Here is a 115,343-nt window from a genome sequence, read left to right as displayed (position 1 = left end):
GAGATTTACCTGTTGGTAGTGCTTGTGTTTTTTGTCACGAATAGAGACGGTTTTGTTTAGATCCTTGATGATCATGTCCAGATTGTTTGTTGACTGACGCATCAGGTCTAGAATTTCTTTGTTGTCACTGTTGAGGTTGCTTTCATCTATGATTTGAGTTAACCCCATGAGGTTGACGAGTGGAATTCTTAGGTTGTGGGAGATGATGTGTGCAAAACGTTCTAAATCATCGTTTTGTCTCTGTAACGTTGAAATCAAAACGTTTTTTTCTTCTTCAATGGCATTCCTTTCCGTGACATCTTGGATTACACCATGTATTTCATCTCCTTCGATTTGTGAGTTTTCGGTAGCGATGAATTCAGTTCCATCTTTTCTCTTGAACTTAATTTTGTAATCGATCAGCATTCCGTCCGTTTCCAACTGAGCGATGAGGTTGTCTCGGTAGTTTTCGTTGGAGTAGTATGTGCCACATTTGTGGTGCATCATCTCTTCTTCGCTGTTGTAGCCAAACATTTCTACCATGGTTTGGTTGACGAATAGTACGTCACCTTTTTTGTTAGAACGATAGATCCCTACTGGCAGTGTTTGTGTGAGGAGTTTGTAGTTGCTTTTGGTTTTGAATAGGTAGTTGGTGGTTTGTGTTTGTTTCGAGATATCCTGTATGGTGCCAATCACTCGGATGGGTACACCAGCAGCATCTTTGATAACCTCTCTTTTTTCTGAGATATGTTTGATGAAGTGGTTTCGGGTTTTGATACGGTACTGTATGCGTCTGGGATATCCTCCTTTGATGGCGTCTTTGATGGCATTGTCATAGTCTTCGAGCTCATCTTCAAAGATGATGGCGCGTATGACTTCTATGCTAGGTGTGATGATCTTGGGTTGGTCAAAAATATTATAGACTTCATCTGACCAAGTCAGTGTGTTGGTGTTCAGATCCCAATCCCAGACACCTAGTTTGGCTTCTTTCTGCGTATGATCAAAAAGGAGTTTCAACTTGTCATAGTCTGAACTGCTAGGATTATTTTCTCCTACGTCTTGGCCATTTTTCTTCAAAAAGTCTTTTGATTTTTTGAAGATTATAGCAGAACCACCGCTTATAAGCCCCACTGTGAGTAGAGACCCAACGATACCATAAAAATCCATAAATGCTACTTAAAATCTGTCTATGCTGTTTGGTGTGGTAGGTTTATAGTACAGTCAGTTTTGTAATTTTTCTCGCTCAAATCTATACTTTTTTATCCTGTCCACCAACTACTCACAATCTGTCTCTTGACAGATTGTTTTAATGGGTAGCACTTCATTTGAAAGGCTAAGGTGAACAGGTACAGTTTTTTAGTAAAGGCTTGAGTATGTTTTCGTCACTAAGATGGCTCATTAATGTATCTGAGGCGATGTAATAGTGCTAGATACATTGTTTATTTGTGGCTTACCGCCATTGTATGAAGCCATTCTCTTCTAAATCTTTTGGGTTTTTAATTGCACTTTTGGGTGTAGTACTCTTTTCTGCTAAAGCCGTCATGGTTAAGCTAGCGTATGTCCATGAGATTGATACAGTGACCTTGCTACTCTTTCGGATGATGTTTTCTCTTCCTATCTATCTAGCGATTGCTGCATGGAACTTTTCTGTATTGAAAGAAAAATTGACGCCTAGGATATTTGGAGCGGTTATACTGTTTGGGTTTCTTGGTTATTATTTGGCCAGCTATTTTGATTTTCTGGGCTTGCAATACATCAAAGCGAGTTTGGAGCGAATCATTTTGTTTATTTATCCCACGATCGTTTTGTTTCTGTCTTGGTTTTTTTTGAAAAAGCGGATTACCAAAAACCAGATGATCGCAGTGGTGATAACCTATGCTGGGATCATAGTGATGTATCTTCAAGAGCCTGGATTTTCTGAGCTATCCAATGTCACGGGGGTGCTACTGATTGTCTTGAGTGCTTTGACTTATGCGTCGTATTTGGTGGGGAGCGATTGGTTAATTCCGAAATTGGGACCAGTGGTGTTTACTTCTTTGGCGATGATGATTTCTTGTGCATGTGTGGCTGTTCATTATTGTTTCGTAGGGGACTTTGAGTTGATGAGTTATCCGATGGAGGTGTATGCTTTGAGCTTAGGTATGGCAGTGTTCTCGACGGTTATTCCTTCCTATCTGATTTCCTATGCAATCAAGTTGTTGGGAGCATCGGACTTCTCTATTGTAGCGAGTTTTGGACCTGTCTCTACGATTGTATTGGCTTGGATATTTTTGGGTGAGCGGTTGACGGTTTTTCAGATGGTTGGGGCGATAGTCGTGATTATCGGCGTGTATTTCGTGACGAGGAAAAAGTAGAATGATTCTCTATTGAGAAGACAATCGCTAATCTGTTTTTTAACATAAAATAGATTGTATCTTTAGGCTCATATTAAATTAATCTGTCTAATCGAATGAAATATTCCAAGCTTTGGCTCGTAGCGTTGGCCATGTCTTTCAGTTCTTATCTTCAAGCACAATTTATCATAGATGCCCAAGTCAGACCGAGGGCTGAATTTCGAAACGGGTTTAAAGAACTAAATGCCCCTGATGAAGGCCCTGCCTTCTATACAGAACAAAGAACACGACTGTCTGTTGGGTTCACTCAAGAAAAATACAAGATCAAAGTGACTGTACAGGATGTTCGTATGTGGGGATCCACCAATCAACCCTACAAAACCGACGACAACAATACGTTACATTTTTCAGAGGCTTGGGGGCAATATTTCTTCACAGACAAATTGTCCTTCAAAGCAGGTCGGCAGATTATCCGCTATCACAACGAACGTTTCTTTGGTAGTTCGAACTGGCAGCCACAGGGCAGGAGTCACGATGCGCTGTTGTTGATTTATGAGGATCTGGAATCAGGATGGAAGATTGATATAGGGGGGGCATTCAACCAAAATGCCTATGAACCATCTTTGCTCCAAGGGACTTTTTATGATGGGGTCGTTAATTACAAACACATGGAGTATGTCTGGCTGACCAAAAGGTTGGAAAAGCTAGAAATCAATGCCATGGCACTGAATAATGGATATCAGAATGTGACTGATTCTAGTGGGGTCGCTCAGCAGAGTTTTGCCTTGCTGCTAGATTATAAAGTAAACGATCGTTTGAAAATAGGAGGAGAATCCTATCTGCAAATGGGAAAGAATAGAGCGGGAGTGGATAATTCTGCACACATGCTGGCAGCTTATGCGACCTATAAGACTGACATGACACCCATTAAACTTGCTGTGGATTACATGTCAGGGACTAGCTATGGATCATCGAAGGATCATTCTTTTAATTCTCTATTTGGATCTAATCATAAATTCTATGGCTACATGGACTACTTCTATGTGGCTAACCCACACCGTATGCAGGGAACGGTCTACAACACTGGCTTGTTGGATTTCCGCATCATGACAGAGTGGAAGACTGGAGCAAATTCTTCACTCAAAGCCAATATTCATCAGTTTTTTAGTCCTGTAGATATCGTTGATATCAATGACGTGTCACAATCCTACTCGAGCAATCTTGGTACAGAGATCGATCTAGTGATGACTTGGAAACTGGATCCTGCAGTCACTATCAACCTAGGCTATTCTCAGATGTTTGCCACTGAGTCGATGGAGCAGATCAAAGGAACAGTGACGGGGTATACAGGTGAAGCCTCAGCACTCAACAACTGGGCTTGGGTCATGGTAGATTTTCGTCCACAGCTTTTTAATTCTTCGAAGAAGGATTAACTTAATGATACCATGAACCTCCTAAATAAGATAGTACCGCCTGACCAGTGGATCGTGCCTGTTACCTTATTGTGTGGGCTGATGGCTGGTTTAGGGTTCTATGTATTGAGAGTGTCTAACGCGGTATCCTACCTCTCTGACGATCCCAAGGCATGCATCAATTGCCACGTGATGACTCCCGAGTACATCACGTGGGATCATAGTTCGCACCAGCGTGTCACCGTCTGCAATGATTGTCATGTGCCGCACAACAATGTGGTGAATAAGTACTATTTCAAAGCAATGGATGGATTGTATCATGCCTCGATCTATACTTTACGCTTGGAACCTCAGGCGATCACCATGCGAGAACCCAGTCAGCATGTAGTACAAAACAATTGCATCAGGTGCCATATCGATCAAGTCACCGATGCAAAAATGGCATCTTGGGTGGACAATCATGAAGAAAATAGAACCAGCAGAGCCTGCTGGGAATGCCACAGAGAGACTCCTCATGGCAGAGTGAAAAGCTTGGCGGCCATTGGTCAGTTCATTGAACCGTTGTCCGTCCGTCAGCAGCAGAAGGAGTTTGTCCCTGACTGGATCAAAAAACAATTGAAGTCTTCTAAATAACCAAATGTCCCGACCATGGCCTCTATCAAAAAAAGACATGTATTTTTATTTTTTGCGACTGCAGTAGCAGCCTTTTTACTGAGCCTATTAGCCAATAGCATCATCAGTAGAAAAACTGAGTCCAAGTTCGCCTACCAACCCATGGTAGAGATAGCCGACAATGAACCTCGAAACCAAGTCTGGGGAGAGAACTTCCCGAGGCAGTATCAGTCGTTTTTGGAAACCAAAGACACGACTTTTCAAAGTTACCAGGGAGGGAGCAAGCATGTAGACATGCTGGAGAAAGATCCTAGACTGGTAGTTTTATGGGCTGGATATGGCTTTTCGAAAGAATACAATGCGCCGAAGGGACACTCCTATGCTATAGATGATATTAGAAATATCCTTCGTACAGGAGGGCCTACAGGTTCTGGGACTGGTCCCATGCCGAGTACTTGCTGGACCTGCAAGAGCCCAGACGTCCCTCGTCTGATGAATGAGATCGGAATAGACGAGTTCTATAGTGGCAAGTGGGCAGACAAGGGGTCTGAAGTCGTCAATGCCATAGGGTGTGCCGACTGTCACAACCCTGAGACCATGAGCCTTCGCATCACCCGCCCTGCGCTGATCGAGGCGTTCGAGGCGATGGGCAAGGATATCAACGCATCGAGTCATCAAGAGATGCGCTCTCTGGTGTGTGCGCAGTGCCATGTTGAGTACTATTTCAACAAGAACCTTCCGGGCAAAGAAGGCGTGCCTTATTTGGTGTTCCCATGGAGAGACGGTACTTCTGTGGAGGCGATGGAGGCCTACTATGATGAGATCAATTTCAGTGACTGGACGCATGCGGTGAGCAAAGCGCCAATGCTCAAGGCTCAACATCCAGGGTATGAAATATACAGTACGGGCATACATGCCAAGCGCGGGGTGTCCTGTGCGGATTGTCACATGCCATATACCTCAGAAGGTGGACAGAAGTACACAGACCATCATATCCAGTCTCCTCTCAACAACGTGACCAACTCCTGTCAGGTCTGTCATCGTCAAGACAAAGAGGATTTGGTAGCAGATGTCTATACAAGACAGAAAAAGGTTGGTGAAAATATGGAGAAGTTGGAGAAAATTTTAGTTCGTTTGCACCTAGAAGCGGGCAAGGCATGGGAATTGGGCGCGAGCGACGAAGATATGGAAAGTATTCTTCAGGATATTCGACATGCACAGTGGAGATGGGACTATTCGGTAGCGTCTCATGGGGCTTCTTTTCACTCTCCCGTGGAGGTGAGTAGAGTGGTCAGTTCGGCGATGGATGTGGCAGGCCAAGGTCGGATCAAGCTGGCCAGATTGCTGGCGAGTTTGGGGTACTACGAAGAGTTGCCCTATCCAGACATCACCACCAAGGACAAGGCGCAACAATTGATGGGAATCGATCGTGTAGCTTTGGAGAAAGAGAAGGAAGAGTTTAAGGAAAATATCATACCGCAGTGGCTCGAAGAGGCTAAGAAACGTGAAGAAGGCATGGGGGTGAAGAAGGCCGTCTCCATGAAGTAAGGAGATACAAATCATATGAAATCAGGAATTTTTAAAGTATTGTTTTCTAATCAGTTGACAACAGTGCTTCTTTTGCTTTTTGCCATAGCAATGGCTTACGGTACATTTTTGGAAAACGATTTTGGTACGCAAGCCGTCCAAACGATGATCTACAAAGCCTGGTGGTTTGAGGTGATCATGTTTTTGTTGGTGCTCAATTTTGCGGGCAACATCTTTCGTTACAAGCTCCTGCGTAAGGAGAAGTTTCCCATCTTTTTGTTTCATGTCGCATTCATCGTCACGCTCATTGGGGCATTTGTGACACGCTACTATGGTTTCGAGGGGCTCATGAGTATCCGTGAGGGGCAGGCTGCTTCGCAGATCGTTTCGCAGGAGCGCTACCTTCAGATCGAGGTGACCAAGGGAGACTACAAAGAGACCTACGAGCAGCAACTCAATTTATCCTTTTTCAGTCAACCTGACTTTGACTTGTCTTTCGGACAAAATGGAGAGGTGACGGTAGAGGCTGCCGCTTTTGTGCCGCAGGCCGAACAAAAAGTAATTGAATCCAAAACAGGAGGTACCGTACTCACTGTAGTGACTGCCGGCACCACCGGTAGAGAAAATTTGTACTTGCAGTCGGGCGGGTCGATCCTGGTCAATAACTACCCCGTCACATTCAACAATCCCGTACCGGGAGCAGTCAATATCTATGACATGGATGGCGAATTGAAGATTCAGTCTCCCGTAGAGCTATCGTTTATGATCATGGCTACCCAGTCAGGGGGTAGGTTGCCTGCAGATACGCTACAAGACCTGAAATTGCGCGCGCTGTACCAAGGGGAAGGAGTAGCCTTCGTAGTACCAGAGATTTTTGAGCACAGCGCAGTGGTCTATCGTCAGTCCGAGGATCAGCAAAAGGCCAAGACGCTGGATGATCTGCTGTTTGTCAAGCTGTCAGATGGTGAGATACAGCATGAGGTGCTTTTGCCGGCTTTTGATGGCAACTACAGCGACAAACAACACGTGCAATTGGGGGCGTATCATGTCGACATCACCTACGGACCCAAGCCCATACAGCTGCCCTTTGAGATTGCATTGAATGATTTTGAGTTGATACGCTACCCTGGATCAGTGAGCCCATCGTCCTATTCGAGTCGTGTCACGGTCATAGATGGAGAGGAGCAGTTCCCGTATCACATCTACATGAACAATGTACTGGACTACCGTGGGTATCGATTCTTTCAGGCATCCTATGATACCGATGAGCTGGGTACGGTGCTCTCGGTCAACAGCGACTGGTGGGGGACGAACATTACCTATCTCGGCTACACTTTGCTGGGTATCGGGATGTTCTTGACACTGTTTTGGAAGAACTCTAGGTTTCAAACCATCAATAAGAAATTGTCCGCACTCAATGCCAAGAAGGTCGCTTCTACGGTTGCACTGGTGTTAGGACTATGGAGTGGCGTATCTGCTCAGGAGGCGGGTCAACAAGACCAACAAGCCTTTCTCAACAGTATAAAATCCAGTTATATCCCCGCGGACAAAGCCAATGATTTTGGGGAGTTGCTCGTGCAGGATCTGGATGGACGGATCAAACCAGTCAATACTTTGTCATCCGAATTCTTGAGAAAGGTGCATGGACGCTCGTCTTTCGCTTTGACGCCTGATATGAAGCTCAACAGCGATCAGCAGTTTTTGATGATGCAAATCAATCCCATGGTGTGGCAGGCTGTGCCCATCATCAAGATCGATCCGAAGAAAGGAGCGGCCATCCTCGAAACGATAGGCAAAGAGGAAACCAAATATTTGGCTTTCACCGACCTGTTGGACCAACAAGGCAATTACCTGCTATTGGATTTGGTGGAAGAGGCCAACCGCAAGAAACCCGCAGAGCGATCCAACCTGGACAAGGAGCTGATCCATGTAGACGAGCGGTTCAATGTTTTCTTTCAAGGCTTGACCGGATACTATTTAAAATTGTTTCCGCTAGAAGGCGATCCAGAGAATACTTGGTTTCATGACAAATACGAGGGAGAGGCGTTCAAAGGAGAAGATTCTGTATTTGTGAAGCGCATCATGCCGATGTACTACCAGAGTGTACTCAAGGCCAGTAGAGACAAAGATTGGACGCAAGCCGACGAGACGCTGAGCTACATCCGTACCTTTCAAAATGTAAAAGGTGCAGCCGTGATCCCTAGTAGCAACATCCAGCGGGCAGAATTGCTGTACAACAAACTCAGGTTGTTTAACCACCTGTTCTCTTTCTTCTGGTTGACAGGTATCGCACTATTGGCCGTTGCGATCTTTTCGGTTTTTTATCCGAACAATTCGTTGGTCGACAAGAGCAAGATCGGCTTGACCGCAGTGGTTTTTGTAGGCTTTTTGGCCTTGACCTTCAACCTGATCTTGCGGTGGTATGCAGCACAGTATCCTCCTTGGAGCAACGGCTATGAGATGATCATATTGGTGTCTTGGGCGCTGATGTTGTTTGGCTTCTCGTTTTACCGCAAGTCTGATTTTGTGGTGCCGCTGGCGGCTCTGTTTGCTGGGACGCTGCTGTTTGTGGCCTTCTTGGATTGGCTCAATCCTGAGATCACCAACCTTGTGCCTGTACTCAAATCCTACTGGCTCAAAATCCACGTGGCGATCATCGTGAGTAGCTATGCGCCGTTGGCCTTGTCGGCATTGCTGGGGATACTCACCTTGGTGTTTATGATTGTCGAGAAGAAGGGCAATGAGCGCTTGTTCAACAGCATGAAAGAACTAAGCTACATCAGCGAAATGTCCATGACCATCGGACTGTTCATGCTCACCATAGGAACCTTCCTCGGTGGGGTATGGGCCAATGAATCCTGGGGGAGATACTGGGGATGGGATCCAAAAGAAACCTGGGCACTGATCTCGGTGATCGTGTATGCGACGATACTCCACCTGCGTCTCGTACCGAAGCTCAACGACCTTTATGTCTATAGCTTGGCCAGTGTAGTAGGGTTCTTTAGCATCATCATGACCTCCTTTGGGGTCAACTACTACCTTGCAGGCTTGCATTCTTACGCCAAAGGTGATCCCGTACCGATCCCACAGTTCGTGTACTGGATCGTGGCTGGCGTGGTGGTATTGGCGATCCTCTCCAAGTGGAACTATAAGAAGCTGCACGGGCAGAAGAGCTAATCGCCGCTGACCGTGCAGGGCTCGCATTGATTGGGGATTTGAAATGCCCATCGTCTCTATAGATGTCTATCCTAGTACACTAGTGCAATTGCGATCGAGCAGTAGAAGTACTGGGACAAAAGCCTGCGCAGACTTTGTCTCAAACCTACTGATGCTTTACCAAAAACCTACTGATACTTTGCTTCAGACCAAGGCAGACTTTACACCAAACCCGTACTGGCTTTGTTTGAAACTCGTACGGGTTATATACAAACCCGCGTAGACTTTACGTGAAACCCGTGCAGACTTTACTCCGAATCTGCACAGACTTGAGATCAAATCCGCGCAGACTTGGAGGCAAACCCGCACGGGTTTGTGGAAAGACAAAAACAGACAATATCCTCAATCTCCCTCGTCTGTGACGAGGATGTCATGGTAGAGCATTTGCAATGCGATCAACAGCAGGAGTAAGGGATTCGAATTTTTCTAAATATCTGGAGAAAGATATATTAATAGCAGATCAACCAGCCATTTGCTGTGGAGGATTGATTGGGCTTATGCATGAGTTACGCAGGTTTTAGTTAATCCCCTATCGCAAGGCTTATCTTTTGAATCACATTGAAGTCACGGTAGATTTCAATATTAGGATCGAAAAGCTCTTGGGTTTCGTAGATGATACTGACGTCTTTACCTAAAAGAGAAGGGTAGTTTTGATCAAGGTTGATTGGGGATTCTACAGCGCTTAGCCAGTAGTATTTGACTTCTTTGTCGTAGGAGTCCTTTAGAGTGAATACAACGAAAAGCTCACGATCTATATGCGAGACAGTTCCTACAGCTTCGACATTGGTAGTGGTTTCAGTTTCGGGAGCTGTCACTTTGTTGGTGAGCCTCATGAGGGTGTTAGGGCAAGTAGTTGCCATTTTCACGCCTATGGTTCTACCTAGTTTTTCTCCTTGTCCATTCGAATCAATATTCTCTAAGTCGATATCATAGTCCTTCATGAGTTGCTTTTTGTAAGGCTGTGCGGCCTCTATCATGCATAGGCCCAGCTGTAGATTGAACTCCTGCATAGGTAGGTCTGTAGAGACCTCATCTACACACTCGCATGATTTGGAAAGAATATTATCCATGTATTTCTGTGCGAAGGTGTTGGATAGGACGAAAATCAAGAGGGTGGTCAGAAGGAATTTGTACATAGCTATTTTGTTCATTGTATGAGTTTCTTTGTGACGTTCAAATTGTGGAAAATATAGTTTCAAACAAAGTCATAAGACAGGTCTTTGAAAGAAATAGAACGGAGGACGGCCTCTAGATTTCGTATCTCTCTCCAAGAGAGATAATTGGAGTTTCATTGATCCTGTTCGATGAGTGAGTCACACAGGTGAAAATGAGGTCTGCGTATCACAGGATTGAAACAAGATCATGAATGGATTTGAGGGTACAGTACACTTTTTATATAGCGGAACTCTTGAAGCAAAAATATGTTGTCTAGTAGGTTTTTGCAGTATGAGCACTTACTGAGCCTAGTAATATCTATATCAAACATATCCTGCTTGCAAGGGCAGGAGGCTCTTGTGTTGATTTAAGTGGTGTTAACTTATGTAGGTTGATGGTGATTTTTTTAGAGCTGTTTGTATTGAATATTAAGTTTTATCATGAGTTTCTATTCGTAACATATAAGTGAAACCACCTAATTTTTAGATTAAGCGTTTATTTTTTTGCTACTACCTTCGGATTGTTTCTATTTGTGTTAGGGAATAAACTTTTAGAGAATGAAAAGATTAGCATTGTTAGTTTTGATCATGGTAGCTAGTGTGGCTGTGAAAGCACAAACAGAAACTTTGTGGAAAAGTGAGAATTTGGCCATAGAAGAAACGACTCAAGAAAATGGAGAGCGTGTCTACAACCTTTTTTCTAAAGAGTTAAAATACGATGAGATTTATTACTTATTGACCGTCAGCAGTGGTACGATGCAGGAAGTGTATGACGATGTAGTCTACTATGAAAAACTGTGTAGAAGGGTTAAAGGAGAGAAAGAAACCCACAAAAGCAATGACATTGCTACTAGAAACGAGAACTCGATTTTCGTAGTAGTGGATGGAGATTTAGGCTTCACAATCATGGAAGGTTATGATCTGCACAAAGTAGCTAAAAAAATGAAAAAAAGAGCTGAAGAAATAGGAGAAGGTTTAGCGCTGTAAATCGCGTTTACGATTTCTTTTTTCTTTATAGTAAGATTTAGACGCCACATAAATGGTCTTTTCCACTTCGGAGAAGACCATTTCTTTTTTGTCCGTAATCAAGAGCAGTTTGACGATATCGGTTTCTCCATGATCTAGGACTGCTTGTTTCATAGCTGTGATTTCCTCTTGGCTAAATGAAAACACCGCATAAGCATCTCGGGTGACAGGTCGTTTGAAACGTATAGTTGAGGCTTTGTCCCATACTACATAATCATTGCCTAGTATCTGCATCAGCTGTATCATATAGATAGGGTCTGTAGCTGAGAAGAGACTGCCTCCGAACATCGTCCCTACATAATTCTTGTTTTTGTAGCTCAATGGGATTTTGATATCTACCCGCAACAGATCATCGCTCACGGTAGTGATGCGTCCAGTTGATCTTCTATACATGGGCGATAGGTTGAACATCGCTTTGTACAGCGTCGAAGCTTTGAAAAACCTATTTAGGAATTGGTAAATCTTATCGTACATTTTGAGAGTGGGTTACCTTTTGTCAAAGACATTTGAATGCCTCAATATAGAAAGAAGCTAGTACTCACTTGGTAGATACGACTTATTTTCCGTTGATTTTGATGATGTTGACGGGACAGCTGGCCGCTGCTCGTTTGTTGTCCTCGAGTTCCTCGTCAAAGGCATCCACTTGGTAGATGCCTTTTTTGATTTTAGATCCCACTAGTGTGCATCGCCCATCCTTTTTGGAGATGCGCCAGCGGTCTGGAGCGATCTCCACACAGGCGTAGCATCCGATGCATTTGTCACGGTAGTGGATGATTTTGAACATAGGACTTAGGCAGGAATGATTTTGTACAATTTGTCCGAGGCTCGGATGGTTTCTTCAATTGCAATTGAAAAGTTGTCACCTTTTTTGACCTGACTGACAGGCTGGTTGGCCACTCTCATTTCACCTACCTTGGTGGTGACGATACCTGTAGTAGGGCCTGTGATCATGATGTCATCGCCACTTTCTAGGGTATGTGTTTCCATCTGAAACTCGCCTACACCGAGTTTGCTGAAGTATTTGACACCTTTACCAAGCAATATCTTTTTGGTCGTAGCTTTCGAACCGTGGACTTCACTCCATTCGCCCATTTTTCTACCGAGGTAGTAGCCGTCCCAGAACCCTCGGTTGTAGACTTTCTCTAGATCTAGCTTCCACTGCGTAAATTTCTCTGGGGTATACGTACCCTCATTGATTGCGTCACCTGCGTCGCGGTAGCATTTGGTGGTGGTGTAGACGTAGTCTGCAGCGCGACCTCTGCCTTCGATCTTGAAGACGGAGACGCCTGCTTCGACGACTTTGTCCATGAAGTCGATCGTGCATAGATCAGCGGCACTCATGATGTACTCATTGTCGATTTTAAGCTCATTGCCTCTGTCATCTTTGACAGTGTACTCTCTGCGACAGTTTTGTACGCAGGCTCCTCTGTTGGCCGAGGAGAAGTCTGAGTGTAAGCTGAGGTAGCACTTGCCCGATACGGCCATACATAGTGCGCCATGCGCGAATACTTCGATACGTACGAGCTCGCCTTTGGGGCCACGGATGTCTCTTTTTTTGATCTCACGGGTGATGTCTGCGACCTGCATGAGGCTGAGCTCACGAGCCATGACCATCACATCGGCATAGACGGAGTAAAATTCGACGGTCTCGATGTTGGAGATGTTGGCTTGTGTAGAGATATGTATCGGGAAGCCTATTTTTTTGGCGTAGTTCATGACCGAGTGGTCTGCGGCGATGATGGCTGAGATGCCGCTTTCTTTGGCTGCATCGACGATCGATCGCATAAGGTTCATGTCGTGATCGTACATCACCGTATTCATCGTGATGTAGGACTTGAGCCCGTTCTCGTCACAGATGTTGGCGATTTTTTTGAGATCCTCAAGGGTGAAATTGTTGGATGAGCGTGCGCGCATGTTGAGCTGCTCTACGCCAAAGTAGATAGAATTAGCGCCTCCTTTGATGGCTGCCATCAGTGACTCGTAAGAGCCTGCTGGTGCCATGATTTCGATATCGTGCTGCTGTGTACTCATAGTTATTTTCCCTCGTAGACCACTCCACTGGTCGGTGTTTCGTTCAGTTCCAATTTACTCAATAATGGCAAGTGCGGTTTGATTTGATCCCAAATCCATACGGTTATGCGCTCAGCTGTCGGGTTTTCCAATCCTGGGATATCGTTGATCATGTTGTGATCCAATCTGTCTATGACAGGCTTGACGACATCCTTGAGGTCTTTGAAGTCCATCACCCACTGGAAATCCTCGTCCAAATCCCCCTCCAGAAATACCGTTAGATGATAGGTATGACCGTGTATGTTCTTGCACTTGTGTCCCTCAGGAACATTGGGCAAGAAATGGGCGGAATCAAATGCGAACTTCTTGAAGATGACCATGTTGCTGTATTGCTATGAATAAATGATTCCGCGAAGGTAGCTTATTTTCAATGCATTGTAAAGCAGCTAAATAGAGAATGCAATAAACAAAAATGTCTAGAGATGCTTTTCGCCTCTAAAAAAAGTAGTTTTAGGGAAGAAATCTTAAATCTGAACTTATGAAAAGGCTATTTTTCTTGCTCTCTTGTCTACTCATGATACAGACTGTGTCTCATGGGCAAGTCTTAATTTCCTTGCTGCTGGGGGATAAACTGAACTCGGATAAGTTGGAGTTTGGGCTGACGACTGGGGTGACTTTGTCCCAGATGGATGGTGTAGCGCATGATGCTAATCTGCCAACATTTAATCTCGGCTTTTATTTTGATATTAAAATGAAGAATGCTTGGTCGTTTGCGCCGTCTTGTCTGATGTTGGCTAAGATGGGAGGGAAGGGACTGGCGTCTTACCCAGTCGGTGATCCTGATATGGACGCGGTGTTATCCAAAGGATCGGTCAATCGTCAGTTGGCTTATATCCAATTGCCATTGATGCTGCGCTATCGCCTAAAGAATCGTATCTATTTCAATGCTGGCCCACAGGTAGGATTATTACGATCGGCGATCGATGAATTCAAAGTTTCGTCTAGTCAGTATGAAGGTACGATTGATTATGACATAGCCTCAGGTTTCAAAAAATTAGATGCAGGAGCTACGACGGGGATTGGTTTTTCCTTGCGAGAGGAAAAAAGCATGAACTTTGGACTAAACTACTACTATGGTCTCGTAGATATACAGTCAGGTGGTGACGACTCTGGATATTACAATCGTGCTTGGTACTTTTATTTGACAATTCCTATCGGTGTGAGTAAGGGTAAGAAGTGATTCTCTAGAGATGTTTATGGGCTTATTCATTTTTGAATAAATACTTAAAAGTTGAATTTTGTTGTTCTTTTAGTCTTTGGAGCTTGATTTTTTGGGTCGTACTACTCGATTTCTATCTGATGGTTGCTAATCAGGCTAGCCGTGTCAAAGATTATAGTAATGATTTAGAAAAGAAATTCCTTTTTAATTCGATGTGTTTTCACATCCTTTTGTTCGTTCTTTGCGTCTGAAAAAGGAATCTAATTAGAGGTGTGAGGTGGCAAAAGTGAGCTTTAAGGCCAATCATCACATTCTCTAGATTTAATCAAGGAAGTGAAATGAATAACGATCCAGAATTGAATGGTAAGTATCTCGGGACGATTACCGAGGATTTTGTCAAGGTTAGTGAAAATCTAAAGGAGGCTTCTTATCAGATTAGAGATAGAGGCTTTTCTGAATACCCAATATTTCCAATTAGCAAGCAGGAAGTGTCTATTGGTCAAGTATTGATCAAGGCAAAGGAGCTAGAGAATGTATGGAACTACTCTGCGTCTTTCTTGGATGAGTTTGTGCAGCGAGAAGTGGTCGAGGCTGATCGCATAGATGTTTTCAAGGAGGCGTATAAGAATCCAGATGAATTTTGCTGTCTTTTTGTGATCGATCAGGAGTTTACCAATTTCGTTTTTATCCCCTACCCAGAGGATTGAGAATCAGTCGGTATTTCTGGGGATAATATTCGATATTCATTATTCCAATCATTTAAATATTACCTCAAAGACTCATAATAGGTGATTTTTTTATAAAAAAACAATAACGAATTTCGAACAATGAATCTTGAATAACGAAGTGATCTACTACCTCTCGCCCAGAAATACGGAGTGATCCCAAATCTGGAGAAATAAAATTCAATATTGCGTATTTGGTATTCCATTCACTCAAACGTATAGGATGTATGGAAATGTTTTTGGCCAAGAATAATAGTGAATCTCGAACAATGAATCTTGAATAACGAAGTGATCTACTACCTCTCGCCCAGAAATACGGAGTGATCCCAAATCTGGAGAAATAAAATTCAATATTGCGTATTTGGTATTCCATTCACTCAAACGTATAGGATGTATGGAAATGTTTTTGGCCAAGAATAATAGTGAATCTCGAACAATGAATTTTGAATAACGAAGTAATCATAACTTCCTCTTCAGAAACATGGATTAATTGGATAGTTCACGATGATGAAGTGACTAGTAATGTTGCTGTAATGAAAGAGAGAAAAAGGACCCTACCGTCCGACAATCGGTAGGGCCTATAGACTTGAAAACATCAAATACACAGAAATGCTATTTTGAACGGCGTTGGTTAAACAGCAACTCGGAAGTTGCGATTTTCAATCGCTATTCAAGCAAATTGTCATTCTGTAAGGCTTCTTTCAAAACCCTACATAACAAAGATAGAAGGACCCGTTTCGGATTACTATGGTCAATAACAAATCAATAGGTTTTTTATCCTATTTGCAAAGCTGTTATTTGACAGTTTTTATGAGAGAGGGTTAGCTTGCTTCTTCTTGGAGTGCTTTGACGTAGGTTTTAAACTCTTTTCGGTAGTTGACAAGGAAGGATTTGACATTGTCGATATTCATCTCCTTCATTTTTTCACTGAGAAGAAAGGGCTCCTTGATTTCACAGGCAAACTTGTTGTTGCGGATGCGTTGGTCAAAGTTGGCCATGACGACTGGTACGATGAGTGGTTCGCGCTCCATTTCTAGAATACGTTCGAATACGTCTGCATTGAATACACCTGGAGACTGGTCGGTCGTGTAGGAGGTGTTTTCAGGTCCGATGATCACATTGTTAAACTCAGTTAAGAATTCTTCGATTTGATCGGAAACCCTTTCGTTTTTCTCAAAACTATCGCTGTTTTCTGATTCTTCGGAGTAGGCATTGATATAGCCTAGTCGCTCATAGTAGCTCTGGTGACCATGCTCAATTTCGCGTCCGCTTCGGACAATTTTCATGACGACCTCTTCATTGTAGGCATCCGCTACTATGGTACTCAAAAAGTGACAGTCTAGATTGATCTGAAACTGATTTGGTAGCGCGTAGTATGGCGGGTTCAGTAGGTGATTGTACACGAACAGGTTACCTGGCGTCTCTGGAATGTTCTCTTTGCCTTTGACATAGGTAGCAACTTGGTCAAAGGTAGTCTTAGAAAGTTTAATACATTCTTTGTGGACTTTGTCAGCCATCATGATCGCTGGTGCAGAGATTACAGTATTGTAGATGTCTTGTAGGTTTTCATAGAAGTTGACCTCTCGCTGGGTATCATGCAAGTTATCTAGGCACAACGAAGCGATGTTTTTTTCGATTCCACCGCCATTTAGCTCTACATGATGGAGTATACTCAGGCCATCAGGTATGGTGTGTTTGAAGCTGAGTAAGTGCGGTACTTTGTGTAGTGGTGAACTGAGTGCTAGACTGGCTCTGTTGCTTTCGATCAAGTTGGTAGAGACAGTCACCTCTTCGTTGAATTGTGCAGAAATGAGTCTTGCTCTGAGTCCACGCAGTTGATTGTTGAGTAGCCAAGAAACTCGTTTTTGCAGCTTGAGTCCAAATTCAGGTCGTTTTTTGCTTTGGTTTTTGAGTGCGTCGTAAGGCAAGTGAAGGATGACCGAGTCTTTTTTGGCTCTTGTAGTCATGACATTCTCTGCACCTAAGAATCCTGATGGCCCCAATAGGTAGCCAGGAGTTGAGATAGCCCGCAGAGATACTTTGTAGCGTTCGTCCCCTTCGCCGTTGAACCGAGAGAATCGGATGTCTCCGACGCGCAGGATGTTGATTCCCTTGCTGACCTCATCTTGGAGATCAATAATCTTACCGACTTTGTATTGCTTTCTAGAGATGTGTTTGGACAGTGCCCGCAGATCCTCTTCTTCGAATACCTCGAAAAATGGAGATTGTAATAAGAATACCACCATCTCATCTTCATCAAAACCCAATGGCGAATCATAGCCTTTAGAGGCTTTTTGTGTCGTATCATTGTTTTTGGTGATCATCGCTGTATTAGCGAACAGATAGCTGGATTCTTTGATTAGGCTCAGGGCATTGGTATTGATGTGCTCATAGAAGAGCATAGCCAGATCGATGTTTTTGTCGAGAAAGGCGTTTAATGTCTTTTGATTCCAACGCAGTACAGTTACCTTGTCAGAAACGGCCTCTATAGAGGAGTCATAGCGGTAGGGTTCGTTGATGACGTCCAGCCCAAGTGGTGAGTTGAGTGCGGAGTAGCGACCTAGTTCTATTCTTTTTTTGTGGTCACCACCCATGGTTGAAAAAACACTTACTTCACCTTCTTGTAGCATGAAGTAGTAGTGTGTTTTTTCGAATTGAACAGCGAGGAGCTCCCCTTTGTTATAGGTGAATTTTTCCGCTTTTGCGAAGACACTCTCTAGATTCTTGGCGGATGATTTTTTATAGAAATTGAACAATTCGAAGGAGATTGATTTAAAGGTGCAATTTTATTGAATAAACTTCAATATTGTGTTTATCTGTTAGAGAATTCATCATTTAATAATGATAAAAGCTCTTTATATCGTACTAATTCAATAACGTCAAAAATATGACTATCGAACCCAGTACCAACGTACAAAATGCACAAAATATTTTGGATATCAACTCTGATATGGGAGAGAGTTTTGGTGATATGATAGTAGGAGACGACCAGCTATTGATGCCACTGGTGAGTTCGGCGAATATAGCCTGTGGTTTTCATGGTGGTGATCCTATGGTTATAGAACGAACAGTGGATATGGCTTTGACTCATCAGGTGCGCATCGGTGCACATCCTTCTTATCCTGATCGAGAAAATTTCGGGAGGGTTTTCATGAATATGGAAACAACAGCATTGAAATCAACAATCAAATATCAGATAGGTGCTATGCAAGGGTTGGTGCATAGCAAAGGGGGGCACCTTGCTTATGTGAAGCCTCATGGCGCACTGTACAATCATGCGGCTAAAGAGGAGTCTGTAGCTCATGCCGTTTTAGAGGCGGTAAGTGAGATGGATGATCAACTATCAATCATGGGCTTGTCAGGAAGTGTGATCGCCTCACTATCTAAGGAATACAAAATTGGTTTTATTCGGGAGACTTTTTTGGATAGGAGATATCAAGATGATGGTAGTTTGGTGAGTAGAGGTGAGTCAGGTGCAGTGATTGAGGATCCGATGCAAGCAGTTGAGCAACTCATGTTGCTCTTGACTCAGAGGCTAGTGAGGACAAAGGAGGGGGGAGTAGTGAAAGTCGAAGCGGATACATATTGTATTCATGGAGACAATCCTAAAGCACATGAAATATTGGTGGCCATTCATAGGTGGATGAGCCTGCATGGGATAGAAATAAAAAAATGGAAGTGATGAAGATCAAACGATATGGAGATCGAGCGATGCTGATTGAGATGAAGCCTCAGATCGATGAGGCTGTCAATCGTCAAGTGCATGTTTTATATCACTATCTGCTTGATCAGAAAATAGAGGGAGTAGAATCTTACACGCCTGCCTACCATTCGCTGACTATCCAATACAATACGAAAGCCATAAGCTTCGAAGAGCTAACACGTATAGTCAGGTCGATGGGGAATCAAGATGAGGTGTCTCCTGATCTAGGAAAATTGTTTAGGATTCCAGTATGTTATGAGGCGGGTTTCGCACTGGACTGGGAGGCTGTTGAGGAGATGACAGGTGTATCGATGGCGGATTTGATAACTATTCATACCCAAGCGGTATATCATACATATATGATAGGTTTTTTGCCTGGGTTTCCTTATCTGGGTCAGGTGGATGAACGGTTAGCGGTAGGTCGTAAAGCTAAACCTAGTGCTATAGTACCAATGGGATCCGTTGGTTTGGCAGGTCGTCAGACGGGGATTTATCCTTGTGACTCTCCAGGAGGCTGGCAAGTGATCGGTCGCACACCAATCCGAATGTTCGAATCAGGTGCAGAGATGCAGGGTGCTTTGCTACAGGCGGGGGATAAAGTGCAGTTTTTTCCTGTTTCTAAACAGGATTATTATCGGATCGACAAGGATATTGAATCAGGAAATTTTGACAAACGCTCGCTTCATGTCTGGTAAACTCATCATGCATTTCGAATCTTCTGGACTCCATACGACGATCCAGGATGGGGGACGTAGCGGGTTTCAGGATCAAGCAGTTCCTGTGGGTGGAGTAATGGATAGGGCTGCCTATCAGTTGGCAAATCAGTTGGTAGGAAATCGAGTCGATACGCCAGTGCTAGAGGTTACGCTGTCTGGACCAAAGATACGTTTCGAGGGAGCAGGACAACTGGCACTGACAGGAGGAGATCTGTCTCCAGAGCTTAATGGTGTATCAGTCTCACGATATGAAACGATTGTGGTTGGTGATGGAGATGTCCTTCGTTTTGGCGAAGCGGTAGAGGGATGCCGGACGTACTTGGCTGTTCGTGGTGAGTGGGATGTGCTTCAGTGGATGGGGAGCGTAAGTCCTTTGCCAGCAGTAGGTTTTATGGGGGGAGTGATACGAAAGAGAGATGCCTTGGTAGTGAAGACTACTAATTTACCCTGTGATCAGATGATTGAGCCATTTGTCAGCCGAGAGAATAAAAATGTACTTCGTGTATGGCCAGGTCCAGAGGCGAATTGCCTCGGAGAAGATTGGTCTTGCCTTGTACTGGGAGCACATCGCGTGTCCAACCAGAGCAATCGTATGGGGATTACTTTGACGTCTGCTATTCAAGTCGAACAATCGGTTGATATGATTTCGTCTGGGGTGTTTCCAGGTGTGATTCAGCTCACGAGTGGCGGTCAGTTTATTATATTGGCTGCAGATTCGCAGACGACAGGAGGTTACCCTCGTGTGGCGGTGATTGCAGATGAGGATATGGATAAATTGGCACAGTTTCGACCTGGAGATGAATTGATTTTCGTAGAGGGGTGATTTTGGCAGTTTGCTATTGTCTATTTCTGATCTAATTCTTAATTTCAAATTTTATTTGCAGAGCGATAGCCTGTTGGTTTAATCTCTCGCCTCTTGAGGTGAATTAATTGACCGATGAGAAAGTTAATAGCTCTTAGGCTTGTTCCGAGGATGATTTATTTTTTTAACTCCAGTATAGATATGAAACAATACTTAGTAATTCTGCTTTTTTTTAGTGCGGTCGCATTTTCTTGTGGTGACGCAGGAACCTCTTCGACAGTGTTGAGCTTGTCTGATTTGCCTGAACACGCCGAAATTACCGATTATGAAGACATCCCTGGATTATCTCGGGTGTCGGTCAATTTTGGTAACAAAATCGACGAACAAGGCGAGTACTATCAGGGTAATCGCAATGGCTCATGGACGGTTTATCATAGCAATGGGATGCCCAAAACGATCACATCTTATGTGAATGGGATCAAGCATGGTGCACATCTTGAACTTGATAACCGAGGAGAATTGACACTGATGGCCAATTATGTCAATGGGTATCTAGATGGTGAACATACCTCGTACCAGCGTGGTAAAAAAGCAGAGACGCTCTACTACGCCATGGATCAACTAGAGGGACAAAAGATCAAGTATTACACGAATGGTAAGGTTATGGAGCAAAGCACCTATAAAGCGGGTAAAATTCATGGTACTGCCAAGTGGTTTGATCAAGATGGAAACGTAACCATTGAGTATGAATATGAAAACGGGGAATTGATCAAAAACTAGAGGAGTTACGCCAATGATTAGGTTATTGGTTTTATCTATGGGCTCATTCGGAAAAATGATAAATGACGATGAACAATTTGCCTTATATTTGCGTTTCGGAAGGACAGAAAACAAAGAATTTATTTAAATATTTATAATCATGGGTAACAAAGCAATAGAAATTACTGACAGCAACTTCAACGAAGTTTTACAATCAGATCAGCCAGTATTAGTGGACTTTTGGGCAGAGTGGTGTGGACCATGTAAGATGATCGGGCCAGTAGTCGAAGAATTAGCTGGTGATTATGAAGGAAAAGCAGTAGTAGGGAAAGTAGACGTAGATGCTAACCCTGAAGTGTCTGCTAAGTTTGGCGTGAGAAGCATCCCAACGCTGTTGGTGTTCAAAAACGGTGAAGTAGTAGACAAGCAAGTAGGAGCAGTACCAAAGAGCGTATTGTCAGGTAAGCTAGATGCACAGATCGCTTAATTTGATACTAGAAAATAGATGTGAAACCCTGATCATGTAAGTGGTCAGGGTTTTTCTTTATATATACTTTCTGTATCTTTTTGGAAAAATAGCTATATGAAAAACTACATGAAACTCGGTTTGATCTACATTGTGATTGGTGCCTTCTTGGTCTATTGGGCTATGACGCACTCACCAAATGACGGAATGGGCGAAATAATTAAAAGGGGCATAGTAGGAGATTCTTACACGATGAGTTCGAACGCGTATTATATCACGTTGTTTGTAGGAGCTGTGGCAGCTGTCATTGGCGTGTGGAAGATCATAAGTAAAAAATAAGAACCTGTTGGATACAAAAATGGGGATCAGAGCGAAAGTTCTGATCCCCATTTTTGCTATTGGGTAAACTATTTTAAATTCAAATCTTGACTAGATTTGATGGATACCATAGATTCTTGATTATCCATCAAAACATCAAGCTGCTTTGTTTCTACCAATTGATTGGCGATTTCAGCATTAACATATGGCGAGAGGATATCTACACTTTTGTACTTTTTGCTGGAGCTCTTCGGAACCTTAAAAGCGAATAGCTCTATCGATCCGATCTCTTTGTCATTCTCATCCAGTAAATGAACCAAAAAGTCTACTTTCTGTAAGTCATAGTTGGATTCATTAGTGAGGCGGTACTTTACTTCTAGATTGTCCCACCCGTATTTTTCAACACGTTTGATTTCTAGAATTTCTACTTTTACATTTTGCTTGATTTGATACGCCTTATAAGGGGACAAATCTTGAGCCATGGCAGTCACAGCAGTGACCAGACCTAGGATAATTAACATACATTTTTTCATAACATAACATTTTTATACACACTACAATATAACCATTTGTGAGGGTAGGTATTGTGGGTGGGTTTATGAAATTATTTCTATGACCGTTCTACTTTAATGGATTGTCAGCCAGAAGTCAAACACTAGACGCCAATATGCCTATTTGTTCACTTACCTTTTGGATCACCTCAGGATTCCAGAGCATACGGTAGTGTCCCGTTCCTTCTATTTCGATAAGGCGGGATTTTTTCCAATGCTGTTGTACGATCTGGGCTTTTTCTATGGAGATGACTTTGTCTTTGGTATCGTGTATGATCAGCAGGTTTTGGTAGTTAAGTTTTTTGCCTATTGTTGACACACGGACTTGATCAATAGATTCGTCTAGTAGCTCCTCTGCGATGGCTAGTGTCTTGAGAAATGCTGCCTGACTGAGACGAACGAAATCAGCGAACTCCTGAAATACCTCTCGTATCTGATCAGGAGTGGTCAGGAATATCAGGTGATCAACAGTATAGGTTGTTTTGGAAAGCGCGTAGCTACTTACAGCTGAGCCAAAGGAGTGGGCAACTACCGAAAATGGCTCTTTCGGGTTCATGTAAGCGATCACCGCCAAAAAAGCCTCTGCACAAATTTTGAGGTTGGCACGTTTCAATTTGGAGAATCCATGAGCAGGTAGATTGAATAGAATGACACGATGACCATTGTCTGCTAGTCGATGTGCGATGGCAGAGAAGCATGCAGCGTTGGATTCCCACCCATGTACGCAGAATATCAAGGAGCCGTCTTTTGGGCCGAGCTCATAGCATTGTATCTTCTCTAGATGCCAAGGAACTTTAAAGCCATGAGACGTTTCGAAAAAGGGTAGCTCCTTTTGGCGAATTTTTTTGTTCATCGGAATCTGAAACATACTGAAAGCCTGTCGAGCAGCCCAACTGGGAGAGAGTATAGAAATAAACTGAAAGTAGATTTGTATGATTTTCTTCATGATTAAATACCATTTGGTATATTTTTATTCAAATTTTTTTAAGTTTTTAATTCTTTGTCTATCATATCATCAATGTGATCCATCATCATTTGCATGTTTTGATTGGATTTGGATAGAATGGATAAGAAAATACTGCCTTGGATCTGTGCGTATATTATCTCCGCATAGGCTTGAGGATCTATATCTTGTCGGACTGAACCTTCGTCTTGTGCTTGCTGTATGATTTCGACGATTCCTTGGGTCATTTTCCCAATGACAGATAGTACACGCTGATTCAGTGCACTGTGTTGGTTCATGGAGTCGACTCCTACATTCAGTACAGGACAGCCTCCATAGTCTGATACGTGATCGTAGTAGTGTCGGTAGAAGTTAGTCACTGCTCGGAGCTTGTCAAGACCCGAGGCTGCTTGTTCGATGGCTTCTATGACTGGCCATAGTCTCGTTTTGACTGTGTAATTAAAGGCCTTGATGGCTAGATCTTCTTTGTTTTGGAAGTTGCCGTAGATCGCTCCTTTGGTGAGGCCAGTTGCTTTGGTAATGTCGGATAGGCTTGTGCCTATATACCCGTGTTTGTTGAAATACGGAGCGACAGTTTCTATAATGAACTGAGATGTCTTGGCGGCTTTGGAAGCTATCATTTTACAATAATAATAAAATTATACCGAACGGTATAGTTTAATGCTTAAAATGAAAATTAGGTGTAAACTCTATTTTTCATTTTTCCACTTTTACAAAACAAAGTGGAGTGAGTTTACCATTCCTTCCTACAACTCTGTCATTGTATATTAGATATGAAAAACACTAATAGCAATTCGTTATTGATGAGGCTAATTTTTATAGTACTGATGGTCGTGAGTCCATCTGTTGTTTTTGCCGATTGTCCAGATGTTGTGAACTCTATTTGAATGGCGCAGATGCAGCAGTTGATAATTGCTCCTATTACAGATAACCTTACCGTTTCTGGAGATTTGATTGTAAATGGAGACATGGTGATCAATGGGAATCTTTCTGTTGATGGAAGTATTACAGGCTAAACAACTAGACTATGATGGGCAGTATGAGTACAGTCCAGTTATTGTAGTGAATGGAGAGGGGGCTGATGATTTTATAATATACCCGAATCCTACTCGTGGGGCTATTCAGTCATCTGGAGGTGATGTGGTAGCGTATCAGCTTTTTGATATGAATGGTCAGCAAGTGAGCACTGGCAGCTGGGTAGACACGTCGCACTTTGATGCAGAACTATCAGCGTTTTTGACAACAGCTCATTCGGGAAAGTACATCTTGTCTGTACAACTTTCACATAGTCGTAAGTCTCTCATTCTTATCAAAGAGTAGCCGGGTAACCAATATGTGTTAGACGCGTTTATTGCTGAATAACTCATTGGTTGCCGATTTTCTTAATCTGTTTTTTAAGCAATTCCTTTAGGGTTTTGGATTGGGATTGGCAACAATTTTGTAACTCATTGTGCTTTGATGACCCAAGTATGGAATCGTTAGATCATATGAAAACAACAGCTATGAAGAAGATTTTAATGAGCCTAGCAGTCTATGCGTGTATCATGCATATTGCTATCCCAGAGATGCATGCCGCTCCTTATGAGGCTGTATACTATACTCCGCCAGGGGTGTCCGATCTCAAAATTGTCAAGAAGCCTGATGGAGACTATCTCAGCTGGCGATCTAGTGGGACTGGGGTCATAACCATCGAGATAGAAATCAAAACCGCAGACGATGCCCAGTTTCAATTGGTCGAAGTGCTCTATATAGAATCTAACGAGACCCAATATTACAAACTGAAGTATCATCATTTGGACAGTCGATACCGCTTACGCTTCATTGATACAGAGGGTAATGTGGGCTATACACCATCTGTTTTAGCAATTGCACTAGAAGGGGATGAAGTGATGGTCTATCCAAATCCCACCAGTGGCCAAGTGCATATCGGTGGAGCACGAATCCTAAATTATCAGTTGCAGGATGTGAGAGGTGAAGTACTCTTGGCTGGTGTGCCAGGATCTAACCAAGAGGTAGAGATGCTGCTCTCGTCGGAGTTGAGCCGTGTCAATTCTGGTGTTTATTTCCTCAAAGTGAATACCAAGTCGGGGCAAAAGATGATTTCAATACGAAAGAATTAGTACTGAGCTGCTTCTTTCTTTTTCTGCTTTTTGGTGATGTACTCGTCCATGCGTGATAGCAGGCGCCACCACTCAGACCCATCCTCACGGATATCGCGTATAGCTCCTGCTCGTACTAGTATTTTACGAAGCTCATCATCTTCGAACCCACCGAGATGTTTTTGTATCACATCAAATGACCGATCTGTATAGGTTTTGTGACTCAAAAAATGCTTGACCGTTTCCTCTGCCATAAACTCCGTCTTGTTCTCTAGCCGGAGCTTATCCATTTCGTGTTGGAATTGCTTTTTCTGGATTAGATAGGTCATCAGGCCGCCAGTAGCTGTGCCAATGAGAGCGGTTAGGGCTGGTAGTATCATTTCAATCATGGCACAATATAAATCTACTCATCGAGTCTTGCCAGTCTGAGAGGATTCGATGAGCCATTTTCTGAAATCATCTGTGTCATACTTGGCCATTCCTATCCGCTGGGCTATAACCTGTCCCTCTGGTGATATGACGAAAGTCGTCGGGATGGATTGGCTTTTGAATACTGCAGGACGAGGACTAGCCAGCGAGTACACAGGGAAGTCATAGTCTTTTTTGTTTTTGAACTGAATGGCTTTTTCAAAATCCTCGTCAAGACTGATCAAAACAAATGCAATGTTTTCTTCTTTGGTCTTGTTATACAAACTGTTGAGATCTGGCATCTCGGCGATGCAGGGGGGGCACCATGTGGCCCAAAAGTTAAGCACAATGGTTTGTCCTTTGAACTCCGTGAAGGAAATCGTTTGTCCATTTTCGTCCAAGAGTTGGAATTGGTAGTCTGCGACGAGCTGGTCTGAGGTGATTCGTTCGGGCTGTAGCAGACGAGTTTCTAGGATGAGGCGTTGCATGAAACCTGCGACTTCTTTGTAATACCCTGTATAATATAGCCCGCCAAAGAGACTCAGGATGATGCCCCATTCGATGATTTGTTTTTTGATTTTCAAAATTTGATTCAGATTTAACTGTGGATAAATATTTCGTAATTAATACAATTTGGAGGCTGAAATAATTCCCCGAACAAATTACTTTTGGCTCCCCCAAAATAAAGAATAGATATAAACATATTAGCTCAATGAGTCAACAACATCTCGCGATAGTCGCATCAGAATTAAACCTGCCTAGTCATAAAGTAGCCGCCGTAGTTTCACTGTTGGATGAGGGTGCTACGATTCCATTTATATCTAGATATCGAAAGGAAGTGACCGGTAGTCTAGACGAGGTGCAGATCGGTGATATCAAAGATCGCATCCAAAAAATTCGTGACTTGGACAAGAGAAGAGATGCTATTCTGAAGTCGATCGATGAACAGGGTAAGTTGACACCAGAACTTAAGAAGAAGGTAGAAGCCGCTCAGACTTTGGCGATCTTAGAGGATATTTACCTGCCATATAAGCCTAAACGTAAGACCAAAGGTTCTATGGCCAAGGAGCGAGGATTGGAGCCATTGGCGCAGTTGATTTTCAAGCAAGGGCTAGATGATCCAGAAACAATCGCAGCGCAGTATATCAGCGAAGAAAAGGATGTTAAAGATGTAGAAGCGGCACTGCAAGGCGCACGCGACATTATCGCCGAGTGGATCAACGAGAATAGTGAAGTGCGTGCTCCACTTCGTAAATTGTTCATGGAACAAGGGATCGTGAAATCGACCGTGATGAAGGGCAAAGAAGTCGAGGGACAAAAATACAAGGACTATTTTGAGTGGGACGAGCCGCTCAAGAATATACCGTCTCATAGGCTACTAGCCATGAGACGTGGGGAGAAAGAGATGATTCTCGCCATGGATATCTGCCCAGAGGAGGGAGCTGCACTGCATACCATAGAGAAGAAAGTGCTGACGGGACAAAACGGGTGTGCTCAGCAGGTAGAACTGGCGATAAAGGATGCCTACAAGCGACTGCTCAAGCCGTCGATGGAGACTGAGTCGCGGGTAGAGTCTAAGAAAAAGGCTGATGCAGAGGCGATTGCTGTGTTTTCAGATAACCTACGTCAGCTGTTGCTCGCACCTGCTTTGGGACAGAAAAATGTGATGGCACTAGATCCAGGTTTTAGAACAGGTTGTAAGATGGTTTGTTTGGATAGACAAGGTAAACTTCTGGAGTTTGAAGCCATCTATCCGAATGCACCACAAAACCGCACGATGGAGTCTGGTGCGTTGATTAAGCTCATGGTCGAACGCCACAATATAGAAGCTATCGCTATAGGTAACGGTACTGCGAGTCGTGAGACTGAGAGTTTCGTGAGAGGGCTTGGTTTGGATGCTAAGATCATCGTTGCGATGGTCAACGAGAGTGGCGCATCTATCTATTCTGCGTCGGAGGTAGCTAGAGATGAGTTCCCGGATCAGGATGTGACCGTGAGAGGAGCGGTATCGATCGGGCGTAGGATGATGGATCCATTGGCAGAGCTGGTCAAGATTGATGCTAAATCTATAGGTGTAGGTCAGTATCAGCACGATGTAGATCAAAATGCGCTGAAAGGGACACTCGATGATGTAGTAGAAAGCTGTGTGAACGGTGTAGGCGTAGAACTCAATACTGCGAGCAAGCAGTTGCTGACTTACGTGTCAGGCTTAGGGCCGCAGTTGGCCGAAAATATCGTGAAACACAGGGAAGCCAATGGCCCATTCAAGACCAGAAAGGAACTGAAGGACGTGGCTCGGATGGGTGAAAAGGCATTCGAACAAGCAGCTGGTTTTTTGAGAATTCGTGATGGGGAAAACATACTGGATCGTAGCGCAGTACACCCTGAACGCTACAAGTTGGTCAAACAAATGGCTGGTGATCTTAACAGTTCTGTGGAGAGTCTGGTGGCTGATGCTAGTCTACGTGCTAAGATTGATCCCAAAAGCTATGTGTCTGATGAAGTGGGGCTACCTACTCTCGAAGATATAATGAACGAACTCGCTAAGCCAGGTCGTGACCCGAGAGAGGAATATGAAGTGTTTTCCTTCCAAGAGGGGGTCAACGAAATCAGTGACTTGAAAGTAGGGATGAAGCTGCCAGGCATCGTGACCAACATTACGAAGTTCGGTGCATTTGTAGATATCGGAGTGCATCAGGATGGATTGGTACATGTGAGTCACTTATCGGATAGTTTTGTGAGCGACCCGTCCAAAGTCGTGAAACTACAACAGCAACTCCAAGTGACTGTGACGGAGATCAATGCCGCTCAAAAACGGATATCACTTTCTCTGAAATCTGATCCATTTGGGAAGGCACCAGCCAAACGAAATGAACGCAAACAAAGCAAGCAAAATGAGCCAGAGGGGGATTTGCAGTCTAAACTAGCCCTGCTCAAGGGGAAATTTAATGGCTAATCCTTCGTTGGTGTAGTATTCTATGGTTTTTCAATCGAAAAACCATAATTTCATGGTTTTAAGAACAATAGAAGTTCAAAACCATTGTTTTTGTTGATAGTGAATAAAGGAAAACCTAACAATATGATTAAATTTTTGAAACCAGCCCTGTTGATAATATTTCTGATTTCTGCTCAGCTGGTACAAGCACAGAAGATCAAGTATAAGGATTTGTTTCCGATGTTGGAGGCTAAAAGCTACGACACGGCCATCCCGATGTTGAAGACCTATCTTTCTGATAGCAAGAATGCTGATGATGCCAATGCCAACTTGCAGATGGCGCTATACTATGAGCAGTTGGTGGGTAACTATCACTTGGTGGAGGACTCTACTGCAATCATGGAATCTGCTGATTCTGCTTTGGTTTACCTGCTGAAGGCTCAGGTGCTAGTAGATGACAAGGAACTCCGAAAGAACGACGACTATTACCAAGCTTATTATCGCAGAGATTTGAGAAGCGGAGAGTTCGGGATCAAACTCTCTGACGTACAGTTGGATATTGAAAATAAGATCAAGGCTATGAAAAGTATAGTGGACCATGCTGGACAGATATATGCCAGCTTGTTTGCCATGAATAGGGACTATACTTTTTGCTACGACGCTTACACCGGTTTTGTAAAGAAGCATGAAACTGAGGCTAAGTTTTATCTCATGTCGCAACAGGAGCAGTTGGAGACGCTACAGAAGATGATGGATTACACCTTGGATATCAGAGAAAAATTCAATGACCTGAGAACTATTGTGAGTTTGACGGGAGTGAAAGGTTACAGCCCTGAGTTAGAATTTAGAAGAATACGTGAGTTTGGGACAGATGGTATGGAAGAGATCGACTTCTTTGCCAATGATGTTAGAGCCTGGGATTATGGTGCATGGGCAGAGTTAGCATATAGCAAAATAGAAAGAGACGTACTGCCGATGAAGGAAGGTTTGGTGGCTTTTGATAAGAAACTAAAAGCAGAATACGAGTCTATGGACGGTCTTGCAACAGTTAAATTCGAAGAGCTGACTTTGGAGATCGATCCTAAGTTGCTCAAAGAGATGAAAGAGCTCGAAGACGAGCCACTACCCGAGACGCTGTTTGAGATTCAGATCAAATTGAATACTTATGATTTCATCACTAAGCCTATGCAGAACCCTCGTATCGAAGATATGGAGGATGTAGACTACCAAGTGACAATCACCGATAGCCTGTTGAGTATTATTGACAATATTGAAGCAAACGCCAAGACATTGGTAGAACCTTTTATTACTGAAGGGACGAACAAGTATCCAGCATTAGTAGAAGGAGAATACGGCGGGGATTTTGGGTTGATTAAGCTTCGTCAGAAGATGGAAGGCTTTGTCGATAAGTCCCGTAGCAAGTGGGAAGAAAAAAATGAAGAGGCTTTGAAGAGAAGTCAATGGGCAGTGAGCACGGATGGTGCTGACTCTATCTATCTCGTGACCAATAGTGACGGAGAGGCACCAAGATACCTCAGTGACTATTACTCTATCGCGACTCATAGGGATGATTCGGCCAATATCTTCGTGATAGGTTTGGAGATGAAGGGTAGCGAATCTAAAGGGTTCTTTGCCAAAGTAAATAAGTCACGCACGATTGAGTGGAAGAATACTTTCAGCCTTAGCAAATTCAAGGTAGACAAAACGAACCTACTGGTTTTTGGAGAGTTTTTTAAATCTCAAGAGGGGTCAGTATCAGCCTATGTCTTTAGCCTAGCAGAGTCAGGTCAGAACAATATGATAGCTGTATCGTATGACATGGCAGGAAAGAATAACTGGATCAACCCGATCAATGCACCTAAGAAACCAGTCTCTATCAAAATGAATGATATCGTGAAAGAGACCATTATTTATTTCGTGACAGAGGAGGAGTTAGAGACCTATGCAGGTAGTGACTCTCCCTATGTCGTCATAGACCGATTGGGCAACGTTAGATAACAACATGCGTAACATAAAATCAATAGTCAAAGCGCTTCTTTTGGGAAGCGTTTTGTGTTCTTGCGAAAAGGATATAGAGAGCCACTATAGTGCGATACAAGCCAACAGGCTTTTGTCAGCAGATGTGGAAAAAGAATGGTTGCGTACTGCACGAACGGAAGACGGACAGGCTATTGATGTAGAGGAGTGTCAGGATCGAAATACGCTTGTATTCTTGATAGGTAAGAGTAAGACAGTGGATAGCCTGTATGTCCAGCACAGGGCTTCTATATGTTCGGATGGTCAAAAACCTTCTATTGTATACAAGGCTCGCTATTCGCTGGCAGAGGATATCCATGGTCAGTTTGAAGATGAGATAGTCATCGAAAAGGAGGAGTTGCTAGATATCAATAGAATAGCGGTACGTAACCTGACCGCAGACTACATGACACTGGTCTATACAGTAGATGGAGTGGAGATTGTAGAAGAATACAGCTTCGAATAGTTAGTGGGGCTTTTGCCAAAGAAGACCTGTGATTTTCCATCCCCAGTTGTACTGAATTGTCGTCCGAAATGCTCTATTTTTAGGCTTGTATTTATCATCAACGAACCTTGGATACAGCATGAAAACTTCATTCCTATTATTTGCATCGAGTTTACTTTGGATCTCTTGTGGCCCGAACAAAATCCGAAATACCAATATTGATACCGTCAGCAGCTATGTTCAGGCGCTAGAGGATATGGACTATGACGCGATGGACTCGTTACTGCACGCGGATTTTTATATGGTAGGGCCTTCTGTAGGTGATACGGTCTACAAAGATCAACTGCTCGCCAATTGGAAAGCCAATACTGGCAAAACCATCGAAAGTATTCGGTTTAGACATCAGCAGATATCAGGAGTTGCCATCCCGTCTCAGGTCAAATACGGCGATTGGATCAGTGAATGGTCTTTGGCTCAGATCGAATTTAAGAATTTTGACGGACCGCCAGTGACCTTACTGATGAGTGTGTCCTATCTAGTAGTAGGCAATCAGATCGCCAAGGGCATTATGATCTATGACGAAGGAGATATGTACAACCAGCTCGGGTACATATTCGCAGACCCTGTGGATGTAGCTCGTGCCAAAGAGGCACAATTAGAACTGGAAGAAAACACCAAGGGTGTGTTGGAAGAAAAATAGAGACCTATTCGCTGCGATGGTGCATAAAGTATGCCCTACTAAGGATACTTCTAGTAAAATCACTTCTAAATTCTTTACATGAAAATCAAAACCTTTACACTAGATGCTTTTACGGATCAGCCTTTTACGGGGAATCCTGCGGCGATCTGTTTGCTCAAGGATGAGTTGTCCGATGCGTTGATGCAGCGTATTGCACAGGAGTTTAATCTGTCAGAGACGGCTTATTTGGTCAAGAACGAAGGGTATTATGCTATCCGGTATTTCTCGCCGATCAAAGAGATTCCTCTTTGTGGTCATGCGACTTTGTCGGCTGCCAAGGTGATGTTTAGTACCAAGCAGATGGACGAAGTGACTTTTCGGACCGCATCAGGCTTGGACTTGATCTGTTATAAGATTGGTCATGAGATCATGATGAAGTTTCCACTGTACGATACAGTGACAGTCGGTACACCCTATGAGATGTTAGCGGCCTTAGGTTTAGAGGAGGTAGTAGCAGTCAGGCGATGTGACAATCCCGCTATGCTACTACTAGAGATAGAAGGCGTAGACCGTCTCAAGGGGCTTACGCCTGATTTTGTGGCTTTACTCAAAAGCTACACGGGGATCAATGGGGTGATCGTGACGGCTCAGTCAGAGGATGAGGACTATGATTTTTACTCTCGATTCTTTTGGCCATGGGCTGGAGGTGAGGAGGATCCCGTGACGGGTGCTGCGCATACCATCCTAGCGAAATACTGGAGTGACAAGCTCGGTAAGGCAGATATGAGGGCATATCAAGCCTCGGCTCGCGGAGGATATATGCAGCTCAAAGTGACTAGCGATACCACGTTAGAGATCACAAGCAATGCCGTCATCGTACATACAGGGGAGCTATTGCTGTAGCTAGTCTAGCTTAGTGTCACCACCCTCGGTACAATCGAGAATTCTTACCTTAGCCTCTATTCCAAGTTATCTATGAGGTCATTCAGACGTTTGAATTTGTCGAGTGGGAGGTTTTGGATTTTTTCTAGACTTTCTAATAGTCGAGGGTCACGGACGAGTGTGTGCAGCGGGTGATCGGAGCTGACCGATTGGTCAGCGTGCCATTCTAGTAGGTCGTTGGGCGTACACCGTAGATCAAGGCAGATTTTTTCCAGATGACCGAGGTTGATACTTTTGACATTGCCAGTGGACAGTCGCTGGGATATGTTGTAGCTCAGTCCTAGTTTGGTGAGGTAGGTAAAATTTTTACTGATGCCGCGTAGACGTGTGAGATAATCAATGTTCAGTTTTAACATCCTAAGGTTGGTTTGATTCTCACCAAAAGGTATGAAAAACCTGTCATTTTTTTTAGTGAGGGTCTATTTTTTTTCAATAGTAATAGTAGTGTGTTTAATATTAAACATTCATTTTTTATATATAAGCATCTATTTTTCAATATGAAAACTTCATTTTTTAATAATAAGAATTCATTCTGTAATAGGAAATATATGTAGTTTGTTTGTATCTATTCATATTGGAATAATCTATATCTCTATTTGATATGTATTTATATGTAGTTCAATATAAATACTTCATTTCTCAATAGTTTTTCATTAGTACCATTGCCTGGGGGGTCGAGTGAGGTAGAGAGTGCTTTGTCACTTTTGCTGCTAAGGAGTATTTAGTATATTCGTTCATTACTCATTAATCCTCCTTCGCGTTCGCTACAGCGGACGAGATGTTAATAACACTAAATTTGATAATCACTATGAAAATTCTTCACTCTATTGTACTCCTTATAGGGCTACCGTTGTTAGTGTCTGCTCAGGGTCTAATGACGCCTGAGATGCTGTGGCAGCTTGGGCGGGTCAGTCCAGTAGGAGTCTCCGGGGACAAAACCCAAGTAGTCTATGGCGTGACACAGTATGATGCGCAGGCCAACACCAAAAGTACCCAGTACTTTTCTATCCCGATCCAAGGTGGCACAGCCAGTAAGATAGAGAACCCTAACAACCTAGTCGCTGATAAGAACCTGTCTAGGGATGGAAAATACAAACTGAGTCATAAAGCAGTTCATATTCAGAATGTGACGAGTCAGGATTACTATCCTACGCTAGGGCAGTCTGACGCGTACATTTACGATGATTTGATGTACAGACACTGGGATAGCTGGGCAGATGGTAGTTATAATCACGTGATCATGACCGATCTCGCGACAGGTGAGGAGCTTGATCTCATGAAGAATAAATTGTTTCACAGTCCGACGATGCCTTTCGGCGGAGATGAGGATTATATCTGGAACCCTAGGAGTCATCAGGTACTCTATGTGACGAAAACGAAAGTCGGAACAGCCTATGCCACCAGTACCAATACGGACATATTCGTCTATGACCTGAACTCTCAGACGACCACTAATCTGACCAAAGGAATGATGGGCTATGACAATAGTCCTGCCTTTTCTCCAAAAGGAGTCTTGGCATGGTTGAGCATGAAACGGGATGGCTATGAATCGGACAAAAATGATATCATAGTCGAGTATAGAGGTGCCAAATACAATTTGACAGAACACTGGGATGGCACGGTGAGTAGCTTTCTTTGGGGAGAAAAGGGAAAGAATATATTTTTCGTGGCACCCGTCGATGGGACGAAACAGTTGTTTGTGGTAGATTTTCCGGGATCGGCTCGGAAAATGCCAACCGTCAGACAGCTCACCAAGGGACAGTTTGACGTAGTGAATATCGTCGGGCAGTCAGGCAGTACGTTGATCGTCGGGCGTAGTGATATGAACCATGCTACTGAACTCTATCGTGTCAATCTAAAGAACGCTAAATTCACGCAGCTGACGCACGTCAATGATGAAGTCTATGCCTCGATCCAAATGGGGAAAGTCGAAAAGCGTATGGTCACGACTACTGATAATAAACAGATGGTTACTTGGGTGATCTACCCCCCGAACTTTGACCCAACGAAAAAATACCCTACGCTACTTTATTGTCAGGGAGGCCCACAGGGAGCATTGAGTCAATTCTATTCCTACAGATGGAATTTTCAGTTGATGGCCGCTAAGGGCTATATCATCGTAGCACCTAATCGGCGTGGTATGCCAGGGCATGGTGTCGAATGGAACGAGCAGATCAGTACAGATTATGGAGGACAAAATATGCAGGACTATCTCGCCGCGATCGATGATGTAGCGAAGGAATCCTACGTCGATAATAATAGGCTAGGGGCAGTAGGAGCAAGTTATGGTGGATATTCGGTCTTCTATCTGGCGGGGATGCACGAGGGGCGCTTCAAGAGTTTTATCGCCCATGATGGGATATTTAACTGGCGCAGTATGTATGGTACGACGGAGGAGATGTTCTTTATGAACTGGGATCTAGGTGGGGCGTATTGGGAGCAAGACAATGCTACTGCACAGCGATCATTCAACGAATTTAACCCGATCAACCATGTTGCCAAGTGGGATACGCCGATTATGATCGTACAAGGGGGTAAGGATTACAGAGTGCCGATTGGGCAGGGCTTAGAGGCATTTCAAGCGGCACAGTTGCGAGGGATCAAGAGCAGATTGCTCTACCTACCCAACGAGAATCACTGGGTGCTCTCTGCACAGAATGCATTGGTCTGGCAGAAGGAATTTTTTAGGTGGCTATCCGAAACATTGTAGCGGATTCGGTTAGAATTAGACACTAGACCATTCTGTCTGGCAGGCAGGTCTAGTGTCTAATAAGCCAAAATTTTGAATTAGCTCTGAAGTGCAGCTACACCTGGTAGTACTTTGCCTTCCATGTATTCTAGCAATGCACCACCGCCAGTTGATACGTAGGATACTTTGTCTCCATAGCCGAGGTTGTTGATTGCCGAAGCAGAATCACCACCGCCGATCAAGGAGAATCCGTCGTTTTCGGTAGCTTTCACGACCGCCTCTGCGATGGCTTCCGTCCCTACTGCGAACGTTGGGAATTCGAATACGCCCATTGGTCCATTCCATAGTACGGTCTTCGAGCTAGCGACTACCTCTTCGAATAATTTAGCAGTTTCTGGTCCGATATCGAGACCTTCCCATCCGTCAGGAATCTCACCTCTGCTGACGACTTGTGTATTCGCATCGTTGTTGAAGTCATCTGCGATTTTGTTGTCTACAGGGAGGTAAAGCTTCACGCCTTTTGCTTCTGCTTTTTTGACCAACTCTTTGGTCAATTCCATTTTGTCATCTTCACAAAGTGAGTTGCCGATCTTGCCACCGTTTGCTTTAGAGAAAGTGTATGACATACCACCACCGATGATGAGGTTGTCCACTTTGTCGAGCAACTTCTCGATGATCATGATCTTGTCAGATACTTTCGCACCGCCCATGATGGCTGTGAAAGGTCTCACGGGGTTGTTCAATACTTTCTCTGCATTGTCAAGCTCTGATTGCATTACATAGCCACATACTTTGTCAGTGAAGAATTTAGCCACGATAGTTGTCGACGCGTGCGCTCTGTGTGCCGTACCGAATGCATCGTTGACATACACATCGCCGAGTTTAGAAAGCTTTTCTGCGAACGCTTCGTCACCTTTTGTTTCTTCTTTGTAGAATCTGAGGTTGTTTAGCAACAGCACTTCGCCAGGTTGTAGACCTGCTGCGAGATCTGTAGCATCCTGACCGATACAGTCTTCAGCGAATTTGACAGTTGTACCGAATCTGCTGCTGAGTTCGCCCACCAAGTGCTTCAATGAAGACTTCTCTTCTGGACCATCTTTTGGTCTGCCGAGGTGACTCATCAAGATCGCCGATCCACCATCTGCTAGGATCTTTTTGATCGTAGGGGTAGCAGCTTTGATTCTAGTCAAATCTGTGATTTCGAATTTATCGTTCAACGGTACGTTGAAGTCTACTCTTACCAAGGCTTTTTTGCCTTTGAAATTGTATTGGTCTAAGGTTATCATCTCCTAATATAGATTTAAATAATACTTTATTGCTTGAATAGTAAGTACCAAATGTGGGTGCATGTTGGATGTAGAACTTTAGGCTTCTAGCACCGCGAAAATATCCTCTGCTGCGATAGCGCCTTGGCGCAAAATAAGTGGTTTTTCCCCGGTAAACCCAACGATCGTGGATTCAAATCCTATATCGCACTTATCTCCATCTAATATGTACTCGATTTGATCCCCGAGCTGTGCGTCGACCTCCTGAGCAGTGACTGGGCTTGGCTGTGAGTGCAGGTTAGCACTGGGTAGTGCGACTGGAAAATCAAGTTTGCCCAATAATGCCAATGTCATGGGGTGACCACAGATTCGCACCCCTACGGTATGTCCGCCAGCGAGCATTTCTGGGGGGATTTTTTCATTGGCTTCTAGCACCAAGGTCAGCGCTCCAGGCCAAAATTTGGCTGCTAGTTTTTCTGCTGCTTTGGGGAATTCCTTGACGAAGGTTCTGACCTTTTCGATAGAGTCCGTTTGCGCAATCAGCGCCTTGTCCATGGGACGGCCTTTGACCGCATAGATCGCTTTGATTGATTCGGGATCAAAGGCATTGCCAGCCAGTCCGTACACCGTGTCTGTGGGGATTGCTACGAGTTTGCTAGTGTTCAGTAGACTGGCAGCTACTTTTATATCTTTTCCTATTTGTGCCATGAGGCAATTTTAGTTTACAAAGTATTGAGTACAAAGTATTGAGTGAAGTTAGATGTAGCCATTGGCTATGAGAGAAAAGTATAATTAGGTTTTTCTCCCATATTATGCCAGTAGTAAGTGTATAAAATTAATTTTTGTTAAAATTTGGGATTTTATCGGTAGATAATTTTATCGTGAAGCAAGCTCCTTCGTTGGGTTTACTTTTTACATTAATCGTACCTCCCATGGTTTCTACTTGTGTTTTGATCATCATAAGTCCCATGCCTTTGCCATCTATATTTTTATGAAACCTTTTATAGAGACCAAAAATTTCATGTTGGTGTTTGATCATATCTATCCCGATACCATTGTCCTTAAATGTTATCTGTATTTTTTCGTGTTTGATCTTGCTTGATATTTTGATTCGGCAAGGGGTGTCGGTTTTTCTATATTTAATAGCATTGGTGGTCAGATTTAAAAAAATACTATACCAAAACGCATGTATAGAATGAATACACTTAATTTCAAAATTGAATGAGATTGACGCGTTGGCATTTTCTAAATCCCTCTTTAGCATATGCTGAATACGGAGAATTAATTCTTCAAAATAGACGTTCTCTCTGCGTTTATCTACTAGTTGCTTGGCTTCAAGAATACTTGTCAAATCTCTAAGTACAAAGTCAAGATGACTATAAGTGTCTTTTAATTTATCCATGACTATTGCATTGAACGGGGTGTCTGGTACATCATAGTTGTACAAGTTTAGAAGTCCAGAGATATTGGCTACAGGAGCCCGCATATTGTGAGAAATGATATAGTTGAATTGTTCGAGATGTATGTTTCTGTCTTTAAGGTCATTGACGACTTGCCGTAGTTGCAGTGTTCTATCGGCGATTGTGCCTTCTAGACTGTCATTGATTGTGTTTAGTTCTTCTGCTTGCCTTGCTATTTTTTTGTTTTGCTTTTGAGTTTCTTTTTGCAAAGATTTTAGTTCGATAAAAGAGGTTGTAAATCGTTTGCCTAGTAATAAAGAATTAATCATGAAAACAAACAAATATCCGATATTGATCAATAGAGAATTGATTTGGGGTAAAAAGAAGTAAGAGTATATGTGGTACGAGAGGAAAATTAGTCCTAGAAAAATACCTGCCAAGGCTACATTTGGTTGAGAATCTTTTTTGATTGTAGTGGAGAGTTTTGTCACTAGATAGGTGATGTTGCAGGTCTCAATAATAAAAAAAGCAATTAGTATGTATTGTAAGTATACACTAGGTGAAACAAGGGTTATGCCAATCAGTGTCCATAGTACCCAGCTATTAAGGCGTGGATATATCCTATTCAGAGTATCTTTGAATATTTTATTGAGAAATAAGCTGCCCATGAGTCCACCGAGAAACAAACTCATGTATTCTAATCGAACATGTAACGTCCATGGAAAGAAGTCGAAAAGGAAAGGTAGTGGAGCATAATCATCGCTAAGAGTGCGATAAGCCCAGCAGATACAAAAAAAGGAGAAGTACAAGATCGCTTTGTCTACACGCCAGTAAACATTGTACATAATAAAGAAAGATAGTCCAATAAACATGAGACTACCGACTAAAAACATGTCGCTGACTAGTTTGTTTTTTTCTTCGTTCCAGAGTTTGTAAGTGTTTCCTATTTCTATAGGAGTAGTCATACCTCCGTTTTGATGATAGAAATTAGCGACTTGAATGGTGATATATAATGTGTCTGTACCAGAGATGGGTAAAAAGATAACGTCTTTGCGATGTTGCGTGTTGGCTTTGGAGCGAGCGATTTTACCTATGGTATGTGTTAGATTATTATTGATCCAGATTTTAGTGCTAGAATTGATTTTAGGAATTTTTAGGCAGAGTGGTGCGGGATCTTTAGGTAGTATTAAGGCGAGATGATAGGTGCCAAAGCCATAAGAAGGTAACTCTTGGTTGTTGATTTTATAATGGGTCCAACTGAGATTGTCTTTGTGTATCTGTATCCCTTGACCAGGACTTTTGATTTGCTGGGGTAATATGAATTCCTTCCAGTAAAATACCCACCCAGAGTCTAAAGGTACTTTAGTGTTATTTAATAGATCTATTTGAGAATAATCTATAAGGTCGGTTTCGTGACCATATGTGTATGACTGAGTGATAGTGCATACAGTTAATAATAGAAAGAATACACCTATGCGCATTAAGGGTTGAACTTAGTTTTTTTAATGGTTGATGACTAAGAAATTCGAGAGAATACAGAATGGGATACTTCAAATATAGATTTGTATGTTAACGTATAATAAATTTAACTAGTGTTTTATTTGTTGGTTTTTATTTTCATCTAACTAATTACTGGTTTAGAGATGAATAGTTTAGAACTTAGCCTTTATGTTCATATTTAAGTGTGTTTTAAAAAATGCTACAACCTTACCATATAGAAAATACCCTCGAAGCAGGTTGCGATGAGGCAGGGCGAGGCTGTTTGGCTGGACCTGTAGTGGCTGCTGCTGCGATCATGCCTGCTGATTTTAACCACCCTATATTAAACGACTCGAAACAGCTATCTGCCAAAAAACGAGAAGCATTGGTAGATGTGATCAAAGATGCAGCTATTGCGTGGGGCATAGGTGTTGTGGATAACTTGGAGATTGATGAGATCAACATTTTGAACGCTTCTTTCTTAGCGATGCATCGTGCCATTGATCAACTGAAGGTAAGACCAGAACTGCTCCTGATCGATGGCAATCGTTTCAATCGCTATCAGGATATACCTCACGAGACCATGATCAAGGGAGATGGTAGGTTCTACTCCATAGCTGCAGCCTCCGTGTTAGCAAAGACATACCGAGATGAACTCATGACTCAGTATGCCACAGAATATCCGCAATATGCATGGGAGAGAAATGCAGGCTACCCTACCAAGGCACACCGAGCTGCAATACATGAATATGGAGCAACACCTCTTCATAGACAGAGCTTTAGGTTGCTTCCCGAGCAGTTGGAAATATTCAATTAATACCTAATAGTAGGTAGTTTGGTCGTTTTTTTTAGCCGTTTAGGCGAATGCTTTGTTAAAGTCCAACGTCTGTCGTTAACTTAGTGAAACCTTAATGAATGTAGAATCCTCATAAAGTGTATGGATAGTTGTTTGATCAACTACTCAAAATTTGACAAAGAGAAGCCTGAAAAGGCTTCTCTTTTGGTTTTTATGAAGTGGCTTTTAGTATTGTAGATTCCGGATCACCCTGTATTTCTGAGGGAGAGGTAGTAGATCACTTCGTTATTCAAGATTCATTGTTCGAAATTCGTGATTGTTTTTTATAAAATAATCACCCATTATGAGTCTTTGAGGTAATATTTAAAGGATTGGAATAATGAATCTCGAATGCTCATTGTCGAATATTGATTTTTATCCCCAGAAATACCAATTGATCTTAGATTCCTCACTATGTAGATTGTACGCCTCACTTTTTGAGACGGTAATGAGTCAAAAGCATGTCAAATTCGCAATGCATCCTGTTTTAACCTCTTGGCATGAATCTTCCTAAATAGTAATAGAGGACAGTGGTATTTTAAACCTACTGGACTTTTGCTCACTAGACTTATCGTCACATGGAAGAACTCAATCTAGAACAGCCTATAGAAAAAGTACTGAATAAGTTAGAATCTTGGTATGAAGGAGTCATTGCTATGTTGCCAAATATGGCCGTAGCGATTCTCGTATTTATACTCTTTTTGGTTCTGGCCAAACTCTCCCAAAAGCTCTTTGTTAAACTGTTTAAGAAAGCATCTAAGAACAAGGCACTTGAGAGCCTATTCGGGACGATCACCTATTATACCGTATTGGGAATCGGGCTGTTTATCATCCTCGGCGTATTGCAGTTACAGACTGCGGTGACCTCATTGTTAGCTGGGGTGGGTGTTATTGGTTTGGCGTTAGGTTTTGCCTTTCAGGATATTGCTGCCAATTTCGTGTCAGGTATTATTTTGGCATTTCGTAAACCTTACCACATAGGAGATATTGTGCAGGTCAATGGCATCATGGGGACAGTTGCTCGGACTAACCTGCGGGTGACTGTATTGAAAACATTTCAGGGTCAAGAGAACTATGTGCCCAACAAAGAGGTACTCGCTAACCCAATAGAAAATTTTAGCATACTGGGGGAGAGACGGATAGACTTAGCAGTAGGCGTGTCCTATGGAGATGATTTGGACAAAGTGGAAAAGCTGGTCTCTGACACCATAAGCGAACTAGAGGGAGTGATTCGAAAAGACGATATGATATTCGACTATGAGGAATTTGGCAGTAGCTCTATCAATTTCAATATACGATTTTGGATCAAATTTCCCAATCAACCAGGCTTTCTCGCGATGAGAAATAAAGCCATCAAAGCGATCAAATCAGCTTTTGATGCCAATGATATTACGATCCCATTCCCTATCCGTACGTTGGATTTTGGGATCAAGGGAGGTGAGACACTCTCTCAGATGAGATTGAATATGAAAGAAAACTCTAACGAAACGAACGAATCATGACAGCACAAGAAAATGAACTCTTATTAATCTTTAATTCCAAAAAACAGGAGGACAAAGAACTACGCGGGTATGCCGCTGCACTGAATAACTATAAGCTCAACGAAAAGGATCTGTCAAAGGATAGTATCACTGCGACCCAAATTGCTGAGATCGCACAAGTGATGCGCGTGAAGGTAAGCGAATTGGTAGACACCAGTGCCGAGCAGTATCAGAACAAGATGAAAAATGGTTCTTACTCGGATGATGACCTAGTACATGCGATGGAAAACCATCAGGATTTGATCAAGACACCTATTGCCTTTTTTGGGACTAAGGTGTTTTTCGTGCAATCCAAGTTTAGTTTTCACAATGAAGGCTTAGATGTCAGAGGTATACATCTGAAGGATAAGGCGTAACATATATGTTCTTTGCCGTGAAAGCCCTCGCTCGTTAGCCCAGTGTTAATCGGGCGAGGGCTTTTGTTATCTCACAATTACTAATACCTCATTGCAAGTGTGTAAAGCCAGTGTTTTGATGAATCAGGCTTAATCCTGAGGCAATCTGCCACATCTAGTTTTGTTTCTCAATTTTATAACAAAATATAACTGATGAAACAATTATTTACACTTGTAGGCCTGTTGTCAATGGCCATTATTTATTCCGCATGTGATGAGGAAACTGGATTTAAAGCACCCGATGAAAATCCATCGACTTTCTCTGAAGTAGCACATATTACTATCGGTGGTGAGACAGCTGCAGAGATTGCAGACTTTGACCCTAAAACGAAACAATTGTTCGTAGTGAACAATGACGGAGAGAGTAGAATCGACGTGATCGATCTATCCGATCCAGCGACTATGTCCAAAACTGGCTCAATTAGCATTGCTAGCTATGGCGCAGGTGTCAATAGTGTGGCAGTAGGGGGTGATTATCTCGCAGCTGCTATCGAAGCTGAGACCAAAACGGATAATGGTAAAATCGTTGTGTTTAACTTGTCTGATTTGACCGAAGTGGCAGTAATCAATGCAGGAGCATTGCCAGATATGGTAACTTTCTCTCCAGATGCAAAGTACATCCTGTCTGCGAATGAAGGTGAGCCAAGTGATGACTATAAGACTGATCCGATAGGTTCGGTAACTGTTGTGATGGTGGATGGTTTTACATCTACTACTTTGGATTTTACCTCTTTTAATAGCTTCCAAGCCGAAGGTTTTCGTGTGTCAGGCCCTGATGCTGACTTGGCTCATGACATAGAACCAGAGTATATCACGGTATCTCCAGATTCTAAGACTGCTTATGTTGCCTTACAGGAGAATAATGGGATGGCTATCATTGATTTGGAAACGCAAAAGATCACTTCTTTGGTGTCTTTAGGGTTGAAAAATTATGCTGCAAATGGCGATCAAGTAGATCCAAGTGATGAGGATGATAAGATAGAGTTTAGAGATGTGCCTGCCAATATTTTTGGTGTGTACATGCCTGATGGTATAGCTGCATTCGAAGTAGGAGGTGAGACCTATGTCATCTCTGCCAACGAAGGCGATGGTCGTGAGTATCTGTATGATGCAGATGAGGCAACTTGTGATGCTAATGGAGGAGATTATGATGAAGATGACGGATGTTTAGCTTACGGTGACGAAGAGCGTTTGAAGAAATTGGATTTGCTAGAATCGGCTTTTGCTAATGCAGATGATATTCAAGAAGATGAAGCTTTCGGTAGATGGAAAGCTATGAAAACAGACGGAGATTCAGATTCAGATGGCCTGTACGAAAAAGTATATACCTATGGCGCACGTTCATTCTCGATCTGGGATGCTGAAGGTAAACTCGTAGCGGATTCTGGTGATGAATTAGAGAAGGCGGTACACGCTGCTGGCTTGTACGATGATGGACGTAGTGACGACAAAGGTGTAGAACCAGAAGGTGTCGCAGTAGGAGAGGTTAATGGCAAGATGATCGCTTTCATTGGTCTAGAAAGAGTAGATGCTATCGCAGTATATGATGTATCTGTACCGAGCAGTCCAATGTTTTTGTCTATCCTAGAGACAGGTGATGCACCTGAGGGGTTGGTCTTTATCTCTGCTGAAGACAGCCCAGTTGATAAGAGCCTGTTGGTGGTGTCATGTGAGGATGACGGCACGGTTTGGGTGTATAGCCCAGAGGTATTCATGTAATATTGATTTTACTGAAAATAATTTAGAGCCTGTCTCTGTAGAACGAGAGTTCGACGGAGACAGGCTCTTCTATTTTATGGAAGGTATGATTGTTTAGTGTCTAGATTCGGGGATGTTTAGCATGTTTTACACAGTGGTAGATTCTTTAGCAGCCTCTTTGACCAGCAGCTCTATGAACTTGTCCAGGTCTTTGTGTTCTATCGAGTGATTGAGACTTTCTAGCGCTGCTTTTTGTAGGTTCATTATGTTGTTAGGGCTAGCGTCTCCCATGTCAGATGAGTAGCTATCTCTGAGTGCATCGGGGACATCTACACGTAGGTACTGGTGTCGTCCTTTCTTGCCTAATGTATTGAATATGCTTTGAATCTGATAGGCTACTGTATCCGCACTGCCGTCCATCATGATGTCAGGTGTGTGCTGTGCCCATTTGAGTAGACCCCAGCCTTTACTTTTGCTTACTCCATTGATTTTGAGGTGTCCGCCCCCTGTACCGACGGAGAGGATAATCATGTTCTCGGCAGAGGGAGCTTGTATGGGGCCTTCTTTGGTGTCGCGTACTTCTGCATAGGCACACATCGTCGGGTTATTGGCAAATACACCACCGTCCAAGTTCATCATTTTATGTTTTGGGTCAGCTAAGTTTTGGATTCGAGCAGGAGGGAAGTAGGTGGGTGCAGCAGAGGTCGAACGTGCTACGTCACGGACATAGAATTCCCTGTTTTTGCTTTTTGGCTCCCGAGAAGAAAAAAAGAAGGTACTCCCTGTCTGGAGGTTATAGGTCGTGATGAGTGCTGGTTTGGCAAGTTCACTAATCTTTAAATCACCAAACTTATCATGGGCGACTTTTTCTAAATATCGCGGGCTATATTGGGTAGCATTGAACATCATTTTTAGATCATAAAACCGAATTTTGGATCGATTGAATATATCATATCCATGATCTACATATAGGGATAAGGCTTCTTCTGCCGTATACTTTGACGTTTTAGTAGATCCGTTTTCGCTCTGAGGTGTGAGGTATAGACAGGTTAATATGCCTCCTGTACTCGTGCCAGCTATAAAGTCAAATAAGTCAGCGATACGGAGGTCAGGGTTATTGGAGAGTTGTTGTGCTTTCTCTTCGACATATTTGATTATGGTTGCAGGGATGACTCCTCGGATACCACCACCATCTATGCAGAGCATTTTTACTTTCTTCATGTGGGATTAGTTGGCTATTGATGTTTGCTTGTTTTATCAACTAATCTAAGGCAATTGACATGTTTGTCAAATGATTGTTTCAAATATAGTGCCCGGAGGCTAGCTGTGTGGGTATATAGTGTTGCTTGCTAAATGTGAGCGCTTCGGTTGAGTTTGCTATAATATGAGAGATTGATTAAAAATTAGTCATTTCTATCTCCTTTGATTCATGGTCAGATAGTACGACATGCTGCATGATACCTCCACCGATTTCGTCCCAAAGCATGAAAGCTATGACGTAGTAGTCGCCTGCTGGGAGATTTTCGAACGCAAACGTGCCGTCTTCATTGCACATCGTCTTGATCGTTTCGTGATAGCCTTCTGGGTCTGGAGTGAACTTTGGAATACCATCTTGGACATGCACGAAACCAGCGTTTTTATTGCCATAGATGTGATTTAGCCTTTCTTCGGTGTATAGGCAGTTGGGCATTAGTTCTATGCCAAATTCTTCACCGAAACGTAGTTCTCCACTTTTGGATTTGAATTTTGCGACTCCTTTTATGCTTCCACCGCCTTTGGTCTTGAACCAACTGACTGCCGCTGGATCGAATGGGTTGGTGACTGTGATAGTCGGTGTTTCGCTTGTCTTTTTGGTTTCTGTACAACTCAGTAGAACTATTGCTAGGAGGGGAAGTAGTAATTTGAATTTCATGTGGGTTGAGATTTCTGTGTCAGCACGTAATTGATGGAGGCTTATAGCTGTCTGCTTGACTTATCGTAGGTTAAATCACGAGCAACAAAAAAAGGCATATCAATTAAGATATACCTTTTTTTGTTGCTCGTGAAATGCTAGTAATTAAACAACTTTCACATTTACTGCATTTAATCCTTTTCGGCCTTCTTCAACATCAAAGGATACTTTGTCTCCTTCTCTAATTTCATCCGTTAAACCATTTACATGGACAAATACATCCTTGCCACCGTCTTCTGGAGTTATAAATCCGAATCCTTTAGCATCATTGAAAAATTTTACCGTTCCGTTAGTCATAATTATTTTTAATATATACGAAGCAAATATAATAATTAACTGTTACCGTGGGTAACAATTGTTCTCTTCTTATTGCGGGAGTATCATGTAGGGATTTATGAGTTTATGATTTTACTAAGGGGAGAATACGTTGAACTACACTATTTCGGCTTAGTATTCTTTTCGTTCAATGGCTGCCTGTCAGTGATTATGGACGAACTATGATCTGTCAACCTTTAATCATCTAAACCCGTCTATGAGTTCGTGATTCTCCGCAGACAAAAATTTGAATACAAGCAAACGGCTCTAATCGAGAAGATACTGATAGAGGCTCCTTTTCGCTATGAAGCGCTCTTTCAAAACGAAGGGTGCTTCTTGTATGTCAGCGGTCTGTCGTCGAACTTTCATGCAGCAGATCAAAAGGTAGCACTATCATCCAACGAATCGGTTTTACTCAAGTGTGGCACCTATTTCGTGGATTGGCTGAAGACAGCAGAGTCGTCTAGGTGTGAGGTCTTGGCTATTCATTTGCCCACAGAGCTCTTGCGAGAAATTTATCGGCATGAGGTACCTTCTTTTATGCTGCCAAAGCAGCAGGGGGATTTTATCCAAAAGGTCGTTCCAGAGGTCACTTTATCCAAGTTCATCGACAGCCTAGATTTTTACTTCGAGACACCTAGTCTCGTGACGGACGAATTGTTAGAACTCAAAATCAAGGAACTCATCCTGATCCTCGTCCAGACCAAAAATGCTGCATCAGTCTTAGAATTGCTCTCGACCCTTTTTGCGCCGCGAATTGTCACTTTGCAGGAGGTCGTCAGTACGCATCTCTACTCTACGGTTTCGGTTAGTCAACTGGCCAACCTGTGCAACATGAGCTTATCTTCCTTTAAAAGGGAGTTTGAAAAGATATTTGGAGACAGTCCCAAAAACTACATCACCCAAAAGCGACTGGGTCGTGCCAAGGAACTGCTTTTGGTCTCCGATGATAGTATCGCATCGATTGCTTATCAAGTAGGGTTTTCAGATCCAGCTTACTTCTCACGACTTTTCAAAAAGACCTACGCGCAAGCGCCCTCTGTCTTACGCCCACGCTGAACCAAATATCCAAGTCTTTGAACCATTACTCCAACTGCTCCTTAGCGTGTCGATATAGCTTTGTGTCTATCAAAACAATAGGTATTAATGATGCAAATGAAATCAAGAAAGTACATGACGGGATTCCTAGGTGTATCCATGTTTATGGTCGGGTTTTTAAAATTTTTCAATCCCTTCAAAGGATGGTATGCTGTACAGATCTCCAGTAGTGGGTTTGGAGATTTGTCCTATGCTATGGGGATTTTTGGGGAGCTAGTCGTAGGAGTGGCTTTGCTCTATGTATTGTTGTTTCCTCACCGTTTCAAGCTCAAATGGTACTATGCAATCAATCTAACTGCGTCTGCTATGGTCGTGGTGATGATGGCTGTAGGCATATTGGTACATCTACACCCAGAGGTGCCTGCCGATGTACTACCGCTCAAAATCAAACCGCCCTTTATCCCAGCGTTCTTCTTGCTACTCGGAGTAGCGCATGGTGTATTGATAGCTAAGGAAGCAATGGTCAACAAAGTATTGGTAGCTAACTGAGTGCTTGTTATGAAGAAGAACTTTCTATGGTTACTACTAAGTGGGCTTCCTTTCGTCTCTTTTGGGCAAGCTTGGATGCACGCCAAAACACAGGATGGGATAACTGTGTATACCCGAATATCCGATGACTCACCAGTCAAAGAATTCAAAGCGATCGGGTTATTGCAGGCTTCTCCTGAGGAGATCGTCTCTGTACTGCTAGATTTTGAGCATTACTCAGCATGGTACGACCATTGCAAAAAGGCCCGACTGTTAGCACACCACTCGGACACATCCATGACGTATTATCTGGAACTGGCTATGCCTTTTCCGTTTAGCAATCGAGATGCTGTACTAGATATGACAATAGATCGCCAGAGAGAGCATACCACCCTTCGCTATGACAGGAATACATACGCTATGGAAGAAGTCGATGGAGTGGTAAGGATGCCTGTTTCGCAGGGGCTTTGGATTTTGACTGCTAAAGGGGATGAAACAGAAGTAGTCCATCAGTTCAGGGGTGACCCTGCAGGGCAGGTACCCGCGAGCATAGCGAACTTGTTCGTAGTGGCAGGGCCAATTGAAACACTGACCGCTTTGCAGCAATTTTTGAGCGAGTAGGTGAGACCATTTTTTATATGTGGAGTGTAAAGAGAATGCTTTAACGGCAAGTAGAGGTTGGTTTTTGAGAGGTCATGTTCTGTGTTATACGATTTATTATGAGTTGTTTTTATACTAGGGGAGAATAAAAGTGTATAAAAACGCAATTATCAGCTGTTTTTTTGAGCGTATACTCGTCTTTTTTGATGGTTTTTAGCGTGTTTTGAATAGATTGTATTGTTGTTAGAGAATGTGCCGTGTGGTTGTCTATATAGTCAATTGTTAGTGTCGTTCTGTTCAGGGATGAAAAATTCAGTCAGCAGTTAGAAATAAATTCAAGATGAGAAAAGTATCATATGTGAAATGCTCTCTTTTTATTGTTTTGTTAGTGGGAGGTTTTGCTTGTCAGGTCGACCAAAGTGAGAATCCACTTGACGAAGTATTGAGGTCGGATAATCCTAAGATAAAACAAGTCATGGATCAGGTAGAAGATCATGATGTGCAAATATGTTTCACTCGTGTACTGAGAAAAGAAGATAGTATCGTTCTTCGAGATTATGCCTATCATGTAGAGACTGATAAGTACTTCTACCCAGCTAGTACTGTTAAGTTTCCTGTGGCGCTGCTGGCTTTAGAAGAGTTGAATCATTCGGAGGACTATACGATGAATACACCATTTCAGGTAGAGGGGGATTCTTTGGTTTCGACAGTTGCAGATAATTTGTCGTGGATATTTGCTGTGAGTGACAACCAGGCATATAATAGACTGTTTGAATTTTTGGGAGCGGATACAATCAATAATAGATTGAGAAGAAAGGGTGTCGAACCGATACGAATATCTCATAGAGTATCCACTCCAAACTCGGATGCTTTGATGACTAAGCGCATCATGCTCCATGTGGATTCAATTCGAATAGATACTTTGGAATCTGTGGCAAGTCAGCCTCATGAGCCTTTGCTCAAAAAATCGATCAAAAAAGGTGTAGGGTATAATTCTGGTGGAGAGCTGATTAAAGAACCTTTTGGGTTCGAATATAAAAACTACTATCCTGTAGTGTCACAACATGCGGTGATGAAGCGTTTGGTGTTTCCAGAGTTATTTGAACCAAACCAGCGTTTTGACATCACAGAGCAACAGCGTCAATATGTGTTGAAAGCTATGAGTACACTGCCCAAGGATGCGGGGTATGATTCTACGGAGTACTACGATAGTTATGTCAAGTTCCTGTTTTTTGGAGATAGTAGGGCACCCATTCAGGGCGAGATGAAAATATACAATAAGATCGGCCAGGCTTATGGTACTTTGACGGACTGCGCTTATGTGTACGATTCGTCTACAGGTGTGGAGTTTCTAGTAACAGTAACTATGATCGTCAATCAAAATGGAATATTCAATGACAATCAGTATGAGTATGATCAGATTGGGATGCCATTTTTAGCGACGCTCGGTCAAGCGTTGTACGATTGGGAATTGAAGCACTGAGTTGATCTTTTCAGATGAAAGATGTTAATTCAATATTAAGTGATTGTGTTACTTTATTGATTTTATATCTGTACAAATTATCCTTTGGTTAAACCCTGTTTTCGATAGTAGAATAACTGATAGAGCGAGCTTCATTTGTGGCAATAATATAATCTGCTATGAAAAGAAAATCCATTTTATTTCTCGTATCTGTATTGGCGTCTATTTCGATTAGTGCGCAGGTAGGCATGTCTGATAGTACGGATTTTGTGGTGACCTCAGGGGAGACTATTCGCGGAGTGGTGAAAGTCAACTTGGAGCGAAATGACCTCATGATACGTTCAGGACGACATATCTATAACTGGACGGCTGACAAGGTGGATCAGGTGTCTGTTCTTGATCCGAGTACTGGAGAGCGACATGAGTATCTGACTGGCGGTTTTGGGATGAATGAAGGCTCTTTCTTTTTTGAGGTGCTGTCTGTAGGACAGATCGTGCTACTCTACCGAGAGGGGTTGAAGTTTAGCCAATATGACGAAACGACATATCCACCTTTCTATATTTTGCAAGATGGCGTGCTGCATTCTCTAGCACAAAATAAAAAGGAATTCATGAGTTTGTTTGATGGAGATTATGCATCAGAGATGTCTGATTATTTTAAATCCAATGATGTTGATATTTCGGATCGAATGAAATTAAAGCAGATGTTCACTCATTACAATGCTAAATTTTCAATCCCAGATCACTACTACGTGACTAATCGATAGTCTGTTTTATGGCAGTTGATAGTTTGATTTAACAGTCATTCCCTGCCCTTTATATCCATACCATTTCAGGTACTGAAGTCTTATGTTTGTTAGGCACTCCGACAGGTGTCGGGGACTAATAAGCCCAGTGCCGTATGAATGAAAACATCCTAAGATCGTATGATATAGAGCGTCACCTTCTCGACGAGGTGTTTGAGCATGGAGGGGATATCCGAAAGCCATACCAGCGGCTCTTTGAGTATTTTAACAAGTACAGTGCGGAGGATTTTAAGCGGGTGAACGAGGCTACAAAGCTGTCCTTTCTCATGCAAGGAATTACTTTCGCTACCTATGCTGAGAACCCAAAAGGGACGGAAAGAATCTTTCCGTTTGACCTCATGCCTCGGGTGATCACTGCCAAAGAGTGGGAGAGGTTAGAGGAAGGCTTGATCCAGCGCAATGTAGCTATCAATCTTTTCCTTAAAGATATCTACAATGACAAGAAAATACTGCGAGACAAAGTCGTGCCCGCGGAATTGATATTCTCTTCAGCCAATTATAACAAGTACATGGTGGATTTTGAACCGCCTGGTGGTGTGTACAATCACATCTCAGGGACAGATCTGATTAAACATAGTGATGGTAACTTTTATGTCTTGGAGGATAATGTGAGGTGTCCATCTGGGGTGAGTTATGTGCTGAGTAACAGAGATGCGCTGAAGAAGGCGCTGTCCGTGTTGTTTAAAGAACTTAAGGTTGGGACGGTCTTCGATTATCCTGCTGCATTGGCCACCTGTATGCACTCCGTAGCACCTGATGGTGTAGATGCCGCGACCTGTGCTGTGCTGACACCAGGGATATATAATTCGGCCTACTACGAGCATAGCTTTTTGGCTCAGAGTATGGGGTTGGAGTTGGTGGAAGGTCGTGATTTGTTCGTAGATAAGGGGTTTCTGTACATGAAAACTATCTATGGGAAGAAGAAACTCGATGTGCTCTATCGCCGAATAGATGATGAGTTTCTTGACCCTATGGTTTTCAATCCGAACTCTATGCTGGGTGTGCCAGGTCTGATGGACGTGTACCGCCAGGGCAATGTTAGTTTGATCAATGCACCAGGGACTGGTGCATCTGATGACAAGGCTGTGTATTCGTACATGCCCGAGATCATCAAATACTACCTCGGAGAAGATGCCATTCTCCAAAATGTCCATACCTATCAGTGTGAGAAACCTGCTGAGATGGATCATGTACTCAATCATATCGAAGAGTTGGTCGTCAAGCCCGTGGATCAAAGTGGTGGCTATGGGATTTTTGTAGGCAACTGCGCTAGCAAAACGGAGTGTGACGAGATGAGGGCCAAAATCAAAAGCGATCCGAGAGAGTATGTGGCACAGCCGATTATGAACCTGTCATCTCACTCGACCTATATCGACGAGACCAGTCAGTTCGAGCCTCGCCATGTCGATCTTAGGACTTTTACTTTGATGGGAAAGGACTATCAGTTTGTGCTCAAAGGAGGACTAACGAGAGTGGCCTTGAAGCGGGGGAGTTTGATTGTGAACTCGTCCCAGGGAGGTGGCGCCAAGGATACTTGGGTAGCCGAAGTTTAAACAAGGGAAAACAAGAAGATATGCTAGCAAGAGTTGCAAATAACCTGTATTGGTTTGGTAGATACATAGAGCGTGCTGAGCACCTGAGTCGCTATTTGAATATTCAATATTTCTCCGCATTGGATACCAGTTCGGATCTACAGAGAGACCTGGCACTCAAGAGTATCATCAATATGGTTGGGCTCGAAGGAGATGTGGCGTCCTATGATTTCGAAGAGGATATCTTGGTGGCTGTGGCAATGGATGAACACAACAATGCATCCATCAAGTCCTGTATGCATTTTGCCAGAGAGAATGCTCGTGGAGCACGGGATTTGATATCTATAGAGGTGTGGAACGCTATCAATAAGTTTTATCGTTTTATTCATGACTATCCAGAGGACTTTTACAAGACTAAGGGACTCTATGATTTTACTAATACCACCATAGAAAACTGCGCGATCATTAAGTATAGGGTAGAGTCTACCATGTTGCATGATGAAATCTGGGCTTTTGTCAAAATGGGGTTTCATATAGAACGAGCCATACAGATCAACCGAATTTTGATTAGCAAGTTTACCGATATAGATCGGATTGATGACATGAAGGTGAGTCAGTCGGTAGCCAGCTTTCAACTAGGAACATTGCTCAAGTCTGCCGAAGGATTGGATATGTATCATAGAGAGTATTCTATCATGCCTAAACGCAAGGAGGCATTAGAGTTTATGGTGTTGAACGCTAGATTTCCGCGATCGATATCTTATAATGTAACCGCTCTACAGCAGTACTTGCTGTTGGTGGGACTGAGCAAAGAGACTAAAAAGAACTCGATAGAGTGGAGTATTGGTCGAATGAGTGAGCGTTTGAAATATCAGACGGTAGAAGAATTCGAGAAAGAACCGTTGGTTTTTTTGAATGAAACTTTGGCCTATTTGAATGATCTCAATGATTTACTGAACAAGGAATATCTGAATTACTAAATATATGTCCATCTATCAGGTTAGTTACCAAACGACCAATTCCTATGAGCACTTGGTCAAAGAAGCACTGTTTTCTTTATTGGTTTTGCCAGTAGCAGATGATTGTCAATCATTCGTATCTTATAGTGTTGATTGCAATCTGCAGAGACAACATTACCTACAGCCTAACTTGTATGGCTTTGATCAGTTGATGTTTCGTGTCGATCATAGTTTTGATCAGTTGAGTATCATAGTCAATAGTACGGTAGAGGTAGCAGAGATCAATCCTTTTGATTTTGAAAAACAAAGTCTGACCGATGAAAATGCCATGATGGAATCGTTGGATTTCAAGGTAACTTATCAGCCTTTCCTTTTTCAGTCTCAGTCTACTCGTATCAATTTGTCGAGACTTAGCCCTGAGATGACTAAGTCTGTATCTGTGAAGTGTGTGGATTTTCTTCAGTTTCTAAATGCCTATATCTATAAGAATTTCAAATTCGATGATGACGTGAATAGTTTGCTCAATACCCCCAAGTCTACTTGGGAGAAAAAGCAAGGGGTTTGTCAGGATTTTGCACAGTTTTTTATTGCGGTCTGTCGAGCCAATAATATTCCAGCACGCTATGTGTCTGGCTATTTAAATCAGGGTGAAGGGCACATCGGTAGTGCGATGCTGCATGCTTGGGTGGAGGTTTTTATACCAGGACTAGGGTGGCAGGGGTATGATCCGACTAATAACCTCTTGCGAGACAGTCATTATATCAAAGTTTGCCACGGAGTAGACTATGAAGATTGTTCGCCGATCAAGGGGATTCTTAATACGCAAGGTGATAATTTTACGGAATACAAAGTAGAAGTAACCCAACAATAATATCCATGACCTACTGCCTAGGAATCAAAGTAAAGCAAGGGCTTTTGGCACTTGCCGATACACGAATGACTTCAGGATCCGAAACCACTACGGGCAAGAAGTATTATCTCTATACTAAGGACAAACAAGCCTTATTTCTGATGACATCTGGTTTGAGGTCGGTACGGGACAAGGCTCTAGTGTATTTTAGAGAGGTGGTCGAAGGAGACAAAAATGACTTCACCAAGATATATCAAGTCGCCAATGCATTCGGTGAGCAAATCAAAAAGGTCGCCAAGGAAGATAAAAAGTCTCTTGCAGAGTCGGGTTTACAATTCAATCTACACGCCATCGTAGGTGGGCAGTTGTCTGGAGATACCGAGCATCGGTTGTTTTTGATCTACCCTGAGGGCAACTGGATCGAAGTAGGTGAGGGATCCCCATTCATCATCATAGGAAACTCTGGATATGGCAAGCCTATTTTGCGTCGGACATTGACCAAAGACGCTACACTGCAGTTTGCACTCAAAACGGGCTTTTTGTCGTTTGATTCTACCCGTGTCAGTGCCAATGATGTCGATTTCCCGATCGATGTACTCAAGTATGAGCACAACAGTTTTGAGATCAAGCACCATCGCTACGAATTGACGGATATGCATGCAGTCTCTGAGTTTTGGGGAGAGCAACTGACCAACGCGATCAAGCAGGTGCCAGAGGATTGGATCAAAGAATCTTTATAGGGTCATGGACAAGGTGATTTCTTATCAATATTATAAATGCCCTGTGGGCGAGCTGATTATTGGAGCCTATGATGGACAATTGTGTATCTGCGATTGGCGCTATAGGAAGATGCGGAGTACTGTTGACAAGCGAATTATGACGCTACTGAAAGCAGAGATGGTAGAAGAAGACTCACCAGTGATAGCCAAATGTATCACGCAGTTGGAAGGGTACTTCGCTAGAAGCCTCAAAGAGTTTGATTTGCCTTTGCTGATGGTAGGCTCAGCGTTTCAGCAGTCCGTATGGGAGGCTTTGGTGGCTGTGCCTTATGGCCGGACAGTCAGCTATCTAGAACTGGCTCGCCAACTAGAAAATGAAGGTGCTATTCGTGCAGTGGCGTCCGCTAATGGCGCCAATGCGTTAGCCATCATCGTGCCCTGTCACCGGATTATCGGTAGCGATGGGGATTTGACGGGCTATGCGGGAGGTTTGCCCGCCAAAAAGAAGCTTCTGGAGCTAGAAGGAATGAGTCGTCAGACGCAGCTATTTTAAGTATGTGCCAGTCATATATTATGTTCACAGTATCTTAACAGTGTTTTTTCTGCTAATCTTCAGCTTTGTCGTAATCTTGTCTTAAGCATTAAAAATGAAGAGTTTGCAGCTATGGAGTTATTCAAAGGACTATCGGGGAAGTTCATTATATCCTATGTTTTGACCATTGTATTTGGGGTCTGGACTTATTTTGCATTTCAGAATATCAATCGCTACGAAAGTCTCAAAGACAGTCTTCAGGCCATTCATCTTGGGCTACTTCAGGCACGTCAGTTTGAGCATGAGTTTTTAACCAAAGATTTTCGAGATGTCGGTTTTTTAGAGACGGGAAAGAGTGATAATCTGACCGAGAATAAAAAATTAATCGATAGTGTATTGTCTATTGGACAGGAAATGAAGGTTCGGCAGATGTTTCCTATGGAGAAGATGGATACCATATCTATGTTGCTTCGAGAATACTCTAAGACACTATCAAGGCTGGCTGGACAAATGCAGCACCGAGGTTTTAAAGATCATGGGATCGAAGGTCGATTGAGGGCAGCGATTCATGATGTGGAAGATGCTGACTATGATTATGATAAATCGTTGATGTTGATGCTGAGACGTCACGAGAAAGATTTTTTTCTCAGACATGATCTGAAATACCTTCAAAAGTTTAATGATGGAATAGTTGATTTGAGAGAGGAAATAAGCCGATCCGAAGGTCAAAACTCCGAAAAACAAGTAGCGATTCTCAAAAACATTACGACCTACCAGAAGCTCTTCAACGAGATTGTCGGGATCTACGAAGTGATCGGTCTCGATGAGGGGGATGGTTTGCAGGGAGAGCTAAATGGTATAGCCTCTTCGTTAGCAGTGTCGGTGAATGAACTCATCATCAGTGTAGGAGAGAAGGCTGACCGAAAAGTCCAGCACAACATCATAGCTGTGGTTGCACTCATGATTGTGATCATAGGGATTGGTGTAGTGATTCTTTATGTTCATATTTTCAAAATCACTAGAAACATCAATATAATTAACGATAGTGCGCGAAAGTTAGCCAATGGCCGTTTTCCAGAATTGGCGCATGTCAATTCTCGTGACGAACTAGGCAAGGCGCATACCTCATTTAATGAGTTGATTGATGGATTGAAGAGCAAAACGCAGTTTGCACTAGAGGTAGGGCAAGGGTATCTCAATTCTGAACTGGAACTGTTGGGCAAGAAGGATCAGTTGGGTAAATCGCTTATCGAACTAAAAGATAACCTGAAGCGGGCCATTATTGAGATACATCAGGTCGTACGTCAGGCAGGCAAGAACGGAGCGCTGGATACTAGGGTGTCTCTAGATGATAAATTAGGTGTGTGGGAAGACTTTAGTAAAGCGATTAATAAACTTTTAGAGTCTTTGACGATACCATTCGAAACAGTGAATCACATTGTTAGTGATATGGCAGAGGGGGATTTTACAACGAGATTCGAGGGAGAGCCTAAAGGAGAAGTGAAAAAGCTCGCTGATAATCTCAATGCATCTCTGGATAAACTGAATGAAATGTTGCGGGTGATTACTGATCGAGCAGAGCAAATTGACGACTCGTCCTCAGCGATGCTCGTTTCTAATCGAGAGATGACTAGTAGTACAGCGGAGATCGCTACTGCGACTTCTCAGATGAGTGCAGGAGCACAAAATCAAGTATTAAAGGTAGACGAGTCCTCTAGCTTAGTTGAAGCAGTATTGCGTTCGTCAGATGATATGAGAGAACGATCAGAGACGATCAACCGTGCGGCAAAGGCAGGTTTCGAGAATAGCGAGAAAGGAGCAGAGATGGCACGTGAAATGGTTCGAAGCGTTGCGCAAATTTCTTCCTACACCAGTGAGGCCAATAAGTCCATGGACGTATTGATCGATCGCTCCAAGGAGATCAATCGAGTACTGAAGGTGATGAACGGAATTTCTTCACAAACCAATCTATTGGCACTGAATGCAGCCATAGAGGCAGCTCAGGCGGGCGAAAGTGGACGAGGGTTCGCTGTAGTGGCGGAGGAGATCCGAAAGCTTGCGGAGGATTCTAAGAATGCAGCGAAGGAAATAGAGGTCTTGGTCTCAGGAGTCGAGAATGACACCCTGTCTGCCTCATCTGTTATCGCTAAGATGGATCAGTCGGTACAGTCTGGAGAGACGATCTCTCGAGAGGCTGAGGATGTGTTTGTGCAAATTTCAAAAGCCTCTGCCAATACGCTTTCTTTATCTCAAGGAATACTAGAGTCATCAGCGCTACAAAAGCAGGACATCAGTAAGATAGTAGAGATTACAGAGACCATCGTCGTGATCGCAGAAGAAACGGCGGCAGGCACGGAGCAGGTAGCCTCTTCAGCAGAGGAGTTGTCTCTGGGCATGCATGACTATAATGCACGCTCACAGCAGTTGTCTGATATAGCGAATGAATTGAGAGAGATGCTTAGCCAGTTCAGAATTCATGCACAGTCTGCTCCAGTAGAGTTAAGTACCGGTGATCGTAAGAGTGAAGCGATGAGTAAATACGAGGAACCGGAGTTGGTATGAGTCGATAGCGTATGAAAAAAGCCCAGATCAAATCCGGGCTCCGCAATGCTATTAAAAGTTAAATATCTTAATTAAACTGCCTTTACACTGACAGCATTTAATCCTTTTTTACCTTCTTTTAATTCGAATTCTACTTGGTCGCCTTCTTTTACATCGTCAACCAAACCTGAGACATGTACGAAGTATTCTTTCTTAGTCTCGTCATCAATAACAAATCCATATCCTTTGGATTCATTAAAGAACTTTATTGTACCGTTATTCATTGTATTAATTGTTATTACTTTACCAAGGTAAGGTTTTTTGTTTATTTACAAGAACAATAATAATTTTTTTCAAACTCAAATTTTAATAAACACCAAGGCTTTGAAGATGGTGAAACCATCATAATAGTGTCGGTGATGTTTACAGAATGTTGAAACAGTAGTGTTGTTTAATGCGATTGGATTAGCGTAGTTTTAGTTGGCTATGTTAGGTTGCTAACTGAGGTGTTAGAATTTTTAATCATAGATATATGACAATGAAAAATGGACTATTCATGTGGGTCGTTTGGTTTGGATTGATAGGTTTGGCTGGTGGATGTGCTATGTCTCAGGATACTTGTCGTCAGCTATTGGTAGCGGCAGAGTCGGAGGTGTATGATGTGATCGTCGTGCCTGGGATTCCCTATGAGGATGGTGAATGGGATATGCTGATGCGAGGGCGGGTGTTTTGGGGTAAGTATCTCTATGATCGTGGGATTGCCAAAAATATTATGTTTTCGGGATCGTCGGTCTATTCTCCTCATTATGAGTCGAAGATCATGGCTTTGTATGCGCAGGCACTGGGTGTGCCAGATAGTGTGATATATACGGAGATTAGAGCGGAACATAGTACTGAAAACATCTACTATTCGCATAAAAAGGCGAATAATCTCGGATTTAAAAAAATAGCTTTGGTGACTGATCCCTTCCAGTCCAAAATGCTCAAGAGCTTTATTAAAAAACGGGTAGATCCTGAAATCGGCATCATTCCTTTCGTCTATGATACATTGAGTATGCTGAATGTTGATTCGGTACAGGTGACTATTGTGGATTCTACGGCGTATAACCCTGATTTTGTATCTATTAAAGAAAGAGAGTCCTTCTGGAAAAGGTTTAGAGGGACTAGAGGAAAAAACTTGAATGAGTCTTATTATAAAGACGGGGATTTAGAAAATGATGCGAAATAAAAGAGGACATCTTAGCTAAGATGTCCTCTTTTTAGTGATTGGTCTGGGGCTCGAACCCAGGACCCACGCCTTAAAAGGGCGTTGCTCTACCAACTGAGCTAACCAATCGTATCTCTACGAATGAGAATAAAAAAACTTGGCACGTTAACCAAGTCTAGTGATTGGTCTGGGGCTCGAACCCAGGACCCACGCCTTAAAAGGGCGTTGCTCTACCAACTGAGCTAACCAATCGACTTTTTGCAAAAGAATTTCGTATTTTGTACTCCATTCCCTTATTTTGCGGTTGCAAATGTAGGTAGCTGATGACAAAAAAACAAAACATATTATCCAATTTTATAATAATCGTTTTTGCGATTTTCATAACTCATTCATTAACAGCACAAGAGTCCCAATTAAGAGTGCAATTGAGTCATGCTGATTCGCTCTTTAAGGAAGGGAAGTACACTGAGTCCTTCGAGGTATATAACCAGTTATTGCAGAAAGAAGGGCATGCTACCCCTCAAATGTTGATGAAAATGGCTTACATCAAAGAAGGTTTGGGGAATCACAGCGAAGCACTTTTGTATCTCAATAAATATTATCTCATGACCTCTAATAAGAATGCCCGTAACAAAATGGCGGAACTGGCAGAGGAAGAAAATCTAGAGGGGTACAAAGTGACAGATTACGATTTTTTCAAAGGGCTACTCAATAGTCACTTCCTGTGGGTTAATATCGTTGTGATTTCTATTGCATTCCTGCTGTTTGCGATCGTCGTGTACCGTCGGTTTTGGACGAAGACCAATGCGCTACCTTATGCGATCAGTATGTGTGTGGTGCTATTGCTATTGTTTTTTGTATCCAACTATGAGTTGGATATTCGTCAAGTGATCATTGCAGATGACTATGTGTACCTGATGGATGGGCCATCGGTAGGTTCAGACTTAGTAGAGGTGATTCAGAAGGGGCATAGACTTACGATCCTCGATGAAGATGAGGTATGGGTCAAAGTAGCGTGGAAAGATCAGGAGGCGTACGTAAAGCAGTCCAAAGTACTGAAAGTTATTTGATCAGGCTGGGGTCTTCCTTGGTCATGACGCGGTAGACAGTGTTGTCCATCCATGTAGGGAATCGCTTGTTGAGAAAAATGAGCGCTTTGCCGAGTAGTGTCAGTGTGACATTGCGTTTTCTTTTGTGCTGCGCCTTGTAGATGTGCGCTGCTACAGTTGCTGCATCCATCAGGGTATTCTCTTTTTTGTGCGATTCGTTGCGGATGTTGCCATCTGGACCTAGGGCATTGGTGCGAATGTTCGACTCGGTATAACCTGGACTAATCGTCAGGATGTGCACCCCTCTTTTCATGACTTCTACCCGAAGCGATTCGAAAAAGCCTTCCATGGCGAATTTGGAGGCGGAATATGCACTACGACCTGGAGTACCACGTTGACCGTTGATGGAGGAGATGCCGACGATGGAGCCCTGAGTGGCTATGATGTGGGGAAGCGCATATTTGACATAGTTGATTGTACCCATGAAATTGACGCGCATGACACGTTCAAAAACCTTTAAATCGACATCTTCAAAAAGTGCCTTCATCGATATCCCAGCGTTACAGATGAGTACGTCTATTTTGCCAAATCTATCGATAGCCTGCTCGATGACTTGTTTTGCAGCAGCCTCTTCTTCGACAGGTGCTACTAGACCTAGACAGTCTATTCCGTCTGACTGCCACTGGGCTGTCAGCTCACTAACCTTAGCTGCATCACGACCTGTAAAAATGACTTGATAGCCTTTGCTACCGTAGTATTCTACGCAAGCTTTGCCTATGCCCGATGTGCCGCCAGTTATAATTAAAGTTTTCTGCATTTTTAGTTGTCTGAAGAAGTCTGCTCTAAAATCTATGAGTGCAAAAGTAGCGCATGTATTTGAGATCAGATAAGAAACCTATCGAAGGTCGAATTTAGCAAGACTTCTATTGAAACTAATCTTTTAAACCGCGGTAATTTCATCTAATTTTGCGGCTCATGGCAAGAAGAAAAAAGCAAATCAGGCTGGACAATTTAAAGGTTGAGGCCGTAGCAGCAGAAGGAAAAAGTCTCGCACGACACGACGGACAGGTGGTGTTTGTCAAAGGAGCAGTACCTGGCGATGTGGTGGATGTAAATATTACCAAAAAGCGAAAGGCGTTCATGGAGGGGACTCCCATTCAGTTTCATCAGTACTCTGACCTTAGAGTGGATGCTGTATGCGACTACTTCGGTACCTGTGGAGGGTGTAAATGGCAGCATATGGGTTATCACTCTCAGCTGGAGTTCAAGCAGCAGCAGGTACAGGACAGTTTGGAAAGAATCGCTAAGGTGGAGTTGCCAGCTGTTGCACAGATCGTAGGGTCGGAGAAGACGCTGCGATATAGAAATAAGCTAGAGTTCACTTTCTCGAATAGGAAATGGCTCACCAAGGAGCAGATCGAAACCGAGGCAGATATCAATCGAAATGGTTTGGGTTTTCATATCCCTGGTTTGTTTGACAAGGTAGTGGATGTAGACACCTGTCACTTGATGGAGGAGCCTACGAATGCTGTGAAGAATGCGGTGAGAGCCTATGCGTTGGATTATGGATTGACTTTTTTTGATATCAGAGAGCAACATGGGCTGTTACGCAACTTGATGATTCGGATGACCGATCACGGCGATGTGATGGTGTTGTTGCAGTTTTTTGAGCCAGATATGGAGGCGATAGAAGGGTTGATGTCACATCTACAGGAGAAGTTTCCAGAGATCACTTCGCTGCTCTATGTAATTAACCAAAAGAAGAATGATACCATCTTTGATCAAGAGATCGTGGTGTTCGCGGGCAAGGATCATATCATCGAGACGATGGGAGATCTGCAGTTTAAAATCGGAGCTAAGTCGTTTTATCAAACCAACTCCGCTCAGGCCAAGGTCTTGTATGATCATACACTGGACTTTGCAGGTTTGTCTCAGGATGACCTAGTATATGACCTATACACGGGGACGGGTACAATAGCGAACTACTGTGCGAACCAGGCGAAAAAAGTGATAGGGATAGAGTATGTAGAGGATGCCATCAAGGATGCTTTTGTCAACTCGGAGGTCAATGGGATTACAAATACGGACTTTTTCGCAGGAGATATGAAGGATGTGCTTAACGATGCGTTTGTTGCGAAGCATGGCGCACCTGATGTGATTATTACTGATCCACCTAGAGCAGGGATGCACGAAAATGTCGTAGATATGATCTTGCGTTTGTCTCCTAAGAAAGTGGTGTATGTGAGCTGTAACCCTGCTACACAGGCCAGAGATATTGCACTGATGGATGGTCAATATCAAGTGACTAAGGTTCAGCCAGTAGACATGTTTCCGCATACGCATCATGTAGAGAATATTGTATTATTAGAATTGAGAGGGTAAAAAACAGCGTTAGTTTAGTGTCTATGACATGGATACGCTGATTCTCCTAAATAATTCAAATGTTGGAAGAGATCGCCCGCCTAAAATACTTTTTTACCAACATTGAGATCGTGACAGGAGAGTTGTAATTGTCAGTTTCTATGCCTCTTTCGTTTTTAAGTCCGGACTTAAAAACGAAAGAGGCATTTTTATGATACATGAATGATGCTTGGCTCTATCTGGTGTTATGCCTGATAAAGTATAGTCGTGTCTTACAGTGTAATGCTTTATCGTCCTATGTGTAAGGCATCTTCGTCTTTTAAGGTGGAGAATTTACGTATTGCTGTAGAGGGGCTATTGTGTTTTTTTGGGTGTGTCACACTTACTTCTAATAAAAACCTATATCTACATTCGAGAGATGTTTTCTATTCTCCCACTTCTCACCATTTCCTTTATAGTCTACATGTTTTTTGATGCTTTTTCACGAATCCCGATCTAGGAGTAAGGGGATAATTGTGTTGTTTTTGTGTCAAAAATTCTCATTTATGGGAGCTTTTTGTAGTGTTGTGGTAAAAAGTGTTGAGAAGTGGTGAATTATGGAGAAAATGTTTTAGGTTTGTAGTGGTGGTTTATATTTTTCTATAACTCTATGGCTTTTTTTACAAGCGAATATGAGTGTAAGTTAGATGCTAAGGGTAGGTTGGCTTTACCTGCGAAGATTAAAGCAAACCTGCCCGAAGTATCTGGCAATGAACTCGTTGTGATGAAGGGCTTTGACCCGAACTTGGTGGTTTACACTATGCTTGAGTTTAAAAAAATTCAGAGCAAGTTCGCGTCATTGAGTGATTTTGATACAGACCAGCGAAGATTGAAAAGAAACTTTTTCCGCAGTGTTGCTCCCGTAGAACTAGACAGTGCAGGACGTTTTTTGATTCCAAAAGCATGGATTGATCATGCCAAGTTAGAGAAGAACGTGACTGTGATAGGTACAGGCAGTACAGTGGAAATCTGGAATCCTGACCTGTACGATGATTATTTGATTGCCGACAGTGAGGAATATTCGGATTTGGCCAAAAAATTCCTAGATGAATGAGTGAGTATCATAACCCTGTAATGCTGAGAGAATGTGTCGAGGGGTTGGATATCAAATCAGATGGGATCTATATAGACGTCACCTTTGGGGGCGGAGGACACAGCCAGGAGATTCTAAAACACATAGGTACAGACGGTAGGTTATTTGGTTTTGATCAAGATGATGATGCCAGAGCCAATGCCGATCAAATAGAGCATCGTTCTTTCACTTTCGTACAGTCCAATTTCAGATACCTTAAAAAATATCTCCGACTACATGGGGTCACCCAAGTAGATGGGATATTGGCTGATTTGGGCGTTTCGTCTCATCAGTTCAATACCCCAGGTCGCGGTTTTTCGACGCGATTCGATGGGCCACTCGATATGAGAATGGATACCTCTCAGGCTATATCGGCCAAAGAAGTTATTAATGAATATGATGAAAAGGCACTCCACAAAATCCTCGGCCAATACGGGGAAGTGAAGAATGCCAAAACACTCGCAGCAGCGATCGTGACGGCTAGAGGTCAGCGACCTATGGAGACGATAGGGGAGTTTTTGGATGCGATTAGAAAGTTCGCCCCGCGAGGGAGGGAGAATAAATATTTCGCTCAGGTTTTTCAGGCGATCCGAATAGAGGTCAACGAAGAACTGAAAGCACTGGAGGAGTTCTTGGTACAAAGTGCCGAGGTGCTCAAAGAAAATGGGAAACTGGTCATCATGTCCTACCACTCGCTGGAGGATAGAATGGTCAAGAATTATATTAACAAAGGGAAGTTTTATGGTGAGGTGGAAAAGGACTTGTATGGCAATCAGATCAAGCCACTCCAAGCACTCACTAGAAAACCTATCGTAGCAAGTGATAATGAAATAAATGAAAACAACAGGGCACGCAGTGCCAAATTGAGAATAGCAGAAAAAATCTAAAAATGGCATCCAACACCTACAAAAACCCCGATCCTACCAAAACTGGTAAGAGAAGTTTTTTTTCGCTGCTGGAGAGTTTCATCAACGTGGAGAAACTCTTTGAGAATGGTCTGCCTATACAGTTCTTGATGCCTATTCTCTATACGACTGTCCTGTGTATCTTTTATATCGGTAACCTGCACTTTGCTGAAAAAAACATCCGAAAAATATCCAAACTACGTGTAGAAGTAGAAGACCTCAGAGCGGATTTTACCACGCTAAAGGCTGACTACATGTTCACGAGTAAACAATCCGAAGTGGCTAAAAAAGCCAACAAGCACGGATTGAAGGAAAGTATTGATCCTCCATACAAAATCGTATTGCACGCCAATGACTAATCGCCTGACCATATTGCTCAGAGTGCGAATAGCCTATGTATTCGTCTTGCTGTTTTCGTTTGGCATCCTGTACAAGATCGTCAGGATACAAACTGTGGATGGGGGCAAGTGGAAGAAAAAGGCGGAGGCGATCGGACTACAGTACCGAAATGTCAAAGCTACTCGTGGCAATATCTATTCTGACAATGAGAGCTTGCTTGCTACCTCGTTACCGTTCTACAAACTAGCGATAGACCCTTCTATCGCTTCGGACAAGGTGTTCAAGTCAGGGATTGATAGTCTGTCACGTCTGTTGTCGCGACATTTCAAAGACCTATCCGCACAAGATTACAAACGGCGAATCAATGACGCAAGAATAGAAGGTAGGCGTTACCTGCGGCTCAATCGCCAGAAGATAAATTATCTGGCAAAAAAGGAAATGAACGATTGGCCCATCTTTCGAGAAGGGCGAATGAAAGGCGGGGTATTGTATGAAAAGGTGGATGAAAGATTTCACCCTTTTTCGTATTTAGGGTATAGAACCATAGGGACGACAGATGAAGAGAACAGAGGAGTAGTAGGGTTGGAGTATAGCTTTAATCAGTACCTCATGGGCAAGAGTGGAAAGGCTCTTTATCAGAAATTTTCTGGAGGGAGTTGGAAACCTGTATTTGATGGTACAGAGGTCAAACCTCAAAATGGACTGGATATCGTATCGACGATCAATGTGGATCTACAGGACGTGGCTGAGTCAGCACTCGTCAAGGCACTCTATGCCAATGATGCGGACTATGGCTGTGTCGTGGTGATGGAAGTTGCCACAGGGGAGATCAAAGCGATATCTAATCTAAGCAAGAACAGTCGCGGAGAATACTGGGAGAATTACAACTATGCAGTAGGTAGTCAGGGTTCACGTGAGCCTGGGTCTACCTTTAAACTAGCGAGTATGATCGCACTCTTCGAGGAGTCGCGCATCAGCCTGTTGGATACAGTGGATACTGGTGATGGCGAAATGGCATTTTATGATCAGGTGATGAAGGATCACAAGCCAGGAGGTTATGGAAAACTTTCAGTGCAAGAGGTGTTCGAAAAATCATCTAACATCGGTACCGCTAAGTTGATAGTCGATGAGTTCGGAGACAACCCTAAACGATATACTGATCTGCTGGAGAAAATGGGATTGACGAAACCACTGGGTTTCCAGATGGTAGGAGAGGGTAAACCGTACATCAAGACACCCGAGGATTCGACTTGGTCGGGGGTGTCACTCCCTTGGATTTCTCATGGCTATGAGTTGACCATGACACCTCTGCATACGCTGACACTATACAATGCGGTCGCAAACAATGGTAAAATGATACAGCCGCTGATCGTCAAGCAAGTGAAGACTGCGGACCGCGTCGTAGAGGAGTTTAAATCCAAAGTCATCAATCCTAAAATCTGCTCAGACATCACGTTGGTCAAGGTCAAAGAAATGCTCGAAGGAGTGGTGACACGAGGTACAGCGAGCAATATCAGTGATTCATATTATCAGATAGCGGGTAAGACCGGAACAGCAAAGCATGTAGTTAATGGTCGTTACACGAGCAAATATTATACTTCATTTGCGGGCTATTTTCCAGCAGAGAAGCCGAAATACAGTGCAATAGTTGTGATTGACAACCCGAAGAGCTACCGCATTTACGGTAGTGATGTAGCGGCTCCCGTTTTCAAGGACATAGCGGACAAAATCTATGCGATCGATATGGAGCTAAACAATCCTTTTGAAGGGAAGGAAGTGATGGCTGGGATATTCCCTGTGATCAGAGCTGGTCATCAGGAAGAGCTGAAAGAAATCTGTAATGAGTTTGGGATATCAAATCACATCAAGGGTGAGGCAACATGGACTAAGGCGAGTATTTCTAACAATGCCATTGCATGGAAGCCGCTCAAATATCAAGACACAGTCGTGCCAGATGTACGTGGGATGACGCTGCGGGATGCACTTTTTATCTTAGAAAATAAACACATCAAAGTGAAGTATTCGGGACTGGGTCGTGTGACTGATCAGTCCGTTTTGCCTGGGGTACGAATCAATGATGATTTGAGTATAGAATTAAAATTAGGATAGTTGAAGTTACTAAAGGACATATTGTACAACGTCAATCTAACATCGGTTTCAGGTAATATGAATCTCGATATCACTGACGTGTGTTTTGACTCTAGAGCGGTCAAAGAGGGTAGTCTTTTCGTAGCAGTCAAAGGGACGCAGGTTGATGGACATGACTATATTGATAAGGCTATAAAGAGCGGAGCAGTCGCTATTGTATGCGAAGAGATGCCACTTTTGCCAGACATGAGTGTGACTTTTGTCGCGACGGCCAATACACATACCGCACTCGGCGTGATAGCTGCCAACTTCTACGACAACCCTTCTAGGAAACTTAAGCTAGTGGGTGTGACAGGGACCAACGGTAAGACTACAACGGTGACACTCCTGTACAGTTTGTTTAGATCCTTGGGCTACAGTGTTGGGTTGCTGTCTACAGTGGAAAACAAGATCAATGATCGTGTGATTAAAGCGAGTCATACCACGCCTGACCAGGTGTCGCTCAACAGGCTCCTCAGTGAGATGGTCGAGGAGAAATGCCAAGTGGCTTTTATGGAAGTGAGCTCGCATGCCATAGATCAGGGTCGAATAGCTGGACTGGAGTTTACTGGCGCAGTATTCATGAATATCAGTCACGATCATCTGGACTATCACAAAACCTTTGACAATTATATCCAGACCAAAAAGAAATTGTTTGACAACCTGCCATCTTCGGCATTTGCTCTGGTGAACCTAGATGACAAGCGTGGGCAGGTCATGCTCCAAAATACCAAAGCGACTCAGTACGCTTTTGGATTGAAATTCATGACCGATTATAAGGCCAAGGTGATCACCAATAGCTACCAAGGCTTGGAGTTGGATATCAATGGCCAGAGTGTGTGGTTTAGGCTGATTGGCAAATTCAATGCATACAATCTACTCGCGGCTTTTGCTGTAGCAGATATACTGCAGGAGGAGCCAAGCGAAGTACTAATGATGCTCTCCGGAATAGAAACAGCACCAGGACGTTTTGAGGCAGTCAATGCCAATTCGGAGGTCATGGCGATCGTGGACTATGCACATACGCCAGATGCCTTGGAAAATGTGCTACAGACCATAGATAGTTTTCGATCAGGAAACGAAAAGGTCATTACAGTAGTAGGCTGTGGAGGAGACCGTGATAAGGACAAAAGACCCGTCATGGCGTCTATAGCAGCTAAGTGGAGTGACAAAGTCATTTTTACTGATGATAATCCTCGCACCGAAAACCCAGACAAAATCATCAAGGATATGATGGGAGGCGTAGGGCCGAGCATGGTGCGAAAGGCGCTTGTCATCAGAGACCGAAAAGAAGCGATTAAGACGGCCTGCTCTATGGCAGACAGTCAAGATATAATCCTCGTAGCAGGAAAAGGACACGAAACCTATCAGGAAATCAATGGAGTCAGACATGATTTTGATGATAGAGCGGTATTGAAAGAAATGTTAGAATTATTCAAGGATTAGCGGATGTTATACTACCTATTTGATTATCTCGAAAGTGAATTTCACCTGACAGGCGCAGGGGTATTTCAGTACATCTCGTTCAGAGCTGGACTTGCTACCGTGCTGTCCTTATTGATCACGATATTCTTAGGGAAGTGGGTCATTAGACTCCTCCAAAAACAGCAGATGGGTGAATCCATTCGAGATTTAGGACTGCAAGGTCAGCTGGAGAAAAAAGGTACTCCTACCATGGGAGGTATCTTGATTATTGCTGCGATTGTTATTCCTACATTGCTTGTCGCGCGATTGGACAATATCTATGTGATCTTATTGATCGTGACGGCAATGTGCATGGGATTGATTGGGTTTTTGGATGATTATCTCAAGATCAAAAAGAAGAATAAAGAAGGTCTGTCAGGCAAGTTCAAGATTATTGGTCAGGTGGCGATAGGTCTTTTCGTAGGGATCACGATGGTCACACATGATGACATAGAGGTTCGGGATTTTCCCAATGCTACCGATACGACATTAGAGTTCAATGAACGCTTTTCCGAATACACTGACGTGGCAAGTACCACTACTACGATTCCTTTTGTGAAGAACAATGAGTTTGATTACGAATGGTTGTTACCTGATTTTTTGGATGAGTACACGGATGTGCTCTATGTGATCATGGTGATTTTTATCGTAACAGCGGTATCTAATGGTGCCAATATCACGGACGGTTTGGATGGACTAGCCGCTGGTACTTCAGCGATCATAGGCGTGGCACTTGCGATACTTGCTTATGTGTCAGGTAACGTGATTTTTGCGGACTACCTAAATATCATGTACATCCCTGGATCAGGGGAGTCTGTGGTATTCGCTACTGCTTTTGTTGGGGCTTGTATCGGGTTCTTATGGTACAACTCTTATCCAGCACAGGTTTTTATGGGAGATACAGGGAGTTTGGCCCTTGGTGGTGTTATTGCAGTGATGGCTTTTATCATCCGAAAAGAACTTTTGATCCCTGTACTGTGTGGCATCTTCGTGATCGAAAACTTATCTGTGATCATACAGGTGAGTTATTTCAGATATACAAAAAAGAAATATGGTGAAGGTAGAAGAGTGTTTTTGATGGCACCACTACATCACCACTATCAGAAAAAAGGAATACATGAGACCAAGATCGTGACACGGTTTTGGACGACAGGTATTCTATTGGCGATTTTGACTTTGGTCACTTTGAAACTGAGATAAATTGACAGCAGACTGGCAACATAGCGTAGCAATATTGGGCAGCGGCGAGAGCGGCATGGGCGCAGCGCGTCTGGCGGTGAGTCACGGGCTATCGGTGTTTTTGTCTGATGGAGGATCGATTGCGCCAGAGAAGACCATTGCGCTCAAGAGCCTGGGTGTAGACTTGGAAGAAAATGGCCATACGGTTGCTGATTTAATAAAATGTAAAGAAGTGGTCAAGAGTCCTGGGATTCCAGATACCGCACCCGTGGTACAAGCGATCAAAGCGGCTGGTATACTAGTGATCTCTGAGATTGAATTTGCGAGCCGCTATACGGATGCCAAAATCATAGGTATTACCGGGTCCAATGGAAAAACGACGACAACACTCCTCACGACACACTTGCTCAAAGGTGCTGGTGTAGACGCTAAATCTGCAGGTAATGTGGGTAACAGCTTTTCAGAGCTATTGCTCGACGGAGATCCAGATGTGGTTGTACTCGAACTGAGCAGTTTTCAATTGGATGATATTGCGAATTTCAAACCTGATGTCGCGGTGCTGCTCAATATTACACCAGATCACCTCAACAGGTACGACTATGATATGTCCAAGTATGCTGCTGCGAAGTGGCGTCTGTTCGAGAATATGACCGAAGATGGGTTGGTGATCTATAATCAAGATGATGAATGGTCTTCAAAGGGTGTTGCAGAGGTTACCGCTAGAAAGCAGGCGATCTCGGTGATGCAGGCAGTGACTTCTGGCGCTTATTTCAGTCAGGGGCAATTGAACTTTACTGAAGAGGAGGAGGTGATTCTTACTGATGAGCTAGCCTTGATCGGTCAGCACAATTATTACAATCAAATGGCTGCAATATTGGCTGCAATGGAACTCGGTGTTTCGTTTCAGTACATCCTCAGTGGACTACAGTCATTTGTCAATGCACCACACAGGTTGGAAAAAGTAGGAGTCGTCAATGATGTAACCTACATCAATGACTCCAAAGCTACCAATGTAGATGCGGTCTACTATGCCTTGGACGCTGTAGATACACCTATCGTCTGGATAGCTGGTGGGGTCAACAAAGGAAATGACTATGCGCAAATCAAGTCTTTGGTTCAAGAAAGAGTAACCACGCTGATTTGCTTAGGAAAAGATAATGCACATCTGATCGATGAATTTTCGGGAGATGTGGAGCAAATTATAGAAGTGTCTTCTGCGGCAGAAGCAGTGACCATAGCCTATCAAAACGCCAAGCCACAAGAGTCCGTGTTGTTATCGCCTGCTTGTGCCAGCTTTGATTTGTTTTCGAACTATGAAGATCGTGGAGATCAGTTCAAACGTGAGGTTTTTGAGTTAAAGACTAGTCAATCTAAAGTGCTAAGAGGATGATAAAGGAGTGGGTAGATAGACATATTAAAGGAGATCCAGTGATTTGGTTCATTGTGATTACACTTTCTGTACTTAGTATACTGGTGGTATATAGTGCCACAGGTACGCTGGCCTATACTCGTATGGAAGGGGATACGGAGCACTATTTGATCAAACATTCGCTACTGGTATTGTTGAGTTGGGGAGCAATGTGGTTGGCACATAAGATCGATTATCGATACTATTCTAAGTTGTCGAGATTGGCACTTTGGCTGTCGGTTCCTTTGCTATTCATCACCTGGAAATTTGGGATGAACATCAATGAAGCATCCCGTTGGATCACGGTTCCATTTATCAATCAAGCCTTTCAGCCGTCAGATTTGGCCAAATTTGCTCTCATCGTAACGTTGGCATCTATGCTGGCCAAGCGTCAAGAAAATATTGAGGATATCAAGGAGTCTTTGATTCCTATGTTGCTATGGATTGGTTTGATCTGTGGCCTGATTGCGATGACGAACTTGTCTAGTGCGGCACTGATTTTTGTGACTTGTATGGTGATCATGTTCATAGGTCGAGTTCCTGTAAAATACCTTGCATTGCTTGTACTGATTGGTGTGTTGGCGGGTGCTACTGCTTTGGCAATTGGTCAACGTGGAGGTACAGCAGTCAGTCGTATTGAGTCTTTCTTGTCGGCTGATGATATACCATTTCAGGCAGAGCAGTCTTACATCGCGATAGCCAATGGTGGTTTGGTGCGGTTCGCTCCAGGAAAGAGCCAGCAGAAGAATTTTTTACCTCACCCTTATTCAGATTTCATCTTTGCGATCATCGTGGAAGAATACGGAATGTTGGGAGGTGCTTTGGTCTTGTTTTTATATCTCGCCTTGCTTTATCGTGGGATGAAAATCGTGTCTACGAGTGAAAAGACCTATGGTGGATTGCTTGCGGCAGGACTCAGTTTCGCGCTGGTGATGCAGGCTTTGGTCAACATGGCTGTGGCAGTAGGTTTGGTGCCAATTACTGGTTTGACCTTACCACTAGTAAGTATGGGGGGGACATCTCAGTTGTTTGTAGGTGTAGCGATTGGGATTATTTTGAGTGTGAGCAGAGGGGAGTTAGAAGAGACAGGCACGACCCAGTCGGGGAATCAAGTCAGAAATGAAAAAATGGAATTAGCATAATGTCAGTAGAAAGAAAATATCGCATCATGATCAGCGGAGGAGGTACCGGAGGGCACATCTATCCCGCGATTTCTATTGCCAATGCCTTGAAAGAAATGCATCCAGATACCGAATTTCTGTTCGTAGGAGCGAAGGGGAAGATGGAGATGGAGAAAGTACCTGAAGCTGGTTATAAAATTGTCGGACTGTGGATCAGTGGACTGCAGCGTAGCTTGAAGTTGTCGAATTTGATGTTCCCGTTCAAAGTAGCGAGTAGCGTACTGAAGTCTTACGTGCTGCTCAAGAAATTTAAGCCAGATGTAGTGGTTGGTGTTGGAGGCTATGCCAGTGGTGCATTGCTCTATGCAGCCAGCAAAAAGGGCATACCGACTTTGATCCAAGAGCAAAATGGACTAGCAGGACTGACCAATAAGCTACTGGCCAAACGTGTCGATAAAATCTGTGTGGCCTATGAGGGAATGGAACGTTTCTTCCCGAAAGAAAATATAGTATTCACTGGTAATCCAGTGCGCAACGATATCCTCAATGTCTATGAGAAGAAAGCACAAGGGTTAGCACATTTTGGACTGAGCAGTGAGAAGAAAACTTTACTCATCATCGGAGGTAGTCTAGGCGCACGGACCATTAACAATGCTATGGCAGAAGGAGTGGAGCGTCTACTACAGGAGGGCTTTCAAGTGCTGTGGCAGACGGGAAAACTCTACTACGAAGAGATGATGGAGCGGACAGCAGCCTTGGCATCTGACGAATTGAAAGTTATGCCATTCATCAAGGAGATGGATATGGCTTATGGCGCAGCAGATGTGATTATCTCTCGTGCAGGTGCCTCGTCGATTTCGGAGTTGTGCTTAGTCGCTAAGCCAGTGATTTTTGTACCATCTCCGAATGTGGCAGAAGATCACCAAACTAAAAATGCCATGGCTATGGTGTCTAAGGAGGCTGCTGAGCATGTTGCTGATGACGAAGCACCAGAGCATTTGGTGAGTGAAGCGATTATGTTGTTGACAGATGTCAATAGACAGGATCTTTTGAAAGAAAACTTAAGGCTATTGGCTAAGCCACATGCCGCTCAGAATATAGCGAACGAAGTAATTGGTTTGATCAAATAATGAAGTTAGAAAGCGTACATAGCGTATATTTTTTAGGGATCGGAGGGATCGGTATGAGTGCCATTGCGAGATGGTTTCATGCGAATGGTTACACCGTGTCGGGCTATGATAAGACCGCTACTGTATTGACCAAACGATTAGAGGCTGAGGGCATAGCGATTCATTATTCTGATGATGTGGAGCAGATACCTGCTGCTATCAAAGCAGACAAGTCGACTAGCTTGATCATCTATACGCCAGCTGTCCCACAGGATCTGAAAGAACTTATTTTCTTCCAAAATGAAGGCTATGTATTGCACAAGCGTTCTCAGGTGTTGGGGATGCTGACCGAGTCTAAGTTTACCATCGCAGTAGCAGGGACGCATGGCAAGACGACTACTTCGTCTATGGTGGCGCACTTGCTCAAGTCTGTTGGGGTGGATTGCTCGGCATTCGTGGGAGGTATCATGACCAACTATGATTCTAACCTGCTCATCGGTACGAATAACGATGTGATGGTCGTAGAAGCGGATGAGTTTGACCGTTCGTTTTTGACTTTACATCCCGATATCGCCATCATCACAGCGACAGATGCCGATCATTTGGATATTTATGGAGATAGAGATGCGCTCAAGGATTCGTTCAAGGCTTTCATCCAAAACATGAAAAAGAACGGTACGCTGTTCTTAGAAGAAAAGGTAGCACAGGATCTGGATGCCCAGCATTTGGACAATGTCTCAGTATTTACTTATGGGCTGGAAGGAGGAGATATTCAGTCCAAAAACTTGACTATCGATCAGGGAGATTTTTGTTTTGACTTTCAATCCAAAGATCGTCAGATCAAAGACCTGAGATTGTCTATGTCAGGTTTTCACAATGTGTCCAATGCCATCGCTGCATTGGCTGCTACGGTACATTTCGAAGCGAATAATGCACCAGTTCAGAAGGGGTTGGAAAGCTATCGTGGAGTGAAGAGAAGATTCGAATACATCCTCAAAACGGACGACTGTGTGTTTATCGATGATTATGCACATCACCCAGAGGAGATCAAAGCACTGTTGCATTCGGTCAGAGCGATCTTTCCGACTAAGAAAATGACAGTGGTTTTTCAGCCGCATTTGTACAGCCGTACACGTGATTTTATGGATGGTTTTGCGGAGAGCTTGTCACTGGCAGATCAGGTGTTGTTGTTGGATATCTATCCAGCGCGAGAACTGCCGATCCCTGGGGTGACTTCCGAGGTGATCAAAGAGAAAATGACGACTAACTCTGTTTTGTCTTTTCACAAGGATGACGTGCTTGGATTTTTTGATGCAAACAGACCAGAATTGGTTTTGACCGTCGGGGCTGGAGATATAGATACATTGGTACAACCGATTAAAGAAAAGCTAGAGAAATGAATTGGTTGATTAAAATATGGAAATCGTTTCAGTTTGGACTGATAGCATTTGGACTCATCGTCATCATTGGATTTACGAATACCAGACATCAGGACAGACGAATCAACGATGTGATGATCAGTGTGGATAATCAGTTTCACAACTATTTCATCGACCAGCAGGATGTGTTGGATTTGATCAATGCAGAGGGGAAAGATTATTTACTGAGCAGTGATATAGGAGCTTTGGATTTGAAAGAATTAGAGCAACGGATAGAGAGTCACCAGTTTGTAGAGGATGCACAGGCGTATTTGGACCTGAGTGGCAACTTGTCCATCGATGTGAAACAAAACCGTCCTATCGCTAGAATCATCAATGGCAATGGAAAGGATTTTTACATTGGCACGAAAGGAGATGTTCTACCTGAGTCGTCACATTATACGGCGAGAGTGATCCTGATAGAACTAGAGAATCAGTATTGGTTGTCAGAGTTTAATATCAAGGATTCTAAAGGAGGAGAGGAAGTTTTTGAACTACTAAACTACCTGGTGAAAAACGAATTTTGGCGTACTCAGATTGCTGGAATGAAGATAGAAAAAGATATGGATATCGTGCTTTATCCGCAAGTAACGAAACAAGAGATAGAATTTGGAAAGGCTGAAGAATTAGACAGCAAGTTCAGGAGACTGGAGACTTTCTACAAAAAAATACTGCCTTACAAAGGCTGGAATACATATAACACCGTGAATTTGAAATTCAAGGATCAAATAGTCTGTAAATAATAAATGGTATGGAAAACAACGACATTATCGTAGGTCTCGACATAGGTACAACGAAGATTTGTGCCATAGTCGGTAGAAAAAATGAGTTTGGCAAACTTGAGGTTTTGGGCATGGGAAAAGCGGTATCTGATGGTGTCATCAGAGGAATCGTAACGAACATCGACAAAACCATCAATGCCATCAAAAAGGCGGTAGCTGAGGCTGAAGAGCAATCAGGTATCGATATCAGAGTGGTCAACGTGGGTATCGCTGGGCAGCATATCCGTAGTTCTGTACATCACGGGTCTATCATCAGACACACGTCGGATGATGAGATCACGATAGAGGATGTCAATAGACTGAGCAACGATATGTACAAGATCGTGATTCCTCCAGGGAGTGAGATCATTCATGTCATGCCACAGGATTATATCGTGGACTATGAAGAAGGAATTAAAGACCCAGTAGGGATGTCTGGGGTTAGGCTAGAGGCAGATTTTCATATCATTACTGCTCAGACTAACGCCATACAGAATATCAACAAATGTGTGAGACGCGCAGGTTTAGAGATTGAAAATCTTGTATTAGAGCCATTGGCATCTAGCCTTTCTGTACTCAGCGATGAGGAGAAGGAAGCGGGTGTATGTTTGGTGGATATTGGAGGCGGTACTACAGACATCGCGATTTTCCATGAGAGTATCATTCGTCATACCTCTGTGATACCATTCGGAGGCAATATCATCACATCTGATATCAAAGACGGGTGCAACGTACTCAACCATCAGGCAGAAATTTTGAAGACCAAATTTGGTCAGGCACTCTCTGAGATGGCCAATGACAATGAAGTCGTTTCCATCCCAGGGTTGAAAAACCGTGATCCAAAGGAAATCTCAGTGAAGAACCTCGCACGCATCATCGAGGCGCGTATGGAGGAAATCATCGAGATGGTGCATACCAAAATTATTACCAGCGGATTTGAAAACAAATTGGCAGGTGGAATAGTGATCACAGGTGGTGGTTCGCAACTGATTTCTAGCAAGCAGCTATTCGAGTACATGACTGGGTTAGATGCGCGTATAGGTTTTCCTAACGAGCACTTGGGCAAGAGCAAGATCGAGAGTATCAAATCTCCGATGTATGCTACATCAGTAGGACTGGTACTATGCGGATACAAAGCACTAGACGATCGTGACCATAGATTCTATACAGAAGACTTAGCGGTCAAAAGCTATGACAAGCGCAAGCAAGTCGATGCAGGATCGGACAGCATCTTCAAAAAAATATTAGAGAAAACGAAGGGCATCTTGATTGATGATTTCGAAGAAAGAAAATAATAGCCTATTCGCCGAGAGGTGAGGGTGGTTCTATGAGGCTCAACAGATTAGAGCCGCTCAAAACAGCTATTGAATTAATAATTAGTAAGACAGAATTAAACTAAAACAGACATGACAGAAGGTAGTTTTAAATTTGATTTGCCTATGCACCACAAATCGATCATCAAGGTGATCGGCGTAGGCGGTGGCGGTAGCAATGCCGTCAATCACATGCACAACCAAGGTATCACCGGTGTAGAATTCATCGTGTGTAACACCGATTCACAAGCGCTCAACGTAAGTGCTATCCCGAACAAATTGCAGATAGGTGTCAACCTAACAGAAGGTCTAGGCGCAGGTGCTAATCCCGAAAAAGGAAAAAATGCTGCCCTAGAGAACAAAGAAGAAATTAGAAACATGCTCAACGAGGACACGCGCATGGTGTTCATCACGGCAGGTATGGGTGGAGGTACTGGTACAGGTGCTGCACCAGTAATCGCTCAGGTAGCAAAGGAGCTCGGTATCCTCACGGTAGGGATCGTGACCGTTCCTTTCAAGTTTGAAGGAAAGAAAAAAATGCGCCAAGCGATGGCGGGCGTGGAATCACTCAAAAACAACTGTGATACCGTCCTAGTCATTCTCAATGATAAGCTGTTGGAAACCTTCGGAAACCTGTCGCTCAATCAGGCTTTTGCACAGGCAGACAACGTACTAACCACAGCGGCCAAAGGTATCGCTGAGATCATCACCGTCCCTGGCTATGTCAACGTCGATTTTGAGGATGTGAAAACGGTCATGAAAGACAGCGGTGGAGCGGTCATGGGCTCCTCTGAGACCTCTGGAGAAAATAGAGCCATCAGAGCGATCGAGGAAGCGATCAACTCGCCACTACTCAACAACCAAAATATCAAAGGAGCAGACAAGATATTGCTATCTATCATCTCTGGTGATCAGGCGGAGTTGAAAATGGATGAGTTGACAGAAATCACCGATTTCATGCAGGATATCGCTGGAGACGAAGCAGAAGTGATCTTCGGTCACGGTGTGGATTCGTCGCTAGGTGATGGCATCAGAGTAACGATTATTGCGACTGGTTTTGATCAGTCTACAGCGCAGGAGCCTGAGATCGCGGAGATACCTGTGCAAAACACAGTGGCTCCACAGCCTACGCCTACACCAGATCCAGTACCTACCCCTAGAGAAGAGCCATCAGCAGATAGCGACATTGATAAGAAAATCTATGAATTGGACAGAGATACTCAACCACAGATCGAGTTGTTCTCCAATGAATTCAATACAAAAACACGCGAGGAAAAGTTCGAAGAGGAATTTAAGCTGAAAATGAAATCATTTCAGTTCGAGAAGCCAGAGCAACGTGAAGAACCAGAGGTGTTTCATAGATCATTCACACCTTCGTCTGAGGAGAAAGATGAGCAATTCGAACTAGAGATGAGAAGTCTCTTTATGGAATCTCAAAAGAAGAGAAACTATGAAATAGAGGACGAACCCCTAGAGGAACTGGATGGTATGGCACACCCTCCATCACGAAAAATTCAACTCATGGAGCAGTCCGAGCAGAGAAGACAAAAGCTCAATGGTCTGCATGATAGTACGGAGCAAGTAGATACATCCTCTTTCAAAGAGAAGTTCGATGTGCCTGCCTATCAGCGAAAAAAGATAGACCTCAAGAATGTACCTATGTCCTCTGAGAGCTTCGTCTCTAAGTACAACCTGAATGAAGATCAGCAGTTAGGGGGTAACAAATTTTTACATGACAATGTGGACTAATCTGTCAAGATAATCCACCGTCAAAATACAAAGTGACAAGTCAAGCCAAGGGGATTTCTCCCTAAGGCATCGGACAGATGGCTTGAAGCTTTTAAAAGCAAAACTTCGGAAGTTTATCCACTGGCCCATGGGCGAGCTGGGTATAGGTCTGAACGTTTATTTTCTGTCAAGTTTTCTTCTATGCGGGATGGTTTGGGCTTTTGAGCGAGCACATACCTCCCGTCATAGTTGAGAATGCTACTCCAAACCTTTTGCCCGATCGGGCATATCTCATCTCCATGGTTTTAAGATCACTCACGCACAGTGTATTGATTCTTCTCTCGTATCTTATCTAGACTTCATTCGTAGACTATAGGAGTATATTTTTTGAAACAAAAACAACCCGTTATGAAATCCACCAAGAATCTAATAACAGTAGTCGTTATAGCCACAGCTTTGATATCCTGTGAGACGAGCAAAAAAGAATCTACTACTGCCAAGGTAGAGCAGAGCTCAGAGAAGTCGTCGAGTGAAACCAAGATAACACTGACTCAAGCTCCTCCATCTACTCAATTTCCTGATGCCAGGTTGACTAAGAAAGATGTCAAGATGAGTAATCAGGACACGAGTTATCAAGTAGACTATAGTTTTGATGTTGAGAATTTTGAGGTAGGAGCACAGACGACTGGAGCAGCTAATCGAGGGATTGCGAACTCTAGTAAGGGACAGCATATTCACTTTATAGTCAATGATGGTCCCTATTCGGCGCATTATATGCCTGGAGCGTCAGACCACTTAAAGGCAGGTAATTATGCCGTATTGGCGTTTCTCTCCAGGTCCTATCACGAAAGTGTGAAGAACAAAGATGCATTTCACCTCGAAAATCTAAAGGTCGGAGATGTCGAAGAGAAAACAATAGACCTCAGTGCTCAGCATATGTTTTATAGTAGACCGAAGGGAACGTACTCAGGTGCAGATACTAAGAAAGTGATGCTTGATTTCTACTTGGTCAATACCACACTATCTCCTACAGGCAATAAAGTTCGAGCGACTATTAATGGCGAAGAATTTATGATCGACAAGTGGGCACCTTATTATATAGAAGGATTGCAAAAAGGTGAAACAACGGTCGAATTAGAACTCGTAGATGCGAAAGGAGAATTTATCGAAGGGCCATACAACAAGGTCAAACGAACAGTAACGCTGAAATAGTCACTTAACGATATTACAAGTAGCAACAGAGGAATGGGTATTTGAACCGATTCCTCTTTTTTTATGTTGCTCATCTGTCTGGAGACTATAGATTAGTTAGGGTTTACGCTCACAGCAGTTAGTTCATCGATCATCGCTGAGAGGCTGTTTTCTTTTTTGATTCGAATGTAATGGCCTTTGCCTTCCTTGGCGAGCTGTTGCAGTTGCTTTTGGTTATCGATGCGACTACCAAATCCAAATACGGTGAACACGATTCCTTCTTTGTTACCAGTTCGGATGAGTTTATGTGTCTCTTTGGATATCTCAAAGCCTCCGTCAGTGGCTAGGATGATGCGGTTATTGCCATCAGGAATGTATTCCGACTGTGCGAGTTGATAGGCAAGTTGAATTCCTTCTCGGGCATTGGTTTTCCCTTGGGAGTGGAGCGAGAGGAGTGTACTGATGGCTTGCTGATCGGTGAAGGATACATTGGTCAGTACGGCATGCGCATCGTCGGAGTAGACGACTACCGTGAGCCGGTCATTTTCTCTCATCGCGGTGGATAGCTGCTGGATTGCTTCCTTGATTAGCGGCATCTTGGTGGGGTGATTCATGCTGCCCGATGCATCTAGTAGCAGGACGGTATGGTTATAGGCATAGCCTACCATCACCACTACAGGATTCGGAGTAGGTGCGGTCAGCGCTGGACGAACCATGCGATATAGCCCAAGTTCTTTGACCGTTTGAAGCAGGTGGGCAGGCACTTCGAGCATGTCGTCTTGAGCACTGATTCGTGCGAAAGCATTGTAGTGCTCGACAGCTTGGTTGTATTCATTGACGATGATTTCATAGGCTGGTGGGGCATATGCTGTTACGGGTTTTGAGTCGTGGTAGGCTTTCATCATGCGGTGGAGCTGGTCAACTACTTTGTCATAGCGATGGGGAGCAGAGTTGCCGTTGCTGGTGCCTAGATCACGGATATCTCCGAGGTTGTTTGCCCGTTGCTCTTGGAGGCGTGTGAGCATTAGTCCAAGCTGAATGGTGTCAATTGGGTTTTCTGCGGTGAATGAACCCGCTCTAGTCATTTCCAAAAGTTGATGCGCAGTATCTAGTGCACTTTTCATGGTGGTAGCACTCACTACCCAAGCATTCGTTGGGGACGGTGGAGGACAGTGTTTTGAATGAACACGTTTGGCTAATAGCTCCATGCCCAATGCAAGACGTCTATAGTTTTGACCAATCTGATCCAGCTCGTATAGCCTTTGGTAGACTTGGTTGACAGTGGCAGTGTCTTCTACAGAAGGTTGATTTTGTGTCAGTTCGTGTAGTTGTTCACAGATTGTATTTTGCACGACCTGCAGATTCCATAGCGAGTCAAATAGGAGCGAAAGACTATCTCGATGCGGAGTAGGGATGTTTTTTTGCAAGGCTTTGGCAGCTGTGTACTGAGAGAGAGGTAGTGATATGGGTTTTGCATAGAAGCTGTTGACCTTTCTGACCTCTGCTGATGAACTCAATTTTTGATTAAGTTTTTGATTGTAATAGTAGTACGTGCGGGATTTTCGATAGGTAGATTTGGTACACCGATTGATGACATCTAAGTGTTCGTTTAGTGCCTTGGTGATTTGTTCGGGAGTTGTAGACAGGATGTAAGAGCTGGCCTGAACCTTAGTCACACACACCAGTAATGTCAAAATGGGGAGTAGGAAAGTAAGCGTTTTGGTCGAGCTAGACGATAGGGTCATGGAGTAGGGCTAGTTGAATAAATATAGGTCGTGAAGTTAACAATAGTGCAAGACAAATAGAGAGACAGACCTACTTAAACCCCGTTCTCAAAACTTCAATCTCTAACATGGAAGTAGTAGATCTTGTGCGTTGACTCTTGGTTTGGCAAAAAACCATAGGCCCTGTACGAACCAGGTTATGAATGATACATGTTGTCATCGACAATAGTTGGATCGCCTGCCCTTTTTTAAGTCGTACCTACATGAAGAGCTCTCAAAAATTTGAGTTGAGCACACTCCCTGTGACAAGTCACTAGGTATCGGACTTGTCGCTTCTCGGTAGTTAGGTGCAGGGCCGAATCGAAACAATTGATCCCCACCTGCGGGAGGGGCAAGCCACATCGTCAAATTGGAGTTCTACCCCTTCCAACGGACCTCAGTCATACATGGCCATTTGACGAAAAATTTTGAGTGCCCCATTGTTCTGTCTACGCCATATTTTAAGTGTCTTGCCTGTGTTCACCCCCGAATACTCATTCATTCGCCAAACCGCAATGTGGCTTCCATACTCAAGGACATACCCATTTAGTTCGATGATTTTGTCCGTTCTATTTTGGAGCTTTTCAAAAACGGGCAGTTCATTGACGTGTTGGTCGAGATAAGTATCCAGCTCTTCTTTCCCTTCATAAATCGGATTGTTGCTATAAATGAACATCCCATCCTCGGTAAAAAACTGAGCCCACAGCTTGGCATCTTTTTGTGGGATTGTCTCCACCATCAGCAAATTGAGTGCCGCCAACTCCAGTGTGATGTCACTGTTGACAGGAAGGTGTGGTTGATAGGCCATGATTACAGCCGGCACATCCTCAAAACGCAACTGATCTGCAAAATCCACAGCATGATTGTAGTTCCACGCTTGCGAGATTAGTTTCATCTCCCCATTGCTTGCCCTCTGCCAGACATCCTGGTATTTGCCTGCCAACTCGAATTGGCGTAGCTGCGGATCTGTCATTTTCAGGTTGAAATACCCCAATTCAATGAGTACATTGTCAATACTTAGAACCTCAATTACCTCTCTTTGGTAGGACTGAATGTCAAACTTGTCAAAAAAAGCTTGGTAGTAGTCGGAGCTATTCTTCTTGCCCAAAACAGTCCGTTGAAACTCAGGCATTAGCCTTACCTCTTCCGAAGAAGCTTTGAGAAGTGCATCAATGTCTTCGTTTCGAAATGCCTTTGAGAAACCAGCTCGAAACCCCTCTAGGAAAGAAGCCGTCTGCGCATCCACTGCTGCATCGGCCACTTGAGCCACAGAAGAAAAGAAAAAAGCATTGAAACAGATCAATAAAAGAAAAGCTTTGGAGAGAGAAGGGACAGGCATTTTGATTGGTTTTTGGAATGGTTTCTATTCGTAGTACATATGTATCTAAAGGTAGTGCCAGAATCATAAAAGCTAAAGTGTCGCTAGAATTAATTTACAGGCCGAGGCTAGAAAACTAAATGGATGAGCCAATTCGACATAGACAAAACCTAAAGGCGCCATACGAGTAGCGGATTATCAAGGACTTATTTACCGAGGGGAGATAGAGCTTTTTAAAAAATATAGCGGTTTAAGATAGTCCTCAAACCGCTATTGCATTTATACATTGTTGGCAGTTGTTTTTTTGTCGGCTAGTTTTCCTGCTCAAAAAATCGTTTGTTCATTGTGGTAATTACCGTTTCAATTCCATCTTTTTACAACCACTCATATGCTGTTGTAGCTAGATTGCCAGCGACTCTTGGTATCCGCTAAGACCTAAAATGAAGAAGGGCGTTCGCCCGTTGTTGGTATTGTTCCCATGGCAGCTGACCTACCCGAAAATTACAAAAGGCAGCGCACATTTCAGTTTACCCGAGACGTGCCGACCAACTGGGAGGATCCCAAAGTACTCAACGCCAAGATAGGAGACTACCTGACTGTGGCGAGAAAGTATCGTGAAAGTGATGACTGGTACCTCGGGAGTATCACAAACGAGGAATCCCGTGAGTTTACCGTTTCGCTGGATTTTCTAATGCTAGGAAAGCAATACAAAGCCTACGTCTATGTAGAGGGCAAAGACACAGATGTTGATTTAGCTGCATCATTGAGCCTCAGCAACTATAGCTATCAGATATTAAAGAAGCGTTAATTAGGTTTTTCAGTAACGCGTACTGTTCAAAACCCGACCTTAGTCACGTCGGGTTTTTTTGTTGTGTATGACAATTATGTCAGCGACGCAGAGCGGTTTGATAGGTTAGGAATTGTTTGTCAGTTGTTTATGTTTTGTTTTAGATAAAGAGAGAACAGACTTCTATTTGACATTTGGGAAATGGTCTTGATTTTAATTCATTGCTTCATTTTGAGTCCCCCCGATAGCCTATATCTTTAGGCTGCTAAAACTAAAATTATGAAACTAAAAACACTATTTGCCATCGTCGTACTGATGATGGCTGGCCTCAGTACGTGGGCCACTACTCAAAACCCATTTGCTCGACAAAGTATTAGCCTCAATGGCCAATGGAGCTACATCATCGATCCCTACGAAAACGGCTTTTACAACTATAGACGACAGGCTTTCGACCAAAGTGATTCGGGTGCTGGCGGATACTATGACAACAAGGTGCCTGCACACCCCAATGAACTGATCGAGTATGATTTCGAACATGCAGCAGTGATGGATGTCCCTGGGGATTGGAATTCGCAAGTACCAGAACTGGAGTTTTACGAGGGTAGCGTATGGCTGTTTAAATCTTTCGAGGTAAGCCCTCAGACGGACAAAGTATACAAACTCTACTTCGGTGCGGTCAACTACGAGGCGCATGTCTATTGCAACGGCAAGAAAGTAGGAATGCACAAAGGCGGATTCACGCCTTTTGAGTTTGATGTGACGGACCTGTTGGTAGACGGGGACAATTTCGTCGTACTCAAAGTAGACAATACCCGTCATCAGGACGAAGTGCCTACGGTCAACACGGACTGGTGGAACTATGGTGGGATCACCCGCGATGTATTGCTTTTGGACCTCCCAAAACAACACGTAGCTGACTATGTCCTACAGCTCAACCCACAAAACAACCGCGAGATCAAAGGCTCTGTGACGGTAGCAGGGGGACAGGCAGGTGACAAAGCGCAAGTAGCCATCCCAGAACTCCGCATCAACAAGGAGGTGACGCTAGACAAGGACGGGAAAGGTAGCTATGCTGTCGCTGCTAAGAAGGTGAAGTATTGGAGCCCTGAGAGTCCAAAACTGTATGAGGTACAAGTGTCCTACGGACAGGATGTAGTCCAGGATCAGATCGGTTTTCGTAGTATAGTGACAGCGGGCAAGGATATCCTGCTCAATGGCAAATCGATATTTCTCAAAGGTATTTCTATCCATGATGAAAATCCGCTGATAGAGGGTAGGTTGAGATCCGAAGGAGACATCCGCATGATGCTCCAGTGGGCGAAGGAACTAGGCTGCAATTTTGTCCGCCTGGCGCACTACCCACACAACGAAAAAATGGTGAGAATGGCAGAGCAAATGGGGCTCATGGTATGGGCAGAGGTGCCAGTGTACTGGACGATCTCTTGGGAGAACAAAGAGACTTTTGCCAATGCCAAAAAGCAGCTGACAGACTTGATCGAGCGTGATATCAACCGAGCTGCTGTGATGATCTGGTCAGTGGGCAATGAGACGCCGGTCAATGCGCCGCGTCTGCAGTTCATGGGCGGACTAGTCGATCACGTGAGAGGCCTAGACGATACACGATTGGTCGCGGCAGCTCTGGAGCTAGAGACCGTAGACGGTGTGATGAGCTGTCACGATCCACTGGCGGAGAAGATTGATTTGATCAGTTTCAACGAGTATGCGGGCTGGTACAGCAGCCATGCCTTGGATAAGCTGACGGATATCAAGTTCTCGTTTGATCAAGACAAACCGGTGTTTATCTCAGAGTTCGGCGCAGGGGCACAGCCAGGCTACTACAGTGCGGATCGTGTGCGCTGGTCGGAGGAGTATCAGGAGGATCTCTATATCAACCAACTCAAAATGCTGGAGCAGATCGATGGACTCAGAGGGATGACGCCTTGGATTCTAGTGGATTTCAAATCACCACGCAGACCACATGCCGTCTATCAGAACTTTTGGAATCGCAAAGGCCTCATCAGCGATACTGGCAAAAAGAAAAAGGCATTCGCTGTACTACAGCAATACTATGAAGGTAAGTAACCGCAGTAAATACTGAATCCTAGCGGCTGTTTCATTTCGGGTGAGGCAGCCGCTTTTTTCTGATAGGGTAGGGAGATGCTGGACACTTGATGCCCCTCCTAACTTACCAACATGGAAGGGTCAGTTTACCTTTTTCTTTTTTGAACTAGCAAACACCCCATAGGTTACTTTGCTTCATCCCAATGGATCACTTCGTTATTCAGGATTCATTGTTTGGAATTCGTGATTGTTTTTTCATAAAACAACCACCTAGTTATAAATCATTGGAAGAAGAAAGGACCTGGTGGTGTGAGAGGCGCACTGGCGGTCATTTGACCGTCAGCCGTCTACTCAATTGTAGCCAGTTTTAATTCCACATCCCATTTGATTCAGTCAAAACAATAGGGTTTTTATCCGTAACCAGTATCGTCTGTTCGTGTTGAGTTACATATCCACCTTTATTTCCAATTAAAGTCCAACCGTCATTTAATTCTACAGCAATAGTTGATTTTGTAGAGATAAAAGTCTCAATAGCTACTGTTGTATTTTTTTTAAATCTTTCTCGGTTTGTTCTAACTCTATAATTTAAAATATTTTCAGGTGCTTCGTGTAAACTTCTTCCAACTCCGTGACCCGCTAAATTTTTAATCACTTTGAATCCAGATTTTTTTGCTTCAGTTTCTATTAAATAACCAATTTCAGAAATTTTTACTCCACCTTTGATATTGCTTATTGCTTTGTGTAAGATGTTTTTAGAGGCATTTACGAGGGGTTGGTGATTATGAATGTCTTTTCCAAGGACAAAAGAACCTCCATTGTCAGACCAAAAACCATTCAATTCAGCTGAAACATCAATATTTATTAAATCACCTTCTTTTAATATTTTATTCTTAGATGGAATTCCATGAGCGGCTTCTTCATTTACACTAATGCAAGTGAATCCAGGGAAATCATAAGTTTCATAAGGTGCTGATTTTGCCCCGTAGCTTTTTAAAATTTCACCACCATATTCGTCCAATTCTTTAGTAGACATCCCGACTTTAACATATTCTCGCATCAATTTTAGTGTAGTTCCAACAACTTCACTAACTTTTTTCATTCCTATTAATTCAGACTCTTTTGTTATTGACATCTTATGTTTGTTTTAATTGGCGACAACAACCGGATAGGTGACATGGTGTCACATATCCGCAATGTATCTTTAACTAATCTAGTAGATTTTTTATGGTTGCCAAACCTTTGACTGCTGCATGGGGGTAAATTTCTGTGGTTCGTAACGAATTATGCCCCAGCAAGGTCTGAATGTAGCGCAAGCCTGTGCCAGACTCTAGCAAATGCCCGAAAAAGTAAAGGGGAAAGGAAACTATGGGGCTTGCAAATTTTAGCTATTGAAGCTGCTCTTGCAAACGATTCCAGACGATTCCCCCTGCAGCCTACGAGAAGGTTTCTGGGCACTCGGATTTGTCCCTGACGTGGGAAGGAAACTATGACGCTAAATACTGTCCTGCAGGCTGTAGAAAGGGTCTGTTTTTGTCTTTTCAAAAAACCGTGCAGGTTCGTCTCTAAACCTGCGCAGATTCGGAGCAAAGTCTGCGCAGGTTTGTTCTAAAGTCTGCGCGGGTTCGGAGCAAAATCTGCGCGGGTTTCTAGTAAAACCTGTACAGGCTTAGCATAAAGTCACAGCAGGTTTGTGGCAAAGTATCAGTAGGTTTTTGGTAAAGCCTCAGTAGGCTTGGGACAAAGTCTGCGCAGACAGATCAAAAGAGGTGTCTATAAAAATCTGAAATCCATATTATACGTAGATGCCCCTCATGAGCTCAACGAGTATGCCGCCCCTCTGACTCCTCTGGTCGTAGCGGACGCTACGACCAGAGGAGGGTGTTTATTCTTGATGTTACGTACTCAGCTGATTTTAATTTTGCTTGAAATTCCTCTTTCAGTTATTCCTTGTTAGTAGATCTGTTCTCCATGAAAGCCAAGCTAAAATTTAGCAGTTGGTTGGATGAAAGCGAGACTGCAAAACTCGATTCCAACGAAGAGGAACTGGGGTGGAGCGTAAAGAAAATATCTGTTAGACGTTTTTAGCGAGGAGCTGGCCTGTAGGGGTAAGGATTGAGAACTGCTTGGCCTGTCCTGACGAAGAAAGGATCTGGTGATCTGAGAAGCGTACTGGCGGTCATTTGACCGTCAGCCGTCTACTCGATTATGTTTTCGTTTAGTATTCCTTCAAGTGAAATTTCGAATTACGCTTTAGTATAGTTGCCATGTAATCAGGTTTGATGTTCATCTTATCAAAGGTTAAAATTAATAGAAGCATCAAAAGTTGCTTATTGAAATTTGGAAATTCAGAGGGGGTCATCTGGTACTCGCAGTTTTTGCATAAATGAGCTAGATTATTTCGACTATCAACAAGCTTATTTATGAATAATTCATACTCAATGGCTATTACCTTTTCTATATGAGTCCTGTTTTTCTCAAGAAACTTCAGGATTTTGTCCTTGAGGGAAGATGCATTAATTTTCTTAATTCGTGTTTTTAGGTAGTCAATAGTATTTTTTTCAATTCCATTCCCCTCCAATATGGAAATATGTTTTAGGTCTTTGGGTGTGAGTTCTCGAGCAATAACAGAAGATGGCATGTCTTTTTCTATCATTTTTTCGAGCGCAAACACTAAATCCAAGAATGTGCCTTCTGGATTAGAGTTTTCACATCTCAATGCTTGGACTATTTTGTCAATGGAATATTCATGGCTGACTCTTATGGTTTGCCAACACTCGAAGAAATTGGTGAGCTCTGTTTGCTCCTTAAGTGAATTAAGATTAATGAGAGGTTCGTGAAAGCTAGGATTGTCTTCACTATGTGTTATGGGGTCAATTCTTAGATTTCGTCCATTCCTATAACAATAGTAACTTTTTTCATCAGTAGAGTAAATTGTAATAGGTGTTGTTATCCTAACATCAGTTCCAATCAACAAGACAAAAATATCTTCAATTTCTTTTAGGAAAGTGAAAACTTCACTGAAGGTGAGATGTGTTTTCATGTCACTATAAAGCCATGACTCTTGCTCAAGTTTATACTCAGCATAAGGATTTATTAATGGGACTGAATGAACATGAGTCACACGTAGTTCAAAATCCTCATTTTTGAATAAAATTAGATCATCAATGTCTTTGGTTATCCTTTTGACACCAGCGACTTTCTCTCCTTCGTAAAAAGACTCAAAAACATTGATTCCTGTCCAGACTGTTAGGTAATCCATGCGAAAATTCAGCGCATTGAACTCAATTTTATTCTCTGGATCTCCTGTTAGTATATGTGTCGGAGCATAAATAAAGTATTCGAAGTTGATAAAGTCGGTCCGATGAATAGGGTGTGGCGGTTTTAGTTTGCAGTTAAAAAAAATGCAAGATTCACCGTTGTCTAAATGTCCATAAATCAGCTTAACATTTGGTTTGTAGTCCTGTTTTGTATGGAAATGACCAAAAAGATCAATATAGGCTGTTCCGTTGAGAAATTTCAAAACACCGAACACAATGTTCTTTTCCTCACCAGGAATTAGAAACTCTCCTTTGTAGGCTTTGTTAAATTTCATAGGGATTCACTAATGAAGCACAACGCCAAGATATGGTGTCGTGGCGTTTTATATTTTGTTCGTTTCGGATGCTAATATAGCCGAATCTGCGATTCGGCTCATACATTTTTGATTCCTCATGAGGCGCAGCGCAGAATCGGCGGGGCTTGCAAAAACAGCTGTACTCTCCATTTCCGCTAAACCGCCATGCATCTCATATCAATTGTTACCATTCTTTTTCATTTGAGACATTATGAGTTTTTCAATTTCATCTTTTTCAGGGTTTCCCTTAATGGCCTTCAGGGTTCGTTTATAGTCTTTAGAGCTATAGTCTGTAATTGCGCCTTTATTTATCAGCAGTTCTGTCATTAATGCAGTTGAATATTGACCTGCAAACATCAATAATGTCCAATTATCAGTATCCCTTATGCTAACGTCAGAACCAATATCTAAAAGTTTTTTAGAGATGTCATATTTATTGTTTCGTACAGCAAAAGTTAGTTCACTCCAATTGTACTCATTGACTTGGTTAATTTTAGCTCCAGTTTCAATCAGAAGGTTTACACTTTGTAATTGGTCGAATTTAATCGCGTACATTAAAGGTGTCCAGCCATCCGAATCGCTCAAATTGATATTCGCTCCTTTGCGAATTAGTAAAGAGGTAAGTTCAGGCTGCTGATTTCCTATTGCCATCATTAACGGAGTTATTGACCGGTCATCAATTCTGATGTTAACATCCGCTCCTAAACTAATTAAGTTCTCTGCTACAGAAGTATGCTTGTTACTTATGGCTAGAGCTAGAGGCGTCCAATTGTCTAAGCCAACAATATTAATTTTCGCACCGTTATCAATGAGTAGTTGAGCAATATCTGGTTGATTAAAATTCAATGCGTACATTAAAGGAGAGTCTCCCTTCCTGTCGAGTTCATTGATTCCCACTTTTTTATCTATCAAAGCTTTTGCACTGTCGGAATAATTGTTTCTTATCGCAAAAAGCAATGGAGAAATACCTTTGTAGTAGTAATCATACCCTTCTTTAAGTTCCTTGCTTGCGGTGTTATGAAGTTTGTCTTGGGAGAAAACAGAACTAGCAACTAGTAGAATAAATAAAGTGAATTGGATTTTTTTCATAATGCCGAAAATTATGCAATCAATGAATGGTAACGCCTTGATAAAAAACGTAGGGATTGAATAGCACCTTGCTTTCATTGACCTACGAGCCAAGACCGATTTCTAAATTTAAATTATACTTGGCGGACTCTCCAGAATCCGATGAATTTTCGAATTGCAGGTCAGCCCTATGTTTATTTATCTTTTGTTATGTGGCTTTTTTTCGTCTTTTGTCAAGTTCAGAAGGCATGATGTAGAGGTATTTTATGAGTTCTTCGATGAAAACAATTATTTGGTTAGAATCGTCTTGCGTTACCTCTTCGAGGGGATCAAAATGTGCTCCAGAGTTACCGATCAAGCGAACTTCCTTTGCCCAATCCGATAATGCAGGGCTCAGCACCCCCTTCTTAGTTAGAGATTCAAGTCTGTTCGCCAATGTTCCTTTAGTTTCTCCCTTATCATGAGCAATTGCTTCGAGAGTTCTTCTAGCCATAACTGCTGACGATCGATAACATTTTACCGCATGAGTTATTCGTGATTCGTTTAGTGTTGAGCTGATTTGGTCAGGTATTTCTTCTGAGTTCTCAATGTTCAGAAATGGCCACCAAAAGAGACCATTCCAAGTAATTCTACCACCCTTGAATTCACTGGGATCCTTGGAGTCTCCAATTAGACGTTCTTCAATTACAATTGTTGGTTGATCGCAGTTTCGGCAAACTAGAGAACTAACCTTATCAAAGTAGTCTTTGTTGTTTTCTACGTAATCGCTTATTCTGGTTACTGTGCTAAAGGTTGCAGGGAGTTCACCAATGAAATCAAAACTGGATTGCTTGTTACACCTCGGACATAAACCTTGTGGATTGCTGGAAGTTGGGAATTCACTGTTATCTACAGGAAGTTCCTCATTCCTCTGACCTTTTCTTGTGTTCCTTGTAAAGTAGTCTCTAAATCCCATTGCAGTAATGCCACATAACAACCGGATATGTGACACCATGTCACATATCCGCATTATATTTTTTTAATTCTTTTTCTTATCAAAGCCTGCTCTATTCAATGAATCTGATGTGAAGCATGCTTTGAACTGTAATGGAAAGTAAAATAGGGTAATAGATCGAAAGTGACAAGACGAACGAGGTGCTGACACCTCCAAAAACCTGACAGAGCACCAGTTCATATTCCATATCGCTTCAAAAACCTGACGGGAGGCCAGTTCAGATCCGATTTTGTTTCAAAAACCTGACGGAACAGCGATCTGGATAGTGAAGCGCGTCTAAAACACATTTTTAGGACTAGGAGGGGGTTCGCCACAGAAAACGGCGGGTTCACCACAAAAAGTTGCTGATTTTTTTCGCAATGAGATTATTTGTGAAAAAAAGGAAATGAAACAGCACACTATTTATCTCATCTTTTTACTCACCACCCCTTTGCTGTCCTGGGCTCAGAGTATTTCACCACATACGCTCTCTAGCGCTAATGCGTCTACTGTTGGATCTTCGGCTATGCTGAGCTGGACAGTAGGGCAAACTGTCTCCTACAGCGCTGGTGATGATAATGTACTGATATCGGGTATTCACCAGCCAATACCGAGTCAAGTCATGGAGGTGTTAGAAGTTATCAATAGCGCTCACACGACGATAGAAGTCTACCCTAACCCTACAGTGGATTTTGTCCAGATAAAAGAAGGGAACAATGAAGTGACAAGCGTGAGTATATACAGCCTTGATGGCAGAGAACGCTATGAGTTTGACGACTGGAAGTCGAACCTAGAGGGTAGGATAGATTTTACCGAAATGGCAGTGGGGGTCTATGTCCTCATAGTCAGAACTGACCAACATATATACGAACACAAAATCATTAAGAAATAGAATTTTCATAAATCATAATCACATAATCATGAATAGATTATTTACACTAATAACAATCTTCCTATTGGCGCTGGGATCTGTAGCTGTCGCCCAGACTTCTCAGAGTCTGGATTATCAAGGGGTCTTAAGAAATGCTGAGGGGGAGTCTATAGCCAATAAGTCTGTCGAGGTTAGGTTCACTCTTTTGTCAGGTGGTGAAACTGGCAGTACAGTGTACGCGGAGGAGCATACCATTAGCACGAATGCCCATGGTCTGATTCAGGCCAAAGTCGGGAAAGGTGCTGCTCTTTCTGGTGTGTTTTCAGCCATAGATTGGAGTGTAGCCAATTACTTTTTGAAGGTAGAGGTTGATCTCGGTAGTGGATACGAAGATTTTGGCACAGCCGAACTATCAGCTGTGCCCTATGCGCTGTATGGTGAGGATGCTGATGCTGATGTGACCAACGAACTTCAAAGTCTTTCACTCACTGGATCAGTATTAGAAATAAGTGATGGAAACGCTGTTGATTTGGGTTCTTTAGGTGCAAACACCGATGATCAAACGCTTGCCTTAGCTGGGACGGAACTATCTATTTCTGATGGGAATACCATCGATCTAAGTAGCCTTCAGGATGGTACAGGGACAGACAGCCAAACGATGAGTCTTTCAGATCATACGCTCACACTTGAAAATGGAGGTGAGGTTGATCTTTCTGGGTATTTGGATAACAAAGATGAGCAAAACTTGAGTTTGGAGGGTGGTAGCTTATCCATATCAGGAGGAAATTCTGTCGATTTGGGAGTCCTTGGTGCAAATACAGACGATCAAGCCATTCGCCTTGATGGAACCACACTTACATTAGAAGATGGCGGTACGGTGGATCTTTCGGCCTTCATGGATGATACAGATACCAATACGCAGCTTTCCGAAACAGAGGTGGACGCATTTGTAGCCAACAATGGATACCTGACATCAGCGTCAGACGATCAAGCGATAAGTCTGGAGGGAAATATTCTTACCCTTGAGGATGGCGGTACGGTGGATCTTTCGGCCTTCATGGATGACACAGATACCAATACGCAGCTTTCCGAAACAGAGGTGGACGCTTTTGTAGCCAACAATGGATACCTGACATCAGCGTCAGACGATCAAGCGATAAGTCTGGAGGGAAATATTCTTACCCTTGAGGATGGCGGTACGGTGGATCTTTCGGCTTTCATGGATGATACAGATGCTCAGGACTTGGCCGACGTGCTTGGAAATGGAGCTGATGCCAATGAGACTACCATCACCAACTTAGCTGATCCGCTAAGTGCCCAAGATGCGGCTACTAAAAACTATGTAGACAGCCATGACCTAGGCGCTTTCTCAGAAACAGCCGATGTGATCTCCGCTGGAGATACAAATGATAATTTTGTGTTCGGCTCTAGCCAACTCGCAGATGACAATACTACGAGTGACGACAATAGCCGCATGTTTTTTGACAAAGGCAAAGCAGCCTTTAGGGCAGGATCAGCGAGTGCAGATCAATGGGATGATGCCCATGTAGGCAATCACTCGGTCGCACTAGGTGCCGACAATACAGCTAGTCAATATGCTACTGCAGCGATAGGAAATAACAATGAAGCCACTGCCAGTGGAGCCATCGCTATCGGTACTGATGCGAGGGCGACGGAAGAATACGCCATCGCAATAGGTCAATACAATAATGCGAGTGGATTAAATTCAATCGCAATGGGGTATACGACTACCGCGTCTGGATCAAACGCTACTTCTATTGGGTACCATACCACTGCTCGATCTGAAAGCGAGCTTGCGGTAGGAGCCTACAATACGGACTACATACCTGCAGGAGATGATACCGATAGAGCATTCGTCATCGGAAACGGGGAATCAGGAGCCAAATCTGATGCATTTACAGTGTATAAAAGTGGAGATGCTTTATTAGATGGTAATTTGTCTCTTGATGATCCGACGGAGGATGCACATGCTGTGACCAAAAGTTATGTAGATACGCAGGTCGCTGGTGCCAATACCAATGCAGAGGGTGATTTTGAAATTGCCAAAGCAGCTACAGAAGTAGTTGATGTAGATCAGCCGACATCTATCGGTAATAGCGTTTCTACAGATTTTGGGCAATCATTCATCGTTAATAATTTAGGTGAATTAACACGAATTGAATTTCAGCTGACTCAAATGGACCCTAATTCAGATTTTACCATTTCGGTTTATAAAGGTGAAGGATATGGAGGATCTCAGCTTATTTCAGAAGCCGTTACATTGGCTTACAATCCTGAAGTATCATCGCATCAATTTTCTACTCCTATCTCGGTAGAACCTGGCAGTACTTTTACATTTAGAGTAGTGGCTGGTGAAGATGCCAATATAAGGGCTGGAAGTGCAGCCGCTAATGTATATGATGATGGCGCCATGTACCATAACGGTACTATACAGCCAGCAAATGACATTAAGTTTAAAACATACGTGAAGACGCCTGCAATAGCCGGATTACTGGTCGATGATAATTTCAATGTGGGAATTGGCACAAAATCACCTCACGCAAGTGCCGCATTGGATATATCATCTACAGAAAAGGGTCTCCTCATTCCTAGAATGACCCCTGCAGAACGAGATGCGATATCCTCACCGGCCGCAGGATTATTGGTTTACAATACAGAGGATAATGAAATCAATAAGTACAATGGATCAGCTTGGGTAGGCGAAACGGTAGATACGGATACGGATGAGCAAAACTTGAGCAATGTACTTAGTCAAGGTGCCAATGCCGGGGGTGTTGCCATCACGAATCTGGCTGATCCAAGCAATGCGCAAGATGCAGCGACTAAAGCGTACGTGGATCAAAATTTACAGTCATACGATTCCCAAGGCAATATCAACTTCGAAGTGTTGGATTACGCAGGGTCATCATCATTAAGCGCGCACTTCAATCCTTCTAATTATAATGCTCAGCTACCAGTAGAAACGAAAATAGGCCAGTCGTTTACAGCCGAAAGCTCAGGTGTGTTAACCAGAGTAAGAATGAGGTACGCCGTTCAAAACAATTCGCAGGGTACCTATACTTTAACGATCAGAAGCGGACAGTCATTATCAGGTACTGTTCTTTATACCGCCACGATCAACCCCTCAACCTCCAATCAATTGGTGACAGCCGATGTGACATTGTCGGAGGAGGTGAACATAGTGGCCGGTCAAAAATATACAATCAGTATCGCCATCTCGGATACATCCTATAAAATATACATGATAGCAAATTCTGGAGATGAATATTCAGGTGGTATAGCTATGGGCAACGTTACGGGTAATTTTACATACGGTGACAATTACTTTCAAACCTATGTGATAGGGAAGGATGAACCCAAAACCGCTATTCACGCCAATAATGAAAACGTAGGGATATTTACAGACACGCCAGATGCGAGTGCTGTGCTCGAAGTTAGCTCTACCACAGGGGGATTCTTGCTACCTAGAATGACGACAACAGAGCGTGATGAGATAGCATCTCCTGCTGATGGTCTGATGATATACAACACAACAACAAGCAAGTTTCAGGGAAGAGCAGGTGGTGCTTGGGTAGACTTAAACTAAAAAAGTACTTAATCTTATTCTCTAAATTAAGGAAACCGGCCATTTTTGGCTGGTTTCCTTTATTTTCGAAACATGCAAAAACTGACTTACATTACAGTCTTTCTGAGTCTTATTTGTTTCCCGATTTTCTCGCAGAACAAGCTGACGATCAATGAAGAGGGGCTCCCTCCTATACAGCATTACAGCTCAGATACCTATCAAGGAAATGATCAGGTTTGGGATATCATCCAAGATGATCGTGGACTAATCTACATTTCTACGACGTCCTCTTTGAATGAATTTGATGGTGAAACTTGGAGATCCATCCCGATCCAATCAGGACAAATTGGATTTTCATTTACCAAAACAGAAAGCAATAGAATATACCTCTGTGGATGGGATATGATAGGTTATCTGGCACCAGACGCCAGTGGACTCATGCGTTTTCAGTCTTTGAAAGAAAAGTTACCTACAGACCTGCACTTTGGTGTGCTCGGTTTGGTCAAGAGCTACGGCAGTAAAATTGCTTTTTCGGGAAGTGAGTCCGTGTTGATATATGACGAAACTACCAAGACGTTTTTGTATGAAAATACGGATCAAGTAAGTAATGCCCTTTTCTTAATGGATGGAACAATCAACTTTCATGTCAGAGGCAAAGGGCTGGTGCAATTGGATGCAGATACCTTATCCGCCACGCCTAGAGGTGATTATTTTAGGGATATTGTGGTTTCGGGTGCAGTTCAAATAGACGAGTCGGCCGTCTTGATTTCTACCTACTACCAGGGTATTTACTATCATTCGGTGGATACGACTTATGAGATTGAGGCTTTGAACATGCCCTATTATAAATCCAAGTATCCGAATTCTGTTTTTAAAATTTCCGATGCTTACTATGGCATAACGCTGTTGCAGGGAGGGCTGATCATCGTCAATGACAAATTCGAACCTGTCATTCATCTCGATAAATCCAATGGACTGACAAATGAGGTGTATCGCGGATTTGTTGATGCTTCTGACAACTTATGGCTGGGGAGCAACGAAGGCTTGTTCAGAGTTGATATTTCTTCTGCACATTCCATCATTGACACACGCCTTGGTGTGGAGGGCAATGTATTGGATGCGAAAATCATCGATGACCAAATTTATGTTGGCACTTCGCAAGGTATCTATTCCCGTCCGTGGCGTCCCACAGCGGCCGATGAAATAAAGCTAAAAAACAGAGCGTTTAGTCGGGTGAAAAATTCCGAACTGTACAATGAGATGATGCTGGGTGGCAAAAAACAGATTTTGACAAAATCAGGAGGTACGACTGGCGTCATAGAGGAGGATGAATACAAAGTACTATTGACCCAACGGTCGGATCAAGCTTATGCTTTGACGTACTTGCGGGATTCCGCTTTTGCCATCACTTCGGGGGTAAGTGGGAAATATGTAGAATTATTTGAATATACAAACAGTAAATGGACACATCGAAAGACCTTGTTTTCTGATAGTCTGCCTGATAGCGCACTTAAATTCAGATATGATGCCAAGTCGGGCAGAATTTGGGGCGCGAATTTGAAGCACATATTTAGCTTTAACATCAACAGCAGCATGGATTCGATAATAAGCTACAAGCAGTATACGGTGAAGGACGGAATACCAGATGAAGAACCGCCAATGCTTAACTGGATTGATTCAGAAATAGGTTTTGGTGCCAAGGGTGGTTTTTATCGATTCGACTCATCGCGAGAGCAGTTGGTCAAGTCATCTATATTTCAGGATGTGTTTGATGATGTACAATTGGTTACCCTCACTAAGGAATCCGATGCTGTTTATTGGTATTCATCTGACCACTATAAAAAAGGGAGGGTTCAATTTACCGAGCAAGGTCATGCCACTTTGGATTCGGGTGTTTGCAACGTACTGGAAGGCAATAATCAATGGATTGAATATGTAGAAGGTTTCGGCGCATTGGTAGCGGGGAGTACTGGACTTTACATCATTCCCAAAGGGAAAGAAGTCAATTCAGCATTCAATTTTGATCCGTTGATTCGACGTGTGAAGGTCATTGCGAATATGGACTCGACGATATTCAATGGTGTCTACATGGACGATGATCCCCAACCCGTAACGCTCCATCCTTCGATGAATGCATTTCGGTTTGAGGTATCTGCGCCGTATTATCGCTACGCTGATCAGAACTTGTACGCGTTTAAGCTAGAACCCTTCGATGAAGAATGGACCCAATGGACTGATTTGAATCAAAAGGAATACACCAATCTGTCACCCGGTCAATACACTTTCAGTGTGAAGGCGCGCAATGCTTTTTTTGATGAAAGTGCCGTGGCTAAGTTTGAGTTTGTGGTCGAAACTCCCTGGTACCAAACGCTTTGGATCTATGGTTTGTATTTATTGCTATTAATAGGACTGATCTATTTGATCGTGGGTTGGAATACCAAACGATTGAAGCAGGAGAATGTAAAGTTGGAAGGAATCATCGAGGAGCGCACCTCCGAGATTCGCAACCAAAAAAACATCATAGAAAAAGCCCTACTAGAGCGAGAGTCGCTACTCAAAGAAATCCACCATCGTGTCAAAAACAATCTCCAGATCATTGCTTCTCTGCTCTACCTACAGTCTGGAAAATTCGAAGATGAGGATTTCAAAAAAGTGCTGGAAGAGGGACAGGGCAGAGTTCGTTCGATGGCTTTGATTCATCAAAAACTATACGAAAATGACGATTTGAAGAGCATTCCTTTTGGGGAGTACCTGCAAGAGTTGGTGGGAGAAATCAGGGCTTCATTTGGTATGAAAAACGTGCAGCTAAATATAAAAGCTGATAATGTGTTTTTTGATGTGGATACGGCAGTTCCTCTTGGTCTGATAGTTAATGAAATTGCGACGAATGCATTTAAATATGCTTTTGATGAAAAAGGAACTGGATCGTTTAGCATTTTTCTGTCTAAGGAAAATGGAACCTATATTCTCAATATCAAAGATGATGGGAAAGGGCTTCCTAGCGAGATTGATATTCGGAAGACCAAGTCTCTGGGGTTACGGTTGGTTCGAATGCTCAGCCAGCAATTGGAAGGGGAGTTTAACTTTGAGACCCATAATGGAACGAGCTTTAAACTAGAATTTGCGGCCTGATGAGTAAAATCAAAATACTGATAGTAGAAGATGAGATGATCATCGCAGAATCCATTTCCGATATGCTAGAAGAGCTGGGGTACGAAGTGACGGAGATCTGTATCAGAGCAACAGAAGCTTTGAAAGCAATAGAAAGGGAGATGCCAGATTTGGCACTTTTTGATATTCAACTCAAAGGTGAGGAAACGGGGCTGTGGTTGGCCGAACAAATCAGGGAGAGAAGGGATTTTCCGTTTGTTTTTCTAACCTCCTATGGAGATAAAAAAACCATCGATCAGGCAGTCAACCTTTCCCCTTATGGCTACTTACTCAAACCCGTAGAAAAAGGGCATTTGTATAGTGCTGTGGAGGTCGCTATCAAAATATTCACAGAACAAGCAGGGGACGAGGAGAGTGAAATGGTGGTGGTTCGTGATAGTTTTTTTGTCAAGGAAGACTATCAATATGTCAAAATCAGCCTAGATGACATCTGCTACCTCAAATCGGACAATAATTATTTGGAGATATATACCCCTACAAAACGGCATATTATACGCTCTACTTTAAAAGATTTTTTGTCTCAAATAGGGGATAAAAAATTTATCCAGGTACATCGGTCCTATGTAGTGAATGCTCTTAAAATAGATTCATTCAATAGCTCCATGGTGCAGGTAGGGGCTTATGAGGTGCCGATGGTCAAAAAATATAAAGATGTACTTGTCAAAGTGTTTAATACAATTGCTTGATGTAGTATCAATTTTGATTGTTACTAGTACTTCTATCATGTAGATCACGGTTGCTACTCACTTCCCAAATTCAGCAGGAAACATCCTAGGTCAACTCCCCAAATACAAAAAAATGTGCTTGTCACTAAAAGCAACTAGAGATCCCAGTAACAATGTTTCCGTTTGTCTTATTCTTCCTTTTATCAATCATCTGCTGGTCACTCGCTTAAGAGTCGTCTTCAATTGTTCTCACACTTGAGTTCATTAGACAAGCTATTATGATTTTATAAAATTTTCTAAATCAGCGATTGTGATGTGGTCACGAATGTGGGCACCATAGTGAGCGGTATGTATCTTTTGATCGGTATCAATCAAAAAATCTGCGGGTATCAGTGTCATTGTTGATTTGTCCTTGGTTTTGGGTACCTCGATGGTAGCGCCTTCTTTCATTGCACTGACCGCCCCACTCTGAAAGAAGGTTTTCATCATTTTGAGGGCTGATGCTTCGATACCATATTGACCATATACTTGTTTTTTGGGGTCGCCAATGAGCGGTATCGGCGAAGCTTTCTTGTGCAAGAGGCTACTATTCAGCACCTCGGCAGAACTCTCAAAAAATAGAATCATGTGAAGTCCCATTTTTTCTAGCTCCTCACGGCGTTTGGATAGATCTCTGACGCGTAGATTACAAAACGGACAACTCACATCCCTAAAAAAGCTAAGCAAGACACGTTTGCCTCTGTAGTCTGCCAGCGAAACGGGATTACCATAAATATCTTGAACTTTAAAATCAGGTGCGATTTGTCCTTGGTGTAATTTCATATTTGCCTTATAAGATTGAAAAATAGTGTCGCTCCACAGAATAATATGGAGTTATGCTGATTCAACCCTATCTTTCGGCGAATAGTTCCAATACTGGATTAATTACTCAAACCTGTAACAGGAGCAATGTGATGGTGAGGTGTTATTGATCGTTCTCATAGATCAGCTTGCCATGCTCGTCCCATTCACGGATAATGTAGGGGACGAAATCCTCATCGAAAGGGTCTTTAGAATAGATGATTTCACGTTTTCGACGATTGCGCTGATCATAGTATTCACGCCAGATGCCGACACGATGATCAAACTGATATTCGCCATAAGCAGCCAAGTTGCCACTTTCATGAAAGGCGTAGTAGTTGCCTTCCTTCTCGCCGTAGTGCACAGGGATGATCTCTTCGATCTGGCGCTCTTCGCGGTTATGATAAGATACAAGGGACTCTTTGGGCCATCCCTTGTAGTATTTTTCTTTGTTTTGAAGGATGTTGTGTTTGTTCCATTCGGACCATCGACCATGCTTGACCCCCATGTAAAACACCCCTTCTTCTAGGATTTGATCTCCTAGCATTTTTTTATAAGGGCCATGTAGTATGCCTGCATTTCCTTCATCTATCTTTCTGGAATTAACGATTTTCCTTCGCCTAAAGTCATACCAATATACATCTCGTACATAAGGTACTGGTTCTTCATACACTTTGAGATAGAAGAACAATTCCAACACTACATTATCTCCGAATCCAGTACGTGTATACCCTTTTCTAGTCTTCTTTCCATAGAAGACTTTACGCTTCGGTTTTTTCTTTTTGAGCTCGATTTCTCGATCTTCTTCCTCAGCGTCTAGATCTACCGTCAGTGGTACTTCGTACTCATTTTCGGTTTGGAGCAGTTCGTCATCACTACCGTACTCCTGAGATAGGGTGGGTAGCGACAGCCCAGTCACGCACAGTGCTGTGGCTAGTAATTTCGTATGTAGCGCATTCCATCTCATATATGCGATATTAATCAAAAAGAGGCTATTACAAAAGCCTATCCCGCAGATCACCTGATTTGGCGAAACTACGACATGTGTTTTGCAACAGCCTCTTCTCTTTATTTCAATTTGCCTAGAAGCGCTTGCTTAGTTGGTGCTCAGCTCTACAGATCTGTTAATGAACTGTGTAAGGGCTTCTCCCTCTAATAATCCCTGTGACAACAAGGCTAAATCATAAGCCTGACGCGCTAGTTTCTCCTTAGCGTCCTCTTGGTCGCTACCGAGTACTTTGGCTACCAATGGGTGATTGGCATTGATCGCTACGTTGTACTGATCAGGCATATCTCCCATCATCATCATGCCACCACCACCTTGGCGCTGCATATCCTTCATGCGTCGCATGAACTCTGGCATGGTCACGATGACTGGCATTTCATCAGAAGCCAACGACTCCACCGCTACCGTAGAGTTCTTGTCATTGATCGCTTTCTCAAAGATCGTTTTCGCCTTCTCTTTGTCGTCATCTGACAATACAGATTCGATTTTCTCGTCTTTGTTGATCAGCTTGTCTACTGTCTCAGCGTCTACACGCTTGAGCTGAGTCTTCTCTAGCTTGTGTTCTAACGTACCAATGAAGTGCGAATCTAACTGGCCATCCATCTTCAGTACATCATAAGACTTCTTCTTGATAGACTGGATGAAAGTGTGCTGCTTCGCTGGATCAGTCGAGTAGAGGTAGACGAGGTTGTCATCTTTGTCTTTCTGTAGTGCTTCGGTTTTGGTTTTGTACTCATCGAAGTTGAAGAATTCACCATCTACGTTTTCTAGCAATGCAAAGTCTTTCGCTTTGTCGTAAAACTTCTCATCACTCAGCATTCCGTACTTTACGAATAATCCGATATCAGACCATTTTTTCTCGTACTCTGCTCTATCTTTTTTGTAAAGCTCACCCAGTTTATCGGCTACTTTCTTCGTGATGTATGAATTGATTTTCTTCACGTTACCATCTGCTTGCAAGAAGCTTCTCGATACGTTGAGTGGAATATCTGGTGAATCAATCACCCCATGCAGCAACATCAAAAACTCAGGCACAACATCTTTTACTTCGTCCGTGATGAATACCTGACGAGAGTACAGCTGAATCTTGTTCTTTTGCATCTCGAAATCATTCTTCACCTTAGGGAAGTAAAGAATCCCCGTCAGGTTGAACGGGTAGTCCACATTCAGATGGATCCAAAACAAAGGCTCCTCAGAGAAAGGATATAGTTCTCTATAAAACGCCAAGTAATCCTCATCGGTCAGTTCCGATGGAGATTTGGTCCATAGTGGCGCAGGATTGTTGATGATATTGTCTTCTTTGACCGTTTTGTATTTAGGCTTGTCCTCATCGTCCTTGCCATCTTCTACTTGCTTGTCTTTCTCACCGAATTTCACTTCGATAGGCAAGAATTTACAATATTTGTCTAAGATTCCCTGTAGTCTCGCTTCGTTCAAGAACTCTGCTGAGTCCTCCATATTGACATGCAAGATGATGTCCGTACCACGCTCAGTTCTGTCTCCTTCGCTGATTTCGAACTCTGTAGAGCCATCACATATCCATCGAGCAGGCTCAGAACCTTCTACGTGAGATAGTGAATTGATCTCGACTTTTTCTGCCACCATAAAGGCCGAGTAAAACCCTAGCCCAAAGTGACCGATGATTTGCTGCTCATCGCCTTTGTCCTTGTATTTCTCTACGAACTCAGTGGCTCCAGAAAATGCGATCTGGTTGATGTACTTCTTGATATCCTCAGCAGTCATACCGATACCACGGTCGCTGATAGTAATGGTCTTGGCTGCTTCGTCAAAGCTAACCTCCACTCTCAAATCTCCCAGCTCACCTTTGAACTCGCCGATTCCAGAAAGTTGCTTCAACTTCTGCGATGCATCGACAGCATTTGAAACCAACTCTCTCAAAAAGATCTCGTGATCCGAGTAAAGGAACTTCTTGATGATTGGAAAAATATTCTCGGTGTGAATCGAAATATTACCTTTCTCTTGCATGATGTATTTATGTTTTACTATTTGATTAAAACTAAAAATTATAATCCCCCTGTGGCAAAACTCATTCCAAAGCGCAAAGCCCGACGATCTGTGACAGGATGACAGAAAACAAAAGCAAGAGTGTCAGTGATCTGTCAAATTCAACATCTACTGAGGGTGGATTTGGTCTAGTTTTTGGGAAATAAAAAATCCCTACCAGTACATCGCACCGAAAGGGATTTTGTAAATCTGTCTATGTTTTCTAGAATCAGTCCAAGTATTTTGTTATGTCCTCGCTGAGTGGCTTCACGTTAGAAGAAAAATACTCGATCAATTGGCCATTTTCATCAACCAAAAACTTATTGAAGTTCCAAGATACTTTATAGTCTCCTTTGCCATTTTCGGATTTACTTGTGAGCCAAGTATAAACAGGGTGCTGTTCATCACCTTTTACATTGATTACTGTCGTCATGGGAAAAGTGACGCTGAATTCTTCGGTACAAAACTGCTTGATCGAAGACTCTAAATCTAGCTCCTGACCAGCAAACTGATCACATGGCATGCCCAGTACGACCAAAGACTCTTTGTACTTTTCGGATAGAGCTTGTAGATCTTTGTACTGTGGCGTGTACCCGCATTTAGATGCGACATTGACGACTAGGACTTTCTTGCCTTTGAACTGGTTGAAATCGATAACCTGATCACTGTCCAGTGCATTGACTTTGAAATTGTAAAAAGAAGACTCCATGCCCGTAGTGGCAAAAAGTATAGATAGTGTTATGATAAGTGTTTTCATAGTGATTCGATTTTAGGGTTGTTCATTTTTTTTATACTCCGAAACCGCCGCAATGGTTATTTAATTCAGCTCTCTCGTGACAGGGTAGACTTTCCATTGCTTGTCATAATAAGGCGATTGCTGGTAGAACCATTCGTAGATCGCACGAGGAGACTGAGCAAAAACACTATCAGTAGCCTTCTTCGATTCAAAACGCTCCTTCAGTTTAGCATCCTTAGCCAACATCTGCTCTGCCAGTGGCTCGATCACATACTCCTCGATGTATTCGGTACGAGAGAAGATACTGTGAAAATACCCCCACTGTAGAAAACTATCCGGTGAATCAGGCTCTAGTAGCAATGCCACCAATCTGCCCAAGGGTTGATCTGTCGAAATGCGCGCAGAACCAGGTGCATAAGTAACGAGTCGAGTCGTCTTGCCCAGTTCAAAATCACCACAACGGACATGCCCCTCAAAGGGCATGGCATTCATCGAAAATTCTTCTATCGTATATTGTTGGACTTGCTGCACTTCTGGTTTGGTGATGATGTCCACCTTTACACCATGGGCTTTGAGTTTATCGATGATCACAGCCCACTCAGCAGGTACCCAATATGCCTTGGGCATGGAGACCACTTTGTTAGGCTCATTCATTCGGCGTACAACTATTTCTTCTTCATAGGGTGTTCCTGTCCACGCGATGTATTCACCATCCGTGATAGACGAAGGTTTCATCTCGGATTTTATCCCTTTTAGTAACATAGAGTCCGCCAATGATTCGCTGAGACTATAGGACAACACCACTGAGTCTGGTCTACTCGCTTGGTCCATTTCCTTGGCTTTTCTTAGTTGTTTTCCTTCCTTGGCTAGGATCTTTATTGTCTGCTCTAACAGTACATAAGTGCCCAATACCCTCTGATTATAAGGTTTTAGTGAGTGATTTTCCACCAAAATACTCGGCACGTGTCGCAAGTCTCCATAAGCATCCGAAAACCTCGGACTAAATTCATATTCGGCATTGCCTTCACTAAAATCCCGGTCATTGAACGCAAACATCAATGGGCCTGGCACGTGTCCGTTAGCGGTGAGTGCTTTGTCTACTGCAGGCTTGAACACACGGTCCAGCCAGAGCGAGCTGTACTGCGAGTGCCCCGCATCCCCAGGCCACCCATAGGTGATATCAAACTGGTAATCTGCGCCATCCGTTACATGCAGATCTAGATAGAGATCAGGCTCATATTCATTGATCACTTGGACGATGGCCTGTACGCCAGCAGTTTCTAATTTAGAATAATCTCTATTGAGGTTGAGGTTTTGCGCGTTGGTACGCCAGCCCATATTTTTAGGACCTCTTTGATTGACTCGGTTATAAGGAGATATCCGTTCGTGTCCATCGGTATTCAAGATCGGAACGAAAAGTAGATTGACTTTGTCTAGTAGTTTTTCCTTGCCACCAACGGCAATATCTCGCAGTAGCATCAGCCCTGCATCTTTGCCATCTATCTCGCCGGCATGTATTCCCGCTTGGACAAGTAGTAGGGGTTTATTACTGTTTTTCAATCCCTGAACTGTGAAATTCTCCTCAGAAGAAGCAATCACCATCACAATATCTCGCTGTTGTTCACTTTCGCCTATCGTTGTGAGGTGGAGCAGAGACCCATTATCCATCAACCTAGATAACCACGCTACGGTCTCTTGGTAGCTAGGCGTCTCCGTCATACCCGACTGCTCGCAATAGGAAATCCATGGATCGTCCTCATCGGCGATCAACAGTTCGCTCATGCCCGTCCATGGCATGACGGGGGGTAGTATTCCCTGTCCCATGACTGGAGAGAGTGTGACTACACAAAGTAATAGAAGCCCACTTCTGAGCAGGCGGCTTATTAGATTGGGATTTTGCATGCCCAAACATACAAAGGAAATAAATGGCTAGGGAATGAAAGTACCACAGGTTTGCGTGTAGAGATTAGATTTTTACATCAGCGTTGAGACAAATATCTAGTGTCTAAATACCCATATATGACATTTACCGAATACGATCAGCAGACTTGACCAATTGTTCGTCTCTACGGATAAATCTGTTGGAGAGAACATTGAAGAGCATCGCGGACATGAACATGTAGAAGCCAAATAGGTAATTGCCCTGTATCTGTGGTAGCAGTATTTTATTTGCTTCGAGAATCCAATAGACGGATAGTCCTAAGGCTACTGCCATCACGAGCGAATTCAGTGCACCGAGTTTGATCTGCAAAAGTCGGTTGTTGAACTTGAAAATAGAGTATAGTGCTATCCCTGCTGCGAGCAGTGCGATGCCTGCGATGTAGTATAAAGGAGTCTCTGTGATGACTTGCTGTTCACCTGTGTCGATATCCATTTTGGTATGCTGTAGTGTGAGTGCTGTCACGGTGACGGTTTCACTCTTTTCAACATCGACTTTATTCCATAGAGGTAAGAAAACCAAGGTTACTAGGCTGGCTGCTACAAAAAACAGAAAGATGGATTGTACTCTTTGTATCATGATAAGGGGTATTCAAATTTTCGGCAAAGCTATAGAAAAAGGCTGTGAATTATGCATCTGCCTTTGTGCTAAGCTTACTGATCGTGTCTGATTCTTTAATTGGCTTTTTGAGTGTATCACTACCTTCTTTATTTTTATTCTTTTTCTCTGACATCAGGTAGTCGTAGATTCTACTGCGGACTTCTTTGGTGGACAGGTTGTGCTCGTACTCCCCATTGCGAGCAGTCGTCAGCTGACCAGTCTCTTCGGAGACGATCACGACCAGCGAATCCGTGCTTTCGGACATCCCGATAGCCGCACGGTGTCTTAGCCCGAAATTAGCAGGAATGTCATCGCGTTCTGAGACAGGTAGGATGCATCTCGCTGCTACGAGCTTGTTGTTGTTGATAATGGCTGCACCATCGTGTAGCGGTGAGTGTTTGTTGAATACGGCCAACAAGAGACGTTTGGAAACGATTGCGTCCATTCTATCTCCAGAGTCGGCAAAGAATTTCAATTCCGAACTCTTCGAAAATACAATCAACGCTCCGGTATTCGTACCACTCATGGTCTTGATAGCGTCTATCAGTGGGGTCAGGAATGTGATATGACTTTCGTCAAACTTGTGTCTCCAAAATTGCTTGACATTCTTAAATAGGTTTCCTTCTTCGAATATCGTCGTACGACCGATTAGCAAGAGGAACTTTCGAATCTCCTGTTGGAATAGGATAATCACAGCAATCACCCCTACACCCATAAATTGTCCTAATATCAGACTCACGAGCTCCATATTGGCAGCTTGTACGACGAGGTAGATCAAATAGAGGAACAAGAAACCCAAGAAAATCTTGATGGCAACTGAACCGCGCATCAATTTGTACACTTGATACAGCAGTATAGTCACAAAGAATATATCAATGATATCTACCCACTCTACTTCTAAAAATCCTATATGAAATCCTAAAATCACTTGTTTCTATTGCTTTAATTGTTCGTATAGCGTCACTGCCTCTTTGGCTTCTTTCACATCATGCACTCGTAGGATTGATGCTCCTTTGATCAGACTGGTCATATTCAGTGCTGTAGTACCATTGAGTGCATCATCAGGCCCGCCACCGAGTGTCTTAAATATCATCGATTTGCGCGAGACACCACATAGTATCGGTGCATCGAGCATCCAAAGCAGTTCTAGCTTGCTGAGCAACGCAAAATTCTGCTCCCTGGTCTTTGCAAAGCCAAAGCCAGGGTCGATGACTATGTCTTTTACGCCCTGTTTTTTCAAAAGATTGAGCTTCACGTTAAAATAATCAATAATATCCGAAACTAGGTCTCCATAGTCTGTCATTTGCGACATGGTCTGTGGATTGCCACGCATGTGCATCATGATATAGGGTGCTTGGAGTGCTGCGACCAACTCAAACATACGATCATCCAGTTCTCCCGCCGAGATGTCATTGATGATGGCAGCGCCTGATTGGATACTTGCCTCCGCTACGTCTGCTCTGAAAGTATCTACAGATACCACCGCTTCTGGAAAGGCCCGTATAATATGTGCTATCGCCTCAGTAGCCCGCAAGCGCTCATCCTCCACCGTCACCTCTGCTGCGCCTGGACGACTGGAGTAGGCGCCTACATCTAGAATGTCTACTCCCTCAGCGAGCATATTTTCTGCTTTGTGGAGAAGGTCTCGGTTGGATTTGATTTTGCCTCCATCATAGAAAGAGTCAGCAGTTATATTGACGATCCCCATGATTTTAGGGATGGACAAATCCATGAGTTGACCTTTTACATTTATAAAATAAGGCGTAGGTGTTGCGATCAAATTGATTAATTTTAGCCGCTCAAAACGGTTGAAAACAGCAAATCATTGGAAGAAAAAACAGTAAGCGAATATAGAGAAGTTATCAGGGGTTGTAAAGATATTTTCGAAAAGAAAACCAAGGACTATGGGACGGCTTGGCGGATTTTGAGAACATCCTCTCTCACCGATCAGATATTCATCAAAGCCAAAAGGATACGGTCTATTCAGGAAAAGGGCGAGCAAAAAGTGCAGGAGGATATACAAGGTGAGTTCATCGCCATCATCAACTATTGTATCATGGCGATCATACAGCTCAGATGGGAGGATGACAGCAAAATGGAAATCCCCTATGCTGAACTCGAGCCACTCTACGATCAAATCGCTGACGACACCATGCATCTGTTGATCAACAAAAACCATGACTATGGCGAAGCGTGGAGAGACATGAGAGTCAGCTCGATGACGGATATCATCCTTATGAAAATCCTACGTACCAAACAGATCGAGGACAACCAGGGTAAAACACTCATCTCGGAAGGGGTAGATGCTAACTATCAGGACATGATCAACTATGCGGTATTTTGCCTGATCAAACTGAGATAGCGAACAACCACAGCAAACAATGACATGGGCAAGAAAGAGAAACCTCCTTGCTCACCAAGCGTAACAGCAAACTAAAAAACAACAAACTATGCTCAAACACTTCAATACAGTCTTAAGATTATTGGTCGGAGGATTGTTCATCTTCTCAGGACTCATCAAAGTCAACGACCCAGTGGGGACCTCTATCAAACTAGAAGAGTACTTCGAAGTATTCTCGGTGGAGTTTGCCAGTTTCTTTCATGTATTTGTACCTGTAGCACTCCCATTGGCGGTAATCTTGGTGGTACTAGAGGTCGTGTTGGGCATTGCCATCATCATCAACTACAAGCCTAAGTTGACGCAGTACACGATCCTTGCTTTGATTATCTTCTTTACCTTTTTGACAGGCTACTCAGCGATCACCAATACGGTGACAGACTGTGGGTGCTTTGGCGATGCGATCAAGCTGACACCTTGGGAGTCCTTTACCAAAGACATTATCCTACTGGTCATGATAGCGGTCATTATTTTCGTCGATAAAAGGGGATCCCAAGATCAATCTGCTACGATGGTGGGACACGGGATTATCGGTGCTACGACCATTGTGAGTTTGGTACTCTCTATCACTGCGATCAATCATCTTCCCTTCATAGACTTTAGAGCGTACAAGATAGGGGACAGCATCCCTGCCAACATGAAACCCTCTGAGCCTTTCATCTACGAATACCTCGTGGAGAAAGATGGTGAAGAATATACCTTCAACGAATACCCTAACGACAAGTCGTATAACTTCATCTCCATGACCCATGTCAATCCAGAGGCTGCTCCGACTATCACTGATTTTGCGGTATGGAACGACGAGGGGGACTTTACCGAAGAGGTGTTTCAGGGCAATAAACTCTTTGTTATTCTCTATGATGTGAACAAAAGCGACCTAGAGGGACTCGCCGAGATCAATACGCTCACGCAGAGCCTCGCCGGAAAAGTAGAAATATTTGCCCTCACCGCTTCTGCTGCGAACACCTACGAAGCGTTTGCTCAAAAAAATCAAATAAAAGTACCCTACTACTACACAGATGCTACAGTACTGAAGACCATCACCCGGTCCAATCCAGGGCTATGGCTCTTGCAGGACGGGACGGTTAAAGGAAAATGGCACTACAATGATGTTCCGAATTACAGCGAAGTGTTAGATTTGCTAAATTTGTAAGTATAAAACACTGAAGATATGAAACATACTACTACTCGTCTCCTTCTCACTGCCCTCGTATTCGTCGGGACACTATCTAGTTGTGACAAGAACAACAACCTCTCACTCTTCTCTGTCAGCAATGACCTAGAACTAGGCCAACAAGTCGCTGCTCAGATCGCAGCAGACCCTACGACCTATTCCATCCTGCCCGAATCAGGTAATGAGGAAGCCTATGCCTACCTCGAAGCGATGACTGACGAAATCCTCAACTCGGGTGAAGTTCAGTACAAAGACGAGTTTGCATGGGAAGTGCACATCATCGACCAAGACGTGCTCAATGCCTTTTGCACACCCGGAGGATACATCTACGTCTACACTGGGCTGATCAACTATCTAGACAATATCGACGATCTGGCAGGCGTGATGGGACATGAAATCGCCCATGCAGATCTCAGACATTCGAGTCGATCGCTCCAAAAGCAATATGGCATCAGCACACTGCTCAGTATCTTATTGGGAGACGGCGGCAATGAAATCGCTGAAATCGCCGCGGGGTATGCCAACGGTCTCGTCTCTCTGAAATTTTCTCGGGATCATGAGGAAGAGTCTGATGCACGGTCAGTAGAGTATCTTGCCAGTACAGACTACGCCTGCAACGGTGCAGCGACTTTCTTCCAAAAGTTATTGGCTGATGGACAAGGGTCGTCTAGTGGACTGGAAACCTTCCTGAGTACACACCCCTCTTCAGATAGCCGAGTAGAAGATATCAACGCCAAAGCAGATGAAGTCGGCTGTAACACTTCTCTTAGTGATGACAATACGAACGGGATGACTTACGCTGAGTTCCAAGCCTTGTTCGCAGCAGAAGCAAAATAGGAGTTTAGACTGCTAGAGTTAAGAACCTACCGAAGATTGAAAAATAGTCTTCGGTAGGTTTTTTTTATGAGCGACACCCTATCCTCTAAAAAGTAGGGGCGTTGAATTTTAGTTTGGTGTAGCTGTTGGATTTCAGTCAGATCAAAACCACACAGACCTTGGCGTAGAGAAAATATTCTTTCTAGCAAAGTCATATGACAGGTCTTTGGTGCGTGAGAATAAATAGACCGAGACACACTGTTGTCTACGAGCGAAAAATCCAGTAAACTTAGGGGAACAACATTAGATGAAAGACCATGAGTGAGCACCCATACCCACACTTGTTTGCGCCATTGGATTTAGGTTTTACGACACTGAAAAACCGATCCTTGATGGGATCCATGCATACAGGATTAGAAGAGACCAAAAACGGATTTGAGAGAATGGCCGCATTCTATGCGGAGCGCGCCAGAGGAGGAGTAGGCCTCATCGTGACGGGGGGAGTAGCACCGAGTCGACAGGGCTGGGTAGGACCGTTTTCTGCTAGGATGACCAAGCGAAAACATGCTAAACAGCACCGAGTCATCACGGATGCTGTGCATGCGGAGGGAGGTAAGATTGCCATGCAGATCCTGCATTCGGGACGCTATGGCTACCACCCGTTAAATGTCGCTCCCTCGGCCATCAAGTCACCGATCTCGCCTTTCAAGCCTTTTGCACTCAGCAACCGAGGGGTGAAAAGTACCATCAAAGATTTTGCGAATAGCGCCTACTGGGCCAAAGAAGCCGGCTATGATGGTGTGGAGGTCATGGGGTCTGAGGGCTATCTGATCAATCAATTCATCGCGGCTAAAACCAATCGTAGAACAGACCAATGGGGTGGTGCGTATGAAAATCGCATCAAGTTCCCCATAGAGATCGTCAAGGCTGTGCGAGCAGCAGTAGGTCCTGAGTTTATCATCATATATAGGCTGTCCATGTTAGACCTAGTGCCAGGAGGTAGTTCGTGGGAAGAGGTCGTGCAGCTAGCCAAAGAAATAGAAAAAGCCGGTGCGACGATCATCAATACAGGGATCGGCTGGCACGAGTCGCGTATCCCGACGATCGCTACGATGGTGCCACGAGGGGCTTTCAGCTGGGTGACGCGAAAACTTAAAGAGGAAGTGAGCATCCCACTGATCACGACCAATCGAATCAATATGCCGCAGGTGGCAGAACGGATTTTGTCGGATGGAGATGCGGACATGGTGTCTATGGCGAGACCTTTTTTGGCTGATCCCGAACTGATGCGCAAAAGCGAGACCTCTCGTGAAGATGAGATTAATACCTGTATAGCCTGCAATCAGGCCTGTCTGGATCATGTGTTCAAACGAAAAATCGCCAGTTGTTTGGTCAATCCCAGAGCCTGTCATGAGACCGAGATCGTAGCGTCTCCTGTCACGACTGCCAAACGCATCGCGGTAGTGGGGGCAGGGCCAGCGGGTATGGCATTTGCCAGTACGGCGGCCGAACGGGGACACATGGTGACGCTCTACGATGCTGCGAATCAGATCGGGGGACAGTTCAATATCGCCAAGAAGATACCAGGCAAGGAGGAGTTTTATGAGACACTGCGCTACTTTGGCAAAAGGCTAGAGCTGACAGGTGTCACGGTCAAACTGAACACTAGGGTAGATGCAGATCAGCTGATTGCAGAGGCGTACGACGAGGTGATTGTCGCGACAGGGATCTCGCCACGTAGGCCTGGGATCACGGGCGTGGATCATGCCAAGGTGATGTCCTACCTCGATGTGCTGCGAGACGAAAAACCAGTAGGCGAACGTGTAGCGATCATCGGAGCAGGTGGGATAGGTTTTGATGTAGCGGAGTACTTGACAGCAGGGGACGAAAGTGCTAGTTTGAGCACCGCGGAGTTCCTGAAAGAGTGGGGAGTAGACCCTCTCAACGAAGTGCGTGGAGGCGTAGAGGGAGTCAAAGCACAGCCGCATGTTGCTGCGCGTCAGGTGACGATGTTTCAGCGGAGCAAAGGCAAGATGGGCGCCAATCTGGGCAAGACGACGGGATGGATTCATCGTCTGGCGCTCAAAGGCAAGAAGGTCAAGATGATCACGGCTGTCGCTTATGATCGGATCGATGACGAGGGACTGCACTATACCCGAGATGGCCAGCAGCACGTGCTGGCCGTAGATCATGTGATTCTCTGTGCTGGGCAGTTGTCGGAGGATCGTTTGGCAGTGGAGCTAGAAGAGAAGGGCGTCAAAGTCAGTAAGATCGGCGGAGCTGATGTAGCTGCCGAACTAGATGCCAAACGTGCCATAGATCAGGCGGTTCGGTTGGCTGTGAGCGTGTGATCGCTAGAGTGAAAAAATAAAGATGAATCTGTGTTTCTGGCTAGTGAGCGAAGATTACTTCGGTATCCACCTGTCGGTAGACGGGTCAAGATTCATTGTTCGAAACCTGTTTGCTAAAAACTAAATCTGTGGATGTTTTGGATGCTTTGTCCTCAAGCCGGACTGGCCATGCCTATGGCAGATAAACGCTTCCTTTTTTCATTGCCAAAAAAGGAAGCAAAATGACTTTGCTATCACTAAACGTTAATCCCTTCTTCAAATATGGATTACCCTAATCGGTATACACGCCATTAGATTTTAGATACAGAAACGAGTTCAATTTTTATCTAGATACTAAAACCTAAATACTAGTACCTGTGTTGGAGGTAAAGGCACTAGTCACGTATGCCGAATGATTATTTAGTGGTCTTCACATACTTTGACTTGACTACTTGTTTGGTGAGTTTTTTGGAGAATTTTCCGATGGCTTTTTCTACTTCACCGACTCTCATTTTGGTATCGCTAGAGAAAAGCGGATCAGTACTGGTCGCCAAGAACAAATCCGACTGAACCTCCATGATGTTGGAACTGACCGTATCGAAGTAGTTGCCATAGGCATAGTCTCCCCAGGAATAGACTCCTGTATTGTTGATGACGACTCCAGAGCTGTTATAGCTCGGGGTACCCGCTCCCGTATATTGTGATTGTTGGTTGTAGGAGTAGGCATTTTGTTTCTCGATATCTACCAGTTTGACGAGTAGTACGCCATCAGCTCCGTTGCGTTTGCTGACTGCTGCGACTTCTTTGGCAGTGAGGTGTTCTGATCCGCCCAGTCGTGTATTGTGACTTAAAACCGTACTGACACCATAGTCAGAGAATTCAAATGCAAGTTCTTCTTCGAGTACTCTACGGTTTTCGATTGTTTGCACCAGTACGATGACGAGTAGTTTTTCGATTTTCGGTTTATCATCCCCGTTTTGGTCTTTTTGTCCTGTAGTTGCGAATAAAGAGCCAATACCCAATGTAGTGATGACTGTAGCCAGTAGAAGTCTGCGAAGCATATTCAATGTTTTTTTAGAATTAAACCCAAAAATAGACATATCCAGTCAGTCAGGATAGGGTGAAAGTCATATTTAACATAAATCCGCGTGAATTACTCTTTGACGACTTTCAAAGAAGGCTCGTTGATTTCGTTGAAGATTCCTTTTTTGTGATTAGGCTCCATCAAAAAAGACATGGACTGGTTGTCCGACAGATAGAGGTAGTTGCCCAGGCTATCCACCTCGTCAAAGTAAAACATAACCGGCTCTGCAAAGATTTGCATTTCGACTTCAAACGTCCGGTGCATCGTGTAGACAATGGCATGGTAGTCATCGCCGACCAAGTAGCTGCCCTCGAACAGCTCTTCGCTCAGTTCTTCGGGTGTTTTTTCTCCGTTTTTTTTGGAAGGGGAGCAGGCCAAAACGAATCCTAGGGCCAACATGAGATAAATAGATTTCATACGCGTAATTCTAGTAGTCGTGAGCGAAACCAGTCATGGATTCCCTCGGGTCTACAAGGTACAAATCGTCACAAGAATATAAAAATGAGAGCACGTATTATTATTAGAGTGAGGAGTAGTTATGAGTTCGTTCACTAAACCACCCTGATCATTGACTAACCCAACGGATTGTTCCACTACG

102 protein-coding genes and 2 tRNA genes (1 of these 104 running past the window's edge) are annotated in these 115,343 nt (G+C 43.4%); 64 read left to right on the top strand and 40 right to left on the bottom strand.

From position 1 onward, the window contains the following. On the bottom strand, positions 1-1,146 hold the 5' portion of the coding sequence (locus BUB99_RS05180; RefSeq protein ID WP_073120036.1) for a PAS domain-containing sensor histidine kinase. The gene continues 444 nt to the left of window position 1, outside the view; only the first 1,146 of its 1,590 coding nucleotides appear in the window; it begins with the start codon at positions 1,144-1,146; its stop codon lies off the left edge, out of view. A gap of 296 nt (positions 1,147-1,442) precedes the next feature. Between BUB99_RS05180 and BUB99_RS05175 the strand changes: the two genes are divergently transcribed. The 5 genes from BUB99_RS05175 to ccsA all read left to right on the top strand — a co-directional run bounded on the left by BUB99_RS05175 (position 1,443) and on the right by ccsA (position 9,040). Further along, positions 1,443-2,333, top strand: a complete 891-nt coding sequence (locus tag BUB99_RS05175) for a DMT family transporter (RefSeq protein ID WP_073120033.1) — start codon at positions 1,443-1,445, stop codon at positions 2,331-2,333. Positions 2,334-2,428: 95 nt separating this feature from the next. Beyond that, entirely contained in the window at positions 2,429-3,745 is a 1,317-nt protein-coding gene (locus BUB99_RS05170) for an alginate export family protein (RefSeq protein WP_073120030.1), read from the top strand. A 12-nt stretch (positions 3,746-3,757) separates the two neighbouring features. Next, complete coding sequence (nrfH, locus tag BUB99_RS05165) at positions 3,758-4,357, top strand: cytochrome c nitrite reductase small subunit (protein ID WP_073120028.1); 600 nt, start codon at positions 3,758-3,760, stop codon at positions 4,355-4,357. A 15-nt stretch (positions 4,358-4,372) separates the two neighbouring features. Further along, positions 4,373-5,884 (top strand): ammonia-forming cytochrome c nitrite reductase, encoded by a 1,512-nt coding sequence (gene nrfA / locus BUB99_RS05160; protein ID WP_073120025.1) that lies wholly within the window; start codon positions 4,373-4,375, stop codon positions 5,882-5,884. A gap of 15 nt (positions 5,885-5,899) precedes the next feature. Then, positions 5,900-9,040: a cytochrome c biogenesis protein CcsA gene (gene ccsA, locus BUB99_RS05155; protein ID WP_073120022.1), complete on the top strand. Its 3,141-nt coding sequence runs from the start codon at positions 5,900-5,902 to the stop codon at positions 9,038-9,040. 560 nt (positions 9,041-9,600) lie between these two features. Here ccsA and BUB99_RS05150 read toward each other — a convergent pair. Then, positions 9,601-10,230 (bottom strand): hypothetical protein, encoded by a 630-nt coding sequence (locus BUB99_RS05150; RefSeq protein ID WP_073120019.1) that lies wholly within the window; start codon positions 10,228-10,230, stop codon positions 9,601-9,603. 561 nt (positions 10,231-10,791) lie between these two features. Between BUB99_RS05150 and BUB99_RS05145 the strand changes: the two genes are divergently transcribed. Then, positions 10,792-11,220, top strand: a complete 429-nt coding sequence (locus tag BUB99_RS05145) for a hypothetical protein (protein ID WP_073120017.1) — start codon at positions 10,792-10,794, stop codon at positions 11,218-11,220. On the opposite strand, the gene BUB99_RS05140 is transcribed toward BUB99_RS05145, so the two are convergent. The 4 genes from BUB99_RS05140 to queD form a co-directional block, all read right to left on the bottom strand. Further along, positions 11,209-11,670 carry a DUF4442 domain-containing protein gene (locus BUB99_RS05140; RefSeq protein WP_262501883.1) on the bottom strand — a complete coding sequence of 154 codons (462 nt, stop codon included), beginning with the start codon at positions 11,668-11,670 and terminating at the stop codon, positions 11,209-11,211. The two genes, BUB99_RS05145 and BUB99_RS05140, sit on opposite strands and share 12 nt — an antisense overlap. Before the next feature lie 145 nt (positions 11,671-11,815). Continuing rightward, complete coding sequence (locus BUB99_RS05135; RefSeq protein ID WP_073120010.1) at positions 11,816-12,043, bottom strand: ferredoxin; 228 nt, start codon at positions 12,041-12,043, stop codon at positions 11,816-11,818. A gap of 5 nt (positions 12,044-12,048) precedes the next feature. Beyond that, complete coding sequence (locus BUB99_RS05130; protein ID WP_073120006.1) at positions 12,049-13,290, bottom strand: peptidase U32 family protein; 1,242 nt, start codon at positions 13,288-13,290, stop codon at positions 12,049-12,051. Between the two features lie 2 nt (positions 13,291-13,292). Beyond that, positions 13,293-13,649, bottom strand: a complete 357-nt coding sequence (gene queD / locus BUB99_RS05125; RefSeq protein WP_073120003.1) for a 6-carboxytetrahydropterin synthase QueD — start codon at positions 13,647-13,649, stop codon at positions 13,293-13,295. Between the two features lie 158 nt (positions 13,650-13,807). Here queD and BUB99_RS05120 point away from each other — a divergent pair, with 158 nt between their 5' ends. Together BUB99_RS05120 and BUB99_RS05115 are read left to right on the top strand one after the other, a co-directional pair. Then, positions 13,808-14,509, top strand: a complete 702-nt coding sequence (locus BUB99_RS05120; RefSeq protein WP_084190355.1) for a porin family protein — start codon at positions 13,808-13,810, stop codon at positions 14,507-14,509. 317 nt (positions 14,510-14,826) lie between these two features. Next, positions 14,827-15,195, top strand: coding sequence for a hypothetical protein (locus BUB99_RS05115; RefSeq protein WP_073119994.1), 369 nt, complete (start codon positions 14,827-14,829; stop codon positions 15,193-15,195). 839 nt (positions 15,196-16,034) lie between these two features. Here BUB99_RS05115 and BUB99_RS05110 read toward each other — a convergent pair. Next, entirely contained in the window at positions 16,035-17,969 is a 1,935-nt protein-coding gene (locus tag BUB99_RS05110; protein ID WP_073119990.1) for a cyclic nucleotide-binding domain-containing protein, read from the bottom strand. Between the two features lie 131 nt (positions 17,970-18,100). On the opposite strand from BUB99_RS05110, the gene BUB99_RS05105 reads away from it, so the two are divergent. The 6 genes from BUB99_RS05105 to BUB99_RS05080 all read left to right on the top strand — a co-directional run bounded on the left by BUB99_RS05105 (position 18,101) and on the right by BUB99_RS05080 (position 21,998). Continuing rightward, the gene (locus BUB99_RS05105) at positions 18,101-18,895 is read left to right on the top strand and encodes a 5-oxoprolinase subunit PxpA (RefSeq protein ID WP_073119985.1); all 795 of its coding nucleotides are present in this window, start codon (positions 18,101-18,103) and stop codon (positions 18,893-18,895) included. Continuing rightward, positions 18,895-19,611, top strand: a complete 717-nt coding sequence (pxpB, locus tag BUB99_RS05100) for a 5-oxoprolinase subunit PxpB (RefSeq protein WP_170863737.1) — start codon at positions 18,895-18,897, stop codon at positions 19,609-19,611. Before BUB99_RS05105 ends, pxpB begins: the two co-directional genes overlap by 1 nt. Continuing rightward, positions 19,601-20,455 carry a 5-oxoprolinase subunit C family protein gene (locus BUB99_RS05095; RefSeq protein ID WP_073119977.1) on the top strand — a complete coding sequence of 285 codons (855 nt, stop codon included), beginning with the start codon at positions 19,601-19,603 and terminating at the stop codon, positions 20,453-20,455. The genes pxpB and BUB99_RS05095 overlap by 11 nt, the downstream gene beginning before the upstream one ends. Before the next feature lie 180 nt (positions 20,456-20,635). Next, entirely contained in the window at positions 20,636-21,214 is a 579-nt protein-coding gene (locus BUB99_RS05090) for a toxin-antitoxin system YwqK family antitoxin (protein ID WP_073119972.1), read from the top strand. Between the two features lie 139 nt (positions 21,215-21,353). Next, positions 21,354-21,680 carry a thioredoxin gene (gene trxA / locus BUB99_RS05085; RefSeq protein ID WP_073119969.1) on the top strand — a complete coding sequence of 109 codons (327 nt, stop codon included), beginning with the start codon at positions 21,354-21,356 and terminating at the stop codon, positions 21,678-21,680. 96 nt (positions 21,681-21,776) lie between these two features. Further along, complete coding sequence (locus BUB99_RS05080; protein WP_073119963.1) at positions 21,777-21,998, top strand: hypothetical protein; 222 nt, start codon at positions 21,777-21,779, stop codon at positions 21,996-21,998. 68 nt (positions 21,999-22,066) lie between these two features. On the opposite strand, the gene BUB99_RS05075 is transcribed toward BUB99_RS05080, so the two are convergent. The 3 genes from BUB99_RS05075 to BUB99_RS05065 form a co-directional block, all read right to left on the bottom strand. Continuing rightward, complete coding sequence (locus BUB99_RS05075) at positions 22,067-22,510, bottom strand: hypothetical protein (RefSeq protein ID WP_073119960.1); 444 nt, start codon at positions 22,508-22,510, stop codon at positions 22,067-22,069. Between the two features lie 115 nt (positions 22,511-22,625). Continuing rightward, complete coding sequence (locus BUB99_RS05070) at positions 22,626-23,474, bottom strand: alpha/beta fold hydrolase (RefSeq protein ID WP_073119957.1); 849 nt, start codon at positions 23,472-23,474, stop codon at positions 22,626-22,628. Positions 23,475-23,512: 38 nt separating this feature from the next. Then, positions 23,513-24,112 (bottom strand): TetR/AcrR family transcriptional regulator, encoded by a 600-nt coding sequence (locus BUB99_RS05065; protein WP_073119954.1) that lies wholly within the window; start codon positions 24,110-24,112, stop codon positions 23,513-23,515. 376 nt (positions 24,113-24,488) lie between these two features. Between BUB99_RS05065 and BUB99_RS05060 the strand changes: the two genes are divergently transcribed. Together BUB99_RS05060 and BUB99_RS05055 are read left to right on the top strand one after the other, a co-directional pair. Further along, positions 24,489-24,812, top strand: coding sequence for a T9SS type A sorting domain-containing protein (locus BUB99_RS05060; protein WP_170863736.1), 324 nt, complete (start codon positions 24,489-24,491; stop codon positions 24,810-24,812). A 182-nt stretch (positions 24,813-24,994) separates the two neighbouring features. Beyond that, the gene (locus BUB99_RS05055) at positions 24,995-25,612 is read left to right on the top strand and encodes a T9SS type A sorting domain-containing protein (RefSeq protein ID WP_170863735.1); all 618 of its coding nucleotides are present in this window, start codon (positions 24,995-24,997) and stop codon (positions 25,610-25,612) included. On the opposite strand, the gene BUB99_RS05050 is transcribed toward BUB99_RS05055, so the two are convergent. Both BUB99_RS05050 and BUB99_RS05045 read right to left on the bottom strand, forming a co-directional pair. Then, positions 25,609-25,980, bottom strand: a complete 372-nt coding sequence (locus tag BUB99_RS05050) for a hypothetical protein (protein ID WP_073119945.1) — start codon at positions 25,978-25,980, stop codon at positions 25,609-25,611. The two genes, BUB99_RS05055 and BUB99_RS05050, sit on opposite strands and share 4 nt — an antisense overlap. A gap of 18 nt (positions 25,981-25,998) precedes the next feature. Further along, positions 25,999-26,583 carry a TlpA family protein disulfide reductase gene (locus BUB99_RS05045; RefSeq protein ID WP_084190353.1) on the bottom strand — a complete coding sequence of 195 codons (585 nt, stop codon included), beginning with the start codon at positions 26,581-26,583 and terminating at the stop codon, positions 25,999-26,001. Between the two features lie 128 nt (positions 26,584-26,711). Here BUB99_RS05045 and BUB99_RS05040 point away from each other — a divergent pair, with 128 nt between their 5' ends. From BUB99_RS05040 to BUB99_RS05020, 5 genes are all read left to right on the top strand, one after another. Beyond that, on the top strand, positions 26,712-28,955 hold the full coding sequence (locus tag BUB99_RS05040) for a Tex family protein (protein ID WP_073119940.1): 2,244 nt from the start codon (positions 26,712-26,714) through the stop codon (positions 28,953-28,955). 123 nt (positions 28,956-29,078) lie between these two features. Beyond that, complete coding sequence (locus tag BUB99_RS05035) at positions 29,079-30,932, top strand: hypothetical protein (RefSeq protein ID WP_139280897.1); 1,854 nt, start codon at positions 29,079-29,081, stop codon at positions 30,930-30,932. Positions 30,933-30,936: 4 nt separating this feature from the next. Next, complete coding sequence (locus BUB99_RS05030) at positions 30,937-31,416, top strand: hypothetical protein (protein ID WP_139280896.1); 480 nt, start codon at positions 30,937-30,939, stop codon at positions 31,414-31,416. Between the two features lie 118 nt (positions 31,417-31,534). Beyond that, on the top strand, positions 31,535-32,095 hold the full coding sequence (locus tag BUB99_RS05025; RefSeq protein WP_073119931.1) for a nuclear transport factor 2 family protein: 561 nt from the start codon (positions 31,535-31,537) through the stop codon (positions 32,093-32,095). A 78-nt stretch (positions 32,096-32,173) separates the two neighbouring features. Further along, complete coding sequence (locus BUB99_RS05020; protein WP_073119928.1) at positions 32,174-32,977, top strand: PhzF family phenazine biosynthesis protein; 804 nt, start codon at positions 32,174-32,176, stop codon at positions 32,975-32,977. A gap of 56 nt (positions 32,978-33,033) precedes the next feature. On the opposite strand, the gene BUB99_RS05015 is transcribed toward BUB99_RS05020, so the two are convergent. Then, positions 33,034-33,372, bottom strand: coding sequence for a helix-turn-helix domain-containing protein (locus BUB99_RS05015; protein WP_073119925.1), 339 nt, complete (start codon positions 33,370-33,372; stop codon positions 33,034-33,036). A gap of 452 nt (positions 33,373-33,824) precedes the next feature. Here BUB99_RS05015 and BUB99_RS05010 point away from each other — a divergent pair, with 452 nt between their 5' ends. Continuing rightward, positions 33,825-35,726, top strand: coding sequence for a S9 family peptidase (locus tag BUB99_RS05010; RefSeq protein ID WP_073119923.1), 1,902 nt, complete (start codon positions 33,825-33,827; stop codon positions 35,724-35,726). Between the two features lie 77 nt (positions 35,727-35,803). On the opposite strand, the gene BUB99_RS05005 is transcribed toward BUB99_RS05010, so the two are convergent. The 3 genes from BUB99_RS05005 to BUB99_RS20685 all read right to left on the bottom strand — a co-directional run bounded on the left by BUB99_RS05005 (position 35,804) and on the right by BUB99_RS20685 (position 39,263). Further along, positions 35,804-36,991, bottom strand: coding sequence for a phosphoglycerate kinase (locus tag BUB99_RS05005; protein WP_073119919.1), 1,188 nt, complete (start codon positions 36,989-36,991; stop codon positions 35,804-35,806). 78 nt (positions 36,992-37,069) lie between these two features. Then, positions 37,070-37,678 carry an L-threonylcarbamoyladenylate synthase gene (locus tag BUB99_RS05000; protein WP_073119916.1) on the bottom strand — a complete coding sequence of 203 codons (609 nt, stop codon included), beginning with the start codon at positions 37,676-37,678 and terminating at the stop codon, positions 37,070-37,072. Positions 37,679-37,805: 127 nt separating this feature from the next. Continuing rightward, entirely contained in the window at positions 37,806-39,263 is a 1,458-nt protein-coding gene (locus BUB99_RS20685; RefSeq protein WP_262501882.1) for a sensor histidine kinase, read from the bottom strand. Between the two features lie 803 nt (positions 39,264-40,066). Between BUB99_RS20685 and BUB99_RS04990 the strand changes: the two genes are divergently transcribed. The 4 genes from BUB99_RS04990 to BUB99_RS04975 all read left to right on the top strand — a co-directional run bounded on the left by BUB99_RS04990 (position 40,067) and on the right by BUB99_RS04975 (position 44,339). Beyond that, the gene (locus BUB99_RS04990) at positions 40,067-40,666 is read left to right on the top strand and encodes a ribonuclease HII (RefSeq protein WP_073119912.1); all 600 of its coding nucleotides are present in this window, start codon (positions 40,067-40,069) and stop codon (positions 40,664-40,666) included. A gap of 596 nt (positions 40,667-41,262) precedes the next feature. Next, a complete protein-coding gene (locus BUB99_RS04985) occupies positions 41,263-42,186 on the top strand; it encodes a mechanosensitive ion channel family protein (RefSeq protein ID WP_073119911.1) in 924 nt (307 codons plus the stop codon). Then, on the top strand, positions 42,183-42,581 hold the full coding sequence (locus BUB99_RS04980; protein ID WP_073119908.1) for an arsenate reductase family protein: 399 nt from the start codon (positions 42,183-42,185) through the stop codon (positions 42,579-42,581). Before BUB99_RS04985 ends, BUB99_RS04980 begins: the two co-directional genes overlap by 4 nt. A gap of 192 nt (positions 42,582-42,773) precedes the next feature. Further along, entirely contained in the window at positions 42,774-44,339 is a 1,566-nt protein-coding gene (locus BUB99_RS04975; RefSeq protein WP_073119906.1) for a choice-of-anchor I family protein, read from the top strand. A gap of 126 nt (positions 44,340-44,465) precedes the next feature. Here the strand turns inward: BUB99_RS04975 and BUB99_RS04970 are convergent, their stop codons facing one another. The 3 genes from BUB99_RS04970 to BUB99_RS04960 all read right to left on the bottom strand — a co-directional run bounded on the left by BUB99_RS04970 (position 44,466) and on the right by BUB99_RS04960 (position 46,566). Next, positions 44,466-45,539: a patatin-like phospholipase family protein gene (locus BUB99_RS04970; RefSeq protein ID WP_073119904.1), complete on the bottom strand. Its 1,074-nt coding sequence runs from the start codon at positions 45,537-45,539 to the stop codon at positions 44,466-44,468. 175 nt (positions 45,540-45,714) lie between these two features. Next, positions 45,715-46,230 carry a carboxypeptidase regulatory-like domain-containing protein gene (locus tag BUB99_RS04965; protein WP_073119902.1) on the bottom strand — a complete coding sequence of 172 codons (516 nt, stop codon included), beginning with the start codon at positions 46,228-46,230 and terminating at the stop codon, positions 45,715-45,717. Positions 46,231-46,374: 144 nt separating this feature from the next. Further along, positions 46,375-46,566, bottom strand: coding sequence for a cold-shock protein (locus tag BUB99_RS04960; protein WP_073119901.1), 192 nt, complete (start codon positions 46,564-46,566; stop codon positions 46,375-46,377). A gap of 243 nt (positions 46,567-46,809) precedes the next feature. Here BUB99_RS04960 and BUB99_RS04955 point away from each other — a divergent pair, with 243 nt between their 5' ends. The 11 genes from BUB99_RS04955 to BUB99_RS04905 all read left to right on the top strand — a co-directional run bounded on the left by BUB99_RS04955 (position 46,810) and on the right by BUB99_RS04905 (position 58,172). Then, positions 46,810-47,643 (top strand): helix-turn-helix transcriptional regulator, encoded by an 834-nt coding sequence (locus tag BUB99_RS04955; protein ID WP_073119899.1) that lies wholly within the window; start codon positions 46,810-46,812, stop codon positions 47,641-47,643. Positions 47,644-47,739: 96 nt separating this feature from the next. Next, positions 47,740-48,171: a hypothetical protein gene (locus BUB99_RS04950; RefSeq protein WP_139280895.1), complete on the top strand. Its 432-nt coding sequence runs from the start codon at positions 47,740-47,742 to the stop codon at positions 48,169-48,171. A gap of 9 nt (positions 48,172-48,180) precedes the next feature. Then, entirely contained in the window at positions 48,181-48,771 is a 591-nt protein-coding gene (locus tag BUB99_RS04945; protein WP_073119895.1) for an START domain-containing protein, read from the top strand. 319 nt (positions 48,772-49,090) lie between these two features. Then, a complete protein-coding gene (locus BUB99_RS04940; protein ID WP_073119893.1) occupies positions 49,091-50,233 on the top strand; it encodes a serine hydrolase in 1,143 nt (380 codons plus the stop codon). Between the two features lie 158 nt (positions 50,234-50,391). Further along, entirely contained in the window at positions 50,392-50,979 is a 588-nt protein-coding gene (locus BUB99_RS04935; protein ID WP_073119892.1) for a hypothetical protein, read from the top strand. Between the two features lie 134 nt (positions 50,980-51,113). Then, positions 51,114-52,571, top strand: a complete 1,458-nt coding sequence (locus BUB99_RS04930; protein WP_073119890.1) for a circularly permuted type 2 ATP-grasp protein — start codon at positions 51,114-51,116, stop codon at positions 52,569-52,571. A gap of 20 nt (positions 52,572-52,591) precedes the next feature. Then, complete coding sequence (locus BUB99_RS04925; RefSeq protein WP_073119889.1) at positions 52,592-53,530, top strand: alpha-E domain-containing protein; 939 nt, start codon at positions 52,592-52,594, stop codon at positions 53,528-53,530. Positions 53,531-53,534: 4 nt separating this feature from the next. Next, positions 53,535-54,380, top strand: a complete 846-nt coding sequence (locus BUB99_RS04920) for a transglutaminase-like domain-containing protein (RefSeq protein ID WP_073119887.1) — start codon at positions 53,535-53,537, stop codon at positions 54,378-54,380. A gap of 5 nt (positions 54,381-54,385) precedes the next feature. After that, positions 54,386-55,099: a peptidase gene (locus BUB99_RS04915; RefSeq protein ID WP_073119886.1), complete on the top strand. Its 714-nt coding sequence runs from the start codon at positions 54,386-54,388 to the stop codon at positions 55,097-55,099. Between the two features lie 4 nt (positions 55,100-55,103). Continuing rightward, positions 55,104-55,631 (top strand): methylated-DNA--[protein]-cysteine S-methyltransferase, encoded by a 528-nt coding sequence (locus BUB99_RS04910; protein ID WP_073119884.1) that lies wholly within the window; start codon positions 55,104-55,106, stop codon positions 55,629-55,631. A gap of 111 nt (positions 55,632-55,742) precedes the next feature. Then, a complete protein-coding gene (locus tag BUB99_RS04905; RefSeq protein WP_073119883.1) occupies positions 55,743-58,172 on the top strand; it encodes a methyl-accepting chemotaxis protein in 2,430 nt (809 codons plus the stop codon). Between the two features lie 71 nt (positions 58,173-58,243). Here BUB99_RS04905 and BUB99_RS04900 read toward each other — a convergent pair whose 3' ends face one another. After that, positions 58,244-58,435 carry a cold-shock protein gene (locus BUB99_RS04900; protein ID WP_073119881.1) on the bottom strand — a complete coding sequence of 64 codons (192 nt, stop codon included), beginning with the start codon at positions 58,433-58,435 and terminating at the stop codon, positions 58,244-58,246. Between the two features lie 248 nt (positions 58,436-58,683). Here BUB99_RS04900 and BUB99_RS04895 point away from each other — a divergent pair, with 248 nt between their 5' ends. Continuing rightward, on the top strand, positions 58,684-59,379 hold the full coding sequence (locus tag BUB99_RS04895) for a YdcF family protein (protein WP_084190352.1): 696 nt from the start codon (positions 58,684-58,686) through the stop codon (positions 59,377-59,379). A 35-nt stretch (positions 59,380-59,414) separates the two neighbouring features. Here BUB99_RS04895 and BUB99_RS04890 read toward each other — a convergent pair. Both BUB99_RS04890 and BUB99_RS04885 read right to left on the bottom strand, forming a co-directional pair. Beyond that, a tRNA-Lys gene (locus tag BUB99_RS04890) sits at positions 59,415-59,487 on the bottom strand. Positions 59,488-59,537: 50 nt separating this feature from the next. Continuing rightward, positions 59,538-59,610, bottom strand: a tRNA-Lys gene (locus tag BUB99_RS04885). A 167-nt stretch (positions 59,611-59,777) separates the two neighbouring features. On the opposite strand from BUB99_RS04885, the gene BUB99_RS04880 reads away from it, so the two are divergent. Continuing rightward, the gene (locus BUB99_RS04880) at positions 59,778-60,428 is read left to right on the top strand and encodes an SH3 domain-containing protein (protein ID WP_170863734.1); all 651 of its coding nucleotides are present in this window, start codon (positions 59,778-59,780) and stop codon (positions 60,426-60,428) included. On the opposite strand, the gene BUB99_RS04875 is transcribed toward BUB99_RS04880, so the two are convergent. Then, positions 60,421-61,224 carry an SDR family oxidoreductase gene (locus BUB99_RS04875; protein ID WP_073119875.1) on the bottom strand — a complete coding sequence of 268 codons (804 nt, stop codon included), beginning with the start codon at positions 61,222-61,224 and terminating at the stop codon, positions 60,421-60,423. The two genes, BUB99_RS04880 and BUB99_RS04875, sit on opposite strands and share 8 nt — an antisense overlap. 158 nt (positions 61,225-61,382) lie before the next feature. Between BUB99_RS04875 and rlmD the strand changes: the two genes are divergently transcribed. From rlmD to BUB99_RS04800, 15 genes are all read left to right on the top strand, one after another. Further along, positions 61,383-62,789 carry a 23S rRNA (uracil(1939)-C(5))-methyltransferase RlmD gene (rlmD, locus tag BUB99_RS04870; RefSeq protein ID WP_073119873.1) on the top strand — a complete coding sequence of 469 codons (1,407 nt, stop codon included), beginning with the start codon at positions 61,383-61,385 and terminating at the stop codon, positions 62,787-62,789. Between the two features lie 628 nt (positions 62,790-63,417). Then, positions 63,418-63,861: a division/cell wall cluster transcriptional repressor MraZ gene (gene mraZ, locus BUB99_RS04865; RefSeq protein WP_073119871.1), complete on the top strand. Its 444-nt coding sequence runs from the start codon at positions 63,418-63,420 to the stop codon at positions 63,859-63,861. After that, positions 63,858-64,766 carry a 16S rRNA (cytosine(1402)-N(4))-methyltransferase RsmH gene (gene rsmH, locus BUB99_RS04860; RefSeq protein WP_073119870.1) on the top strand — a complete coding sequence of 303 codons (909 nt, stop codon included), beginning with the start codon at positions 63,858-63,860 and terminating at the stop codon, positions 64,764-64,766. The genes mraZ and rsmH overlap by 4 nt, the downstream gene beginning before the upstream one ends. Before the next feature lie 2 nt (positions 64,767-64,768). Continuing rightward, a complete protein-coding gene (locus BUB99_RS04855) occupies positions 64,769-65,143 on the top strand; it encodes an FtsL-like putative cell division protein (RefSeq protein ID WP_073119868.1) in 375 nt (124 codons plus the stop codon). Beyond that, positions 65,136-67,232 (top strand): penicillin-binding protein, encoded by a 2,097-nt coding sequence (locus BUB99_RS04850; RefSeq protein WP_073119867.1) that lies wholly within the window; start codon positions 65,136-65,138, stop codon positions 67,230-67,232. Before BUB99_RS04855 ends, BUB99_RS04850 begins: the two co-directional genes overlap by 8 nt. Continuing rightward, entirely contained in the window at positions 67,233-68,696 is a 1,464-nt protein-coding gene (locus BUB99_RS04845; RefSeq protein ID WP_073119866.1) for a UDP-N-acetylmuramoyl-L-alanyl-D-glutamate--2,6-diaminopimelate ligase, read from the top strand. 3 nt (positions 68,697-68,699) lie between these two features. Next, a complete protein-coding gene (gene mraY / locus BUB99_RS04840; RefSeq protein ID WP_073119865.1) occupies positions 68,700-69,914 on the top strand; it encodes a phospho-N-acetylmuramoyl-pentapeptide-transferase in 1,215 nt (404 codons plus the stop codon). A gap of 1 nt (position 69,915) precedes the next feature. Continuing rightward, positions 69,916-71,283: a UDP-N-acetylmuramoyl-L-alanine--D-glutamate ligase gene (murD, locus tag BUB99_RS04835; protein ID WP_245816798.1), complete on the top strand. Its 1,368-nt coding sequence runs from the start codon at positions 69,916-69,918 to the stop codon at positions 71,281-71,283. Beyond that, positions 71,280-72,443, top strand: a complete 1,164-nt coding sequence (locus tag BUB99_RS04830; RefSeq protein ID WP_073119864.1) for an FtsW/RodA/SpoVE family cell cycle protein — start codon at positions 71,280-71,282, stop codon at positions 72,441-72,443. The genes murD and BUB99_RS04830 overlap by 4 nt, the downstream gene beginning before the upstream one ends. Beyond that, the gene (gene murG, locus BUB99_RS04825) at positions 72,443-73,552 is read left to right on the top strand and encodes an undecaprenyldiphospho-muramoylpentapeptide beta-N-acetylglucosaminyltransferase (protein ID WP_245816797.1); all 1,110 of its coding nucleotides are present in this window, start codon (positions 72,443-72,445) and stop codon (positions 73,550-73,552) included. Before BUB99_RS04830 ends, murG begins: the two co-directional genes overlap by 1 nt. Next, positions 73,552-74,931 carry a UDP-N-acetylmuramate--L-alanine ligase gene (murC, locus tag BUB99_RS04820; RefSeq protein WP_073119863.1) on the top strand — a complete coding sequence of 460 codons (1,380 nt, stop codon included), beginning with the start codon at positions 73,552-73,554 and terminating at the stop codon, positions 74,929-74,931. The genes murG and murC overlap by 1 nt, the downstream gene beginning before the upstream one ends. After that, entirely contained in the window at positions 74,928-75,692 is a 765-nt protein-coding gene (locus BUB99_RS04815; protein ID WP_073119862.1) for a cell division protein FtsQ/DivIB, read from the top strand. The genes murC and BUB99_RS04815 overlap by 4 nt, the downstream gene beginning before the upstream one ends. A gap of 8 nt (positions 75,693-75,700) precedes the next feature. Next, positions 75,701-77,005, top strand: coding sequence for a cell division protein FtsA (gene ftsA, locus BUB99_RS04810; RefSeq protein ID WP_073119860.1), 1,305 nt, complete (start codon positions 75,701-75,703; stop codon positions 77,003-77,005). A gap of 111 nt (positions 77,006-77,116) precedes the next feature. Next, positions 77,117-78,772 (top strand): cell division protein FtsZ, encoded by a 1,656-nt coding sequence (ftsZ, locus tag BUB99_RS04805; protein ID WP_073119859.1) that lies wholly within the window; start codon positions 77,117-77,119, stop codon positions 78,770-78,772. Between the two features lie 387 nt (positions 78,773-79,159). Beyond that, positions 79,160-79,963: a hypothetical protein gene (locus tag BUB99_RS04800; RefSeq protein WP_073119857.1), complete on the top strand. Its 804-nt coding sequence runs from the start codon at positions 79,160-79,162 to the stop codon at positions 79,961-79,963. Between the two features lie 92 nt (positions 79,964-80,055). Here BUB99_RS04800 and BUB99_RS04795 read toward each other — a convergent pair whose 3' ends face one another. Continuing rightward, complete coding sequence (locus BUB99_RS04795; RefSeq protein WP_073119856.1) at positions 80,056-81,687, bottom strand: vWA domain-containing protein; 1,632 nt, start codon at positions 81,685-81,687, stop codon at positions 80,056-80,058. A gap of 415 nt (positions 81,688-82,102) precedes the next feature. Beyond that, positions 82,103-83,044 carry a DUF4440 domain-containing protein gene (locus BUB99_RS04790; protein WP_073119854.1) on the bottom strand — a complete coding sequence of 314 codons (942 nt, stop codon included), beginning with the start codon at positions 83,042-83,044 and terminating at the stop codon, positions 82,103-82,105. Positions 83,045-83,501: 457 nt separating this feature from the next. Between BUB99_RS04790 and BUB99_RS04785 the strand changes: the two genes are divergently transcribed. Together BUB99_RS04785 and BUB99_RS04780 are read left to right on the top strand one after the other, a co-directional pair. After that, on the top strand, positions 83,502-83,831 hold the full coding sequence (locus BUB99_RS04785; RefSeq protein ID WP_073119853.1) for a glycoside hydrolase family 97 C-terminal domain-containing protein: 330 nt from the start codon (positions 83,502-83,504) through the stop codon (positions 83,829-83,831). 258 nt (positions 83,832-84,089) lie between these two features. Continuing rightward, the gene (locus BUB99_RS04780) at positions 84,090-85,892 is read left to right on the top strand and encodes a glycoside hydrolase family 2 protein (RefSeq protein ID WP_073119851.1); all 1,803 of its coding nucleotides are present in this window, start codon (positions 84,090-84,092) and stop codon (positions 85,890-85,892) included. Positions 85,893-86,238: 346 nt separating this feature from the next. Here BUB99_RS04780 and map read toward each other — a convergent pair whose 3' ends face one another. The 5 genes from map to BUB99_RS04755 form a co-directional block, all read right to left on the bottom strand. Continuing rightward, a complete protein-coding gene (map, locus tag BUB99_RS04775; RefSeq protein WP_073119849.1) occupies positions 86,239-87,003 on the bottom strand; it encodes a type I methionyl aminopeptidase in 765 nt (254 codons plus the stop codon). Positions 87,004-87,076: 73 nt separating this feature from the next. Then, positions 87,077-87,205, bottom strand: coding sequence for a hypothetical protein (locus tag BUB99_RS20105; RefSeq protein WP_317041706.1), 129 nt, complete (start codon positions 87,203-87,205; stop codon positions 87,077-87,079). A gap of 881 nt (positions 87,206-88,086) precedes the next feature. Next, positions 88,087-89,463, bottom strand: a complete 1,377-nt coding sequence (locus BUB99_RS04765) for an ApeA N-terminal domain 1-containing protein (RefSeq protein ID WP_073119847.1) — start codon at positions 89,461-89,463, stop codon at positions 88,087-88,089. Positions 89,464-89,661: 198 nt separating this feature from the next. Next, positions 89,662-90,573, bottom strand: a complete 912-nt coding sequence (locus BUB99_RS04760) for an ankyrin repeat domain-containing protein (protein WP_170863733.1) — start codon at positions 90,571-90,573, stop codon at positions 89,662-89,664. 187 nt (positions 90,574-90,760) lie between these two features. Further along, positions 90,761-91,507 (bottom strand): DUF4145 domain-containing protein, encoded by a 747-nt coding sequence (locus BUB99_RS04755; RefSeq protein ID WP_170863732.1) that lies wholly within the window; start codon positions 91,505-91,507, stop codon positions 90,761-90,763. A 424-nt stretch (positions 91,508-91,931) separates the two neighbouring features. Here BUB99_RS04755 and BUB99_RS04750 point away from each other — a divergent pair, with 424 nt between their 5' ends. The 4 genes from BUB99_RS04750 (at position 91,932) to BUB99_RS04735 (ending at position 99,839) form a co-directional block, all read left to right on the top strand. Further along, positions 91,932-92,417 carry a T9SS type A sorting domain-containing protein gene (locus BUB99_RS04750; RefSeq protein WP_073119842.1) on the top strand — a complete coding sequence of 162 codons (486 nt, stop codon included), beginning with the start codon at positions 91,932-91,934 and terminating at the stop codon, positions 92,415-92,417. 28 nt (positions 92,418-92,445) lie between these two features. Then, positions 92,446-96,003 (top strand): DUF4082 domain-containing protein, encoded by a 3,558-nt coding sequence (locus BUB99_RS04745; protein ID WP_084190350.1) that lies wholly within the window; start codon positions 92,446-92,448, stop codon positions 96,001-96,003. A 72-nt stretch (positions 96,004-96,075) separates the two neighbouring features. Further along, positions 96,076-99,114 (top strand): histidine kinase dimerization/phosphoacceptor domain -containing protein, encoded by a 3,039-nt coding sequence (locus BUB99_RS04740; protein WP_073119839.1) that lies wholly within the window; start codon positions 96,076-96,078, stop codon positions 99,112-99,114. Then, a complete protein-coding gene (locus BUB99_RS04735) occupies positions 99,114-99,839 on the top strand; it encodes a LytR/AlgR family response regulator transcription factor (RefSeq protein ID WP_073119838.1) in 726 nt (241 codons plus the stop codon). The genes BUB99_RS04740 and BUB99_RS04735 overlap by 1 nt, the downstream gene beginning before the upstream one ends. A 255-nt stretch (positions 99,840-100,094) precedes the next feature. Here the strand turns inward: BUB99_RS04735 and BUB99_RS04730 are convergent, their stop codons facing one another. The 8 genes from BUB99_RS04730 to folP form a co-directional block, all read right to left on the bottom strand. Next, the gene (locus BUB99_RS04730; RefSeq protein WP_073119836.1) at positions 100,095-100,640 is read right to left on the bottom strand and encodes a peroxiredoxin-like family protein; all 546 of its coding nucleotides are present in this window, start codon (positions 100,638-100,640) and stop codon (positions 100,095-100,097) included. A 142-nt stretch (positions 100,641-100,782) separates the two neighbouring features. Then, entirely contained in the window at positions 100,783-101,643 is an 861-nt protein-coding gene (locus tag BUB99_RS04725; RefSeq protein WP_245816796.1) for a toxin-antitoxin system YwqK family antitoxin, read from the bottom strand. Positions 101,644-101,754: 111 nt separating this feature from the next. Beyond that, positions 101,755-103,650: a molecular chaperone HtpG gene (htpG, locus tag BUB99_RS04720; protein WP_073119834.1), complete on the bottom strand. Its 1,896-nt coding sequence runs from the start codon at positions 103,648-103,650 to the stop codon at positions 101,755-101,757. A 247-nt stretch (positions 103,651-103,897) separates the two neighbouring features. Continuing rightward, positions 103,898-104,425 carry a glutathione peroxidase gene (locus BUB99_RS04715; RefSeq protein ID WP_073119833.1) on the bottom strand — a complete coding sequence of 176 codons (528 nt, stop codon included), beginning with the start codon at positions 104,423-104,425 and terminating at the stop codon, positions 103,898-103,900. Positions 104,426-104,485: 60 nt separating this feature from the next. Then, positions 104,486-106,306 (bottom strand): M14 family metallopeptidase, encoded by a 1,821-nt coding sequence (locus BUB99_RS04710; protein WP_084190349.1) that lies wholly within the window; start codon positions 106,304-106,306, stop codon positions 104,486-104,488. A gap of 124 nt (positions 106,307-106,430) precedes the next feature. After that, entirely contained in the window at positions 106,431-106,922 is a 492-nt protein-coding gene (locus BUB99_RS04705; RefSeq protein ID WP_073119829.1) for a DUF4293 domain-containing protein, read from the bottom strand. A gap of 49 nt (positions 106,923-106,971) precedes the next feature. Beyond that, a complete protein-coding gene (gene cdaA / locus BUB99_RS04700) occupies positions 106,972-107,871 on the bottom strand; it encodes a diadenylate cyclase CdaA (protein ID WP_073119827.1) in 900 nt (299 codons plus the stop codon). A gap of 6 nt (positions 107,872-107,877) precedes the next feature. Then, the gene (gene folP, locus BUB99_RS04695) at positions 107,878-108,723 is read right to left on the bottom strand and encodes a dihydropteroate synthase (protein ID WP_245816795.1); all 846 of its coding nucleotides are present in this window, start codon (positions 108,721-108,723) and stop codon (positions 107,878-107,880) included. A gap of 45 nt (positions 108,724-108,768) precedes the next feature. On the opposite strand from folP, the gene BUB99_RS04690 reads away from it, so the two are divergent. The 4 genes from BUB99_RS04690 (at position 108,769) to BUB99_RS04675 (ending at position 113,682) form a co-directional block, all read left to right on the top strand. Next, entirely contained in the window at positions 108,769-109,305 is a 537-nt protein-coding gene (locus BUB99_RS04690; protein ID WP_073119826.1) for a DUF1599 domain-containing protein, read from the top strand. A gap of 88 nt (positions 109,306-109,393) precedes the next feature. Further along, positions 109,394-110,494, top strand: a complete 1,101-nt coding sequence (locus tag BUB99_RS04685; RefSeq protein WP_073119824.1) for a BT_3928 family protein — start codon at positions 109,394-109,396, stop codon at positions 110,492-110,494. A gap of 18 nt (positions 110,495-110,512) precedes the next feature. Next, positions 110,513-111,352 (top strand): M48 family metalloprotease, encoded by an 840-nt coding sequence (locus tag BUB99_RS04680; protein WP_073119823.1) that lies wholly within the window; start codon positions 110,513-110,515, stop codon positions 111,350-111,352. 296 nt (positions 111,353-111,648) lie between these two features. Further along, the gene (locus tag BUB99_RS04675; RefSeq protein ID WP_073119821.1) at positions 111,649-113,682 is read left to right on the top strand and encodes an NADPH-dependent 2,4-dienoyl-CoA reductase; all 2,034 of its coding nucleotides are present in this window, start codon (positions 111,649-111,651) and stop codon (positions 113,680-113,682) included. 395 nt (positions 113,683-114,077) lie between these two features. Here BUB99_RS04675 and BUB99_RS04670 read toward each other — a convergent pair whose 3' ends face one another. Both BUB99_RS04670 and BUB99_RS04665 read right to left on the bottom strand, forming a co-directional pair. Then, positions 114,078-114,722: a hypothetical protein gene (locus BUB99_RS04670; RefSeq protein ID WP_073119819.1), complete on the bottom strand. Its 645-nt coding sequence runs from the start codon at positions 114,720-114,722 to the stop codon at positions 114,078-114,080. 92 nt (positions 114,723-114,814) lie between these two features. Beyond that, positions 114,815-115,162 carry a hypothetical protein gene (locus tag BUB99_RS04665; protein WP_073119818.1) on the bottom strand — a complete coding sequence of 116 codons (348 nt, stop codon included), beginning with the start codon at positions 115,160-115,162 and terminating at the stop codon, positions 114,815-114,817. Positions 115,163-115,343 lie beyond the last annotated feature (181 nt).

Source organism: Reichenbachiella agariperforans (assembly GCF_900142205.1).
Lineage (GTDB): Bacteria > Bacteroidota > Bacteroidia > Cytophagales > Cyclobacteriaceae > Reichenbachiella > Reichenbachiella agariperforans.
This window is presented reverse-complemented; position numbering and strand designations above follow the sequence as displayed.

Excerpts from the sequence above, each read along its gene's own strand:
- BUB99_RS04680 (WP_073119823.1), top strand. The coding sequence starts at position 110,513 with ATGAAACATACTACTACTCGTCTCCTTCTCACTGCCCTCGTATTCGTC.
- BUB99_RS05145 (WP_073120017.1), top strand. The coding sequence starts at position 10,792 with ATGAAAAGATTAGCATTGTTAGTTTTGATCATGGTAGCTAGTGTGGCT.
- BUB99_RS04920 (WP_073119887.1), top strand. The coding sequence starts at position 53,535 with ATGTCCATCTATCAGGTTAGTTACCAAACGACCAATTCCTATGAGCAC.
- BUB99_RS05170 (WP_073120030.1), top strand. The coding sequence starts at position 2,429 with ATGAAATATTCCAAGCTTTGGCTCGTAGCGTTGGCCATGTCTTTCAGT.
- BUB99_RS04915 (WP_073119886.1), top strand. The coding sequence starts at position 54,386 with ATGACCTACTGCCTAGGAATCAAAGTAAAGCAAGGGCTTTTGGCACTT.
- BUB99_RS04730 (WP_073119836.1), bottom strand. The coding sequence starts at position 100,640 with ATGAAATTACACCAAGGACAAATCGCACCTGATTTTAAAGTTCAAGAT.
- BUB99_RS04855 (WP_073119868.1), top strand. The coding sequence starts at position 64,769 with ATGGCATCCAACACCTACAAAAACCCCGATCCTACCAAAACTGGTAAG.
- BUB99_RS05135 (WP_073120010.1), bottom strand. The coding sequence starts at position 12,043 with ATGTTCAAAATCATCCACTACCGTGACAAATGCATCGGATGCTACGCC.
- murC (WP_073119863.1), top strand. The coding sequence starts at position 73,552 with ATGAAGTTAGAAAGCGTACATAGCGTATATTTTTTAGGGATCGGAGGG.
- BUB99_RS04740 (WP_073119839.1), top strand. The coding sequence starts at position 96,076 with ATGCAAAAACTGACTTACATTACAGTCTTTCTGAGTCTTATTTGTTTC.
- pxpB (WP_170863737.1), top strand. The coding sequence starts at position 18,895 with ATGAAGATCAAACGATATGGAGATCGAGCGATGCTGATTGAGATGAAG.
- BUB99_RS04790 (WP_073119854.1), bottom strand. The coding sequence starts at position 83,044 with ATGCCTGTCCCTTCTCTCTCCAAAGCTTTTCTTTTATTGATCTGTTTC.
- ftsA (WP_073119860.1), top strand. The coding sequence starts at position 75,701 with ATGGAAAACAACGACATTATCGTAGGTCTCGACATAGGTACAACGAAG.
- BUB99_RS05090 (WP_073119972.1), top strand. The coding sequence starts at position 20,636 with ATGAAACAATACTTAGTAATTCTGCTTTTTTTTAGTGCGGTCGCATTT.
- BUB99_RS04950 (WP_139280895.1), top strand. The coding sequence starts at position 47,740 with ATGAAATCAAGAAAGTACATGACGGGATTCCTAGGTGTATCCATGTTT.
- BUB99_RS04815 (WP_073119862.1), top strand. The coding sequence starts at position 74,928 with ATGAATTGGTTGATTAAAATATGGAAATCGTTTCAGTTTGGACTGATA.
- BUB99_RS04970 (WP_073119904.1), bottom strand. The coding sequence starts at position 45,539 with ATGAAGAAAGTAAAAATGCTCTGCATAGATGGTGGTGGTATCCGAGGA.
- BUB99_RS05105 (WP_073119985.1), top strand. The coding sequence starts at position 18,101 with ATGACTATCGAACCCAGTACCAACGTACAAAATGCACAAAATATTTTG.
- BUB99_RS04800 (WP_073119857.1), top strand. The coding sequence starts at position 79,160 with ATGAAATCCACCAAGAATCTAATAACAGTAGTCGTTATAGCCACAGCT.
- BUB99_RS04905 (WP_073119883.1), top strand. The coding sequence starts at position 55,743 with ATGGAGTTATTCAAAGGACTATCGGGGAAGTTCATTATATCCTATGTT.
- htpG (WP_073119834.1), bottom strand. The coding sequence starts at position 103,650 with ATGCAAGAGAAAGGTAATATTTCGATTCACACCGAGAATATTTTTCCA.
- BUB99_RS04715 (WP_073119833.1), bottom strand. The coding sequence starts at position 104,425 with ATGAAAACACTTATCATAACACTATCTATACTTTTTGCCACTACGGGC.
- BUB99_RS05050 (WP_073119945.1), bottom strand. The coding sequence starts at position 25,980 with ATGATTGAAATGATACTACCAGCCCTAACCGCTCTCATTGGCACAGCT.
- BUB99_RS04985 (WP_073119911.1), top strand. The coding sequence starts at position 41,263 with ATGGAAGAACTCAATCTAGAACAGCCTATAGAAAAAGTACTGAATAAG.
- BUB99_RS04830 (WP_073119864.1), top strand. The coding sequence starts at position 71,280 with ATGATAAAGGAGTGGGTAGATAGACATATTAAAGGAGATCCAGTGATT.
- BUB99_RS05015 (WP_073119925.1), bottom strand. The coding sequence starts at position 33,372 with ATGTTAAAACTGAACATTGATTATCTCACACGTCTACGCGGCATCAGT.
- BUB99_RS04750 (WP_073119842.1), top strand. The coding sequence starts at position 91,932 with ATGAAACAGCACACTATTTATCTCATCTTTTTACTCACCACCCCTTTG.
- nrfA (WP_073120025.1), top strand. The coding sequence starts at position 4,373 with ATGGCCTCTATCAAAAAAAGACATGTATTTTTATTTTTTGCGACTGCA.
- BUB99_RS05035 (WP_139280897.1), top strand. The coding sequence starts at position 29,079 with ATGATTAAATTTTTGAAACCAGCCCTGTTGATAATATTTCTGATTTCT.
- BUB99_RS04755 (WP_170863732.1), bottom strand. The coding sequence starts at position 91,507 with ATGGGATTTAGAGACTACTTTACAAGGAACACAAGAAAAGGTCAGAGG.
- BUB99_RS04960 (WP_073119901.1), bottom strand. The coding sequence starts at position 46,566 with ATGACTAACGGAACGGTAAAATTTTTCAATGATGCTAAAGGATTCGGA.
- BUB99_RS05020 (WP_073119928.1), top strand. The coding sequence starts at position 32,174 with ATGAAAATCAAAACCTTTACACTAGATGCTTTTACGGATCAGCCTTTT.
- BUB99_RS04670 (WP_073119819.1), bottom strand. The coding sequence starts at position 114,722 with ATGCTTCGCAGACTTCTACTGGCTACAGTCATCACTACATTGGGTATT.
- BUB99_RS04735 (WP_073119838.1), top strand. The coding sequence starts at position 99,114 with ATGAGTAAAATCAAAATACTGATAGTAGAAGATGAGATGATCATCGCA.
- BUB99_RS05070 (WP_073119957.1), bottom strand. The coding sequence starts at position 23,474 with ATGAAGAAAATCATACAAATCTACTTTCAGTTTATTTCTATACTCTCT.
- mraZ (WP_073119871.1), top strand. The coding sequence starts at position 63,418 with ATGGCTTTTTTTACAAGCGAATATGAGTGTAAGTTAGATGCTAAGGGT.
- BUB99_RS05075 (WP_073119960.1), bottom strand. The coding sequence starts at position 22,510 with ATGAAAAAATGTATGTTAATTATCCTAGGTCTGGTCACTGCTGTGACT.
- rlmD (WP_073119873.1), top strand. The coding sequence starts at position 61,383 with ATGGCAAGAAGAAAAAAGCAAATCAGGCTGGACAATTTAAAGGTTGAG.
- BUB99_RS04795 (WP_073119856.1), bottom strand. The coding sequence starts at position 81,687 with ATGACCCTATCGTCTAGCTCGACCAAAACGCTTACTTTCCTACTCCCC.
- BUB99_RS04710 (WP_084190349.1), bottom strand. The coding sequence starts at position 106,306 with ATGCAAAATCCCAATCTAATAAGCCGCCTGCTCAGAAGTGGGCTTCTA.
- BUB99_RS04900 (WP_073119881.1), bottom strand. The coding sequence starts at position 58,435 with ATGAATAACGGTACAATAAAGTTCTTTAATGAATCCAAAGGATATGGA.
- BUB99_RS04685 (WP_073119824.1), top strand. The coding sequence starts at position 109,394 with ATGCTCAAACACTTCAATACAGTCTTAAGATTATTGGTCGGAGGATTG.
- BUB99_RS04785 (WP_073119853.1), top strand. The coding sequence starts at position 83,502 with ATGGCAGCTGACCTACCCGAAAATTACAAAAGGCAGCGCACATTTCAG.
- BUB99_RS05025 (WP_073119931.1), top strand. The coding sequence starts at position 31,535 with ATGAAAACTTCATTCCTATTATTTGCATCGAGTTTACTTTGGATCTCT.
- BUB99_RS04925 (WP_073119889.1), top strand. The coding sequence starts at position 52,592 with ATGCTAGCAAGAGTTGCAAATAACCTGTATTGGTTTGGTAGATACATA.
- mraY (WP_073119865.1), top strand. The coding sequence starts at position 68,700 with ATGTTATACTACCTATTTGATTATCTCGAAAGTGAATTTCACCTGACA.
- BUB99_RS05000 (WP_073119916.1), bottom strand. The coding sequence starts at position 37,678 with ATGGCACAAATAGGAAAAGATATAAAAGTAGCTGCCAGTCTACTGAAC.
- BUB99_RS04665 (WP_073119818.1), bottom strand. The coding sequence starts at position 115,162 with ATGAAATCTATTTATCTCATGTTGGCCCTAGGATTCGTTTTGGCCTGC.
- BUB99_RS04930 (WP_073119890.1), top strand. The coding sequence starts at position 51,114 with ATGAATGAAAACATCCTAAGATCGTATGATATAGAGCGTCACCTTCTC.
- BUB99_RS05130 (WP_073120006.1), bottom strand. The coding sequence starts at position 13,290 with ATGAGTACACAGCAGCACGATATCGAAATCATGGCACCAGCAGGCTCT.
- BUB99_RS05065 (WP_073119954.1), bottom strand. The coding sequence starts at position 24,112 with ATGATAGCTTCCAAAGCCGCCAAGACATCTCAGTTCATTATAGAAACT.
- BUB99_RS04765 (WP_073119847.1), bottom strand. The coding sequence starts at position 89,463 with ATGAAATTTAACAAAGCCTACAAAGGAGAGTTTCTAATTCCTGGTGAG.
- BUB99_RS04745 (WP_084190350.1), top strand. The coding sequence starts at position 92,446 with ATGAATAGATTATTTACACTAATAACAATCTTCCTATTGGCGCTGGGA.
- BUB99_RS05055 (WP_170863735.1), top strand. The coding sequence starts at position 24,995 with ATGAAGAAGATTTTAATGAGCCTAGCAGTCTATGCGTGTATCATGCAT.
- BUB99_RS05140 (WP_262501883.1), bottom strand. The coding sequence starts at position 11,670 with ATGTTCAACCTATCGCCCATGTATAGAAGATCAACTGGACGCATCACT.
- BUB99_RS04975 (WP_073119906.1), top strand. The coding sequence starts at position 42,774 with ATGAAACAATTATTTACACTTGTAGGCCTGTTGTCAATGGCCATTATT.
- BUB99_RS04760 (WP_170863733.1), bottom strand. The coding sequence starts at position 90,573 with ATGAAAAAAATCCAATTCACTTTATTTATTCTACTAGTTGCTAGTTCT.
- BUB99_RS04945 (WP_073119895.1), top strand. The coding sequence starts at position 48,181 with ATGAAGAAGAACTTTCTATGGTTACTACTAAGTGGGCTTCCTTTCGTC.
- BUB99_RS05005 (WP_073119919.1), bottom strand. The coding sequence starts at position 36,991 with ATGATAACCTTAGACCAATACAATTTCAAAGGCAAAAAAGCCTTGGTA.
- BUB99_RS05010 (WP_073119923.1), top strand. The coding sequence starts at position 33,825 with ATGAAAATTCTTCACTCTATTGTACTCCTTATAGGGCTACCGTTGTTA.
- BUB99_RS20685 (WP_262501882.1), bottom strand. The coding sequence starts at position 39,263 with ATGTTTTTAGTCGGTAGTCTCATGTTTATTGGACTATCTTTCTTTATT.
- BUB99_RS04780 (WP_073119851.1), top strand. The coding sequence starts at position 84,090 with ATGAAACTAAAAACACTATTTGCCATCGTCGTACTGATGATGGCTGGC.
- BUB99_RS05150 (WP_073120019.1), bottom strand. The coding sequence starts at position 10,230 with ATGAACAAAATAGCTATGTACAAATTCCTTCTGACCACCCTCTTGATT.
- BUB99_RS04875 (WP_073119875.1), bottom strand. The coding sequence starts at position 61,224 with ATGCAGAAAACTTTAATTATAACTGGCGGCACATCGGGCATAGGCAAA.
- trxA (WP_073119969.1), top strand. The coding sequence starts at position 21,354 with ATGGGTAACAAAGCAATAGAAATTACTGACAGCAACTTCAACGAAGTT.
- BUB99_RS04990 (WP_073119912.1), top strand. The coding sequence starts at position 40,067 with ATGCTACAACCTTACCATATAGAAAATACCCTCGAAGCAGGTTGCGAT.
- ccsA (WP_073120022.1), top strand. The coding sequence starts at position 5,900 with ATGAAATCAGGAATTTTTAAAGTATTGTTTTCTAATCAGTTGACAACA.
- BUB99_RS05060 (WP_170863736.1), top strand. The coding sequence starts at position 24,489 with ATGGAAGTATTACAGGCTAAACAACTAGACTATGATGGGCAGTATGAG.
- BUB99_RS04675 (WP_073119821.1), top strand. The coding sequence starts at position 111,649 with ATGAGTGAGCACCCATACCCACACTTGTTTGCGCCATTGGATTTAGGT.
- BUB99_RS04965 (WP_073119902.1), bottom strand. The coding sequence starts at position 46,230 with ATGAAATTCAAATTACTACTTCCCCTCCTAGCAATAGTTCTACTGAGT.
- nrfH (WP_073120028.1), top strand. The coding sequence starts at position 3,758 with ATGAACCTCCTAAATAAGATAGTACCGCCTGACCAGTGGATCGTGCCT.
- BUB99_RS05095 (WP_073119977.1), top strand. The coding sequence starts at position 19,601 with ATGTCTGGTAAACTCATCATGCATTTCGAATCTTCTGGACTCCATACG.
- BUB99_RS04910 (WP_073119884.1), top strand. The coding sequence starts at position 55,104 with ATGGACAAGGTGATTTCTTATCAATATTATAAATGCCCTGTGGGCGAG.
- BUB99_RS05120 (WP_084190355.1), top strand. The coding sequence starts at position 13,808 with ATGAAAAGGCTATTTTTCTTGCTCTCTTGTCTACTCATGATACAGACT.
- BUB99_RS04940 (WP_073119893.1), top strand. The coding sequence starts at position 49,091 with ATGAGAAAAGTATCATATGTGAAATGCTCTCTTTTTATTGTTTTGTTA.
- map (WP_073119849.1), bottom strand. The coding sequence starts at position 87,003 with ATGTCAATAACAAAAGAGTCTGAATTAATAGGAATGAAAAAAGTTAGT.
- BUB99_RS05030 (WP_139280896.1), top strand. The coding sequence starts at position 30,937 with ATGCGTAACATAAAATCAATAGTCAAAGCGCTTCTTTTGGGAAGCGTT.
- BUB99_RS05080 (WP_073119963.1), top strand. The coding sequence starts at position 21,777 with ATGAAAAACTACATGAAACTCGGTTTGATCTACATTGTGATTGGTGCC.
- murG (WP_245816797.1), top strand. The coding sequence starts at position 72,443 with ATGTCAGTAGAAAGAAAATATCGCATCATGATCAGCGGAGGAGGTACC.
- BUB99_RS05115 (WP_073119994.1), top strand. The coding sequence starts at position 14,827 with ATGAATAACGATCCAGAATTGAATGGTAAGTATCTCGGGACGATTACC.
- BUB99_RS04850 (WP_073119867.1), top strand. The coding sequence starts at position 65,136 with ATGACTAATCGCCTGACCATATTGCTCAGAGTGCGAATAGCCTATGTA.
- BUB99_RS04980 (WP_073119908.1), top strand. The coding sequence starts at position 42,183 with ATGACAGCACAAGAAAATGAACTCTTATTAATCTTTAATTCCAAAAAA.
- BUB99_RS04705 (WP_073119829.1), bottom strand. The coding sequence starts at position 106,922 with ATGATACAAAGAGTACAATCCATCTTTCTGTTTTTTGTAGCAGCCAGC.
- BUB99_RS04895 (WP_084190352.1), top strand. The coding sequence starts at position 58,684 with ATGACAATGAAAAATGGACTATTCATGTGGGTCGTTTGGTTTGGATTG.
- queD (WP_073120003.1), bottom strand. The coding sequence starts at position 13,649 with ATGGTCATCTTCAAGAAGTTCGCATTTGATTCCGCCCATTTCTTGCCC.
- BUB99_RS04935 (WP_073119892.1), top strand. The coding sequence starts at position 50,392 with ATGAAAAGAAAATCCATTTTATTTCTCGTATCTGTATTGGCGTCTATT.
- BUB99_RS05175 (WP_073120033.1), top strand. The coding sequence starts at position 1,443 with ATGAAGCCATTCTCTTCTAAATCTTTTGGGTTTTTAATTGCACTTTTG.
- rsmH (WP_073119870.1), top strand. The coding sequence starts at position 63,858 with ATGAGTGAGTATCATAACCCTGTAATGCTGAGAGAATGTGTCGAGGGG.
- ftsZ (WP_073119859.1), top strand. The coding sequence starts at position 77,117 with ATGACAGAAGGTAGTTTTAAATTTGATTTGCCTATGCACCACAAATCG.
- BUB99_RS05040 (WP_073119940.1), top strand. The coding sequence starts at position 26,712 with ATGAGTCAACAACATCTCGCGATAGTCGCATCAGAATTAAACCTGCCT.